This window comes from Streptomyces gelaticus (genome assembly GCF_014649535.1).
Lineage (GTDB): Bacteria > Actinomycetota > Actinomycetes > Streptomycetales > Streptomycetaceae > Streptomyces > Streptomyces gelaticus.
Map to the genome: position 1 here is coordinate 55,848 of NZ_BMTF01000016.1, position 110,435 is coordinate 166,282.

Below are 110,435 nucleotides of genomic sequence, written 5' to 3' on the forward strand. Positions count from 1 at the left end.
CCGGGAAGGGCATCGGCAACGACACCACGGTCGTCCTGTACGGCGGCAACAACAACTGGTTCGCGTCCTACGCGTTCTGGTACTTCAAGCTCTACGGTCACCAGGACGTCCGCCTGCTCGACGGCGGCCGCAAGAAGTGGGAGCTCGACTCCCGCGACCTGGTGGACGGCGACCAGATCCCGTCCCGCCCGGCCACCGAGTACAAGGCCCAGCCGCAGGACGAGTCCATCCGCGCCTACCGCGACGAGGTCGTGAAGGCCATCGGCAACCAGAACCTCGTCGACGTGCGCTCGCCCGACGAGTTCAGCGGCAAGCTGCTCGCCCCGGCGCACCTTCCGCAGGAGCAGTCCCAGCGTCCCGGCCATGTGCCGAGCGCCCGTAACATCCCGTGGTCGAAGAACGCCAACGACGACGGCACCTTCAAGTCGGACGAGGAGCTCAAGGCCCTCTACGAGGCCGAGCAGGTCGACCTGGCGAAGGACACCATCGCGTACTGCCGTATCGGCGAGCGCTCCGCGCTCACCTGGTTCGTGCTGCACGAGCTGCTCGGCCAGGAGAACGTCAAGAACTACGACGGTTCGTGGACCGAGTACGGCTCCCTCGTGGGTGTGCCGATCGAGCTCGGCGCCAACAAGTAACTCCGCACGACCCGGACCAGCACGACCCCCGAACCAGAAGGACGAAACACCATGTGTGGAGCAAAGGCCGGCGGCCCCGACGCTTCGACCATCAAGCCCGGTGAGACCACCATCCAGGGCAGCGTGACCCGCGACGGCGAGCCCGTCACCGGTTACGTGCGCCTGCTGGACTCGACCGGCGAGTTCACCGCCGAGGTCCCGACCTCGGCGACGGGACAGTTCCGCTTCTACGCGGCCGAGGGCACGTGGACGCTGCGCGCCCTCGTCCCGGGCGGCAGCGCCGACCGTACGGTCGTGGCGCAGACCGGTGGCCTCTCCGAGGTCGCGATCGCCGTCTAGGCGCAGCGCTGCGCGCAGTACCCGCAGTACCCGCCGCGGTCCGCGTACCGCGACACGGATCGGCCGAAGGGCCGTACCCCAGGGGGTTGGACGCCTTCCTGATCGGGGTGCGGCCCTTCGCGCCGTCCGGGCGGGTACGAGCCGTTCGCGCGGGAGGCGGCGCGGCCTACCCTGGAGGCATGTACGCGCGACGCCGGCGCAACTATTTCCTGATGATGGGGGCGTGCATCGTCCTCTTCGTGTCGGCCTGGTCGTTCGTCAGGCTGTTGTCGATGCCGGCTGCGATAGCGATGTGCCTCGTCGCGATGGTCATCCCGCCCGTCGCGGCCATGATCGCCAACCGGCGCGGGCCGGAGGACCGGTGGTGGGACGATCCGTCCGGCGACCCGAAGTCCGACGAATGGTGGGACGAACTCGACGGCAAGAAGCGGCGGTGACGCTCCTGCGTCAGCGGACAGGTGTCAGCGGACAGGTGTCAGTAGACGAGCGCCTGGACGTCGTCGGCCATGATCTCGCTGACGAAGACCTGGGCACCGGCGATCCGCACGCCCTCCAGGACGTCCTGCTCGGTGATGTCACGTCGGGCCGCGCACTGTGTGCACAGGGTGATCCGGCCGCCCGCCCGGATCGACTCGATCAGATCCGGCAGGGGCGCGGCATGTGGCAGTTCGAACTCGGCGGCGCGTCCCGGCAGCGCGAACCAGGAGGACTCCCCGGTCAGCCAGAGCGAGACCTCCACCCCGCTGGCGACGGCGACCGCGGCCGCCGTGAACGCCTGCGAGCAGCGCTCGGCGGAGTCGGCACCTGCGGTCACCTTGATCACGAGCTTCTTCGGCATACGTCGAACTGTAATCGCCGGGTGCGGCGGCCCGGCCAAACCCCGAACCGGCGGGCCGGGCCCCAACCCATTAGGCTGGGCCCGGCCCCGTACTGCTGCCATAACGCTCGTTGCAAGGAGTTCCCGTGCTTGAGGCATTCTTCTCCGCCCTGCTGGTCCTGGTCTGCGTCGGCGTGCTCGCCTTCGCCGGTGTGACCGTGAAGAAGCTGTACCAGGGCCAGCGCTGACCGTTCTCCCTCCTGCTCCCCGCCTCCGTCCGCAGCCACCCCACCTCACAGATCGTCTGAGCCGCTCATGATCGAGATCCCGTCCGACCTCCACCCGGACCTCGTCCCGCTGGCCTTCCTTCTCGGCAACTGGGCGGGCGCGGGTGTCTCCGACTTCCCCGGCGCCGAGCAGTGCAACTTCGGCCAGGAAGTCTCCTTCAGTCACGACGGCCGGGACTTCCTGGAGTACGTCTCGCACACCTGGGTGCTCGACTCCGAGGGCAAGAAGGTCAGGCCGCTGGAGTCCGAGTCCGGCTACTGGCGCATCGACAAGGACCGCAAGGTCGAGGTCGTCATGTCCCGTGACCAGGGCGTCATCGAGATCTGGTACGGCGAGCTGGCCGACCAGAAGCCGCAGATCGACCTGGTCACCGACGCGGTGGCCCGGACCGCGGCCTCCGGCCCGTACAGCGGTGGCAAGCGGCTGTACGGCTATGTGAAGAGCGACCTGATGTGGGTCGGCGAGAAGGCCACCCCCGAGGTGGAGCTGCGTCCGTACATGTCGGCGCACCTGAAGAAGGTCGTCACCCCGGAAGAGGTCGAGGCGATGGCGAAGAGCCTCGGCGACCTGCCGGACGACGGCATCGCCTTCTTCAAGTAGTCGCCGGGCGGGTGCTCGTCCGGTCCTACACTGGGCCTGTGGTGAGCACCGACTGGAAGACCGATCTCCGACAGCGCGGCTATCGTCTGACGCCGCAGCGGCAGCTTGTCCTGGAAGCCGTCGACACGCTGGAACACGCGACACCCGACGACATCCTCTCCGAGGTCCGCAGGACCGCGTCCGGCGTGAACATCTCCACCGTCTACCGGACCCTCGAACTCCTGGAGGAGCTGGGTCTGGTCAGCCACGCCCATCTGGGACACGGGGCACCCACGTACCACCTGGCCGACCGTCACCACCACATCCATCTGGTCTGCCGCGACTGCACGGACGTCATCGAGGCCGATGTCGACGTCGTCGCCGAGTTCACGGCGAAGCTGAAGAACGGCTTCGGGTTCGAGACGGACATGAAGCACTTCGCGATCTTCGGCCGCTGCGCCGGGTGCACGGCGAAGGCGGCAGCCGAGGACGCCGACCGGCCGTCCGCCGAGGCGGCCGGTCCTCAGACCTAGGCCAATGGGCCCAGGGGCTGTCCGGCGGCCCCGTTCGTACCGCGTCGTACGCTGGTCGCATGAAGAGCCCCCTGCTGTCCCTGCCCGGCGCCGTCCCCGCCGAAGGCCGCGACGAAGGCGTCGCCGCGCACTACGGCGACCTGTTCCGCGAGCAGCGCGCCCTCGCCGACGGCTCCGGCCTCGTCGACCTCTCGCACCGCGCGGTCGTCACCGTCACCGGCGACGACCGGCTGGCCTGGCTGCACCTCCTGCTCACCCAGCACGTCAGCGAACTCGCCCCGGGCCAGGCCACCGAGGCCCTGATCCTCACCGCCAACGGGCACATCGAGCACGCCCTCTACCTCGTCGACGACGGCGAGACGGTGTGGATGCACGCCGAACCGGGCACCCAGGGCGACCTCATCGCCTACCTGGAGTCCATGAAGTTCTTCTACCGGGTCGAAGTCGCCGACCGCACCGAGGACTTCGCCGTGGTGTACCTGCCGGCGGGCTCCATCGCGGAGACCCCGGACGGTGTGACGGTACGGGAGACGGCGTACGGCCGGGACCTCTTCCTGCCCCGCGCCGACCTGGAGGAGTACGCGGCGGCGCACGGCCCGGTGGCCGGCATCCTGGCGTACGAGGCACTGCGCGTGGAGGCGCACCGCCCGCGCCTCGGCTTCGAGACCGACCACCGCACCATCCCCCACGAGCTGGGCTTGATCGGCACCGCCGTACACCTCCAGAAGGGCTGCTACCGCGGCCAGGAGACGGTGGCCCGGGTGCAGAACCTGGGCAAGCCGCCGCGTCGGCTGGTCTTCCTGCACCTCGACGGCAGCGAGGTCGTGCTGCCCGGACACGGCACACCGGTGCGGCTCGCCGCGGACGGTGCCGAGGGGCGCCAGCTGGGCTTCATCACCACGTCCGCCCGCCACCACGAGCTCGGGCCGATCGCGCTGGCCCTGGTCAAGCGGAACGTCGCGGTGGACGCGGAGCTGCTCGCGGGGGACACGGCCGCCTCCCAGGAGACGGTCGTCGAGCCGTAGGGCCTCGACGTACCGCAGTGCCTTCCGTGCGGACCGGGAGGCTCAGACCTCGACGAGGACGGTGAACGGGCCGTGATTCGTGAGCGAGACCCGCATGTCCGCTCCGAACCGGCCCGTCTCCACCTGCGCGCCCAGCGCCCGCAGCTGCTTCACCACCTCGTCGACCAGCGGTTCGGCGACCTCGCCGGGCGCCGCGGCGTTCCAGGTGGGCCTGCGGCCCTTCCGGGCATCCCCGTAGAGAGTGAACTGCGAAATCACCAGAAGTGGTGCATTCACGTCGGAGCAGGATTTCTCGCCCTCCAGGACGCGGAGCGACCAGAGCTTGCGGGCGAGCTGCGCCGCCTTCTCCGGGGTGTCGCCGTGGGTGACTCCCACCAGCACACACAGCCCTTCGCCGACGATTTCGCCGACCACCTCGGGCCCGCCGGACCCGTCCGGGCCGTCGGCCACCGTGACGCTCGCGCCGTCCACCCGCTGTATCACTGCACGCATACAGACCAACCTATCTTGGGCTGAACGGGTACAGAGCATCCACATAGGCCCACTGGAGTGGCACCATGCTCGGAAGGCGGTGTGCCGACGCACCGGTCGAGGGGATGGACACAAGCATGAGTACCTATGGAACCGGGCAGTCCCCCGGCGCCGTACCGGTCACGCGTACCGGCGCCAGCACCAGCACCATGCGCCCACCCGTGCAGCGGACCGGTCACGGACTGGAGGACGGTCTGTCCGCCGGGCCGCAGCCCGAGCTGGGTGCCCTGCGGCTGCCGGAGCTGCGCACGCTGCGCCGCGACTCGCAGCGCGACGAGGCCGACCTCAGCTATGTGCGTCGGCTGGTGCAGGGCCGGATCGACATCCTGCGGGCCGAACTGGCCCGGCGGCTGGACCCGGAGGCGCCGGTGGTGGACCGGCTCTCGGAGATCCTCGCCGATCCCCCGTCCGAGCACCGCTCCTCCGCCCGGCACGTCACGCTCAGCACGCCGCGCAGCGACGAGTACCGCCGACTGGCCGCCGAGACGCTCGCCGAGGTCGAACTCTCCGACCTCGACGCCCGTACGGACGAGGAGCTGCACACCGCGATGGGGCGCCTGATCCGCTACGAACAGCAGGTCTCGCGCCGCCGTTACCAGCTGCAACGCACCGCTGACGATTGCAGCGCGGAGATCGCCCGCAGGTACCGTGACGGTGAAGCACAAGTAGACGACCTGCTCGCCTGAAGCGATCCTTCCGGGGGCGGGTTCCGCCCGTCCCCGGAAGGCCACCATGACCTCCAGCGCCGTCCTCGCCGCCCCGTCCGCCATATCCCCCGATCTCCCCGTCCTGGCCGAGGTCGTACGGTCCGGTTTCGTGGAGGGCCGTCACCGGGGCTCGCTGGTCGTGCTGGCCGCCGACGGCAGCGTGGAACGGTCGCTGGGCGATCCGACGGCACCGGTCTTCCCGCGCTCCTCCAACAAGCCGATGCAGGCCGCGGCCGTGCTGCGGGCCGGGCTGGACCTGTCCGGGGAGCGGCTGGCACTGGCCGCCGCGAGCCACTCCGGCGAGGACTTCCACCTTGAACTCGTCCGCACGATGCTCGCCGAGCACGGACTGACCCCGGGTGACCTCCGGACCCCGCCCGATCTGCCGCTGGACCCGGCGGAGGCGGAGGCGTATCTTGCCGCGGGCCGGGTGCGGGAGCCGATCACCATGAACTGCTCCGGCAAGCACGCGGCGATGCTCGCGGTGTGCGCGGTGAACGGCTGGGACCGGGAGAGCTACCTCGACCCGTCGCACCCGCTCCAGCAGCTGGTCCACCGGGTCGTCGAGGAGGCGGCCGGCGAGCCGGTCACGGCGGTCGGTACGGACGGGTGCGGGGCGCCGCTGATGGCGATCAGCCTGGTGGGCCTGGCGCGGGCCTTCCGCTCCTTCGTGCTGGCCGAGCCGGGGACGGCGGAGCGCCGGGTGGGCGATGCGATGCGGGCCCACCCCGAGTACGTGGCCGGGACCCGTCGCCCCGACACCTGGCTGATGCGGGAGGTGCCGGGCACGCTCTCCAAGATGGGGGCCGAGGCGGTGCAGGCGGTGGCGCTGGCGGACGGCCGGGCGCTGGCCTTCAAGGTCGAAGACGGCGCGACGCGGGCGCTCGGGCCGGTACTGGCCCGAGCGCTGCGGCTGCTCGGCATCGACGCCCCGGTGGTCTCCCGGATCGGACACGCTCCGCTGCTGGGCGGGGGCGGGGAGGTCGGCGAGATCCGCGCGGCCTTCTGACCCGTTCCGACCCGGCCGGCCCGGCCGTTTCCGGGGTGGCGGAAAACCGGGCGACATACCGCGTGCCTTGTGCTTAGCGTGGCTCGCATGGTTCCTGACGTCCGTACGATCACCGCCGCCGAGTTCCCCGACTGGCTGCGCGCCAAGCACACCGGTTTTCTGCAAGCGCCGACAGGGACGGAACAAGAGGCGGAAAGGCGCCTTCCGCACACGGATCTCGCCCGCACGCAGGGCGCGTTCGACGGCGGCCGGTGTGTGGCCACGTTCCGCTCCTTCGCGCAGGAACTCACGGTCGTCGGCGGCGCGACGGTGCCGGCCGACGCCATCTCCAACGTCACGGTGTCGCCCACCCACCGCCGCCGCGGGCTGCTCAACCGCATGATGGCCACGGACCTCGCGGCGGCGAAGGAGCGCGGTGACGTGGTCGCCACGCTGATCGCCGCCGAGTACCCGATCTACGGGCGGTACGGCTTCGGCCCGGCGGCCTGGACCACCGAGTGGGAGATCGACGTACCGAGGACGGGTCTCGATCCGCGCTGGTCGGGCCCGTCCGAGCGGGACGGCGGCCGGATCGACCTGGTGAGCGGCGCGGACGTACGCAAGCTGGGCCCGTTGCTCCACGACCGGCTGCGCGCCCGGCAGCACGGTGCGATCAACCGCGACGCGCGCTGGTGGGCGTTGAACACCGGCGAGATCCAGCCCGGCCCCGAGCCCTGGACGGAGCCCTTCTTCGCGATCTGCACCAACGCGGCCGGCGAGGTGGACGGCCTGATCGTCTACCGCGCCGACGACAAGTGGGGCGACGCCAAGCAGCCGCTGAACAGGGCCACGGTGCTCGGACAGATCGCCGTCACCCCGGCCGCCGAGCGCGCGCTGTGGCACTTCGTCTGCTCGATCGACTGGATCACCACGGTCCGCTCCGGCTACCGCGCCCCCGACGACCTGCTGCCCCTCCTCCTCCCGGACCCGCGCGCGGCCCGCATCGTGACCCAGGCGGACTGGCTGTGGGTGCGCGTCCTGGACGTCGTACGCGCACTGGAGGCCCGCACCTACGCGGTACCCGGCACGCTCACCCTCGACATCCACGACACCACGGGCCTGACCACCGGCCGCTACCGCCTGGAGGCCACCGCCTCCGGCGCCACCTGCACCCCCACCACGTCCGACGCCGACCTCGCCCTGGACGTACGGGAACTGGGCACCCTCTACCTGGGCGACGAGTCCCCCGCCCGGCTGGCCGCCCTGGGGTGCGTCGAGGAACTCACGCCGGGCGCGGTGGCGACGGCGGAGGCGATGCTGCGGGCGGGGCGGCGGGCGTGGTGCCCGGACATGTTCTGAGGCGTACCGGCCGACCCCCGGGGTCCCCGGCTCGGCGCACCGCCGTGTGAGCCGTACGAACGACGAGGATGGGCGCCAAGGGTGGAACGCCGTACGAGCGGGGTGACGAGCCGGCCCGCGGCGTGGCTCGGACCGGCGGAGTGGGGTTCAGGTGACTGAGGAGAAGGGTCTGTCGGGCGGTACGGGCCTGCCGGCCAGTATCGAGGCCGCCTGGGGGTTGCGGGCGCGTCCGGTCAAGGGGCCGAAGCCGGGGCTGAGTCTGGCGCGCATCGTGGACGCCGCGGTGGCGGTGGCGGCGTCCGAGGGGCTCGGTGGGGTGTCGATGGGGCGGGTCGCCAAGGAGCTGGGGGCCTCGACGATGTCGCTCTACCGGTACGTGTCCGCCAAGGGTGAGCTGTACGTGCTGATGCAGGAGGCGGCGATGGGCCCGCCGCCCCCGCTGCCCGCACCGGAGAGCGGTGCCGGCTGGCGGGAGGCGCTCACGCAGTGGGCGTGGGCGCAGCGCCGGGTGTTCCACCGCAATCTGTGGATGCTCCGCATCCCCGTCCCGGATCTGCCCGCCAGCCCGAACTCCCTCGCCTGGTGGGAGCAGGGCCTCCGGGCCCTCGAAGGCGCCGGACTGGACGCGGGCGAGGAGGTTTCCGTCATCCTTCTCGTCAACGGGTTCGTACGGAACGAGGCGCTGCTGACGGGCGATCTCGCGGCCGCCGTGGAAGCCCGCGGCATTCCGGCGCAGGAGGTCAGGGACGGGTACACCCGCACTCTGAACCGGCTCGTCGACCCCGTACGCCATCCGGCGCTCTCCCGGCTGGTGGAGTCGCGGGCACTGGCGACGCCGCGCGAGCCCGAGGACGAATTCGGGTTCGGGATGGAACGGGTGCTGGACGGAATCGAGGCCCTGGTGGAGGCGAGGGCCCGGTCCCGGGCCTGAGGGCCGCCGGCCACCCGCCTGAGCCGGTGTCAACGTGGCTCACCCCGGTCACCACCGCACACATGCGGATTATGCCCCTCCAGTTGTGGTTTCCCGGCTGGTCGGGGGCGTGTACGACCGCTCCCGGAGACCAAGTCCGCTCGAGGCCCGGGGCGTACGCTTCATGGTCATGGACGGAGAGAAGCCCGGGAACGAGCAGATGAGTCTGCGGGAACGGAAGAAGCGGCTGACCTACCAGGCGGTCTCCGAAGCCGCGATCGCGATGTTCCTGGAGCGGGGCTTCGACAAGGTCTCGGTGGCGGAGGTGGCGGCCGCGGCCGACATCTCGAAGCCGACACTCTTCCGGTACTTCCCGGCCAAGGAGGACCTGGTCCTGCACCGGTTCGCCGACCACGAGGACGAGGCGGCCCGGGTGGTAGCCGCCCGTGCGGACACCGAATCCCCGCTGGACGCCCTGCGCCGCAATTTCCTGGACGGGCTGGAGCGGGGCGACCCGGTCACCGGGCTCTGCGATGTGCCGCAGGTGCTCGCGTACCAGCGCCTCCTGTACGGGACGCCGTCCCTGGTGGCCCGCCTGTACGCCTATCAGAGCCGCTCGGAGGCGGCACTCGCCCGTGAGCTGGGCGGCCGGGTGGAGGACAGGCTGGCCGCGGGCCAGATCATCGCCGTCCAGCGCATCCTGGCCCTGGAGAACTGGCGCCGGATCGACGCGGGGGAGAGCGCGGAACAGGTGTACGCGGACGCGGTCGCGTCGGCCGAGCTCGCCTTCGTGCAGTTGCGGACGGGGCTCGGGGCACAGCGGTAGCAGCGGGTCCCGGCGGGGGTTCAGTCCCGGGCGTCGTCGGCGTGCAGCACCGCTTCGGCGATCTCCCGCACCCGGTCGCGCGTAATGCCGGTGCGCTGCTCCACGGCGAGGGGGTGGTCGGTGGGCTCCAGCTCGATGCGGGGGCGCCGGCCGATCGGGCGGGTGTGGGCGTTGGTCTTGAGGTTGGTCGTACGGGGCGAGTACAGCCCCAGCTCGGTGCTCAGCCAGCCGAAGTACGGCTTCTCGGACTCGCGGCCCGGGGTCTCCCACACATCGAGGGCGCGGGCGAAGTTCTCCCGGCTGAGCGAGACCCAGACGCCCCAGGAGAACGGCTCCTCGCTGCCGAACACGGGTATCTCGATCAGGCCCTTGATGAAGTAGTGCTCGTGCCTGACGATGCACTGGTCGGAGGAGAGCATGCTGTCCGGGTCGCTCTCCAGGCTCGCGTCCCAGACGTCGGGCGCCATGGTCGAGTACCCCATCGGGAGTTCCGCGTGGTGTTCGCCGCAGCAGGAGCAGGTGTAGCCGTGGTCGATAGCCATGGGCGGATCCTAAGGGCTGTCCCCTGCTCCCAGGCGGCCGTACGGAGCGGGGGCCTACGCGGGGCCGCGCGCCTGCGCGGGGCCGTCGAGCACGTCCTTGCGTACGGCGGCCCACTCCAGGGAGTGGCGGATGCCCTCCGCCAGCGAGTGGAGTGGCCGCCATCCCAGCAGCCGCTCCGCCCGGTCGCTCCGGGTGTACGCCCCCGCCGCATCGCCCGGCCGGGCCTCGGCATCGACGGACGACACGGGGGTGTCGACCACCTGGTTGAAGGCATCGAGGAGTTCACGCACGGTGGTGCCCGTGCCGGTGCCCAGGTTGACGGCGAGTGAGCCGGCCGCCGGCAGGACGGTGTCGAAGGCGCCGAGCGCGGCCACATGCGCGGCGGCCAGATCCCAGACATGGACGTAGTCCCGGATGCCGGAACCGTCTCTCGTCGGGTAGCCGGTCCCGGTGACCTGGAACGGAACGCCCTCCTCCCACGCCTGGATCATCTTGCCCAGGGCATGGCTCGGACGCCGCAGCTGGAGTCCGGTCCGCAGCTTCGGGTCCGCGCCGACCGGGTTGAAGTAGCGCAGGGACAGCACCCGGAGCGGCTGGGTGGCGGCGATGTCGGCGAACATCGCCTCGCACACCGCCTTGGTGCGCGCGTACGGGCTCTGCGGGTCGACGGGGGAGTCCTCGTCGACGGTCAGATCCGCACCGGCGCTGTAGATGGAGGCGGACGAGCTGAAGATCATGCGGGTGCAGCCGTTGCGCAGCAGATGCCCGGCGAACTCCAGGCTCTTGGCCACATTGGCCCGGTAGTAGCCGACCGGGTCGGCGACCGAATCCGGGACCACGATCAGCGCCGCGCAGTGGACGACGGCGTCGATGTCCGGGTGCTCGGCGAAGATCCGGTCGATCAGGGGGCCGTCCGCGATGTCGCCCTCGTGGAAGGCCCGGCCCCGGGTGAACTCCCGTCTGCCGGTGGCCAGGTTGTCGAGGACGACGGGGGTGATCCCGGCATCCGAGCAGGCGGACGCGATCGTGCTGCCGATGTACCCCGCGCCTCCGGCGATCAGGACCTTCATGCCGTGCCTGCCTCTCTGGGATCGAGGGGCGATCGTATCCGGACGCCTTGGATCTCGTCGGCGATGCCGGGTCGGCCGGGGGCAGCATTGCGCCAGGAGGGCCGGAACGTCACATCCGTACTGCTCGGCCGTCCCGCAACGGCCGTCGTGGGTCAGCCGAGCGGCGAGGCGTGGCCCGGCCGGCAGCCGGAGGGGACGCTGTTGCCGCTGATGTCGAAGTCCCCGCAGGTGAGGAAGACATGGTTGAACTCGCCGAGCAGGAAGGCCAGTACGCCGACGAGCGCGACGACACCGACGACCGTCCTGCGCTGCTTCACGGAGAGCTCCGACTCCCCGAACAGCAGGAGCTGGAGGAGCACCCAGGTCAGCAACGGGGTGCCGATGACGCTGATGATGCCGCCCATCAGGAAGAGCGTTTCGCCCTGCCACCCGCCGCTGCGCGGCACGACCGCGGCGAAGACGAGCCATGCGCTGGGCAGTGCCAGGCACGCCCAGTACATCCAACCGTGGCGAGGCCCGCGCTCGCGCATCAGGTAGCCGGACAGCAGCACGGCCGTCGACACCGCCCAGAGGGTGAGCATCTGGTAGTAGAAGATGACGTTGTAGGCGCCGAGCGTGAACGCGGGCTCCCAGACCGCCAGCGCTCCGCCGCCCGCGATCACGGCGGTCCTCGGCACCACCGAGGCACCGCCGCGCGGGAGCCCGCGCCCGAGCCCGCGCTTTCGCGCCGCGGGGTCGGCGGCCGCATTCTCGTCGTCCCTGTCGTCAGCCATGAGGATCCGTCTCCGGCATGGGGATATTTCCGGATACGTTACCCAGAACTGGGCTCCTGTTCGGGGCGCTCGTCGCCGTACTCGACCCGGAGGTCGTACTGCGCTCCGATCGCGGCGCCACGCGTGCCCGCCACACGACCGTGATCTCGGACGCCCGCACCGCGGCCGACCGGGCGCTGACGCTCGGACGCCTCTCCCGTCGATGTCCCACTCAACCGCAGGCAGTGCGATGTCCGGTGCACGCTGTGCGCTTCTACTGCTGGAGCTCCACGACATCGGCGACCACGCAACTGACGTTGTCCGGGCCGCCGGAGCGGTTGGCGAGGGCGACGAGTTCGCGGACCGCCTGCTCGGGCTCTCCGACCTCGCGGAGTACCCGGCAGATCTCCTCGGTCTGCACGACGGTCGACAGACCGTCGGAGCAGAGCAGATATCGGTCTCCCCGCTGGGCGTCGTGAAGGCGCATGTCGGGGGTGCCGTCGGCGCCATGCCCCAAGGCCCGTACCAACAGCGACCGCTGGGGGTGGGAGACGGCTTCTTCCGGACTGATGCGCCCCTCGTCGACCATCGACTGCACCACGGTGTGGTCGTGCGTGATCTGGAACAGCTCTCCGTCGCGCAGGAGGTGGGCGCGGGAGTCGCCGATATGGACGAGGGCCAGTTGCGATCCGGTCCAGAACATCGCGGTGAGCGTGGTGCCGGCCTCTTCGGGTGACGAGCCGGGTCCGGCTACGCCGTTGACGGCCTGCTCGGCCTGCTCCACGGCGTCTTCGAGGACGTTGAGAAGCTCGCCCCACGGGATACCGCCGGTTTCGAGGCGTTTGAGCACGTCGATGGCGGCCGCACCGGCCGAGGCCCCCGCGCTGCCGAAGCCGTCGGCCACGGCGAGCAGGCGCGACCCGGCGTAGGCGGTGTCCTGGTTGCTCTCACGGACGAGGCCCCTGTCGGAAAGGGCGGCGTAATGGATTCCCAGGGGCTTGGTGGTCGGAGTCATGGCGGGGTCCTTCCGGGAAAGACGGTCGATGAGGAAGGAAGCGAGGTCCCGCCGCGCGGCGGTGTCGGCCTCGACCTGAGCCCAGAACGCGCGGATCTCCTGTGCCGCCGCGGCCGACTCCAGCGTGCAGACCTGCTGGATGCGAGCCAGGGGCATGCCCAGGCGCCGGAGCCAGGCGACCAGTCGGGCCTGTTCCAGCAGTTCCGGTGCGTAGAGGCGGTAGCCGGTCAACGGGTCGACGCGGGTGGGGGGCAGCAGGCCGAGCTCGTCGTAGAGACGCAGCGCCTTCGGCGACAGCCGGGACGCCTTCGCGAACGCCCCGATGGTCAGCAACCCCATGCTCACTCCTCCTCATGCCGAGCACATCGCCCGGCCCCACCGATGCTGTGGCTTCCCCCGAGGTGAAGGTCAACCGAGCGCTCTGCCCGGTTGCGCCCGAGGCGCTGCATGCAGTCACTCTGCGTCAAGCTCAGCCGGGGCTTCTCCCTCGGTCTCGCCCCGGACATGCCCCTTCCTGGGCCGGGGGCAACTCAACGCGCAGCGGCGTCAGCGAGGATCGCCTGAAGCCTCGCCCGGCATTCGGCCACGAAGGCGGGGAAGGTCTCCCAGTAGTAGGAGATCCCGCTGACGCCCACCGCGATCGCCCAGGCGCGGGCGCGGGTCCAGGTCACGTCGTCGAGGTTCAAGGCGTCCCAGTAGGCCTGTCGTGCTTGTGGCGGCAGGTCCCAGAGTGTGGAGTGCTCGGCGTCGGGAAAGCCGACCGAGAGTCCGCCGAAGTCGATGACTGCGTGGAGCTTGCCTTTCCGGACCAAGAGGTTGGTCGGCTTGAGATCGCCGTGGAGCCACACATGCGTTCCGGAGGGCTCGGGGAGTGCGAGCGCGGCTCGCCACAACTGCTCCAGGGCATCGACGTCGAGCTCGGGAGCCACGGTGGTTCGGCAGTCGTCGAGACATCTGCTGATCCACTGGTCACACGGCTCCAGGCCGCCTCCGCGGTACCAGCTGAGGTCATCTGCGCGAGTCGCTCCCATGAGGTCGATCTCGTGGAGCTCCCGCACAACCGCCGCCAGGTCGGCTCCGAAGGCGGTCCAGTCCCGGACGGTGTCCGGCCCGGCTTCGACGCCGTCGATCCAGCGGTGGACCGACCAGACCAGTGGGAAGGCGTCGGTGGGCGTCCCGGCGTGGACGGGTTCGGGTATCGGACATGAAAGGAGGGGCGCCAGGCGGGGAAGCCATTTCTGTTCCTTCCGCACGGACTGTCCGGTGTCGGCGGTTCGTGGAAGGCGCACGAGCAGGTCGTCGCCCAGCCGGTACATGGTGTTGTCCGTGCCTGCACCTGCGGGCGACAACGGCAGGCCGGCCCACTCCGGGCGCTGTGCCTTCAGCAGTGACCGGACCAGCGTTTCGTCGACAGGGATCTCGTTCTCGTGAAGCGTCACGTCGGAAGTCTCGGCGCTGGACGGAGCGGGAGCCAGCGACTTTTGGCAGCCCTGGTCGTGGCCTCGGAGGTCTCGGAGTGACGACGCCCTGGCGTTCCCGGTGGGGCGGGCCTGCGGGATCCGACTGGACCCGGAGGTGCCGGTGCGCCGGGCCGGGCCTGCTCATGCGATCCGGCCCCGCGCACCTGCAGCACCGCCGGGCGCCCGGTGGAGTGTCAGCGCGCTGCGAGGTCTGCGAACAACTCGGCGGCGGGCTTCGGGTGGACGAGCCAGCGCAGGTGACTCCCCTCGAGTGTCCGGACGTCGAAGCGGTTGCCGGGTGTGAGAGCGTCGGCTTCGCGAATCATGCGGTCCTGCACGGCGAGCGGAACGCTGGCATCGGCGGCCAGGCGCACATAGGTCTTGGGAATCCGGCCCCAGGTCGTGGCCTGTGCCCGGTCGGCGGACGTACCGGCGTCGAGGTTCTCATCGGGCTGGAAGGTGTTCAGGAAGGTCCGGAATTCGTCATCGGTCAGGTCCGCGGCGAGCGCTTGCTTGAACGCGGCGAGCGCTGCCGGGTCGGCGGTGCGGAAGTTGGTCCGGAGCAGGCCGAGTTCGGCCGGGTTCCCGACGAGCGCGGCAGCGAGGGCTCCCGCGTCGACGTCCGCCATCTCCGGCTGGGTGTAGTAGCCGCTCACGTCCAGATCGACGGGGCACCAGGCGGCGACGTAAACGATTCGGTCGATCAGCTCGGGCCGGGCGTTGGCGACGGCGGTGGTCGTGATGCCGCCCCTGCTGTGGGCGACGAGGACGGTGGGCCCGTTCCTCTTGGCCCGTTCGAGGACTTCGATCACGCGGGCGGTGTTGTCGGCGAGCGTGACTCCCTTGATGCTCCCCGGTTCTGCGGCGAGTGCGTCGAGAATCTGGGGAGCCTGGTAGGCCGCGGGGAAGGTCGCTTCGAATCCGTGCCCCGGGAGGTCGACCGCGACCGAGCGGTGCCCGAGCAAGGCGAGCTCGGCCTGAAGCGGTGCGAACGAGAACGAATTCGCGAAGGCCCCGTGAACAAAGACGAATGTCGGCAGATTCTGCATGCCTCAGCCTCCAACAGAACGATCTCCGGAGCAAGATCGAGGATTCAGAGGACTCACGAGGGCTTCGGTCTTTCCGGCTGTGGCTTCGACAGCGGTGCCGAGCCATGTGCGGCCGGCGCCTCGCGGGGGCGCCTGCACAGGGATGCGGCGGTGGGACTCGGCGAGAGCCCGTGGGGCGGCGGGGGAGACAAGATCCGCTTGCCCGCAGCGCCGGGCTAGTAGATGACGCACTCCTGCAGGGTGGCACCCGCGTAGGAGCTGCCGCCATCCTTCGCCTTCACGAGGACATAGCGGAGCTCGCCCTGCTCCAGCGCCTTCTCCAGGTCATGCGCCAGCTTGCCGTCCCGTGGGGACTTCGCCGCACGCTCCTTCATCGCCTCGATGATCGTCTCCACGTACTCCCTGGTTCCCTGCTGGACCATCTTGTTCTTCTGGCGGCCCTTCCCCTGACGCCAGCCGAGACCGCTTGATGGCGCCTTGGCCTCGACGATGAGCAGCTTGCCGTCCTTGAGCCGGTACAGCTGGTCGAACGCATCGGCACCATTGGGGGTTTTGGGCAGGGGGATCCACTGGGCTCCCCGGAACTTTTCCGGGACGACGTGGTAGCGGGCCGCGCTCTCGCCGAGCCGCTCGGATATGCGGCTGTTGTTGGGCGTGACGCCTAGTTCTTTCTGGTAGTGCTGCAGTGCCTTGTCGCGTGTCCGCCCATTGGCCGCGGTCCCGTTCTTCTTGAACTTCAGTTCCGCGTTGGTGAGATCCACGGACGTCTTGCGATGGTCAGCGATCTTGTTGAGCAGGCTGCTCCGTTTTCTGTCACCGACCGAGCCCGGGTCGACGGACGTCGCGGGGGACAGCTTCGCGCCGGGTGCCGAGGGCAGCTTGTTCTTGGAGATCCAGTGGTTCTCGTTGTCCTTGGCGAGTTTCGGCAGCGTGACGCCGTTCTCCGTGGTGGTCTCGCTCCGTCGGCGGCCGTCGATTTTGTAGTTGGCGGAGTACCAGACCGGGTCGTTGTTGGCCTTCCAGACCATCTCGTCCTGGATGTACTTGCGGTGGTCGACGGCACTGCTCAGCAGTTCGTTGCAGGTGAACACGCTGTTCGTACGCTGCGGGGTGCCGTCGGAGCCGGGCGGATAGGTGGTGAACACGGCCGCGTCGAAGGCGGGCCCGCCCGCGCCGTTGCAGTACTTGTCGAGCTTGAGCTTCCTGAGCTCCTTCACCAGTGCCTGCCGGTCACTGCCGGCCAGGACGGTGGAGGCGTTCGGGTCGATGTCGATCCAGGCGACCTTGTCGAAGCCGGGCGGGACCACCCCGGTACCGGAGAGTTCGTTGATCGCCGCCGCGAAGTCGTTCACGACCGCGTCCGTGCCCCCGGACACGGCCTTGCGCTGGATGGTCTGTTTGCCGGTCAGGTTCTGGAGGTCGGCCTTGTACCCGTCCGTGGAACCCTCGGGTTTGTAGGTGCTGCCCCAGACGACCTTGCTCCCCGCGCGCGCCAGATCGCTCGCATACTGCAGCGTCCGCCGGTCGGAGACGGAGAGCCGGGCTGTCTTGGCTGCCAGTTCGGTAATGCCGCTCTCGCCGGCAACACTCAGGTTGTCGGTGTTCACGGCTAGGTCGTAGAACGGCTCGAACGCTCCCTGCTGCTTCAGATTGGCCACCGTCTTGCCGACATTGTTGAGCCGGCTCTCGCGGACCTCGGGGCTGGTACGCGGGCCGATGTCGGCCGTCATGGCGTCGAGGAGCTGCAGGACGGGCTTGCCCTTGCTGTCGTTGGCCCGCTGGTCGCCCAGTGGCTCATTGAGCTTGAAACCGCGGCCCATCAGCCGTTTGACGAGCGCCGGGTCGTCGCCCATGACGCTCGCTTCGTAGAAGACTGCGGACCAGTTCACCTGGATCGTCTGGCCGGGCGGTGCAGTATTCGTCGCCGTAGCCGTCAGCGTGCGGTTCCCGCCGGGAGGCACGGAAACAGGACTGTTCAGGGGCGTCTGTCCGGCTACGGTCACTATCACCGTGCCGCTGGCCGGAGCGGTCCCCTGGTTGGTCACGTTCACGGTGGCCGGGCAGCTCGGAGTGCTGCAGAACGATGTCGAGAGCTGTACGGCCACATCCGTCTGGGCCGCCACACGTTGGCTCAGTGGTTCGGCCTGCTCGTGCGAGGTGTCGACCCGGCGTACGTTCTCCGTTGTGCTCTGCACCTGGGCCTTGTCGGGCTCGCTGACCGCAGACGACAGGGCCGGGGCGGGCGCGGGCTCACCGGCCGCCGCCGTCACGTGACCTGCGGACTGCACCTGGCCCACGGACCGTGCGGCACCGTCCTGCGGGCCGGAGCGGAAGACGGCAGTGCGCGCATCCGAGGCGTCCGGCGCAGGTTCGGGTGTGGCGGCTCCTTGAGATCCAGCGGAACCCGGCAGGCCGACCGAGAGCGGCTGGTACGGAGGGGACGCGCTCACCACGATGCGCAGGGTGCCGTCGGTCAGTACCTTCGCCGGACGGCCGTTCACCGACGTGGCCACGGTCCGGCGCCACGTGGACGGCCGCCCGGACGGACCGTCGGAGTCCTTGCCCGAGAGGGCGTCGGCGAGCGCCGTCGGAGTCATCCGGGACAGCTCGGCCAGGCCGATCACCCCCTGCGGCGGGTCGGCCACCCAGGTGTTGGCCAGCGCTTCGGCGCTGCCCGGCTCGTGCTCCAACCACCACTGGCTGTTGCCGCGCAGAAGGGTTCGCTCGGGGCTCACAGCGAGCTCCGCGTATGCACCCGAGTCACGGCTCAGGGTTCCGTACGCAGTGCCGTCGCGGGTGACCGTCAGACGGAAGCTGATGATCGCGCCGTTGCCGTTCACCGTGGTACCCGCATAGGTGACCCCGCGCCAGGCACGCAGGCTCTCCGTGGCCGCCGAGGCCAGCTGCGTGGGCGTCTTCTCGCGTGGCCGGAGCACAAAGGTCATCAGACCGGCGACGAGCACCATGACCAGCGCCAGGACGCCCCAACGCCAGTACCAGCGACTGGACTTGATCAACCGGACAAGCGTTCCAGCCGCCCGGGACGCCCGACTGCCCGCTGGCGGTGGCGAGAGGTGCGGCGCTTGCGGGGGAAGTGGTGGGAACGAAGGGTAGGGGGGAAGCGGTGGTTGCTCGGACGGTACTGATGCGCTGTCCCATGCGTCCACGTCTGCCCCCAGTCCTGGGGACCGGCGACCCTACCGGGTCTTGGCGTGACGGCACCGATTCCCTATTCCCTGATTCCCATCCCAATTCCCCGTTCAATCAAGCTTGTTCGCGCCACATTGGCAGGTTCCCGCCGCTCCCTGACTCCTACTGTCACTGATCACCTCACGCTCCGGGCCGGAGATCGGCCCGAGGAGCGCCGACCCGGGCTGTATTGACCGGGTGTCCGGAACCCGCGTGCACTTCTCGTCAAACGGCATCAGCTGACGTTCTTCTTGATCGAGTCGTTCCGTGATCCGCTGTGCGACATCGGTCGGTGTGTGTGCGCGAACCATGGGATCGCGGCCGTCCTCAGCCTCATCGAGCACCCCACTCGACGCTGACCAGGTGGAACGACCGTAAACAGCGGGGTGCGGCGATGGGTCGGTCAGACCGGGACTGGCTCGCCTTCAGCGAGACACGTCAGCTCAGGCGCACGGGGTGTGACTTCCAGCGTTAGTTGTCACCAGCGATGACCTCTGACCTGGGATGCTCTCGCGGGATTCCAGCTCTTTCTGTCACCAGAATCACGCGGTAGTTGTCACTTCCGGGCGTTTCCAGGTCGAGTTGTCACCAGGTTCGGAGACTGGTCCGCTTGCCGCCCTCGACCATGGTCGTCTGCTGGTGTGGACGGAGCACATTCCCCTGTACAGCCACCGTCCCCTGCCGCGGCTTGGGGCGGGGGCCTGTGGTCGCACAGCTGCGGGTGGGAGGACCTGCTCGTTCCGGTGTCCGTGGCACCGGGCAGGGACGGTCTTGATCTCGGGGCGGAGTGGACCCGCCGCTGGACGGCGACCTGGCGGACAGCGGGCGGCGAGGTGTCGTGCACCGTGCGGGACCTGGCTCTCACGCGTATCGCGGACGGTACGCCGATGCGTCGGTTTTCCTGGCGCAGGGCCCAGCGGCATCGCCCCAACTTGCAATTCCTCGTCAGCACCGGCCGTCATCACGGGGCCGAAAGTCTGGAGGAGGCACGCCTGCTCCTGGTCCTCGACTTCGCGGCCGGCCTTGTCGACGTGCTGTCGCAGCCCATGCGGCTGCGGTTCGATACCGCGACCGGACGCAGGGGACACATCCCGGACTTCCTGGCGGTGACACGGACTGGTATCTGGCTGATCGACGTACGGCCATACACGCTCATCGCTCCGGAGGACCTGGAGGCATTCGCCGCGTCCGCCGAGATCGCGATGGCCTGCGGCTGGCATTACACCGTCGCCGCGGGCTGGAAAGAGCACGTCACCGCTGCGGTCGACGCCTTCTCCTCCCAGCGTCGACCCCTGTCCGACCCGCTGGGGCTGCGGCCGACGCTTGTGGCTGCGGCCCGCGACGGCGGAACATTCGGCGAGGTCGTGGACACCGCGCCGTTTCCGCCGCTGGCCCGCGCTCAGCTCCTGCATCTGCTCTGGCACCGGCGCCTCGGCTGCGACCTGAGTAGGCGGTTCGGCGACCGATCCGTGGTGACCGACCCAGCTGAGGAGGCGTGATGAGAGCGGCCCGTGTCCTGGACCTGTCTCCCGGTGCTGCTCTGGTACTGGACGGCACGCAATGGACGGTCGAACGCCGGGAGCCGGAACTGGGCCGGGTCCACCTGGTCCGCGACGACGGCACCCGGCAGCCGATGAGCTTCCGCTTCCTTGTCAATCACCCCAACTGCCGTCCCTCCTCCACGACTGCGGCTCGTGGCGCCGACCGGGGCCGTCAGCCCAAGACGCAGGCGGACCTGGAACCGGGACGGCGGGAGATCGCCGCATGCCGGCTGGCTCATCTGCTGGAGGTGGAGACCGGTTTCCGTAGCGGCGACCCGCTGCGGCCGGGGCCGGGGGAGCCGAAACCGGAGTACGACCCGGCCACCACGACGCTGACCGCCCGCCGCCTCGCGAAGGTCGCCGAACTCGCCGCCATGGACCGGCAGCAGGCCAAAATCCTGGGCCTGGACCGGGTCGGCTACCGAACCCTGATCCGCTGGGACCACCGACGCCGCGAGGCCGGGCTAATCGGCTGCGCAGACGAGCGCTGGCTGCGTGAGAGCGGAGGCCACCCCAGCATCACCGAGGAGATCCGCGAGGCGATCTTCGCGGTCCGCGCGGAGACCTTGCACCGCTCGAAGGTGACCATGCGGACCCGGACACGCATGATCCACCAGTACGTACGCGAGACCTTCCCCGACCGGGATGTCACCGTCCCCAGCTATCAGACTCTGTGGGGCGTCTGGCGCGAGTGGTTCGGACCGGGAGGGGCCCGCCAGCGCTATGCGCGCTCGGCCGAACTGCCCGCGAAGAACGGGCACGTGCTCGTCCACCGACCCGGCCAGGTGATCGCCCTGGACACAACGGTGCTGCCCGTGATGGTCCGCGAGGGTGTGTTCGGCGACCCGGTGAAGTGCCACCTCACCCTCGCCATGGATGTGCACACGCATTCCCTTTGCGCCTTCCGGCTCACCCTGGTCTCTGACCAGTCGGTGGACGTCGCGATGCTGCTGCGGGACGTCATGCTGCCGCTGCCCATGCGATCCGACTGGGGCGAGGAACTTGAGTGGCCCTACCCGGGCCTGCCCGCCGCGGTGGTCGCAGAGTTCGCCGGGCACAAGGTCGCCGGTCTGCCGTTCTTCGCTCCGGAGACCGTGACCACCGACCACGGGTCTGTTTACCGAAACCACCACCTGGTCGATGTCCAGCGGGTGCTCGGCTGCAACATCCTTCCCAGCCGTGTCTTGCGTCCCACGGACAAGTCCGCCTGCGAGCGGGCGTTCGGCGCGGTCAGGTCGCTGCTGTTCGAGCAGTTGCCCGGCTACACCGGCATCGACCCCGCTGATCGCGGCGCCGACCCTGAAGGCGATGCGGTGCTGACTGTCGACGAGATGGAGCACGTGATCGCCACATGGATCGTTGCCGTCTGGCAACGGCGCCGGCTGGGCGAGTACGCGCCCAGTTGGGACCCCGGAGGCGGTCACAGCCCCAACTCGCTGTTCGCCGCCTCGTTCGCACAGGCCGGCTTCGCGATGGAGGTTCCTTCTCCGGAGCTGTTCTACGAACTGCTGCCTGTTCACTATGTCCAGAAGATCGACGCCCGGCGCGGGGTGAAGATCCGCGGGCTTTGGTATGACAGCCCTGCTCTGGCTTCCTACCGGGGCCAGCGCTCGACCCGTGGCGGCCGGCACAAGGGCCAGTGGGTCATCCGCCGGGACCCCAGAGACCGCCGCAGCGTGTTCTTCCAGGACCCGCTCACCCACGAGTGGCACGCCCTGGCCTGGACCGGCCTGCCGCCCGACGGCCAAGCCCCCGCCTTCGGTGACGCACGCGTACGTGAACTGCTCAAGAAGGCAGAAGCCTGCGGCCTGCGACCCCGTACGGACGATGAACTGCTGCCGGTCCTTGTGGAGTTGCTAGGCTCTCGCGTCCCGGTGAGACAGTGGAAGACCCGGATGCCGAAGGCCGCGCGGATCGAGCACGCCCGCGAAGTCGGCCAGGCACACGCCGCCCAGAGCGACCGCCCGGTGAGCACGACACCGGAAACCCCGGTCCGCCACCAGGCGGTGGCCGGGGCGGTAGTGACCCCACTGCACTGGCCGGAGAGGGCCCGACAGGCCGACGCCAGCATCGACAGCGCACGACGTCACCGCCGCGAACGGGCCGTCCCGACCCGGCCCAAGCCGCCGCCTCCGCTCGGTGCGTCCTCGCGCGCACATGATCTGTTCCTGCTGCCCGAGGACGATGAGGAGGGCCTGCCCGATGGCGGACCGAGCACCAGATGACAGCGGAATCGTCCCGTTTCTGCGGGCCGGACCGCCGCCGGACCGCACCCGTCGCGAAGGCTGGCGCCAGTGGCGCGAGCAACGCGACCTATTCACTCCCGCCCCGAAGCTCTCGCTGGAGCAGTACACGGCCATGAGCCCGCGGCGCCGAGCTCTGCACGACCTGCACCGCACCGCCACCCATATGAACATCGGGCTGCTGGAGACCCCGATGAGCGCGAGGATCACCAAACTCATGCGTGGCCGGCTGCGGAACAACGCGTTGAACTTCGAACCGGGCACCCGCGACGGCCTGATGATCAGCGGCGGCGGCTACCTCGGCAAGACCGAGACGGCCTGCGCCGCCGCGGCCGCCTTCGAGGACGTCTGGCGCGATCTGCACCGCCAGCTCCTGCCCCCACCGACCGAAGGAACCCGGGACCTCTTCGTTCCCGTCGCCTACTGCCGCACCCCGGTGCGTGCCACACCGAAGGGGCTTTGCGCTGTCATCCTCGACTTCTTCGGCGCCCCGCTCCCCAAGACGCTCAACAGCATGATCCGTGCCGTCAGGGACTCCCTGCGCGACCATCGCACCACCACCTTGCTGCTGGACGACATCACCAGGCTCCGCCTCCACCGTGAAGACGACCAGGACACCCTCGACCTCATCCGCGAGCTGATGGACCTGAACGTCACCCTCGTCCTCATCGGCGTTGACATTCCCAACTCTGGCCTGGTCAGGGGTGGTTATCCCGACCCCCGCACGGGTCAGTGGATCGTCCCGCCCGTCAGCACCGGCAAGAGCTTCAACCCGGCCGCCGCCACGCAGACTGAACGCCGCTTCGATCTGGTCGACCTCGACCCCTTCGACTACGACACCACCGACGGCATCGCTGCCTTCCTTGACCACCTCGCCGGGATCGAGGATCGCCTCCGCCTCTTCCATACCTGGCCAGGCATGCTCACCGAGGGCGAGATGCCCGAGTACCTCTACCGCCGCACCCACGGCATCGTCGGCCTGCTCAAAAGGCTCATCGAGGACGGCAGCACGGACGCGATCGAGTCCGGCACCGAGAAAATCACCCCCGAACAACTGGCCGCCATCCCCATCCGGCTGGGCAATATCACCGACCGGGACCCATCCGAGATCCCACCGATCCCTGAGACCACCGAACCAGGCCCCCGCACTCCCCGCCGCCGGGGCCGCAACACCGTCTTCGACGACACCGGCCGAGCCGCGGAAGCAACGTGACCAAGTCCGACCTGCGTGAACTGCCCCGCAGCCTGGCCCCGCTCAGCGACGAAAGCCTGCCCGGCTACCTACTGAGGCTCTCCTGCCGACTCCACGTCCCCGTCGCCCACACAGCGGCCCGCACCGGCCTTGCCCGGCGATCCGGCACCAACTCGAACGTCTTTCTGCCCGTCCGCCTCCTGCACCGGGCCGACGACAGCCCCCTCGCGAACTTCATCCGCACCACTCGCCTCAGCGCTGTCGAGGCCACCAACCTGTTCACGTTCCCGCTCGGAGACCGCTACGGCCCCCTCAACCCCGAACTCATGTCCCACTCCAACTCCAGGCCCCTCGTCCGCAACGCTCGGTGGTTCTTCGGACGATGGACCCGATACTGCCCCGACTGCCTCACCGGCGACGGCAGCCCGATCCAGAACCAACTCGGCGGACCCTGGAAACGGCACTGGCGCCTCCCCACCGTCTTCGCCTGCCCCCACCATCGAGCCCTGCTGCACAACGCATGTCCTCAGTGCGGGAATGCGGCACTCACGGACGCCACGAACTTCCTGCCCCGGGCAGCGGCAGAGCCCCTTCACCCCACCCTTTGCCGCGCTCCGACGCACAACCGCTACCTTCGGGCCCCACAGCCCCCGACCTGCAAAAATGACCTCACAACGACTGCCGGCAGGCCAGTCGACGACGCCACCATGAGCGTCGTGCTCGCGTTGCAGAATCGGCTCCTGGACCTGCACAATCCTCACGGTCCGGCCGTCATCGGCAGTGTCGGCTGGCAGCAGAGCGCCGCCCAGTACTTCCTGGACCTCCGAGCGGTGACCTGGCTGATCCTCCTGTCCTGGCCCGATACCCAGGGCTACGCGCACACCCCGACCCTGGCTGACGCAGTCGCCCGCACCGCGGAGAACGCTCGCATCGCCGCACAGGGGCAAAGGGACAGACCGGGCAAGCGGCACCCTTCCACCGCCTACACCGATCCACCCATCGACCCCTTGGCCGCCGCAGCCGTCTTCGGGATCGCCGAACAACTCCTCGCCACCGACTACGACGCCACGTTCGCCATCTTCAGCCCGCTCATCAGCCGAGCTCGAAGCATCGAACCCACCATGGCCCACCTGCAACGAGCACTCCACGCATCACAGCCGCTGCGGGTCACGCTCAGCCACCACAAACACGACGTCTGGAAGAGGGGCAGAGAACGTCTCGTTCGCGAGCACCCCGAACTCACTCCCATGTGACTGAGCCGCTCCATCTGGCGGGACTCGTTAACTGAAGCGCTGAGCGTGGGAATGTTGCGCCCATGACAGCCGACCAGCATGACGTGCCCGCCGACCTGACTGCCATCGAAGCCGCCCTCGGCCGCATGGTCTACCGTGCCGGAACCCTGGAAACCGCGCGCGGGATCTCGGGCGCTGGTGCCGTTCCGGCCGCGACTTCGGTGACGTATGCGCAGGTCGCTGTGTCCAGGGCGTCGGCGTTCAGGTCGGCGAGCACGCGGCGGAAGGTACGTTCGCTGGGTACGAGGTACTGGCCGGTCAGCGGGTCGTACCGGGCACCGATACGGGCCAGTTCGGCCTGCGGGGCGCGGGCGGCCCACTGCCAGATCGCGGTCATGGGGTCGCCGCCGACCACGAGCGTCGCGCACGCGGCCAGCACCAGGGGATGCCGCCGCCCTCGCTCCGCGCGCCGGTCAGGGACTTGCCGCAGCCTGTCGACCAGCGCAGACTCCGCTGCCACAGGGTCGGAGGCGAGCTCAGCCTCCCACCATGCGAGGTCGGCGAGCTGGTCAAGGGCAGGGCTGATCAGGGAGGATGCGGGCACGAGCGCGGCTCCTGAGACGATCTTCTGGCGTAGGAACCTGAAAGATCATCAGAGGCCGCGCTCGCCTGGCAACCTGCCACCTCACTCCACGGACGAGCAGCCCAAAAAGATCAAAGGTCAACTATGCCGGGGCCGTGAGGCCAAATGGACTTACAAGGATCCCGTGAAGCAGGTTCCCTCGCCCGTAATACGGCATTCCCTCATTGCAACTCGAAGCGCATAGCCAACCAGTTGGACGACCATCACCAGAAAAAATATGACATGAAAGACAACACACCGGTGCGCAGCGATCCAGGCTCGGACAAGCGCTCTTCCGGCACGCTGACTGCCGCGTAGCAGGGCACTGTCGACCAGGCGATCGAGGCCATCAAGGGCATCACATCCAACGCCAGCTCAGCCGCTTAATGTTCAATTTCCAAGAACGATAGGTTTGCTATGTCTAACGAATACTCCTTCCTTTCCGGCTTCATGCAGAGCCGCAATGTTGGTCGGGTCATCGCCCAAGTCGATGTATTGAAGGAAAGTGGTTCGACCGCCTCCAAACTGCTCAAGTGGGACAGGTCCCAGAACCGCTGGTTCTCCTTCAACCTCGAGTGGCACGCCACGCGAATCTGCGCAATTGAAGTACCGGAAATCATGGTGTTCGCTACAGGCCCGGACGGTATCGTGTCAGTCAGCACAATGTCTGGCTCAACCGAAGAAGAGATCGACGACTCTCTCGATGGCCCTGCTCGTCGCGGTCCTATTCGGGATCTCCAACTCATCGATGGTGTGCCCTACGCCACTGGCATGGGCCGCCAGGTTTATCGTCGCGAGGGCCCAGTCAAATGGACGCGTCAGGACCAGGGAGTAGTTTTACCCAGAGGCGAGATTGAACTATGCGGTTTCAACTCCATCGACGGCCTCAGAGAAGAAAATCTCTATGCCGTCGGATTCAATGGCGAAATCTGGCAACGCCTGGAAGGCAAATGGTTCAAGCGGGAAAGCCCAACCAATCTCGTATTGCATCGGGTCAAGGTAGTTCGCGAAGATTTAGTGTTTATATGCGGGCAGATGGGCACTTTGCTGCGTGGCAATGGTTCGCAGTGGGAAGCCATTGAACAGGACGCAACCAGCGACGACCTCTGGGGTATGGAGTGGTTCAACGGCGAGCTCTATTTGACCCGTGACTCCGGTCTATTCCGCCTCGACGGCAATGGCAATCTGGTTGCAGTCGACATGAAGTTGCCCGGTAAGCCCAGTTGCCGTCATCTCCATGCAAATGATGGTGTTCTCTGGTCCTGCGGACCGAAGAACGTAGTTTGGACCGAGGATGGCCAGAGTTGGACCGAGGTGACCCCGTGATATCGGCCCAGGCAGGCTCAGTTTGATATCCGTACCCATCATCATCGACCAACACGCCGAAGAAGCCCGGCTTCCTCGCTGTCCTGCGCGATTACGCCGTGTGTGCACCGCATTACGACCTCGACGACCTCAGTAAAATCGACAACCGCCTCGTACAACTCGTCGGACAAGGAGGATATGTCTGGCCCCTTCCCCTCACGGCCCCGGCATAGTTGACCTTTGATCTTTTTTGGGCTGCTTCACGGCAGCTGTAGTTCGTGACTCGTGAGGTTCCTGTTATGCGATGGCCACTGCTGTGACGTTGTTCCAGCGGCGGTGGCAGTCGGCTGCGCGATGCTGGTGTCGGCGGCGCCAGTGTGACCAGCGGAGCGCGTGCGTGGGATCGGTTTCCTGGCAGGGGCGGGGCAGGACGAAGGTCCGGAGCAGGGCGCGGAGTTCGCGTGGACTGACGGGCACCATGACCAGGTGGTCCTCGGGCTCGGCGGGGTTGGCGCGTTGCCGCTCGTGGAGGGCGCCGACGGCCAGGAGCGCGTAGGCGATCACCGACATGAGGCTCCAGCGGTGCCAGGAGTTCCAGCAGGTGACCTGGCCGGTGTCGAGGTGGGCCAGGCCCTTGGCTCCTTGAGAGTCCTCCTCGACGCGCCAGCGGCGGCAGACCGCGCTGACCAGCACTGATATCGGTTGCGGGTCGGGGTGCCAGGTGCGGCAGAAGGAGAGGGTGCCGGTGCGGCGGTGGCGCTGGAGGGGTGGTGACGCGGTGGCTGGTGGGCACGGCGATCGCGCAGCCGTAGCCCAGCGTACGGATCCGGCAGCGCAACTCCCGGCCGCCGTAGACCTCGTCGGCCGCCACCCACGCCGTACGGACGCCCGAGGCGTGCGCGTCGGCGAGCATGTCGCCGGCCAGTCGCGGCTTGGTGGCGAATGTCGTCTCGTCGGGCACCCCGGCCAGTTCACGGCGTTCGTCGTCGCCGGCCCACGCCTCACCGAGATAGAGGCGGCGGTCGATCAGCGCGTGGCCCTGCGCGCTCACGTAGGAGAGATGTACCGCGACCTGGCACAGTCCGATCCCGCCCAAGGCTCCGGAGTACTGGCGGCCGGCGCCGACCGCGTCGAGGGACGACTTCTCATCGCCCGTCTCGTCCACCACCAACATCACCTCCCGGTCGCCGAGTTGCTCCACCGTCCAGGCCGCGGCCGACCGGCGTATCGCCTCGGTATCGAAGCGGGCCCGGGACAGGAAGTGCTGCAGGACGTGCGGGCCGGAGTGGCCGATCGCCTCGGCCAGTGACCAGCAGTTCGCCGATTCCTTGACCATCAGCAGCCCCTGAACCATGTTCCGGCAGGTCAGCCGGGTCTCCCGGCGCGGGAAGCAGCTCGCCACCCGGTCCATCAACCCCTCGAAGGACTCGTCCCACAGGGCGTGTACTACCGTGGCCTGCGCGGCCACCGCTTCGTTTTCCGTCTTCACAAACGATCACGATGCAGGTGGTCGCACCTCTGCCCGCAGGCACCCCATCCACCACGCTGACCAGCAGCGTTGCCCTACGCCTCACGAACTACAGCTGCCGTGTCTGACCCGTCATCTAACGTTGCCGGCATGACAATTAACGTCCCGCCCGGCTACCGGATCATTCCTGACGATGAGGCTCAGGAACGCTTCTCCTTGCACGAAGAGCACATGTACGAGTGTGGGGATGTCTGCGACGAGTACGAAATAGAGACCCTTCTCTACGAAGATGGGCTTTCCACCACCAGTGATCTCCGCACCAGCGACGCGTCGGACCTGTGGCGTTACAACGTCATCATCGACGGAGACCTGAACGTAGACGGTGAGCTCCAGTGGGCGGATGGGGACCATCCCAATCTTCTGCTGATCACCGGCTCTCTGCGGACACGAAGCGTGACGGTCAGCTTTGGCACGAACCTGATCGTGAGAGGGGACCTGATCGCCACCCATGCCGTCGAACACCCGGACGGAATCAGCGAAGAGGGTCTCATCATTGTCCGCGGAACCACGTACACACCGGTCGACATCGGCCCCTACACGCTTGTCGTCGACAGTGGCCAGCCTCAGGAGGCCACCTTTGACTACGACGATGACCTGTCCGAGGTCCTTGCGCCTGAAGTGCTGATACCGCACGAGCGGCCGTACAGGAAGGGGAAGGCAGACCGGGACAAGATCTACGAAGCAGCACTCAACGGTCGCCCCATCCTTTGCCCGCCCCCGAACTGCGAGGCGGTCTGACCCACCCAGAGTCTGCGGAAGTCGGCGTCCTGCCACAGGCTGGGGCGGACAGGAGCGGACGGCACAGGCACAGGGCCCCCTTGAACGGCTGAGCAACAAAGGTCCGCCCACCCGGCGTACGAAGGGCGAGGTGCGCCGGTGCGTCAGGCGGAGAGGGGGTCGCTGCGCCACAGATCAAGGGAGAGAGCCCTCGGCACGGATCTGCGTGGAGCACACCATCGGCGAGGAGAAGAAGTGGCGGCCGCTCCAGCGGTACATCGGACGGCGCGAGTACTACGCCGAAACGCACGCTGCCATCGCCGGCCTGATCTCCGACCGCGCGGCGCGCAGGCCCACCCGACGAAGTACCAGCACTGAACTGGTGCTCGTCCGCCCGGCCGCCTGCTGATCACCCACCAGCCAACCCGCCAGGCGAGCACGCCCCGACCTCAATCGCATACCGAGTCGTAATCAACCATCACGAAACCGGACAGAGCAGAACAACGCCGGGGCCGTGCCGCGAGTGGGTGGCTGGTGGCTCCCTCCGACATGGCGAAGCGGGCGCGCTTGTGGCCCTGGGTAAAAGGCGAGAACGCACACTTCTACAACAGGCCGGGTCGTTCCCAGACATGAGGAGACCTGGGCTCTGAGCAGCGGTCCACGGTGCACAAGGGGGCTCCCGCCGGATGGTGGGCTCCACCCACTTCGTCATGCGGAGTGTCAGGTGCGGTCGGAAGGCTGCGAATCCGAGCGGTGCGCAACATGCATTCTGGGCTGCGGCCGCTCGCCGGAAGAACGGAACGCTCGCTGCGGTTACTGGCTGGTCCGCACGGCCGTGAGCGAAGCGCTCAGTCACACTCCGTGTGACCCGTGCACCCACCGGTGACAATAATCGCTGGAAGGTGACATCCATCGCTGGAAGTCACACGGGGCCGGGCGAGTGGTGTGGCGCACTTTTGCAAGCGTCTGCTTGCAAAAGTTAGCAAGGGTGGCGCACCATCGGGGTATGGCATCACTCAACGTCGGCAATCTCGGTGAGTACCTGCGCGAACAACGGCGCAACGCGCAGCTGTCGCTGCGGCAGCTCGCCGATGCCGCCGGGGTGTCCAACCCCTACCTCAGCCAGATCGAGCGCGGGCTGCGCAAGCCGAGCGCCGAGGTGCTGCAACAGGTCGCCAAGGCGCTGCGGATCTCCGCCGAGACCCTTTACGTACGGGCCGGGATTCTGGACGAGCGGGAGCGGGAGGAGCTGGAGACGCGGGCGGTGATTCTGGCCGATCCGTCCATAAACGAGCGGCAGAAGAGCGTTCTGCTGCAGATCTACGACTCCTTCCGCAGGGAGAACGGGTTCGTGCCCGGACCGGAATCCGGCGTCGCGGCCGGATCGGAGACCGGCGACGAACCGGAGCCGGCCGCCGGTGCCGACACGGCTTCAGAGCCTTCAGAGCCTTCAGAGCCTTCAGAGCCTTCAACGCAAGAGAAACCCTCACACTGAGTCTGATGATCCGGGAGGACCACAGTCATGGCCATCACCGATGACCTGCGCAAGACCCTCACCGACCCGACCCCCCTCTACTTCGCCGCCGGTACGGCCGACCTCGCCGTCGAGCAGGCGCGCAAGGTCCCGGCGCTGATCGAGCAGCTGCGCGCCGAGGCGCCGGAGCGTATCGAGGCCGTGCGCAACGCCGACCCCAAGGCCGTGCAGGAGAAGGTGGCCGCGCAGGCCAAGGAGGCGCAGGCCACCGTGCAGGCCAAGGTCACCGAGGTGATCGGATCCTTCGACAGCGACCTGCGGAAGCTGGGCGAGAGCGCGCAGGATCTGGCGCTGCGGAGTCTCGGCGTGGCCGCGGAGTACGCGGTGCGGGCCCGGGAGACGTACGAGAAGGTCGCCGAGCGCGGCGAGCAGACCGTGAAGCACTGGCGCGGCGAGACGGCCGAGGAGATCGTCGAGATCGCCGTCGTCGTCGAGCCGCGCAAGGAGTCCAAGCCGGCGGGCACCACCAGGACCGCGCCGGCCGCCAAGCCCGGTCAGGCGAAGGCCGCCCCCGCTCCGAAGCCCGCGCCGAAGCCCGCACCGAAGGCCGTCAAGCCGGAGGGCAGGACCCCGGCCGCGCCCGCCCGCAAGGCGCCCGCGCGCAAGCCCGCCGCGAAGAAGACCACTCCGCCGAGCGCGAAGTAGCACCCGGCGCCGCGGCACCCCGGGCGGTGCCGTGGCGCCGCCGTGTGTAGCGGGGCGCGGGCCGGGCACCTTCCAGGGGGGCCGGTCCGTTCTCCCGGTACCTTGGCAGCGAGGCGCTCATCCATTCAATAGGCGGTGCACACCATGTTGCTCACAGGATTCAGCACATTCGTCTGGCTGCTCTACATGGTCATGCTCGTGCTTGCCGTGGTCGCACTGATCATGGCCGCGATGGCCCGTGAGGACGCCTACCGGGCCGCGGACAAGCAGAAGAAGTCCTTCTGGCTGATCATCCTCGGCATCACCGTCGCCGTGAACCTCTTCGTGCCGATGCTGTTCCTGCAGCTCGCGGGCGCGGTCGCCTCCATCGTCTTCCTGGTGGACGTGCGGCCCGCGCTCCAGGCGGTCTCGGGCGGCGGCCGCGGCGGCCGGCGCGGCGGCTCCAGCAGCGACGGGCCGTACGGGCCCTACAACGGCGGGCGCTGAGCGTTCGCGGGTTTCGCGGCGCTCACGGCGCCATGGGCAGTGCCGATCCGGGGCGGGGGCGCGGGACGCCCCGGCCCCGGCCGCCGTTCGGGAACCGCCGGTGTACGTGCTCCTCGTCGCGGTCGAGCAGGAGGACCGCGACGTCGTCGGTGAGTTCGCCGCCGTTCAGCTCCCGCACCTGGGTGACCGCGGCCTCCAGGAGGTCCTCGCCGGTGAGCCCCTGGGCCAGCTGCCGGTTGATCATCGCGACCATGCCGTCCTGGCCCAGCCGCTGAGTGCCGGACTCGCTCACGCGCCCCTCGATCAGCCCGTCCGTGTACATCATCAGGCTCCAGGAGCCGCCGAGATCCACCTGGCGGCGCGGCCAGCGGGCGCGCGGCAGCAGGCCCAGGGCCGGTCCGCCGTCCTCGTACGGGAGCAGGTGCGCGGCCCGTCCGGGCCGGGCTATCAGCGGGGCGGGGTGGCCCGCCAGGCAGAGCCCCGCGCGCCGGCCGTCGGGGGCGATGTCGACGGTGCAGAGCGTCGCGAAGATCTCCTCGCTCTCCCGCTCGTGCTCCAGGACCTGCTGGAGGGTGGAGAGCAGTTCGTCGCCGCAGAGCCCGGCCAGGGTCAACGCCCGCCACGCTATGCGCAGTTCCACACCGAGCGCCGCCTCGTCGGGGCCGTGCCCGCAGACGTCGCCGATCATCACGTGGACGGTGCCGTCGGGTGTGCGGACCGTGTCGTAGAAGTCCCCGCCGAGCAGGGCGCGGCTGCGGCCGGGGCGGTAGCGGGCCGCGAAGCGCAGATCGGAGCCTTCGAGCAGCGGGGTGGGGAGCAGGCCGCGTTCGAGGCGGGCGTTCTCCTGGGCACGCAGGGTCGACTCGGTGAGCCGGCGCTGGGCGACGTCGGCGCGCTTGCGTTCGACGGCGTACCGGATGGCGCGGCTGAGCAGCCGTCCGTCGAGTTCGTCGCGGAAGAGGTAGTCCTGGGCGCCGACCTGCACAGCCGCGGCGGCCAGCTCGGTGTCGTCCTGTGCCGTGAGGGCGAGGACGGCGTGGCGCGGGGCGATCCGCAGTACGTGCTGGAGGGCGGCGAGGCCGTCGGCTTCCTCCGCGTTCCCGGCGCCGGAGGCACGGGTCTCGCTGCCGGTGGGCAGGGCGAGGTCCAGCAGGACGCAGTCGACGTCGTCCGTGAGGAGCCGGCCCGCCTCGGTCAGGTTGCGGGCGGTGCGGATGCGCACCCTCGTGCCGGCCGCGGCCGGGAGCTCGGGGACGGTGAAGGTGCCCGCCGGGTCGTCCTCGATCACCAGCAGGGTGAGGTCGGCGCCGTGGGAGGCCTCCGCAGCGGCTTCGGCACCGTGCTGCGGTTCGGGTACGGGCATCGGTCGGATTTCCTTCCCTCCCCCCGAGGGCGCGGCGGGACGACGATCGACGACCCGCCAGACCGGGACGATAGCGGTCCGCGGCGGGGGAACGGAATGGCGTTCCGCGATCGGCCTCCGGCATATGCACAGCCATAAGCCGCGTCAGGTCACGGATCCGGCGAGATGGGCCGGGGTGGGGGAGGTGTCCGGGCATGACAAAGCTCACGCGGGGTGGCGGGCGACGGGTGGCGCGGGTCACGCCCGTGGGGACGGGGGTGACCCGCGGGGGGTGCGAGGTCCCGGCGCGGGGCGTCGCGAGGTGCCCGGGACGCCCCGGGATGCCCCGGGAGCGCTGTGTTCTCGACCGCCGGACGGGCTTGGTCCCGTCCGGTCCGGGGCTACTTGTCCGGGCGTACGACGCCGAGTATCTGCATCGAGCCCGCGCCCGCCAGTGTGACGTTGCGGCCGGGGCGGGGGGCGTGCACGATCGCGCCGTCGCCGACGTACATGCCCACGTGACTGGCGTCACCGTGGTAGATGATCAGGTCGCCGGGGCGCATGTCCTTGATGGCGATGTGCGGCAGCAGCCGCCACTGCTCCTGCGAGGTGCGGGGGATCGGCCGGCCCGCCGCCGCCCAGGCCTGTGACGTGAGCCCCGAGCAGTCGTACGACTTGGGGCCCTCGGCGCCCCAGACGTACGGCTTGCCGATCTGCGCGGTCGCGAAGGCCACCGCCTTCTTGCCGCTCGCGCTCGCCTCGCGGTTGATGTCCTTCAGGGCGCCGGAGCTGAGCCAGGCCGTCTGCTGCTTGTACTCGGCCTCCTGCTCCAGCTTGAGCAGGCGGGCCAGCTCTTCCTTCTTGAGCTGCGACTCCAGCTTCTTCGCCGCGGCGATCTGCGCGTTGATCTTCTTCTTGGCCTTGGCCTGCTTGACCCGGTTGGCTTCGAGCTTCTTCCAGTTGGCGCTCGCGTCCTTGGTGTACGTCTCCAGGTCCTGCTGAGTCCTGGTCAGTTCGCCGAGCACGCCCTGGGCGGCCTGCTGGCCCTCCCTGACCCGGCTCACCCCGTCCAGGAACAGCTGCGGGTCGTCGCTGAGCATGAACTGGGCGCCGGGCGGCAGCCCCCCGCTGCGGTACTGCTCGCGGGCCTGGGCGCCCGCCTGGCTCTTGAGCTCGGCGATCTTCGACTGGCCCACGACTATGGCGCGGGCCAGCTTCACGATCTCGCCGGACTGCTTCTCGGCCTTCTCCTCGGCGAGGTTGTACGCGTCGGTCGCCGCTCCGGCCTTGCGGTAGAGGGCGTCGATCTCCTTGCGCACCTCTTCGAGGCTCTTCTTCGGCGCCTTGGACCCGGGGCCGGGCCGTGCGTCGGAGGCGGACGGGGGCGCGGGCTCGGCGAAGGCCTGGACCGGCGTGATGAGTACGGACAGCGCGCAGACCAGAGTGATCGCGGCTGAGGCACAGTGACGTCGGTTCACGAGATTCCCCTCCGAATGAATCTGATTTACCGTCAGTAACTATTCGCCGATGTCGAGATCGTGCCATGCCGTACCGAAAAGCAACAGAGGCACACGCCCGGCGTCCTGACGGTTGCTTCCCTGCGGCTGTCCCCCGACTTCCCCCTGCTCCCCTCTGTCTGGACGAACGGTGCGGCGTTCCCGTTCCCGTCCGCCGCCCCCCCCCGACACCGCCCCGCAGTTCTGCGCGGTGCGGTCGGGCCACGGGGCGGCGCGGTCGGCTACGGGTTGGGCCGGAGGGCGGCCCATTCCACCGTGACTTCGCCCTGGCGCCACCGCCGTACCCCGTCGGCCAGCGGCCAGTCGCCCGACAGCGACCGCACCGCAGCGATCCAGCGCTGCCGGGCGCCGAGTGAGGCGTACGGGGCCGCCGCGGCCCACGCCCGGTCGAAGTCCCGCAGGAACGCGTGGACCGGCTCGCCCGGGACATTGCGGTGGATCAGCGCCTTGGGCAGGCGCTCCGCGAGGTCGGAGGGGCGGTCGAGGGAGGCGAGCCGGGTCGCGAACGTGACCGTGCGCGGCCCCTCCGGGCCGAGCGCCACCCATACGTGGCGGCGCCCGATCTCGTCGCAGGTGCCCTCCACCAGCAGCCCGCCCGGTGCGAGCCGGGCGCACAGCCGCCGCCAGACCGCGTCGACCTCGCCCTCGTCGTACTGGCGCAGCACATTCGCCGCCCGGATGAGATCGGGGCGCTCGGGGAGCGGGATCTCGAAGCCGCCGTGCAGGAAGGTCAGGCCCTCGCACTCGTACGGCTTTGCCGCCGCGACCCGCTCCGGGTCGATCTCGACGCCGACCACACAGGTGCGCGGCTCGGCGGTGCGCAGCCGGTGCAGCAGCTCGACGGCGGTCCAGGGCGCGGCGCCGTAACCGAGGTCGACGGCGACGGGGTGGCCGGCGCGGCGCAGCGCCGGGCCGTGGGTGGCGGCGATCCAGCGGTCCATGCGGCGGAGCCGGTTCGGGTTGGTGGTCCCGCGGGTCGCGGTGCCGATGGGGCGCATGACAGCGAGCGTAACGATCCCCCGGCAGGCGGGTGACGCGCGCCCTGGGGCCGCCGGGCGCGGCGTGAGCATCGCAATGATTTGGCAAAACGGAAATGAAAGGAGAGATTCCGCTGTTGCAGCCGTTCGCAGGGGCTCGGGTCCCTTCGGTGTCATGCCCTGAATGAGGAGGACCGGACGACGTGAATCAGTACGTCTCCCGGCGCGGCAGCAGCCGTGTCGCGCCGCGCCTCAGGTTCCCCACCGCGTTCCCCGGCGGCCACCGCAAGCCCCGCCGCATCGCGATGCTCTCCGTGCACACCTCTCCGCTGCACCAGCCGGGCACGGGCGACGCGGGCGGCATGAACGTCTACATCGTGGAACTGGCCAGGCGCCTCGCCGCGATCAACATCGAGGTCGAGATCTTCACCCGCTCCACCGCCGGCGGGCTCCCTCCGGTGGTCGAGCTGGCGCCCGGCGTCCTGGTCCGGCACATCGACGCGGGGCCGTACGAGGGCCTGGCCAAGGAGGAGCTGCCCGCCCAGCTCTGCGCCTTCACGCACGGCGTGATGCAGGCGTGGGCCGGGCAGCGCCCCGGCTACTACGACCTCGTCCACTCCCATTACTGGCTCTCCGGCCATGTCGGCTGGCTCGCCGCCCAGCGCTGGGGCGCTCCCCTCGTCCACGCCATGCACACCATGGCGAAGGTCAAGAACGCGGCGCTCGCGGCGGGCGACACCCCCGAACCGGCGGCCCGCGTCATCGGCGAGACCCAGATCGTCGACGCGGCGAACCGGCTGATCGCCAACACCGCCGAGGAGGCGGACGAGCTCGTCCGCTTCTACGACGCCGATCCCGGCTCCGTCGCCGTCGTCCACCCCGGGGTCAACCTGGACCGCTTCAGCCCCGCCGACGGGCGGGCCGCGGCCCGGGCGCGCCTCGGACTGCCGAAGGACGCCCTGATTCCGCTCTTCGCGGGCCGCATCCAGCCTCTGAAGGCCCCCGACGTGCTGCTGCGGGCGGTCGCCGTCCTGCTGGACCGCGACCCCACGCTGCGCTCCCGGATGGTCGTACCGGTCGTCGGCGGCCCGAGCGGCAGTGGGCTGGCCAAGCCGGAGGAGCTGCAGAAGCTGGCGGCGCGGCTGGGCATCGCCGATGTCGTACGGTTCCAGCCGCCGGTCGGGCAGGAGCAGCTCGCCGACTGGTTCCGGGCCGCCTCGGTGCTGGTCATGCCCTCGCACAGCGAGTCCTTCGGTCTGGTCGCCATAGAGGCGCAGGCGGTGGGCACCCCCGTCGTCGCGGCGGCCGTGGGCGGTCTGCCGGTGGCGGTACGGGACGGGGTCAGCGGCTTCCTGATACCCGGGCACGACCCGCAGGCGTACGCGCGGGCGCTGGCCAGGTTCGCCGAGTCGCCGGAACTGGTCGCCCGGATGGGTGCGGCGGCCGCCGCGCACGCCCAGGGCTTCGGCTGGGACACCGCCGCCTCCGCGACCGCTGACGTGTACACGGCCGCGATGCACGAACACCGCCGCCGCGTACGCCCGCTCCACGTCTGACGTACGCTCGCACCATGGCTGACGTACCCGACGGAGCGGCACCGACCGAAGCGGCGACGACGCAGGTCGTACAGGTCATCGAGGCGACCCTGACGGACGCCGGGCTCGAATGGGAGAGCCCCGGGCCGGGTGACTACGTGGTCAAGCTGCCGGGCACGCGCAAGCTGTCCACCACCTGCTCGCTGCGCGTCGGCAAGCACTCGCTCTCCCTCAACGCCTTCGTCGTACGCCGCCCGGACGAGAACGACGCCGCGGTCCACCGCTGGCTGCTGGAGCGCAACCTCCGTCTCTTCGGGGTGAGTTACGCGATCGACGGGCTCGGCGACATCTATCTGGCAGGCAAGCTGCCGCTCTCCGTGGTCACCCCGCAGGAGCTGGACCGGCTGCTCGGCACGGTCCTCGAAGCGGCCGACGGCTCCTTCAACACCCTGCTGGAGCTGGGCTTCGCGAGCTCGATCCGCAAGGAGTACGAGTGGCGGGTGGCGCGCGGCGAATCCACCCGGAACCTGGACGCGTTCACCCACCTGACCCAGCGCCCCGCCGACCGGAGCAACTGACCCCCGCCCGGGCATTCCCCGGTGCGCGCCCCTTTCGTCGCGCCGGGCACCGTGGCATGCTCGCGACCGGCTCGCCCCGTACAGCGCGACGGTCGGCATCAGCGAGGTGACGGGGTTCGACCAGATCGGCGTCCCCGACTTCGGCGGCGATCTGCACACCCGGCTGGAGGCGTACGGGACACCGGAAGCGGTGTGGCCGCCCAATCTGTACGAGGCCCGGCGGGCACTGGTCGGCTGAGGCCGGCACCGCGGGATCAGTCCCTGGCCCGCAGCGCCGACCCCACGTCCGCCAGGGCCGATTCGAGCTGCGGGGCGACATGCGTCCAGGCCCAGTCCCGGTCCTCCTGGGGAGCGCGGCGCGGGACGGTCTCCACCAGCATGATCAGGTAGAGGTAGCAGCGGTAGAGCGCGAGCCGCAGCCGTACGGAGGCGTCGAACACCACCGGCCGCCCGCTGCCGTCCGCGTACCCGGCGAGGAAGTCCTCGTCCTTCTCCATGTCCCCGAACAGCGCGAGCGATACGAAGTCGGCGACCGGGTCGCCCCAGAACATCCGCTCGCCGTCGACGATCCCGCCGATGCTCCGTGCCCCCGGCCCGCCGTCGACGAGAAGGTTGCCCTGCCACAGGTCGAAGTGGACCAGGGCGGGACGTGTGACGTCGTCGAGCACCGGCGACGCGGCGGCGAGCAGGGCGCGGACACCGGCCGCCGGGCGCGGCAGCCGGGCCCGGTAGGTGTCCGCGTCGGCGAGGACGGCATCGGTCATCGCCGTGAACGCCTGCCGCCAGGCCGGGACCAACGGGCCCCCCGCCAGGGAGGGATAGCCGAAGCCGGCCGGGTGGGTGACGGCGTGCAGCCGGGCGACGATCCGCCCCAGGTCCTCCCTGAGCCGGCGCTCCTCCTCGGCAGGCAGGGAGCCGGGAGCGAACTCGCTCCAGGGCCGCCCCGGGCAGGCCGACATGATCACGTACGGGCCGGTCGGCGCGGTTGCGTCGAGCTCGCTGTGCAGGACGCGGGGGACCGGGGCCGAGCCCTTTGCGTAGTTGTAGAACGTGGTCTCGTTGACCAGCAGATCGCGTTCGTAGCCCAGCAGTGTTCCGGGGGCCGCGGGCGGCGGTGTCTTCACCACCTGCTCGCTGCCGTCGGTGAGCGTCACCCGGGAGACCGTGTTGAACGTGCCTCCGGTGAGCGGTGCGCATGCGGCGATCCGGTCCTCCGTCAGGCCGACCGAGCGGAGGACGGCGTGGGTTGTTCCATCAGCCTGCATGGGGTGATCGCACCTCTGTGTCGGATTCCGGTCCCGGTGTGAACTCGCCTCGTCGGACAGCGCGTTCACAGGATGATCACAGCGCCATCACGATCAGATCCCGTGCCCGACTTGATTGATCATCAAACCATTTTTCACTCATAGAGTGAGCAAAATCGAACACCCTGCTCATAGAGACGGACCGGACCATGCGTTCCACCGCCATACGCCGTACCGCTGTTGCCGCCACTGCGGTGTCCCTGGCCCTGTTTGCCACCGCATGCGGCGGCTCGGATTCCGGTTCCGGTGACAAGGGGGCGGACGCCAAGGCCAAGGAGTCCGCGGCCGCCGCGCCCGCGGCCAAGGCGCTGAGCGCCGCCGAGCTGGAGAAGGCCGCGCTGGCCCAGGGCGACGTCAAGGCGCACAAGATCTCCAAGGCCGCGGCCAAGGACACGATCTCCGTCGACGACATCAAGACCGACAAGGAGGTCTGTGCCCCGTTCGTCAACGCGCTGATGGGTGCGCAGGTCGGCGAGCCGGCCGCGTTCACCAAGCGCACAGTCGTCAGTGAGCCGAAGAAGGGCGACCTGGCGAAGCAGGACAGTGAGGACGTCGAGGAGGCGTTCAAGGCGGCGTTCGACGTCACGACGACGCAGCTGGCCCTCGGTTCGTACGACGGCAAGGGCGCGCAGGAGTCGGTGGCCGCGCTGCGCACCGCGGCCACCGAGTGCGCCGGCGGCTTCGGGTTCACGGCGGCCGGTGAGAAGCAGAAGGTCACCAAGATCACCGAGGAGCAGGTCAAGGGCGGCGAGGAGGCGGCAGCCTGGACCGTGCAGCTGGAACAGGAAGGGGAGAAGGTCGAGCTCAAGCTCGTGGCCATGCGCCAGGGCGCCTCGTTCGCCTCGTTCTCCTCGTTGAACATGGCCGTACTCGCCGGTGAAGTCGAGGACTTCGAGCTGCCGACCGCGGTGATCGAGGCGCAGGCCGCGAAGCTGGCGTAGCGGCGCGGGATGGACGAGTACGTGCTGCTCCACGCGTGAGTACTCGTACTCATGATCGATTTTTCGCGCTCCGTGCAGGCTGGGAGTATCAGTCGGCACGGAGGAGCGCTCATGTACGGGATCAGCAGAATCGGCCGGGCGGCGACTGCGAGGGGCGGGCGCCGCGCGAGCCGTTCCGCAGCGGGACTCGCCCTCGCCGCCGCGACCGTGGCGGTACTGACCACGGGCTGCTCGATGCAGGACGCCATCTGCAGCGGCGGCGAGTACCCGGTCATGACGATCGGGGGCACCGGATCGGCCTGCGTGTCCGACGACGAGGACCCGCCGAAGGGGTACGTCCGCTACCCGAAGGGCAAGGTCCCCGAGCACGTGGACGACAAGTGGGACATGTACTGGCGGACCCACAGCGTGGACAAGAACGGCAGGATCATCGAGGTCCCCGCCGGCTCCTAGTGGTGAGGCTGCTGCCAACTCCCGGGCAGTGTGAGGCCGCTGACGGCTCAGGGCAGCGGAACGAGCCTCACCACGGTGACGATCAGCACGGTCCCGGAGACGTAATAGAGCACGATCGCCCCGGCGACCGTCGCCTCGCGGCGGTCGCGTTCGCTCTTGACGGCCGACGACCCGTGTCCGTACGGGTCGAGGCCCAGGGTGCGTGCCATCTCGGCGCGGAAGGTCTCGCCGTCGCGCATCTTGGCCAGGGAGTCGTCGGCGGGCGGTGCGTAGGAGATGCGGTAGCTCAAGCGACGCTCCGCCTCTCGGCCTCGTCCTGTGCCAGCCGGTCCAGGATCTGCTCGGCCTCCGGATCGGGTACGGCCTCCAGCATCCAGTGCCGCATCACCGCCTGGATCTCGTGCACCCCCGCCTCGTTGATGGCGCGGTCGAACTCCTCGCGCCGCTCCTCGGGCAGGGTGGCCCGGATGGCCGGAATGCTGTTGGGCACGTCGACCTCGGCACCGCCGACAAAGGTTTTCAGGGGCTCGCCCATGGTTGCTCTCCCCGCTCTCCTTGCTCTCTTCGCACGGCCCGTCCGGTCGGCTCCGCCCGTGCGAGGGCCGGTACTCGGGTCACCGTAGCGCCGGCGCCGACGGTGGGCACGGAACCCACGCGATACGTTCGCCCCGTGACAGTGACATCATGGGACATATTGTTGATCGGTGGCGCCTCGGGCGTCGGGAAGAGCCGGGCGGCGGCCCAACTGGCCGGTGAATCGGACGAGTCGAAGGGGTTCGTGGTCGAGTTCGACGACGTCGTCAGCGCCGTCGAGGCCATGACGACGGCCGAACACCACCCCGCACTCCACCACTTCGACGGCATTCCCGACACGGCGCGGCTCACCGTCGACCAGGTGCTGGACCTTCAGATCGCCACCGCCAGGGCCCTCGAACCCGCGGTGCTGGGCGTGGTCCGCAACCGGCTGACCGTCGACGTCCCCGCCGTGATCGAGGGCGACTACCTCACCCCGGCCGCCGCGGCGGAAGCCATCCGCGAGGGACGGGCGGCCGGCCGCCGGGTGCGGGCGGTGTTCCTCCACGAACAGGACCCGGAACAGATCCTCGCCAACTACGCCGCCCGGGAGCCCGGCAGCGGCGAACAGCGGCACCGGGCACAGGTCAGCGCCGCGTACTCGCACTGGCTCGCCGACCAGGCGGCCCGGCACGGACTGCCGGTGGTCGAGTGCCGCCCCTGGACCGGCCTCGCGGGGCGTGTGGAGGGAGCGTTGGGGCAGGACGGGCCGGTGTTGTCACACCCCCGCCCTACGCTCGGGCCATGAGCGTTTCCCTCTACTACAGCGCCCGCCGGGCACAGCCGCTGACCGACACCGAATCGGCCGCCGTCGAGCGCGTGGTCGCCGAGCGCGCGAAGTCGTTCCCGTACGACGACGAGGAGGGCCTGTTCCTGTACGGCCCGGGTGACGAAGGCGACGAGGACGACGAGATCCTCGCCGGGTCCACCAAACTGCCGGGCGACCCCGGCCGGTGGCTGCCGGTGACAGCCCATGTGCTCGACTCCGTCACCGAGTTGCGCCGCGCCGTCGGGGGAGCGGACTGGCACGTCCACATGGACGACAGCGACGTCCCCTGGGACGAGAACGAGGGCTACGCCCTGCCGGGCATGCGGGACGCGGCACTCGCGGACGAGGTCGGCGGCCTGTGCGGCGACCCGGACGAACGGCTCGGGTGAGGGAAGCGAAGAAACCAGGAGCCCCCTGCCCGCGGGACAACCGCGTGCAGGGGGCTCGTCCGGAGCATCCGGCGCTGCTTACTTCTTCTTGCCCTGGTTCTTCACGGCCTCGATGGCGGCCTTCGCCGCTTCCGGGTCGAGGTACGTGCCGCCCGGCTTCACGGGGCGGAAGTCGGCGTCCAGCTCGTAGACGAGCGGGATGCCGGTCGGGATGTTCAGGCCCGCGATGTCGGCGTCGGAGATGCCGTCGAGGTGCTTGACCAGGGCCCGGAGGCTGTTGCCGTGGGCGGCGACCAGGACGGTCCGGCCGTCGAGGAGGTCCGGGACGATGCCGTCGTACCAGTACGGCAGCATGCGGGCGACGACGTCCTTGAGGCACTCGGTGCGCGGGCGCAGCTCCGGCGGGATCGTCGCGTAGCGCGGGTCGTCGCTCTGCGAGAACTCGGTGCCGTCCTCCAGGGCGGGCGGCGGGGTGTCGTAGGAGCGGCGCCAGAGCATGAACTGCTCCTCGCCGAACTCGGCGAGCGTCTGCGCCTTGTTCTTGCCCTGGAGGGCGCCGTAGTGGCGCTCGTTCAGCCGCCAGGTGCGGTGGACCGGGATCCAGTGGCGGTCCGCGGACTCCAGCGCGAGCTGCGCGGTGCGGATGGCGCGCTTCTGGAGGGAGGTGTGCAGGACATCGGGGAGCAGACCGGCGTCCTTGAGCAGCTCACCGCCGCGGACTGCCTCCTTCTCGCCCTTCTCCGTGAGGTTGACGTCCACCCAGCCGGTGAACAGGTTCTTCGCGTTCCATTCGCTCTCGCCGTGGCGGAGGAGGATCAGCTTGTACGGTGCGTCGGCCATGCGTCCGAGCGTAATCGAACCCGTCCGGGCGCCGCGCAGCTGGTCACAGGGCGGACGGGACGGCCACGGCGGGCGGCCGGGAGCGGGACGATTGACGGCAGGCGTCAATTGACTGGCGGACCGGAATCCAGGATTCGTAACGTTCGGACAGCAGCCGGGCCTCTTACCGGCGCTGCTCGTTCCGTACTTCCCCGGGGGGATTCCGTATGTCTGTCGCAGGTCTCAGACGGGCCGCGCGTGAATCGGTGTCCGGGCTCCCGAGGCAGTTCTGGTGGCTGTGGACCAGCACGCTGGTCAACCGCCTCGGCGGCTTCGTCGCCACGTTCATGGCGCTCTACCTGACCCTGGACCGGGGCTACTCGGCCTCGTACGCCGGACTGGTCGCCGCGCTGCACGGCCTCGGCGGGGTCGTCTCCTCGCTCGGGGCGGGCGTGATGACCGACCGGCTCGGCCGTCGGCCCACCATGCTCATCGCGCAGACGTCGACGGCCGCGTCCGTGGCGCTGCTCGGGTTCATGGTCCACCCGGTGGCGATCGCGGCGGTCGCCTTCCTCGTCGGCATGGCCAGCAACGCGTCGCGGCCCGCCGTGCAGGCGATGATGGCCGACATCGTCCGGCCCGAGGACCGGGTGCGGGCCTTCTCGCTCAACTACTGGGCCATCAACCTCGGCTTCGCCGTCTCGTCGGCAGGTGCCGGCTTCGTCGCCGAGTACAGCTATCTCGCCGGGTTCCTCGGCGAGGCCGCGATGACGCTGGCCTGCGCCGTCGTCGTCTTCATGAAGGTGCCCGAGACACGGCCGGAGAAGCCGGTGGTGGCCGGGCGCGCGGTCGACGACGGTGCTCAGGAGGTCCGGCTCTCCACCGTGCTGCGCGACGGGCGGTTCATGAGCGTCGTCGGGTTGTCCTTCGTCATCGCCCTGATCTTCCAGCAGGGGTACGTGGGGCTGCCGGTGGCGATGGGGGCGGACGGCTTCTCCAGCTCCGACTTCGGCACGGCGGTCGCCGTCAACGGGGTGCTGATCGTGGCGCTCCAAATCCCCGTCACCCGCTTCATCCAGCACCGCGACCCGCGTCGGCTGCTCGTCGTGTCGTCGCTGCTGGCGGGGTACGGGTTCGGGCTGACCGCGTTCGCCGGGTCGGTCGCGGTCTACGCGCTGACCATCTGCGTCTGGACGGTCGCCGAGATCGTCAACTCGCCGATCCAGAGCAGCCTGGTCGTCCGGCTGTCGCCGGCCCGCGGCCGTGGCCGCTACCAGGGCATGTACACGCTGTCGTGGTCCGCGGCCGCGCTGGTCGCGCCGCTGATGTCGGGCCAGGTGATCGACCGCTTCGGGGCGCAGTGGCTATGGGGCGCGTGCGCCGTCCTGGGGACCGGGGCCGCGCTGGGGTACTGGCTGCTGATGCGGAACCTTCCGGGCCGGGACGGGGCGGCGGAGACCGGCCGGGTCGCGGAGAGCGGCGCGGCGGAGTCTGTTTCCGCGGCCGAGGCCGCCGCCGAGCGGACGGCCTGAGAGCCGCGGCCCCGCACACGCCGCCCGTACCCGGCGGCGCCCCGCACGCGCCACCCGCACACAGTGGCGCCCCGCGCGAAGCTTTTCGTCTCCGCGCGGGGCGCACCCGGCACTTCGTGGCGGCCGGTCAGCCGCAGCAGCCACCGCACTGGCACGGGGCCCCGGACTGGCAGCCGCAGCCGCAGCCGGAGCCGCAGCCGCAGGCGCCGAGCAGGGTCAGGTGCACCACTTCGGCGGGTGCCTCCTGCTGGGGTTCGGTCGTGGGGGAATCGGCCATGGTTCCTCCTCAAGGTGTACGACAGGGCCGTACGTCACAGCGACGCGCGTACGACCGGGGCGTACGGACAAGGCGCGCCGCCCCACCCCATTGCATGCCCACCCCGGCGGGCGCATCAACGGCGCATGCGTGCAGAAACACGTGTGCGACCGGTGTGCCCATGTGCGCCTACGCGCCCTCCACCGATGTCTGCTGCTGGATCTCGTCGGCGTACTCGCCCGTCACCAGGTAGACGACCCGCTTGGCCACCGACACCGCGTGGTCCGCGAAGCGCTCGTAGTAGCGGCCGAGCAGGGTCACGTCGACGGCGGTCTCGATGCCGTGCTTCCAGCGGTCGTCCATCAGGTGCTGGAAGAGCGTGCGGTGCAGCAGGTCCATCTCGTCGTCGTCCTGCTCCAGCTGGAGCGCCAGATCGACGTCCTTGGTGATGATCACCTCGGCGGCCTTGGCCATCAGGCGCTGCGCCAGCTGCCCCATCTCCAGAATGGTGGCGTGCAGGTCGTGCGGCACCGCCGACTGCGGGAACCGGAGCCGGGCCAGCTTGGCGACGTGCTGGGCGAGGTCGCCCGAGCGCTCCAGGTCGGCGCTCATCCGCAGGGAGGTGACCACGATGCGCAGATCCGTCGCCACGGGCTGCTGACGCGCGAGCAGGGCGATGGCCCGCGCCTCCAGGTCGTGCTGAAGGTCGTCCACCTTCTGGTCGGCGGCGATCACGCTCTCCGCGAGCTTGAGATCGGCATCGAGCATGGACGTCGTCGCCCGGCCGATCGCCGACCCGACGAGACGGGCCATCTCGACCAGCCCTTCGCCGATCGAGTCGAGTTCCTCGTGGTACGCGTCACGCATGGAAGTCCCTCTCCAGTCCTCTGTGTAAGGCCGGGGCACGGTTCGAACCCCACGCTGCCACCCTGAGCGGCGTACGCGACGGCTTCCGGCCGCCCAAGTGAACCAGCTCTTGCCCCTCGGTGAACTCTGGGCGACGAGTGTTCGGATACGCACTCGGATGGCTGGGAGAGTCCTCTCGCACCCGCATAACCTTGACGTTATGGACGTGAACGCGGCAGTCGCCGCAGCTGCGGCGATCGGCGGTGCGTGTACCGGCGTGATCGCCATGCTCGCGTTCCGCTGGAGCGAGCGCGACCAGAAGAAGCCGACGCGGACCTCCATGCGGCCCGACAGCAACGCGCCCCTGCCGCCCGGGGTGGACACGGTCCTGTCCGTGCTCAGCTCCTCGGCGGTCGTGCTCGACGAGAGCGACAGCGTGGTCAAGGCCAGCTCGGCCGCCTATGCGCTGGGACTGGTCAGGGGTGGACGGCTCGCCGTCGAAGCGATGCTGAACATGGCCAGGGACACCCGGCGCGACGGTGAGATACGGCAGGGGGAGCTGGACCTCCCCCGGCGCGGTACGGGCCGCGGCGAGGCCCTCGCGGTCTCCGCCCGGGTCGCCCCGCTCGGCTCCCGGCTGGTGCTCCTGCTGGTCGAGGACCTCACCGAGGCCCGCAGGATAGAAGCGGTACGGCGCGACTTCGTCGCCAATGTCAGCCATGAGCTCAAGACCCCGGTCGGCGCGCTCTCGCTGCTCTCCGAGGCCGTGATGGACGCCTCCGACGACCCGGAGGCGGTGGAACGCTTCGCGGGCCGGATGCAGATCGAGGCGACCAGGCTGACCAACCTCGTACAGGAGATCATCGACCTCTCGCGGGTGCAGAACGACGACCCGCTGGAGGACTCCGAACCGGTCCGGGTGGACGAGCTGGTGGCCGAGGCCATCGACCGCTGCCGCCAGCAGGCCGGCTCGAAGCAGATCACCATGGCGGCGGGCGGCACCGCGGAGCTCCGGATCTGGGGCAACCGCGGCCAGCTCGCCGCGGCGCTCGGCAATCTCGTCGAGAACGCCGTCAACTACAGCCCCGCCCGCACCCGAGTGGGGATCGCCGCCAGGCGGTTGTCCCTGCCGGGCGGGGACCAGATCGAGATTGCCGTGACCGACCAGGGCATCGGCATCTCGGAGAAGGACCGCGAGCGGGTCTTCGAACGCTTCTACCGCGTCGACCCGGCCCGCTCACGGGCCACCGGTGGCACCGGCCTCGGCCTCGCCATCGTGAAACACGTGGCCGCCTCGCACGGCGGGGAGGTCACGGTCTGGAGCTCGGAGGGCCAGGGCTCCACCTTCACCCTGCGGCTGCCCGAAGCGGGCTCCGTACGGGAACGGGACCGCAGCTCGGGACCGCCCGTCGTCAACGGCGACGAGGGCCCCCATGGACCCGCTCACCCCGACACCCTTGAACCATTCCCTGCCCCGGAGGTCCTTCCGTGACCCGAGTGCTCGTCGTCGAGGATGAGGAATCCTTCAGCGACGCCCTGTCCTACATGCTCCGCAAGGAGGGCTTCGAGGTCGCCGTCGCGGCCACGGGCCCGGACGGGCTTGACGAGTTCGAGCGCAACGGCGCCGACCTCGTGCTGCTCGACCTGATGCTGCCGGGCCTGCCCGGCACGGAGGTCTGCCGTCAGCTGCGCAGCAGGTCCAATGTCCCCGTGATCATGGTCACGGCGAAGGACAGCGAGATCGACAAGGTCGTCGGCCTGGAAATAGGAGCCGACGACTACGTGACCAAGCCGTTCTCCTCGCGGGAGCTGGTCGCCCGTATCCGCGCGGTACTGCGCCGCCGCGGCGAGCCGGAGGAGGTCACGCCGGCCGCCCTGGAGGCGGGCCCGGTGCGGATGGACGTGGACCGTCACGTCGTCACGGTCGCCGGTGGCAAGGTCGACCTCCCGCTCAAGGAGTTCGACCTGCTGGAGATGCTGCTGCGCAACGCGGGCCGGGTCCTGACCCGCATGCAGCTGATCGACCGCGTGTGGGGCGCGGACTACGTGGGGGACACCAAGACCCTCGACGTCCACGTCAAGCGGCTGCGCGCCAAGATCGAGCCCGACCCGGGCGCTCCCCGCTTCCTGGTGACGGTGCGGGGCCTGGGGTACAAGTTCGAGCCGTAAACCCCCGGTACGCGAACGGCGGAGGGCGCCCCCCGAAACGGGAGGCGCCCTCCGCCGTGCGTTCGCGCATCAGCGTCTCACGCGCCCGCGTGTCGCTGTCCGCGTGCGGTCAGCGGGACTGCGCCGAGGCGGACGACTCGTCGCCCGGGGTGGCCTCGTTGTTCCCCGGCTCGCCCGCGGCGCCGGCCGGCTTACCGGAGGCGGAGTTGGTCGGCGTGGCCTCGGACGACTGCTGCGGAGCCACCGGCAGCGTGCTCGGGCCGAAGCCCGTGAAGTAGCTCTTCGCCGGGACGACGAACGCGGCGAGCGGGACCTCACCGGTCGAGCTGAACTTGAAGACGACGGACTGCACATTGCCCGCCTTGGCGGCCTCGCGGCTGTTCTCGATCACTGCGGCGGCGTTGCCCTTGCCGCCGAGGACCACCGAGCCGCCGGCCGGGACCACGACCGGCCCGGCACCCTTGGCCGCGTGCAGCTGCACCGAGGCGCTCGAACCCGGCAGCGTGACGGCTTCCAGGGTCTGCGGCTTCGTGCCGCTGTTGAACAGCGTCGCGGAGACGACGGCCGGGCCCTCGGCGGTGAGCTCGGGCTGGGTGATGACGTTCGCGTTCTGGATGCTGATGTCACCGATGCTGGTGGCAGCAGAGTCCGGCCTGACCTTGAGCGTCGCTGCGTCATTGCCAGCGCCGCACGCGGCGAGCGAGGCGATCGAGAACACGATGGCTGTGGCGGCGAGGGCGCCGTGTCGAAGGCTGCGGCTCACGGCGGCGGCAACTCCTTGAACGTTCGGACTGCGGACGGGAGGCGAGCGACGTAAAGCCGCCCTAAGGGTGTGTCAGCGGCCTTAGGCTACCGAGCCGCCCCGCCCGCCCCGCACCCGACCCGCCTCTAGGGCATCCCGATTGGATCAGGCCGGGCCCGCGGGCCCGGCAAAGGGCTGCGGGCCGCGCATGCCGAAACGGGTGACACATGCCGTTCACATATCACCGGTGATCAATTCATGGAGCGTGGCGCATTCCGTGCGCATAACCGATCACGCCGTGCCGTTGATCAATTCCATTGATCAACGGCAGTTACCTCCGTACGGGTGATCGATCTCCGAACGGAGCACGGAAAGTTCATCATCTGGAATCCGGCAAAACGGGACGTTCAGCCCCTTCGGGGCGCGGTCCGGATGTGTGGGACGTGTGTGTTTCGCCCTGCCTGCACAACCGCTCCGACCTGCGAATACCGTCCCCCGTGAGCCTTCCGCAGCACGTGCGTGTTGCTGTTGTCAAGCCCCGAGATATGCCCTGACCTGCGAAAACGCCATTCAGGAGAAGCAGTTCTCGTGTTACCCTTGATAGCCACGGAAGGGGTACCTGTCACATGACGTTCAAGGTTGGCGACACCGTGGTCTATCCCCATCACGGGGCCGCGCTGATCGAGGCTATCGAAACTCGCCAGATCAAAGGCGTGGACAAGACCTACTTGGTGCTCAAGGTCGCCCAGGGCGACTTGACGGTTCGTGTGCCGGCGGACAATGCGGAGTTCGTGGGTGTGCGCGATGTGGTCGGGCAGGAGGGGCTGGACCGGGTCTTCGAGGTGCTTCGCGCACCGTACGCCGAAGAGCCGACGAACTGGTCCCGGCGCTACAAGGCTAATCTCGAGAAGCTCGCCTCCGGCGATGTCATCAAGGTCGCCGAAGTGGTTCGCGACCTGTGGCGTCGTGAGCGCGAGCGTGGACTCTCCGCAGGTGAGAAGCGCATGCTCGCCAAGGCTCGCCAGATCCTGGTGAGCGAGCTCGCTCTCGCGGAGAACACGAACGAAGACAAGGCCGAGGCTCTGCTCGACGAGGTTCTCGCGTCCTGAACCGGCTCGTGCCGGTCGTAATCAATGTGCCGCGGTGCCCGCTGACAGCCGTATTCACGGTTTGTCGTCGGGCGCCGCGGCATGTCTGAATCAGGCCGCGGCGTGTCTCAATTCTGACGCGGCCTGTCCGGAATACGTCTCGACTCACCGATGCGTTGGCCTCATCGGTGATACCCCCGATACGTTGCTCGCGATCTTGTGTAGCCGATCCCGAGCGGCCGGTGCGGCTTGTCCGAATCGACCGGATGTCACGGAAAGGGCCCGGTCGAGTCACGGCTTGGCGCCCAGCTCGCTTGTGGCCATACCCATGTCGGCTGTGGAAACAAACATGCCGAACCTTCGGAGTGCAACCGATGTCTGATCAATCGCGTCCCCACCGCACCGCCGCCGTGATTCCCGCGGCCGGCCGCGGCGTACGGCTCGGTCCGGGTGCCCCCAAGGCGCTCCGCGCGCTGAGCGGGACGCCCATGCTCATCCACGCGGTCCGGGCCATGGCGGCGTCCCGTTCCGTCTCCCTGGTCGTCGTCGTAGCGCCGCCGGACGGCGCCGCCGAGGTCAAGAACCTGCTCGACGAACACGCCCTGCCCGAGCGCACCGACTACCTCGTCGTGCCCGGTGGCGACACCCGCCAGGAGTCCGTGCGGCTCGGCCTCGACGCGCTGCCGGAGGGCATCTCCGCGGTTCTCGTCCATGACGCGGCGCGCCCGCTGGTGCCGGTCGACACGGTGGACGCGGTGATCGAGGCGGTGCGCGACGGAGCGCCCGCCGTCGTCCCCGCGCTGCCGCTGGCCGACACCGTCAAGGAGGTCGAGCCCGGTGCGCCGGGGGAGCCGGAGCCGGTGCTCGGGACGCCCGTACGGGCCAGGCTGCGTGCCGTGCAGACCCCGCAGGGCTTCGACCGCGACACGCTCGTCCGGGCGCACGCCGCCGTCGCCGTCAGTGGCGAGGGCGCGACGGACGACGCGGGCATGGTGGAGCAGCTCGGGGCGCCCGTCGTGGTCGTCCCCGGACACGAAGAGGCGTTCAAGGTGACCCGGCCGCTGGATCTGGTGCTGGCCGAGGCGGTACTCGCACGCAGGAGGGCGAACGATGGCTTCTGAGGCTTCCGGGGTTTTTGGACGACCCGCTCCCGGGGAACGGACCGGGCCGGTGATCCCGCAGGTCGGGATCGGCACCGACATCCACGCCTTCGAAGAGGGCCGCGAGCTGTGGTGCGCGGGGCTGCTCTGGGAGGGCGAGGGACCCGGCCTGGCCGGGCACTCGGACGCCGATGTCGTCGCGCACGCCGCGTGCAACGCGCTCTTCTCGGCCGCCGGGCTCGGCGACCTCGGGCAGCACTTCGGCACCGGGCGGCCCGAGTGGTCCGGCGCCGCCGGTGTGACCCTGCTGACCGAGGCGGCGCGCATCGTGCGGGCCGAAGGCTTCGAGATCGGCAATGTCGCCGTCCAGGTCGTCGGCGTACGGCCGAAGATCGGCAAGCGGCGCGACGAGGCCCAGAAGGTGCTGTCGGCCGCCGTGGGGGCGCCCGTCTCGCTCTCCGCCGCCACCTCCGACGGGCTCGGCTTCACCGGACGGGGCGAGGGCCTTGCCGGGATCGCGACCGCGCTGGTCTACCGCACCGGCTGACCCGGCACGGCCCCGACCTGCCGCCCGCGGCCCGCGCCCGGCTGCCCCTCACGCGGTACGCCGCCCGCCTTGACCCTTCCGGTGGGCCGGACCGGGAAGCGGTAGCACGGGAACGGGGTTGGGGTACGGGTAGAGGCACCACCGATCCCCCCGGGAGGACGTACGCCATGACCGCCGCACTCTCCGAAGAGCTCCAGGCGCTCCTCGACAGCCCCGTCTTCGTCACCCTCGCCACCATCCAGCCGGACGGCAGCCCCCAGCTCTCCCCGGTCTGGGCCAAGCGCGACGGCGACGACGTGCTCATCTCGACGACGGTCGGCCGCCGCAAGGAGAAGAACCTGCGCCGCGACCCGCGGGTCACCGTCGTCGTGCAGCCCTTCGCCGCCCCGTACACCTACGCCGAGATCCGCGGCACCGCCGTCCTGACCACCGAGGGCGGCGAGGAGCTCATCGACGAGCTGTCCGTGAAGTACACCGGCAAGAAGTACGCGGAGTTCAACCCCGCCTCCGCCGACGACTCCCAGCGCGTGGTCGTCCGGATCACCCCGCGCAAGGTCGTCGGAAGCATCTGAGACGCCCCGCTGACGAAGACTCGTCCCCCGCGATCCCCCAAGGGGTCGCGGGGCACTGGTGCGCGCCCACTACCCTTGAGGCGTGACTATTCGCCTGTACGACACCAGCGCCCGGCAGATCCGTGACTTCGTACCGCTCACAGCGGGCTGTGTCTCGATCTACCTCTGTGGCGCGACCGTCCAGGCCGCCCCGCACATCGGGCACATCCGGTCCGGGCTGAACTTCGACATCATGCGCCGGTGGTTCGCGTACCGCGGCTACGACGTCACGTTCGTCCGGAACGTCACCGACATCGACGACAAGATCATCGCGAAGTCGGCCGAGCAGGGCCGCCCGTGGTGGGGGATCGGGTACGAGAACGAGCGGGCGTTCAACGCCGGCTACGACGCGCTCGGCTGCCTCCCGCCCACCTGCGAACCCCGTGCCACCGGCCATGTCCCCGAGATGATCGAGATGATGCGGGGCCTGATCGAGCGCGGCCACGCCTACGCGGCCGACGGCAACGTCTACTTCGACGTGCGCTCGTTCCCCGGCTACCTGGAGCTCTCCAACCAGGACCTGGACGATCTGCGCCAGCCGTCCGGCGAGGGCGAGACCGGCAAGCGCGACCAGCGCGACTTCGCGATGTGGAAGGCGACCAGGCCCGGCGAGCCCAGCTGGGAGACCCCGTGGGGCCGCGGCCGTCCCGGCTGGCACCTGGAGTGCTCCGCCATGGCGCACAAGTACCTCGGCGCCGCCTTCGACATCCACGGCGGCGGCATCGACCTGATCTTCCCGCACCACGAGAACGAGATCGCCCAGGCCAAGGCGTACGGCGACGAGTTCGCGAAGTACTGGGTGCACAACGGTTGGGTCACCATGTCCGGCGAGAAGATGTCGAAGTCGCTGGGCAACTCCGTGCTGGTCAGCGAGATGGTCAAGGTCTGGCGCCCGATCGTGCTGCGCTACTACCTCGGCACCCCGCACTACCGGTCGATGATCGAGTACAGCGAGGAGGCCCTGCGCGAGGCCGAGTCCGCCTTCGCGCGGATCGAGGGCTTCGTACAGCGCGTCACCGAGAAGGCGGGCGAGACGGTCGAGCCCGCCGCCGAGGTGCCGCCGGCCTTCGCCGAGGCGATGGACGACGACCTGGGCGTCCCGCAGGCGCTCGCGATCGTCCACACCACGGTCCGCCAGGGCAACTCCGCCTTGGCCGCCGACGACAAGGAAGCCGCCGTCGCCCGGCTCGCGGAGGTCCGCGCGATGCTCGGCGTCCTCGGCCTCGACCCGCTCGACGAGCACTGGGCGGGCGGGAGCGACCGCGGCGACGATCTGCACGGCGTCGTCGACACGCTCGTAAGCCTCGTGCTCGACCAGCGCCAGTCGGCCCGCGAGCGCAAGGACTGGCCCGCCGCCGACGCCATCCGCGACCAGCTCAACCAGTCCGGACTCGTCATCGAGGACAGCCCCACCGGACCGCGGTGGACACTCGGCCCGCGCCAGTAGTCCCCACCATGTGCCGCCCGGCGTTCCGGGCGGCACACTTCACTTACGTACGCATGTCTGAGAAGAAACGAAACAGGTAGGTCATGGCCGGGAACAGCCAGCGCAGGAACCGCCGCACGTCCAACAAGAAGGGCGCGCAGGTCGGCAGCGGTGGGCAGCGACGCCGTGGCCTCGAAGGCAAGGGCCCGACGCCGCCCGCCTCCGCCCGCAAGGGACACAAGAAGAACCGCATCGCCAACGCCCAGGCCAAGCAGGCCGCGGCCCGCCGCCCCGCCCCGCGGCGCGGCGGAGTCAAGGGCACGTCCGAGATGGTCGTCGGCCGCAACCCCGTCTACGAGGCCCTGCGCGACGGTGTCCCCGCGACGACCCTGTACGTCCAGCAGTACATCGACAACGACGAGCGGGTCCGCGACGCGCTCCAGCTCGCCGGTGCGCGCGGCAACATCAACCTGATGGAGGCCCCGCGCCCCGAACTGGACCGGATGACGAACGGCCTGAACCACCAGGGCCTCGTCCTCCAGGTCCCGCCGTACGAGTACGCGCACCCGGAGGACCTCACCGCCGCCGCCCACGACAACGGCGAGGACCCGCTGATCGTCGCCCTCGACGGTGTCACCGACCCGCGCAACCTGGGCGCGATCGTCCGCTCCGTCTCCGCCTTCGGCGGCCACGGCGTGGTCGTGCCCGAGCGGCGCGCGGCCGGGATGACGGCGGGCGCCTGGAAGTCCTCGGCCGGTACGGCGGCCCGTACGCCGGTCTCCCGGGTGACGAACCTGACCCGCGCCCTGGAGGGCTACCAGAAGGCCGGCCTCACGGTCGTCGGCCTCGCCGCCGACGGCGAGCACACCGTCGAGGACCTGGAGGAGCTCGCCGGGCCCGTCGTCATCGTCATCGGCAGCGAGGGCAAGGGCCTCGGCCGCCTCGTCGGCGAGACCTGCGACTACCGGGTCCGCATCTCGATGCCGGGCGGCGCGGAGTCGCTGAACGCGGGCGTCGCGGCCGGGATCGTCCTGTACGAGGTCGCGCGGCGCCGGGCCTGAAGTCCACCCGGCCGGGGGCGGCCGACCGGAGGCGCCCCCCGGCCGGACCCATTGACGGGTCTCGGACACATCGGGCCCGTCAAGGCAGTGTCCTAAACACACATCACTCGGTTAGATGAGTGTGGACACCAGAACGCCTCGGTTCGACGAACAACCTGCCCTGAGCATGACCAAGGTGGACTGCGACCCTGCGCAGGTCATCGTCAACCACGCCAGCTTCCGGGTGCAGCTGGCCCCCGGTCAGCGCCCGCGGCTGCGCGCCCCGGCCCCCGCCGGCGCCCCCAGGATCCCCGCCATGAGCGGCGCAGGAGCGGCCCGCGGCAGGCGCTCGCCCGTCGTGTGGAGCGGCAGGTCCGCCCCCGGCGACCCCGGCGCCACCGGGCTCCTCCAGGCCGTGCGGAACTCCACCGCAGGCCGCCCGGACGCCGGGTACGGCCCCTACGCGGCCCCGGAGTTCGACGCCGGACCCGGCACGGCCGGCACCCAGCTCATCGACCTCCTCGAAGAGACCCGGCCCAACCCCGTCGTCACCGCCCCCCACCAGCCGGGCCGCTACGACGGCGGACCGCTGCTGCCGCCCATGCGCCAGGCGGTCGGTGCCTACGACTCGGCCGACAGCGCCCCGTACGCACACGACGGGTACGACGAGGACGGCTTCGACGAGGAGACCGGGGCCCGCGGCGAGCGCCAGGGCAACGACTCCGTACGGCACGCGTACTACCCCGGACGCCGGATGAACCTCGGCGTCGTGCTGCTGCCCCTGCGGGTCTTCCTCGGCTTCATCTCCATCTACGCCGGCATGGGCAAGCTCTGCGACCCCGTCTACTTCGACGGCGGCGACCGCGGCTCCATGGTCAAGTGGCTGACCTCGCTGCACCCCTGGGCGCTGGCCGAGCCGCTGCGCGACTTCGCGCTCTCGCACCCCGTCGGCGCCGGACTCACCGTCGCCTTCCTCCAGGTCGTCGTCGGTGTCCTCACCGTCCTCGGCCTCTGGCAGCGGGTCGCCGCCTCGGTCGGCGCGCTGCTGTCCGCCGCCCTGCTGGTCACCGTGAGCTGGCGCACCGTCGCCGCCTACGACGCGCCCGACATCATCTACCTCGCCGCCTGGAGCCCGCTGATCATCGCGGGCGCGCCCGTCTGCTCCGTCGACGGACGGCTCGCCGGTGAGGCCTGGCGCAGGCTCGGCCCGCGCTCGGCGATCTGGGACCTGCGCCGCCGGGTGCTGCGCCGGGGCGCCGTCGTCGCCTCCGTCGTCGTCGGTCTCACCCTGCTCGTGGGCTCCGTGCTCGGCGGCGCGGTCCGCTCCTCCGAGGTCGTCACCGTGCCCGGCCCGAACGGCGACCCGACCAACCAGCTCCCCGGCTCCCCGCTCCCGCAGGAGTCCCGCAGCGGCGGGGCCTCGCACACGCCGGAGGGGCGGCGCCCCGCGCCGTCCCGCAGCACCGCCTCCACGACGCCCTCCACCGCACCGTCCACGCCTGCCGCGGGCACCGTGCGCGAGTCCGGCCAGGCGGCCGGCGCCGGCCAGCCCAGCCAGACCCAGGGCACCGGCCGGCAGATCCCGCAGCAGACGGCCCCGCAGCCGCCCCCGTCCGGCAGCTCCGGCCCGTCGTCCTCCGGCACCACCGGCACGGGCGGCGGCCCCTCCGGCGGGTCGGACGGCGGCGGCTCCACCGGCGGCACGTCCGGCGGCGGGCAGAACCCCATCGGCGGCCTGCTCGGCTGAGCCGTCGGCCCGGCCCATGGCGAAGGGGCGGTCACCGGTACGAACCGGGTGACCGCCCCTTTCTCGTCCTGCCGGGGTCTCTCCTACTGGCCGTCCAGTTCCTTGGCTGCCTCGGTGAGGTCCTTCGCCGTGTCGATGGCCCGCCAGTACGCGCCGTGCGGGAGCGGGTAGCCGGCCAGCCTGCGTTCGCGGGCCAGCCGGGGGAACGTCGTCCGCTCGTGGTCGCCCCGGTCGGGCAGCAGCGTCGTGAACTCCGGGGAGAAGACGTACACACCGGCGTTGATCAGGTACGGCGAGGGCGGCGACTCGATGAAGTCGGTGATGTGCCCGAACGCGTCCGTCTCCACGGCACCCCACGGGATACGGGGACGGGCCAGGGCCAGCGTGGCGGTCGCATCGCGCTCGGTGTGGAACGCGGCCATCTCGCGCAGGGAGAAGCGCGTCCAGATGTCGCCGTTGGTGGCGTACCAGGGCTGCCCGGGATCGGGCAGCCGGGCGGCGGCGTACTTCAGCCCGCCGCCGCGGCCCAGCGGCTCCGACTCCACGACGGTCGTCACGCGCAGCGGCAGCACCGCCGAGTCCAGCCACTCCTGCAGCACCTCGGCCAGATGACCGCATGACACCACGGCGTCGGTCACGCCTTCGGCGGCCAGCCAGGAAAGCTGGTGGCCGATGATCGGAGTCCCGGTGCCCGGGATCTCGACCATCGGCTTGGGGCGGTCGTCGGTGTACGGGCGCAGACGCGATCCCTGGCCACCCGCCAGAACCACGGCCTGCGTCGGAAACGTATGCATGCCAGGCACGATATGCGGTGCCCGGAGCGGCCGGTCAGCTGAACCGGGCGACGCCCGAGGCGAAGGACGTGTCGCAGACGGGGCGCGAGAACCGGTGGGCGTGCGTGGGGCCGTACTTCTCGACGGCCGCGCGGCCCAGGGCCCTGGCGATCGACATGCAGTGCCGGGCGAGCGAGGGGTGCCCCTCGACGGAGCGCTGGAGGTCCGTCAGCGCGACGCCCGGGTCCTTCTCGCGGAGCTCCAGCAGCAGCCGGTCGCGGAGGGCGTCCTGCGGGGTGCGCGTCTTGGCGCGCTCGGAGATGTCGTGAGCCGACGCGGTCAGGACCTGCGGCTCGGAGTTGTGCGCTGCCCACGGCACGCTGGTGACGGCGAGGGTCCCGGAGAGGACCATCACGACGGGCAGAACGAAGGCGAGGGATCGGCCGATGCGGCGCGCGGTGTGGGTCACGCAGCGAGCGTAGCGGGCAGTAATGACAGGGCGACATTTCGTCACCCTTGAGGGGGATGGTTCGAGGGTGCCTTTCGAATCCGGTGTTGACGAACGGCGGTGAAACGACCGGTGTGCCGGGGCTCCGGCGCCGTACGGATCCAAACCCGCTCGGGCCCCATGACGCGCGAACGGCCCCGCACGCGGAAGCGTGGGGGCCGCTGTGGCGCGGTGGGCGGGGCGTCAGTCGGTGAGACGGGCACCCGTCGAGGTCGAGAAGACGTGCAGCTCGTCCGGGCGCGGCACGACGTGCAGCTTGGTGCCCTTCTCCGGGACGGCGCGGCCGTTGACGCGGACGACCAGGTCCTTGTCCTCGCCGCCGACCCGCGCGGAGCCGTAGACGAAGCCGTCGGCGCCGAGCTCCTCGACGACGTTGACGGAGACGGCCAGGCCGGCCGGGGCGTCGGCGCTGTCCTTGGACAGGGACTTCGCGGCGGCGCCGCCGTGCTCGACGATGTCGAAGTGCTCCGGGCGGATGCCGACCGTGACGGTCGTGTCGCCCTTGTCCGCGGCGGCGGAGAGCGCCTCGCGGGAGACCGGGACGACGCTGTTGCCGAACTTCACGCCGCCGTCGGTGATCGGGACCTCGACCAGGTTCATGGCCGGGGAGCCGATGAAGCCGGCCACGAAGAGGTTCGCCGGCTTGTCGTACATGTTGCGCGGCGAGTCGACCTGCTGGAGCAGACCGTCCTTGAGGACCGCGACGCGGTCACCCATGGTCAGGGCCTCGACCTGGTCGTGCGTGACGTACACGGTCGTGATGCCCAGGCGGCGCTGGAGCGAGGCGATCTGCGTACGGGTGGAGACCCGGAGCTTGGCGTCGAGGTTCGACAGCGGCTCGTCCATGAGGAAGACCTGCGGCTCACGCACGATGGCGCGGCCCATCGCGACACGCTGACGCTGACCACCGGAGAGCGCCTTCGGCTTGCGGTCCAGGTACTCGGTGAGGTCCAGCATCTTGGCGGCCTCTTCGACCTTCGCCCGGATCTCGGTCTTGTTGACCCCGGCGATCTTGAGCGCGAAGCCCATGTTGTCCGCGACGGTCATGTGCGGGTACAGCGCGTAGTTCTGGAACACCATGGCGATGTCCCGGTCCTTCGGCGGCAGGTGCGTGACGTCGCGGTCGCCGATGCGGATCGCGCCGCCGTTGACGTCCTCAAGACCCGCGAGCATGCGCAGGGAGGTCGACTTGCCACAACCGGAAGGACCGACGAGGACGAGGAACTCACCGTCCGCGATGTCGATCTCGAGCTGGTCGACAGCCGGCTTCGTGGAGCCGGGGTAGATGCGGGACGCCTTGTCGAACGTGACACTGGCCATGCTGGATCTTCTCCTCCACCGGCAGGAACGTGCCGGACGATCCGAGTGACGGGAGTGGTCTGGTCCACTTGAGTGAACCTTCAGCGACGCTACCTGGCCATTTGGAATCTGTCAGTAGTTCAAAGGGAGCGAAATTTTGGGACCGCGCAGGGTGCAGTGTTGGTTACACTGCTCCGACATGCCTCCTTAGCTCAGCTGGCCAGAGCAACGCACTTGTAATGCGTAGGTCGTCGGTTCGAATCCGACAGGGGGCTCAGGGGAACCCCGGCTCGGACAGCGTCCGAGCCGGGGTTTTGTCGTTCGGGCTCCGGTGCTTCGGGCTCCGTTGCTTCGGGCTAACCGGCGCTGCGACGGGCCAGCTCGCTGCCGAGGGGGGTCAGGGCGTGGAGCATCATGCAGCCTCGGCGGGTGCTGGTGATGAGGCCTGCCTTGCGCAGGACCGAGGCGTGCTTGCTCGCGGTGCCGATGGAGACGCCTGTGCGGTGGGCCAGCTCCCCTGTGGAGCAGGGCGGGGTCAGGGCCTGGAGGATCAGGGCGCGGGTCCGCCCCAGTAGGTCGGTCAGGCCCTCGGGAGGTGTGGCCGGAAGGGGGCGGCGGCGTGCGACGGGGTAGACCAGGACCGGGGGGAGGCCCGGGTTGATCAGGGTCACCGGGGACTTCGTGCAGAAGAAGGAGGGGACCAGGGTGATGCCCCGGCCGTCCAGGTGCAGGTCACGGTCGCGCGGGTAGTCGGCGCTCAGGGTCGGGGACGTCCAGCGGATCGACGGCGGCAGGGTGTGCAGGAGCTGTTCGACGCCGCCCTCCAGGACGTCGCGGCTGTGCTGGGCACGTTCCAGGTGGAACGTCTCGCCGATCAGTGGGAGTTGGGGTGCGAGCAGCTCGTGGAAGTACGTGGTGAGGGCCAGGCGGAGTTCTCCCCGGGCGCACGGGTCGCCGTCGGCGAGCCGGCGGGCCCATGGTGGTGGGGTGCGGCGGCGGAAATGCGTGGCGAGTTCGTCGCGGAGCCGGGCGGCCGGGGTGGCGTGGATGAGTTCGAGCGAGGTGCTGAAGCTGTCCGTGCCCGAGGGGGTGAGGAAGTCGGGGAAGTCCCCTCTGTGGGGGACGAGGGTGGTGACGTACCGGATCAGGGCCCTGAGGTCACGTACGGCGAGCCGGGTGCGGACGTGGTGGAGCCAGGGGCCGTACTCGGCCGGCGGGCGTGGGATCTGGAGGATGTGGAGGCTGTTGACCAGCTCCCACATGTCGTCCGGGCGGGCGGCCACCGTGGTCCGGGCCAAATCGTCCGTGGTGAAGTGGATGCGCAGTCTCATCGGTTCCCCCGAGTGATGAACTGGACGTTTTCCTTGTGCTGCAAACTGTTGGCCCCTCGGCGGCTTTCGCTTCCATGATGTGAGGAGCTCGTAAACGAGCGGTAAACGAAGGCGAGCCGCGGTTCCGACCAGTCCGCGGTCTCGGAAACGAAAAAAGGGGGAACCTCGTATGCAAAGGGTTCGGAACAAGATCGTCACGACAGTCGCGGCAGCCGCCGTGGTCGCCGCCGGGTCGGTGCTGTCGCTCGGGGGGAACGCCGCCGCGGCGGAGGCGGCGGCCACGATCCACGGCTGTCCGTCCGGTGCCGTCTGCCTCTACCCCAACGGCAGCTGGGCCAACGACAAGCCGACGTACATCTTCTACAGCTACGGTGTCCACAAGATCTACAACCAGTTCGGCATCAAGCGGATCTACAACCACCAGACCGGCGGTGCCACCGCCCGTAACTGCTACGACGCCGCCGGCAACAACTGCGGCGGGTACCAGCAGCCCAACACGTACGCCGACTACGACTACACCCCGTACAACTCCATTCGGCTCGTCAAGTGATGGATTCGCGCTGAGTCGCTGAGCCGCTGAGCCGGTGAATCGCTGAATCGGTGAGTCGAAAGGGCTTGCGGGGAATCGGGGTTCGGAAACCCTTGATTCCCCGCAAGCTTTCTGTGAATTCCTGTGCGGTGGGTTGCAGGTGAATTCCGGCTGTCAGCGGAACGATCCGAAGCGTTCCGCGACGACCGGCAGCCGGTCCGCGGCCAGGGCGTGTGCGGCGGCTCGGGGGGTGATGTGCTCGGCCTCGGCGCGGGCCAGGATCCGGTCGACCAGGGCACGCATCGCACGACGGGTGTACGCGAACGCCTCGTCGGCGTCGGCGCCGATGTCGCCGAACAGGGTCCACCACCACCAGGCGTTCGTACCGGAGTTGACGGCGATGTCCGGCAGTACGGCGATGCCGCGGGCGGCCAGCAGGGCCTCCGCCTCGGGCACCACCGGCATGTTGGCGGCCTCGACGATCCAACGGGCGGTGATGCCCGCCTGGTTGGCGGTGTCCACGGCGTACGAGACGGCGGCCGGGACCAGTACCTCGGCGTCGGCGGTCAGCCAGGCGTCGGCCGGCAGTTCACGGTCCTCGGCGCGGAGCGCGGCGCGGTCCACGGTGCCGTGGCCGTCGCGGGCGGCGAGCAGCGCCTCGACGTCCAGGCCGGCGGGGTTGGCGACGGTGCCCTTGATGTCGGCGACCGCGACGACGCGGAGACCGGCGCGGGCCAGGAAGCGGGCGGTGGCGCCGCCCATGGTGCCGAGGCCCTGCACCGCGACGCGGGTGCCCCGGTGGGCGACGCCGGCCCGGTCCAGGACCGTGAGCACCGATTCGGCGACTCCGCAGCCGCCCACCAGCTCGTCCAGGCCGATGCCGTCCACGTCGATGGCGAACGCGTCGGCGAGGCGGCGCCGGGCGGCCTCCTCGTCGTCGAGGAGGGGGTAGACCGCCTGGACGGAGGAGACCAGGCCCGCCTCGGCGGCTGCCCGGTCGACCAGGTCCTGGGTGAGGCCGAGGTCCTCTCCGGTGGTCCAGAACTGTTCGACGTAGGGGCGTACGGCACGCAGGTAGCGGACGAGGACACCGTAGGCGGCGGGGTCGCGCGGGTCGCAGTCGATGCCGCCCTTGGCGCCGCCCAGCGGGATGTAGCGGCCCCGGGGGTTGTAGTGCAGCACCTCCTTCATCGTCATGCCGCGGGCCAGGCCGGTGACTTCCTCCAGCGTGCAGTCGGCGCGCATCCGCAGGCCGCCGCTGGAGACACCGCGCACCAGACGGTCGATGACCAGGTGCCCCTGGTGCCCGGTCTCCTGGTCGGTCCAGGTGAGGGAGATCAGGGGGCCGGTGGGGGACGTGGTCATCGGGGGAGCTCCTGGGGGACGGTGATGAGGGTGGGGCCCGGGGTGTCCAGGGCCCGGCGCAGGGCCCCGGCGAGCGCCTCGGGCGAGTCGGCGCGTACGCCGTGGCCGCCGTAGGCGCGGGCCAGGGCGGGCAGGTCGACCGGCGGCAGGTCGACCGCGGTGGGGCGGTCGCCGCGGGATGCCATCTCGTCGCGGATCTCGCCGTAGCCGCCGTTGTCGAAGACCACGACGGGCAGGGGGAGCCGCAGCTGTACGGCGGTGGCCAGTTCCTGTACGGAGAACTGGAGGCCCCCGTCGCCGCTCAGCGCGACGACCGGCCGGGCGGGGTCCGCGGTCTTGGCGCCGATGGCGGCGGGCAGCGCGTAGCCGAGCGTGCCGAAGCCCGTCGGGTGCAGATAGCGGCCCTCCGGGGCGACGGGCAGGTGCGGGATCGCGCCGTAGTAGCAGCACTGGGCGCTGTCGGAGGTGAGTACCGCGTTCGCGGGGAGCACCGCTGCGATCGCCGCCAGGTACGGCAGCAGGTGTGCGTCCTGGCTCCGGGTCCCGGCGTTCCGCTCTTCGAGCAGGGCGGCGACGGCCCGGTGGGCCTCGGGGTGCGCCCCGCCGGCTTCGGGGAGGACGGCGAGGAGGGAGCGCAGGGTGTGGCGGGCGTCGCCCACCAGTGGGATGTCCGCGGGCGGGCCCGCGTACATCTGCGCCGGATCGATGTCGGCCCGGACGAGGGTGCCGCCGAGCGCGGGCAGGGGCTCCCACAGGTCGGATTCGGCGAGTTCGGTGCCGACGGCGAGCACCACGTCGCGCTCCGCCAGCCAGCGTCGGACGGGACGGCTGTGCAGGGAGACGCCGAGCGAAAGCGGGTGGGTCTCCGCGACGATCCCCTTGCCGTTCGCCGAGGTCACCACGGGGGCGCCCAGCGCCACGGCCAGGCGCAGGCACTCGGCGGCGGCTCCGCGTGCCCCGCCGCCGAGCACGATCCCGGGCCGGGCGGCCGAGCGCAGCGCCGCGGCCGCGGCCGAGAGCGCCTCCGGGTCCGCCGTCGCGGGCGAGAGCGGCGGGGCGGTCCGTACCGGACCGGCCGGTGCCACGGCGGTGAGCAGGTCCAGCGGTATCTCGATGTGTACGGGGCGGGGGCGCCGTGTGCGGAAGAGGGTGAAGGCGCGGGCGACCGCGACGCCGATCTCCTCGGCCGAGGCCGCCCGGTGGCTGACGGCCGCGACGCCCCGCAGTGCCTCGGTCTGGCTGCGCATCTCGTGCAGCAGTCCGGTCGACTGCCGGGGGTGGTGCAGCGGCATGCCGGGTGAGACGACGAGCAGCGGGACGCTGTCGGAGTACGCCTGGCCGACGGCGGCCGCGATGTTCAGCAGTGCCGGGCCGGTGGTGGTGATTGCCACGCCGGGCCGGCCGCTGACCCGGGCGTAGGCGTCGGCGGCGTAGCCCGCGCCCTGCTCGTGGCGGGGGTTGAGATGGTCGATGCGGTGGGCGGCCAGGTGCCGGTAGATCTCCAGGTTGTGGGTGCCGGGGATGCCGAACGCCTGGGTCACTCCGTGCGCGGCGAGCGCCCGCACCAGCGTCTCCCCGCCGGTGAGGCCGTTTCGCGGTGGCCGGGCGTGCGGGGTCGCGGGCGGTTCCGGCAGGGGGTGTCCAGGCACTGCACAGGCTCCTTACTGAATGAGTAGTCAGTATTTGGAGTCTGGATCGCCCGTGTCAATGCGTGCAGATACTGAACGTTTGTTCAGCTGTGGGTGCTGACTCCCTTGCCCGGTTTCCGGGTGCCCGTCCGTTCTTCCGGTCAGTGCCGCCCCGCCAGCCGGTCCGCGGCCTTCGCCACCGGGTCGGTGCCGGCCCGCGACGAGGTGAGTTCGCGGCGGTCGGCGGCGCGGTAGGCGGCGTACATGCCGTGGACGCCGATCCAGCGGAAGGGCTCCGGTTCCCAGCGGCGGACCTTGTGGCCGACCCAGGGGAGGGTGGTCAGATCGGTGGGGCCCGACTGGCCGGAGTCCTGCTGGATCAGATCGCGCAGGGTGCGGGCGGCGAGGTTGGTGGTGGCGACGCCGGAGCCGACGTAGCCGCCCGCCCAGCCGAGCCCGGTGGAACGGTCCAGGGTGACCGTGGCGCACCAGTCGCGCGGGACGCCGAGGACGCCGGACCAGGCGTGGTCGATCCTGGCCCCCGCGGTACCGGGGAAGAAGCGGACCAGGATGTCGCGGAGGGCCTCGATGGTGGCGGGCTGGGTTCGGCCGTCGTTGTCGGTGCCCGAGCCGAAACGGTACGGGACGCCGCGTCCGCCGAGCGCGATGCGGTCGTCGGCGGTGCGCTGGGCGTACATGTAGGCGTGGGCCATGTCGCCGAGGGTCTCGCGGCCCTCCCAGCCGATGGTGTCCCAGACCGGCCGGGGCAGCGGCTCGGTGACGATCATCGAGGAGTTCATGGGGAGCCAGGTGCGCCGCTGGCCCTTGAGGTTCGCGGTGAAGCCCTCGGTGCAGCGCAGGATGTACGGGGCGCGGACGGTGCCGTACGGGGTGTGCGCGTGCTTGGGCCTGATCTCCGTGACGGGTGTCGACTCGTGGATGGTGACGCCGAGCGCCTCGACGGTCGCGGCGAGCCCCTGGACGAGTTTGACGGGGTGCAGCCGGGCGCCGTGCGGGGTCCAGGTGGAGCCGACGGCTCCGGTGACATTGACGCGTTCGCAGGTCTCCCGGGCGCCGCGCAGCACGCGGTCCGTCTCGCCGAAGGCGATCTCGACGGAGTGGAAGTCCTTGAGCCTGGCCAGCTGCGCGGGTGTGTAGGCGACTTCGAGGACGCCGCCCTGATGGATGTCGGCGTCGATGTTCTCCTCGGCGGCCACGCGTACGACCTCGTCGACCGTCTCGTTCATCGCCTGCTGGAGCCGGACGGCGGCTTCGTGGCCGTGGAGTTTCGCGTAGCGGTCGCGGCCCGCGATGCCGTTGTAGAGCCAGCCGCCGTTGCGCCCGGAGGCGCCGTAGCCGCAGAACTTGGCTTCGAGGACGGTGATGTTGAGGAAGGGGACGGCCTTCTTGAGGTAGTAGGCCGTCCACAGCCCGGTGTATCCGCCGCCGACGATGCAGATGTCTGCGGTGGCGTCGCCGGGCAGGGGTTCCCGGGCGTGCGGGGTGCCTTGGTCCGCGTACCAGAACGATATGCCGCCGTTGACGGTGCTGACGGTGCTCATGTTGCCCCTGCTTTGTCCGGTGTGAAGCCCTGGTGGCTCTCGGGCGGGACGTTACTGCGGAACAGGCGTTCTCGTCCCCTGCCGGGACCGGACCAGTGGATAGCAGGCGAGGCCGATGAGTACGGCGGTGAAGTGGCCGAGGTCGGTGAAGCTGCGGCCGGTGATGAGCGGGAGGCCGTAGATGACGAGGACGGCGAAGAGGTAGACGAACCGCCAGGGCGGCGGGACGTGGTACGTGAGCACGGCGACGACCCCCGCCAGCGCGTAACTGACACCGACGTCCAGGGTGTCGGCGGCCGACGGCGCCACGTGTCCGTGCCGGATCGCCCAGGCCAGGACGCCCTCGCTGGCGAGGGTGGCCAGGACATGCGCCAGGAGGACGACGGCTAGCCAGCGCAGGGTGCCGAGCCAGCGCTCGGCCGGTGCGTGGAAGACGGTGTACAGGAAGGCGTACGGGAGCCAGTGCCCGCCGTCGATCCAGAAGGCGCTGGCGAACAGGACGCGCACGGGGTCCTCGGTGAGTTCATGGATGTTGGTCGAGCGCTGGCGCAGGAAGTCCTCTTCGAAGTCCGGTGACATCTGGTGGATGATGACCGTGGTGACGAAGAGCGCGGCCAGCCAGATGTAGGTGCCGGGTGCGCTGCGGATCCAGGAGCCGGCGCTGTGGAGCCACGAGCCGACGGTGGTGCGGTGCCGGGCGGGCGGTGCGGGGCTGCTCGGGGTCATATCCGATTGATGCACGGTCCTGGGAGCGGCGGCGTGATCGACATTCCGGACGGGCTGATCGCCACTCAGTCCAAGTACAACGGCGCCGCCGGGCGGGCCTTCCTGGCGGCGCTGCCGGGGCGGGCCGCCGAGTTCCTGGAGCGGTGGGGGCTGCGGCGGGACGGCGAAGCGTTCCACGGGGTGTGTGCGCTGGTGCTTCCGGTGGTGCGGGTGACGGACGACCGCCGGGCGGCGCTGAAGCTCCAGCCGGTGGACGAGGAGACGGCGGGCGAGCCGGTCGCGCTGCGGGTGTGGGGAGAGGCGGGCGCGGGTGCCGTGCGGTTGCTGGACCACGATGCCGCGACGGGGACGATGCTGCTGGAGCGGCTGGACGGGCACCGCTCGCTGGGCGGGATGGCGGACGAGCGCGGGGCGGCGCGGATTCTCGCGGAGCTGCTGGCCGGGCTGACGTCCGTACCCGCCCCGGCGGGCCGCGGGCTGCGGGGACTGGGGGAGCTGACGGAGCGGATGCTGGCGGCGGTGCCCGGAGCGGTGGCGCAGCTGGCGGACGCGGCGGAGGGGCGGCTGCTCGCGGACTGCGCGGCGGCGATGCGGGAGGTCGCGGGGGAGCCGGGGGACCGGTTGCTGCACTGGGACCTGCACTACGGCAATGTGCTGGCCGACGGGGCGGGCCGGTGGGTGGCCATCGACCCGAAGCCGCTGGTGGGCGATCCGGGCTTCGAGCTGTGGCCGGCGCTGGTCAACCGGTTCGACCCGGTGGCGGTGCGGTGGCGGTTCGATCTGCTGACGGATGCGCTGGGCCTGGACCGGGAACGGGCACGCGCCTGGACGCTGGGGCGGCTGCTGCAGACCGAATTGTGGGACGTGGCGGACGGTGCGCGGCGGCTGGACCCGGACCGGGCAGAGATCGCGCTGCGGTTGCTGGGGCGAAGCTGAGCGAGGGGGGCGGGGCGGGTGAGGGTGGTGGCTCTGCTTACGCTGCCCCCATGATTCGTACCGCTGTTCCCGCAGATGTCCCCGTCATCCACGCCATGGTCCGTGAGCTGGCCGAATACGAGAAGGCCCTGCACGAGGTGAAGGCCACCGAGGAGCAGCTGCACGAGGCGCTGTTCGGTGAGCGGCCCGCCGCGTACGCGCACATCGCCGAGGCGGACGACGGCGAGCCGGTCGGCTTCGCGCTGTGGTTCCTGAACTTCTCCACCTGGCGCGGGGTGCACGGCATCTACCTGGAGGACCTGTACGTACGCCCGGAGCGGCGCGGCGGCGGGCACGGGAAGGCGCTGCTGACGGAGCTGGCGCGGATCTGTACGGAGCGCGGCTACCAGCGCCTGGAGTGGTCGGTGCTGGACTGGAACGCCCCGTCCATCGCCTTCTACGAGTCGCTGGGCGCGCGCCCGCAGGACGAGTGGACGGTGTACCGGCTCACGGACGCGGCGTTGGCGGAGCTCGGCGGGCAGCGGTAGGCGGACGGCGGGCCCTCCGTCCCGGCCCGCGCGTGTCCGTGGCGGCGGCCTCGGGGGCGTTGTCAGTGGCATGGGCCACGATGGAGGGCATGGCGCGCAGCAACAGCAGGAAGACCGGGAGCATCCCGGCGGCCCGGCGGCCGGAGGTACGGCTCCCGCCGCTCGTTCCGTACGACGGCGGGGGCCTGGAGCCGGACGGGGACTACGACGGGCTGCGGTTCGAGGGGACGGATCTCGCGGACGAGTCCGGTCCCGGAGCCCGGTTCATGGACTGCGCGCTGGACGGCTGCGCGCTGGACCGCGCGGAGCTGGTCAGGGCCCGCTTCATCGACTCGGTGCTGACGGGCGTACGGGGCGTGGGCATCGATCTCGCGGGGGCCTCGCTGCGTGACGTGGAGGTGGTGGACGCCCGGCTGGGCGGGGTGCAGCTGCACGGCGCGGTGCTGGAGCGGGTGCTGGTGCGCGGCGGGAAGATCGACTACCTGAATCTGCGCAAGGCCCGGCTCAAGGACGTGGTGTTCGAGGGCTGTGTGCTCTCCGAGCCGGATTTCGGGGACGCGCAGCTGGTGCGGGTGGAGTTCCGTGACTGTGTGCTGAAGCGGGCCGACTTCAGCTCCGTGCGGATGGAGTCGGTGGACCTGCGCACGGTCGCGGAGCTGGACATCGCGCGCGGGGTGGAGCGGCTGTCGGGTGCGGTGATCAGCCCGGCGCAGCTGATGGAGCTGGCGCCGGCGTTCGCGGCGCAGATCGGGGTGCGTGTGGAGGTGTAGCGGAGAGAAGGCGTCAGACCCGGGGGAAGCGGGCCTGGAGGTCCCAGATCACGGGGTTGTCGGCGAGACCTTCGTGCATGTCGGCGAGGTCGGCGATCAGGTCGTGCAGGAAGTCGCGGGCCTCGCGGCGCAGCAGTGAGTGGCTGAAGGTGAGCGGGGGCTCCTCGCCGGGCATCCAGTCCGCTTCGACGTCGACCCAGCCGAAGCGGCGCTCGAAGAGCATCCGGTCGGACGATTCGGTGAAGTCCAGCTCGGCGAACTGCCGGTGGTGCGAGCGGTTGCCGCGCGGGTCCTGGTCGATCTGCTCGACGATGTCGCACAGTGCCCACGCGAAGTCGAGTACCGGCACCCATCCCCAGGCCGTGGATACCTCGCGGTCCTCCTTGGTGTCCGCGAGGTAGACGTCCCCGGAGAACAGATCGTGCCGCAGGGCGTGGACGTCCGCGCGGCGGTAGTCGGTCTGCGGGGGATCGGGGAAGCGCCGGGAGAGGGAGTAGCCGATGTCGAGCACGCTTCGATGGTGCCATGCCGGGCGGGGCCTCAATGCCGTGGTGGTCGGTTTCTCGATCGGGTGATGACTGCCGGATTCGGTGATTCGGCATATGCGGGATGCATATTCTCTGCTCATGGTCAGCTCACCACATGAAGCGCAGCATCGGATTTTCCAGGAGAATCCGACATTGTTCGCCAGTGCCTTCCGGGCCCTGGGTGTCCCTTTTCCCGAATCGGTTGCTGTCTCCCTATTGGATACGGACCTGACCGAGATGCGCCCCGTCGAGCGCCACGTCGACACGCTGTTACGGATCGATGTGGTGGGCGGCAGGAGGCCGGCCTGGGCGATACCCCGGCCCGCGAGATCTGGAGGAATCTGATGAGTGCGAGCCTCAGCCACTTCCGCGGCATCGTCGCCGAAAGCTTCCGGGATGAGGGGCGGGAAGAGGGACGGGAAGAAGGTACGGCGGAGGGGCAGGCCCGCATCGTGCTGCGGATTCTGGATCGTCGCGGGGTGCCGGTGGATGACACGGTCCGGGAGCGGATCGGTTCGTGCCGGGATTCCGAGTTGCTCGACACCTGGTCCGACAGGGCGCTCACGGCAACGACAGCCGACGAGCTGTTCGGCCAGGACTGACGCTCCGTTCGGGCAGGTTTGATCTACGGCAGCAGCCGCTGCTCCTTGGCGACGGCGACGGCGCCCGCGCGGGTGTCGACGCCGAGTTTGTCGTAGATCCGGCCGAGGTGGGTCTTGACCGTGGCCTCGCTGATGAACAGGGCGCGGGCGATGTCGCGGTTGCCCAGGCCCTGGGAGAGCTGGGCCAGGATGTCGAGCTCTCGGTCGGTGAGGGTGGGCAGCGGCTTGCGCATCCGGGCCATGACGCGACTGGCCACCGGCGGGGAGAGCGTGGTGCGGCCCTGGGCGGCCGAGCGGATCGCGGCGAAGAGTTCCTCGGGGCGCTCGGCCTTCAGCAGATAGCCGGTGGCGCCCGCCTCGATGGCCCGGGTGATGTCGGCGTCCGTGTCGTACGTGGTGAGGACCAGCACATGCACGCCGGTGGCGGCGATGCGGCGGGTGGCCTCGACGCCGTCGATGCCCTCGCCGAGCTGGAGGTCCATCAGGATGACGTCCGGGGTGAGCTTGGTGGCCAGGGCGACGGCCTCCTCGCCGCTGCCGGCCTCGCCGACGACCTCGATGTCCGGTTCGCTGCCGAGGAGGGCGAGCAGACCGGCGCGCACGACGACGTGGTCGTCGCAGAGCAGGATGCGTACGGGCGGCGTCGCGGTCATGCGAGGTCCTCCGGGACGGTCGGCGGGGCGGCGGGGGTGAGGGGGACGGCGGCGGACAGCACCGTACCCTCGCCCGGCACCGACTCGATCGTCAGCGTGCCGCCGAGCTGCTGCAGCCGGGCCCGGATCGCGGGCAGCCCGTGACCGCGCACGCTGCCGGTCGTCCGGGCGGCCTCGGTGGGGGTGAAGCCCTGCCCGTTGTCGGCGATGTCCAGGACGACCCGGTCGTCGAGGTGGGTCAGCGTGAGCGCCGCCTCCGTCGCGTGGGCGTGCTCCTTCACATTGGCCAGCGCGCCCTGGGCGATGCGCCACAGCGCGGACTGCGTCCGGTCGGGCAGCGCGGTGTGCCCCTCGCCCTCCACATGGCAGCGGACCGTGAGCCGCCCCTGCCCCTGCGCCGTCTCGCGGGTGGCCAGGGCGCGCAGGGCCGCCTCCAGGCCGCCGCCCTCCGCGAGATCGGCCGGCGCCAGGTCGTGGACGAAGCGGCGGGCCTCGGCGAGATTGCGTTCCGCGATGCCGGTGGCGGTACGGACGTGGCGGCGGGCGGTCGACGGGTCGGCGTCCCAGGTGCGGTCGGCGGCCTGGAGCAGCATCTGCTGACTGGACAGGCCCTGCGCCAGGGTGTCGTGGATCTCCATGGAGAGCCGCTGGCGTTCGGCGAGGGTTCCCTCGCGGCGTTCGGTGGCGGCCAGTTCGCGGCGGGTGCGCAGCAGGTCGTCGATGAGTTCGCGCTGGCGCTCGGACAGTTCGCGCTGGCGCTCGGCCTGACGCTGCATATGGACGAAGACCGCCGTCGCGACCGCCGCCACGGCGGGCGGGGCGAGCACCAGATTCGGGTCGAAGCCCTCGGCGAGCCGCAGTTGGGCGGCGACGACGAACAGCGTGAGCAGGGCGACGAGCGCCAGCGCGGCGCGCGGCGGCAGGATGCGCAGCCCGGTGAAGAAGAGCGGCACCGCGCACCACGCGAAGCTCGGTGCGAGGACGACCACCACCATCCACACGGCGACCAGCGCCCCCAGCCACACCAGGGAGCGCGGCGTCGGACGCGAGCCGAGCACCGGCCCGAGCACGTACAGCACGGCGAGGGCGACGGAGAGCGCGATGATCCACGGGGTGCGGGCCTCGCCGGGGTGGCGCAGCAGGAACCGGGTGAGCGAGGCGCCGAGCAGCAGGAAGAACGCGGCGTGCATCAGGAGCGTGAGCCACCGCGCGTCCGGGTCGCCGGTCCGGTCCGGTGCGGCGGATGGGGTTCGGCGCTTCACCTCGTACCTCTCGCTCCTGGGGGCTGTCCCGTAAGCGGCACCGCTGACCTGTATGGATACATTCATGGTCGCCCCGGGTGACCACCCGCGCATCAGCCGATCGGCTGATGGGGCCGTCGGCCGTCCCGCGTGCGGTGTCGAGCCGGTCCGCCGACCGTACGGGGCCGGGGCCGGCCGGAGCATGGACGACAGAGCCGAACGTGCTCATCCACCGCCGCTGAGGAGTCCACCATGAAGAAGCTGTCGCTGCGTACCCGTGTCCTGACCGGTGCCGCCGTCGTCGCCGTCCTCGGCGCGGGGACCTTCGGCGCGATGTCCGCCAGCGCCTCCACCCCGGCCGCCGCGCCCGCCGCCGCCGTCCAGGCCGACGCCGCGAACCGCAACCTCCAGCAGACCACCCACCTGACGGTCGAGGCCGCCACCAAGGCCGCCCGGGCGACCCTCGACGCCGCGAAGAAGGAGAACCAGCGCGTCTCCGTCGCCGTCGTCGACCGCAACGGCAACACCCTCGTCACCCTGCGCGGCGACGGCGCCGGGCCGCAGTCCTACGAGTCGGCCGTGAAGAAGGCGTACACCGCCGTCTCCTGGAACGCCCCCACCTCCGAGCTGACCAAGCGCCTGGCGAACGTCCCCACCCTGAAGGACATCCCCGGCACCCTCTTCCTCGCGGGCGGTGCCCCCGTCACCGCCAAGGACGCCCCGATCGCGGGCATCGGCGTGGCCGGCGCCCCGAGCGGCGACCTCGACGAGAAGTTCGCCCGGGCCGGCGTGGCCTCCCTCGGCAACTGAGCGCCGAGCAGGCAGAACAGGCCGGACAGCCCGACCGACAGGAGTAGGACATGAACGCCCTCGATCAACAACTGCTCGACGCCGTCGTACGCCCCGCCGACGGCAGGCTGTTGCTGCCGTTCGAGGGCGAACGGCTCGTCGTCCTCGATCCGCGCACCGGCCGGAGCACCGTCGAGCCGATGACCGCCGACACCCACCAGCACGGCGCGACGCTCGCCCCCGACGGCACCCTGCTGGTCGTCGGCACCGGCCCGATCCGCTCCGACGACGAGGGCCCCTCCCTGACCGTCCGCACCCCCGGGGGCACCGAGCGCGTGGTGCCGCTGGACGGGCCGCACGAGGACGTGGCGGTGTCCGGCGACAGCCGCACGGCGTACGTCACCGAGGGCTTCACCCGCGACGGGTACGGCAACGGCATCACCGTCGTCGATCTCACGGGCGAGCGGCGGCCGTTCGAAGTGGTCGCGGGCTCCCGTCCGCTGGGGATCGCGGTGCTCTGAGCTGATATCCCGCCAATCGGGCATTCCGTGCCTAGGATCGCCGGTGTGGATCAGCGAACGTCTGTACGCCGAACGGCTTGCTTCGCCGCCCTCGCCCTGCTGGTGCTGACGACGTCCACCGGTTGCACCGGCGGGGTCGAGGGCACGCCCGGCGCCTTTGGCCTGCGCGACCCGTACTTCCCGAAGCTCGGCAACGGCGGCTACGACGTCACGCACTACGACCTCGCGCTCGACGTCGACCCGGCAGCCCGCCGGCTGCGCGGCACCGCCACGATCACCGCGCGCGCCACCCAGGACCTCAGCGCCTTCAACCTCGATCTCGTCGGACTCACCGTGGACTCGGCGGCGGTCGAGGGCCGCCCCGCCGCCGTCAACCGGGCGGGGCAGGAGCTGACACTGCGCCCCGACGCCGAAGTCATGAGCCGTCTGCGCAAGGGCCGCACCTTCCGCACGGTCGTCCGCTACTCGGGCTCGCCGCGGACCCTCACCGATTCCGACGGTTCGAAGGAGGGCTGGCTGAGGACCGCGGACGGCTCGGTCGCGCTCGGTGAACCGACCGGTTCGATGACCTGGTTCCCCGGCAACAACCACCCGAGCGACAAGGCCTCGTACGACATCGCCGTCACCGTCCCCGAGGGGCTGACTGCGGTGTCCAACGGCCAGCCGGTCTCCCGGCGCAGCTCGGGCACCACCACCACGTTCCGCTGGCACAGTCCCGGACCGATGGCGAGCTATCTCGCGACCGTCGCCATCGGCCGCTTCGACACGAAGACGTCGACGACCCCGGACGGCATCGAGGTGTTCACCGCCGCGGACACGACGGTGGCGGCGGACAGCGCGCGCATTCTCGCCCGCGTTCCCGAGGTCGTGAAGTGGGAGGCGCAGCGCTTCGGCCCGTACCCCTTCTCCGCCACGGGCGCGATCGTCGAGCGCCACGGGGACGCCGGCTACGCCCTGGAGACCCAGACCCGGCCCTTCTTCCCCGGGCCGCCGGACGCCGGACTGCTCGTCCACGAGATGGCCCACCAGTGGTTCGGGGACTCCGTCACGCCCGAGAGCTGGCGGGACATGTGGCTCAACGAGGGTTTCGCGACGTACGCGGAGTGGCTGTGGGAGGCCGACAAGGAGGGCGTCCCCGTCCAGGACCGGTTCGACGCCGCCTTCGAGGACGATGACAACTGGGCCTTCCCGCCGGCCGATCCGCCGACGGCCGCGGACATCTCGCAGGCGCCGGTGTACGGGCGCGGGGCGATGGTCGTCCACAAGGTCCGGCAGGCTGTGGGCGACGACCGGCGTTTCTTCGCGCTCCTCAGGGGCTGGACGAAGGCCCACCGGCACGGCAACGCCTCGACCGCCGACTTCACCGCCTATGTGGAGAAGACGACCGGTCAGGATCTGACGGAGCTGTGGGACACCTGGCTGTACGGCAGGAGCCGGCCCGCCTCGAAGGGCTGACCGGCTCCCGTCGGAGTACCGCTGGTCGCGCTACTTCACGTTGACACCGCTCCAGGCGGCGCCGACGGCCGCGAGCTCGGCGCTGTCCGCGCCGTACAGGTCGGTCGCCGCCTTCTCGGTCGCCTCACGGGCGCCCGCGTAGTCGGTGGACGACGTCATGTACTCGGCGAGGGCCTTGTACCAGATCTGGACGGCCTTGTCCCGGCCGATGCCGGTGACGGTCGAGCCGTCGGCGGTCGGGGAGTCGTAGTCGACCCCGTTGATGGTCTTCGCGCCGCTGCCCTCGGACAGCAGGTAGAAGAAGTGGTTGGCGACGCCGGAGGAGTAGTGCACGTCGAGGTCGCCGACGTTGCTGTCCCAGTAGTCGGCCGAGCCGCCGTCCTTGCTCGGCTTGTCCATGTAGCGCAGCGGGGTGCCGTCGCCGTTGATGTCGATCTTCTCGCCGATGAGGTAGTCGCCGATGTCCGTGCTGTTGTCGGCGGCGAACTCGACCGAGGTGCCGAGGATGTCGCTGGTCGCCTCGTTCAGACCGCCGGACTCACCGAAGTAGTCGAGGTTGGCGGTGGACGCGGTCAGGCCGTGGCTCATCTCGTGGCCCGCGACGTCGAGGGCGGTCAGCGCGCTCTTGTTGTCGGCGCCGTCGCCGTACGTCATGCAGAAGCAGCTGTCGTCCCAGAACGCGTTGACGTACGCGTCGCCGTAGTGGACCCGCGAGTACGCGGCCTTGCCGTCACCGGCGATGCCGTCGCGGCCGAACGCCGACTTGTAGAAGTCCCAGGTCTGCGCGGCGCCGTAGGCGGCGTCGACCGCGGCGGTCTGGCGGTCGTTGCCGGTGCCGTCGCCCCAGGTGTCGTCGTCGTCCGTGACCAGGTCGCCGGTGCCGCTCTCGCCCTGGTTGAGGTCGTACGTCTTGTGGCCGCCGCGGCCGCCGTCGGTCAGCTCGAAGCCGGAGCCGGACGCGGTGGTCGTCAGCTCGACCTCACCGCTGTACTGGCTGTTGCCGACACCGGTCTCGACCGCCTCGTAGCTCTGGAGCTTCTTGCCGGTGATCGCGTCGGTGATGGTGTGCAGCCGGCTCGGGGTGCCGTCCTTCTGCACCCCGGTCCTCACCGTCTCCAGGGCGAGGACGGGCTTGCCGGAGGCCGCCCAGATCACCTTGCGGGCGGCGGCCGCGGTCTTGATCTTCGGCGTCGTGGAGGGCACCGATATCCGGGCCTCGGTCGCCTTGGTGACGCCCTTGAGCTTTCCGCCGGGGGCGGTGTGGGTGACGAGGTCGCCGCCGAGCACGGGCAGCCCGTCGTAGGTGCGCTCGTAGCGGGTGTGGACCGTGCCGTCGGCGTCCTTGATCACGTCGCGGACGATCAGCTTCTCCTTGCCGCCCAGGCCGAGGGAGTCGGCGGCCGAAGAGGCTTCGCTCTGCGCGGACTTGATGGCGGCCATGCGCTGCGAGGCCTTGTTCGCGCCGAAGGGGACGACGCTGCGAGTGGCGGAGGGGCTGTCATTGCCGTTGTCGGGTACGGCGTTCGCCGCACCGGTCTGCATGCCTACGACGACCATCGCGGCCACTGCGGCCAGGGCTGCGGCGCGACGGGTGTTCATGTGGGGGGTCATGCGCTCTCCGTTGCTCGTTCCGTGGGGGGTTACGAGCCGAGAGCGTGCCACCGAATGAGCGACATTGACGGTGCACTAACAAATACCTCACATTTATTTGACCACTTCTTGTCCGAATGGAATACACATGTGTTCGCTAATCGGCGGGAGTTGAGCGTAGATGTCCGATGACTGTGTATACGGGAGGGTGTGCGCATGCTCCGGCCGCGCACACGCAAAAGCTCCCGGCCGGGGTGGCCGGGAGCTTTCGCGAAGGTGCCCGTGCGTCAGAGGTTGACGCCGAAGTCCTGGGCGATGCCGCGCAGGCCGGAGGCGTAACCCTGGCCGACGGCACGGAACTTCCACTCGGCGCCGTTGCGGTACAGCTCGCCGAAGACCATGGCGGTCTCGGTGGCGGCGTCCTCGCTCAGGTCGTAGCGGGCGATCTCGGTGCCGCCGGCCTGGTTGATGATGCGGATGAACGCGTTGCGCACCTGGCCGAAGTTCTGGCTGCGGGTCTCGGCGTCGTAGATGGAGACCGGGAAGACGATCTTGTCGACATCGGCCGGCAGGCCCGCCAGGTTGACGTTGATCTGCTCGTCGTCGCCCTCGCCCTGGCCCGTGACGTTGTCACCGGTGTGGACGATGGTCTGGTCGGGCGTCGACTTGTTGTTGAAGAAGACGAAGTGGCCGTCGGAGACGACCTTCCCGCCTGCGTTGACCGCGATCGCCGAGGCGTCGAGGTCGAAGTCGGTGCCGGTGGTGGTGCGGACGTCCCAGCCGAGGCCGACCGTGACGGCGGTCAGGCCCGGGGCCTCCTTGGTGAGGGAGACGTTGCCGCCCTTGGACAGGCTTACAGCCATGGGAAGTCCCTTTCGTCGTCGATTGCGGGCCTCGTGCCATCACGAAAGCTACCGTCACAGGCCATAACGCGGGCAAGGGGGCAGGAGGTTCCTGATCCCTTTACTTTCTTTACCGAAATCCCCCGGCCGGACGGCCGGCCGGTACGGCAAAAGAAGGTGACGAACCCCTGCGGTCCGGGGAACATGGGTGCCATGTCCGGGCCCTATGTCATCCGCGGTTCGGTCTCCCTGCCGGAGGCCGAGCTCATGTGGCGTTTCTCGCGGTCCTCGGGACCCGGCGGGCAGCACGTCAACACCAGCGATTCCCAGGTGGAGCTCCGCTTCGACCTCGCGGCGACCGAGTCGCTCCCCGAGGTGTGGAAGGAGCGGGCGCTCCAGCGTCTGGAGAGCAGGCTCGTGGGCGGGGTGATCGCGGTGCGGGCCTCGGAGCACCGCTCCCAGTGGCGCAACCGCGAGACCGCTCTCGTACGTCTGGCCTCCCTGCTCGCCGAGGCGACGGCGCCGCCCCCGAGGCCGCGCCGCAAGACGCGGATCCCACGGGGCATCAACGAGCGCCGGCTGCGCGAGAAGAAGCAGCGCGGCGAGACCAAGCGCGGCCGCTCCGGCCGCGACTGGTGAGGACCGGGTCCTCTGCCCCGGTCCCCGTGGCCTGCCTCACCCCAACTGCCGGTACCTCCCACGGAAGTACGTCAGCGGCGCCCCTTCCGCGCTGGGCAGGTCCGCGCTCAGCACCCGGCCGATCACCAGCGTGTGGTCGCCCGCCAGGACCCGCTGCTCGGTACGGCACTCCAGTGTGGCCAGCGCGCCGCCGATCAACGGCGCGGCGGTGACCTCGCCCCGGGTGTACGGGATGTCCTCGAACAGCAGCCGGTCGCTGATCCGGCCCTTCATCGCGAACCGTCCGGCGACATGCCGCTGGCTCTCGGCGAGCACGGACACCGCCCACAGCGGCTGTTCCGACAGCAGGTCGTCCATCCGGGAACCGTTGCGCAGACTCACCATCACCAGCGGCGGGTCCAGGGAGACCGACATGAAGGCGGTCGCCGTCATGCCGACGTCCTCGCCCCGTCCGTGCTCGTCCAGCGGCGGCTCCTGGGCGGTGATCAGCACGACGCCGGCGGCCAGCCGGGCGAGGGCGCCTCGGAACTCATCGTTGCTCACCCCCTCAGCATGGGGGATGGGCCGGGGGCGTGGGGCGGGGGTCGTCGTCTGCAGCACATCGGGCACGCTAGCCGCGGAGCGCGTGCCTCCGCATCGGGCCAAGGGACCAACCGGGTCCTAGGACCAGCGGGCGGTGACCGGCACTGCAACGCCCGGATTTGCGTTCAAGAAAAGTAGGGAGCGAATCCGTGCGGCCCTCGCGAGCCTTTACCATCTGTTGTGACTTGAGTCACAGAGTGCAATATTTGTTGACCCTGTGTACCGACAGCACAGCTCACTGTGATTCAGTTGCCGTGACACTGAAGTAAGTACGTCGATATGAAACCTGGAGTGCTGTCGAGGGTCTCGGGGAGTGCGAGCAATGGAGGCCGAGTCGGAGCCGTACGTCCGTCTTGCGACGCTGCGGCAGCTGCACCAGGCCGTGGCCGATCTCAACACGGCGCGGAGCCTGGCCGACACACTGCAGACCGTGGCCGACGGAATCGTCACCAGTCTCGGCTACGAGCTGGCCTGCGTGAACCTGGTCCGCCCCGACGGTGATCTCGTGGTCGCCGCCTTCGCGGGCAACAGCGCGGCGGAAGCCCTGATCACCGGCCGGGTCGGCTCGCGCGCCTCCTGGGAACGCCGGCTGACCATGGGGCAGGCCTGGGACGAGCTCCGTTTCATACCCCACACCGACGGCTGGGTCCTCCTCGACGACGACGTACCGCAGTGGCACACCGACGGGCCCGACCCCCGTTTCGAGGACGAGTGGCACCCCGAGGACCGCCTCTACGCCCCGATGTACGCATCCGGCGGCGGTGCCGATCTGCTGGGTGTCATCTCCGTGGACCGCCCGCGCAACGGCCGCCGCCCCGGCGCCTGGGGCCGCGAAGCCCTCCAGATGTACGCCTCACAGGCCGCCATTGCGATCAGCAACGCCCGGCTCAGAGCAAACATGCAGCGGGCGTTGGTCCGTCTGGAGCGGGAACAGCAGGCGCTGCGGGCCAGCGAGGAGTCCTTCCGCCAGGCCTTCGAGTACGCGCCCAGCGGCATGGCCATCGCCGAGATGGGCGGCGACCAGCACGGCCGGCTGCTGCGCACCAACGACGCCCTGTGCCGGCTGCTCGGCCGCCCCGCGTCCGTGCTGCGCCGCTACTCCTTCGCCGACCTCGTCCACCCCGAGGACATCGGCACCCTGCTGCGCACCTCCGCCGAGGGCGGTCGCGCCGAGCTGCGGCTCGGCCGGCGGGACGGCACCTACCTCTGGGTCTCGCTGCGCAACTCCGTCGTCGCCGACACCACCGACGGCCCCCGCTTCCTGCTCACCCACGTCGAGGACATAGAGGAGCGCAAGCGCCACGAGCTGCACCTCGCCCACCGGGCCTCGCACGACGCGCTCACCGGCCTGCCCAACAGTGCCGAGCTGCGCTCCCGGCTGGGTGCCCGGCTCTGCGAGCGCCCGAACGAGGCGGCCGCCACCCCGGTGGAGGCGCTGGACGCGGCCTACGGCAGCCTCGACGAGGCGGACGCGCGGACGCACGGTTACGAGGTGGACCCGGCACCCGGCGGCCCGTACGACCACCATGTGCACGCGGTCGCCCCCGACACCGAGCACGACGACGGGGCGAAGGGGCTCGCGGTCCTCTTCTGCGACCTCGACGGCTTCAAGTCGATCAACGACCGCTTCGGCCACCACACCGGTGACGCGGTGCTGATCGAGGTCGCCCGCCGGCTCACCACCTGTGTCCGCGACGGCGACACCGTGGCCCGGCTCGGGGGTGACGAATTCGTCGTCCTCGCCGACGGGCTCGGCGACGCGGACGCCGCTGACCTGGCCGTACGTCTGCGCAACGCCATCATTCCGCCGATCCGGGTCGACGGCCGGGCGGTGCGGGTGGGGGCGAGCTTCGGTATCGGCTGGGCCGCCTGCGGCATGACCGCCGAAGAGGTGCTGCGCTCCGCCGACCAGCGGATGTACGTGGAGAAGCGGTCCCGCTCCAAGGTTCACCGCAGGGCCGGCTGACGTTCACGGCGGCGCTGTTCCCACGCTCCGCCGCCGTTCCGTCACCCGCGACGGCAATTCTTGGTGTGGGTCGTTCGGGGTAGGCTCGGCCGGTCGGCCACGGCTGGCAATTTCGGCGACGGCTGGCGACATGGTGAGGAGTGACCCAGGGATGACGGCCGGGAACGACGGCGCAAACAAGCCCGAGGACGACGATCCGTTCGGCTACCTGTACGAGGACGGACAGGCGGCAGGCGCCCAGCCACCCCGGCAGGGCGGCTACGGCTACCCGCCGGCGGCCCCGCAGCCCGGCGTGCCCCGGACCTCGTACAACCAGGTACGCACCGTCGGCGAGCGTCAGTACGGCCAGCAGGTGCCGCAGCAGCAGCAGGCGTACGGCCAGCCGAACGCCCAGTACGCCGCCCCGGAGACGTACCCCGGCGGCGCCACCGCGCAGGTGCCGCAGCAGGGCGGTCGCGGCCGCCCCGGCGGCCCCGGCAGGGGCGGGCCGAACACCAAGGGCCTGCTGATCGCCGCGGTCGCGGTGGTCCTGGTCGTGCTCATCGGGATCGGCGCCGCGCTGCTCACCGGTGACAAGGACAAGGACCAGAAGAAGAACGAGGCCACCTCCTCCGCCGGTCCCGGCGACCAGGTCGAGGAGTCCCCGAAGCCCCAGCAGTCCGCCAGCTCCGAGGCCCCGGCCGAGCTGCCCAAGCAGGACGCGGCGACGCTGAAGCTCGGCGGTACTGCGGCAGTCAGCCAGTCGGTCAAGGGTGCGGAAGGCCCGAACGGCTCATACGTCACGGACTTCAACACGGTCGGGTCATCCGTGACGTGGAAGGCAGCGATGGGGGAGGAAGGCAAGTACCGCTTGACGGTGCGCTATGCGATTCCCGCCAAGGACGCCAACGCAACGCTGACGGTGAACGGGAAGCCGAATTCGCAGCCCATCGGTCTCAAGAACTTCATCCACTCGTCCGACTCGGACTGGGAAAAGAACTGGCAGACCACCTGGGCACCGGTCGACCTGATCAAGGGTGAGAACGAGATCAGCATCTCGTGCCAGGAAGGGAATCAGTGCGACGTGATCCTGGATTGGCTGGAAGTCACCCCTGCGAAGGGTTAGCCCATTGAGGGCTGACGCTTTGCGGCCTCTCCTGGTGTCCGAACCCCGGAGAGGCCGCGTGAGCACCCTCACCCAGGCCGCCGCGGTCAGCCCATCAGGGCCAGGAACCCCGCCACCGTCGCCGCCACCGCCTCGCGGCCCGGGGCGATGTACTTGCGGGGGTCCACGCCCGTGGTGTTCTCGGCCAGGTACGCCCGCACCGCTCCGGTGAACGCGGTGTTCAGGGCCGTGCCCACATTGATCTTGACCATGCCGGAGGAGGCGACGGCCCGGCGGATCTCCTCGTCCGGGACGCCGCTGGAGCCGTGCAGCACCAGCGGCACCGGGACGGCGTCGCGGAGCCGGCCGATCAGCTCGTGGTCCAGGGCGGCGGTGCGCTCGGTCATCGCGTGCGAGGAGCCGACAGCGACGGCCAGCGCGTCCACCCCGGTGTCGCGGACGTACGCGGCGGCCTCGGCCGGGTCCGTACGGACCCCGGGGGCATGGGCGTCGAGCGGGGCCTCGCCCTCCTTGCCGCCGACCTTGCCGAGCTCGGCCTCGATCCAGATGCCGCGCTCATGACCCCAGGTCACCGCCTCGGCCGTGGCCCGCACGTTCTCCTCGTACGACAGCTTGGACGCGTCGAACATGACGGAGCCGAAGCCTTCCGTGTGCGCCTGGTGGAGCAGCTCCACGGACTCGACGTGGTCGAGGTGGAGGGCGAGCGGGGCGCTGGAGGCGCGGGCGACGGCGGCGGCCGCGGCGGCGATCGCGGAGAGCCGTCCGCCGTGGAACTTCACGGCGTTCTCGGAGATCTGGAGGACGGCGGCGGCTCCGGCGCGCTCCGCGCCGGCCGCGATGGCCTCCGCGTGCTCCAGCGTGATGACATTGAAGGCGGCGATCCCGCGTCCCTGGGCCTGGGCGGCGGAGACGAGTTCACCGGTGCTGACGAGCGGCATGCTGACCTCTTGCTACTTCTTTCGGACCGGCGGGCGGGCCGGTCCGGGACGGGCGCGGCCTATCGGGCCGCCGGTGTGTGTTCCTCGACGCCGACGCGCGGCAGCAGTTCCTCGTACGCCGCGCGGTCGAAGTCACCGGCCGTCGGGGCGAGCACGGTCGCCGTCGACAGTGCCACCGCCCGCCGCAGCCGGTCCGGCCAGCTCAGCCCCTCGACGAGGCCGGACAGCAGCCCGGCCACCGCGGAGTCGCCCGCGCCGGTCGGATTGCCCAGGACCTTGGCGGGCGGCGCTGCCTGCCAGCTGCCGTCGGGGGTGACCGCCAGCATGCCGTCCGGCCCCAGCGAGGCGACGACTCCGTGGGCGCCGCGGCGGCGGGCGTCGCGGGTGGCACGCATCGGTTCGCGGGAGCCGGTGAGCTGGGCGAGCTCGTCGGCGTTCGGCTTGATCAGGTCGGGGCGGGCGGCGATGCCGCGGCGGAGCGGTTCGCCGCTGGTGTCGAGCAGCACGGGGACACCGGCGGCGCGGGCCGCGCGGACCAGTTCGGCGTAGGCGCCGACGTGGATGCCGGGCGGCAGGCTGCCGCAGAGCGCGACGGCGTCGGCCCCGGCGAGGAGCTCCTCGTACCGGCCGAGGAGGGCGGTCCACTCGTCGGCGCTGACGAGCGGGCCGGGTTCGTTGAGCTGGGTGGTGTCGCCGGTGGCCCGGTCGACGACGGCTATGGTGCGGCGGGTGTTCCCGGCGACGGTGACGAGAGCGTCGGTGATCGGCGCGGGGGCGGGCACGGATGCGGCCCTCGGATCGGCCTCCAGCGGTGACGGACCGGCCAGCAGCTCGCGCAGCACCGCCCCGGTGGAGCCTCCGGCGAAGCCGGTGACCACCGTCTCGTGGCCGAGGGCGGAGAGCACCCGGGCCACATTGAGTCCCTTGCCGCCGGGTCGCTCGGACATGTCGCTGACGCGGTGGCTGGCGTGCGGGACGAGTTCCGGGACGCCGTACGTCAGGTCGAGTGCCGTATTCAGTGTGACCGTGAGGATCACCGCGGCCGCTCCCTCGATCCCTGCTCCGAAGCGCGAAACCGTGGACGGAATGCGCTTTCTCTGGCTGTTTCCCAGGCGATCATGCCAAAGAGGCGGCGGTCGGCCCAGACCTGTGGGCCAACCGCCGTCTCTTCGTTACGTAATTCGACTCACCGTCAATAATGGGGTGGTTCAGCCGATTCGGGGCTCTTTGATCCATTCGCCCTTGCGCATGACGCCCTTGAGCGCGAAGTCCTCGTCCAGGACCACCAGGTCCGCGTCCTTGCCCGGTTCCAGCGAGCCCACCCGGTCGTACACGCCGAGCAGCCGGGCCGGGTTGGCGGAGATGGACTGCACGACGTCGCCGACCGGGATCCGGTCGATGGTCACGGCCCGGTGGAAGGCGGTGTCCAGGGTGAGGGTGGAGCCCGCGATGGAGTTCCCCTCGACCAGCCGCGCCACGCCGTCCTTGACCTCGACCGCGAGCGGGCCGAGCTGGTACAGGCCGTCGCCGAAACCGGCCGCGTCCATGGCGTCGGTGATCAGCGCGACGCGGTGGGCGCCCGCGTGGTGGTAGGCCAGCTCCAGCGCCGCGGGGTGCAGATGCGTGCCGTCGTCGATCAGCTCGACGGTGATCCGCTCGTCCTCCAGCAGCGCGGCGATCGGACCGGGCTCGCGGTGGGCGAGCGGCGGCATCGCGTTGAAGAGGTGCGTGGCGACGGTGGCGCCCGCGTCGATCGCCTCGACGGTCTGCTCGTACGTGGCGTCGGTGTGCCCGATCGCGGCGATGACGCCGTGCTCGGCGAGCAGCCGCACCGAGTCGATGCCGCCCGGCAGTTCGGTGGCGAGCGTGAACATCTTCGCGGTGCCGCGCGCCGCGTCCATCAGCTTGCGGACCTCGGCCGGGTCCGGGTGGCGCAGCAGGTCCTCACTGTGCGCGCCCTTGCGGCACGGCGAGATGAACGGGCCCTCGAAGTGGATGCCGGCCAGGTCGCCCTGCTCCACCAGCTCGGACAGGACACCGGCCCGGTGGGCGAGGAAGTCCATCTCGCCGGTGACCGTGGAGGCGACCAGCGTGGTGGTGCCGTGCTCGCGGTGGGTGCGGATGCCGGTGAGGACCTCGTCCACGGTGCCGGAGGTGAAGGACGCGCCGCCACCGCCGTGGTTGTGCATGTCGACGAAGCCGGGCACCACCCAGTGGCCGCTCAGGTCGAGGACCGGGGCGTCCTCGGCCGCGCTGCCCGCGATCCGGGTGCCTTCGACGATCACCCGGCCGTTCTCGACGGTCCCGGTGGGAAGCACCACCCGGGCATCTGCGAGAACTGTGCTGTCTGCGCGTCCGGCCATCAGGCGGATACCTCCGTGGAGAGAAGATCCCAGGCGAGCAGCCCTGCGCCCAGGCATCCGGCGGTGTCCCCGAGGGCCGCCGGGACGATGTGGGGCAGCTTCTGGAACGTGACGCGTTCCTCGACGGCCGCACGGAGTGGTGTGAACAAGGTTTCCCCGGCCTCGGCGAGACCGCCACCGATGATCAGGGTGCGCGGGTCGAGCAGTGTCAGCGCGGTGACCAGCCCGGCGGCGAGCGCGTCCACCGCGTTCCGCCAGACCTCCACGGCTGCCGGGTCGCCGGACTCGACGGCCTTCGCGCAGTCCGCCGCGTCCGCCTCGGGGTCGCCGGACGCCGCGGCCCAGGCGCGGCTGACGGCGGATGCGGAGGCCAGGGTCTCCAGGCAGCCGCGCTGTCCGCAGCCGCAGTCCGGCCCGTCCGGCCGGACCACGATGTGCCCGATCTCGCCCGCGTACCCGTGCGCGCCCGCCTCGATCGTGCCCGCGATGCCGATGGCCCCGGCGATACCGGTGCCCAGCGGTACGAAGAGGAAGCGGTCGGCGCCCCTGCCCGCGCCGATCCGGCCCTCGGCGAGCCCGCCGGTGCGTACGTCGTGGCCGAGCGCGACGGGGACGCCGCCGAGCCGCCCGCCGAGCAGTTGCCGCATGGGTACGTCGCGCCAGCCCAGGTTCGAGGCGTAGACCGCGATCCCGTTCTCGGCGTCGACGATGCCGGGCACGGCGACACCGGCCGCGACGGCGCTCTCGCCGAAGTGCTCCTCGCCGTACGCCCGCAGATCGGCGGCGAAGCCGAGGATCGACTCCACGACCGCTTCGGCGCCGCGTTCCCTGCCGGTCGCCCGCCGCGCCTCGTGCAGCAGGGTGCCGTCGGCTCCGACCAGTGCGGCCTTCATTCCGGTGCCGCCCACATCGAGGGCGATGACGTGTTTCACGGGGAACAGTTTCGCCCGAGCGGGCAAAAAGGTCTAGTCCACTATCCCGGTTTGTTGCGGATCCATACAAAATCCCGGCCAAGAGGAGCCGGGTCGTCCCGGGACGCCTCAGGGTGAAAGGATCACGCTGCGCGAGAGGTTGCGCGGGTGGTCCGGGTCATACCCCTTCGACTCCGCCGACTCGACCGCACCGGAACCTACTTGGCGGTAGGCGCAGCTCGGGGGCAATGATCTCGGCCTCGGTGCCGGGCGGCGGCCCGGTTGCGTTGCAAAAGCGATACCGCTTTGGTGTAGACCATCGGCGACGGCCTGGGGCAGGATCGCCCCTCGTCCGACGGCCCCACGGCTGCGTGGCGGCGCGGACGACGCGACGGAAGAGGACGGTCTGACAGTGCAGTTGCGCTACCGGGTACTGACCGCGGCCGTGACCGCACTGAGCATGACGGCGACGCTGTCGGGCTGCGGCGGTGACGGCGGTTCGGGGGACGTCACGCTCAGGCTCGTCGCCGCCGACTACGGCACCGGCCCGGCCAACAGCTCCCGGAAGTACTGGGACGGACTCGTCAAGGGCTTCGAGGCGACCCACCCGGGCATCAAGGTCGACGTCAGCCTCCACTCGTGGAAGGACGTCGGCCGCGAGGTCGCCGCGATGGTGAAGAAGGGTCAGGCCCCCGACATCGCCCAGATCGACTCGTACGCCGACTACGCCAAGGCCGGCAAGCTCTACCGGGCCGACCAGGTGCTGTCCATCCGAACCCAGGCCAACTTCCTGCCGTCCCTCGCCGACGCGGGCAGCGTGGACCGCACCCAGTACGGACTGCCGTTCGTCGCCAGCACCCGGCTGCTCTTCTACAACAAGAAGTACTTCGCGCAGGCGGGCCTCGACGCCCCGCGGACCTGGGACGACATACGCGACGACGCGACGGTGCTCGGACAGCGCGGTGTGACCTACCCCTTCGCGCTGCCGCTCGGCCCCGAGGAGGCGCAGGCCGAGACGATGATGTGGCTGCTCGGCGGGGGCGGCGGCTACGTCGACGACAGCGGCTCGTACGAGATCGACTCGGACGAGAACGTCAGGACCTTCGACTGGCTGAAGACCAACCTGGTCGACAAGGGCCTCGTCGGCCCCACCGCCCCCGGAGAGCTCGACCGCCAAAAGGCGTTCGACGCGTTCACCGACGGCCGGGTCGGGATGCTGAACGGCCATCCGACGCTGATGCAGGAGGCCGAACGCAAGGGTGTCTCCGTCGGCATGGTGCCGATGCCCGGAATCGACGGCCCCGGAAAGAACTCGCTGGGCGTGGCCGACTGGATCATGGGCTTCGAACAGCACGGCCACCGCGTGCAACTGCGTAAATTCTTCGACTATCTGTTCGCCGACAAGAACGTCATCGACTTCGCCGACGAGTACGACATGCTCCCGGCCACCGACAGCGCCTCCGCGGCCATGGAGTCCGACGCCAGGTACAAGCCGCTGCGGAAGTTCCTGGCCGCGCTCCCGGACTCGCAGTTCTACCCGTACGGCAAGACGTCCTGGGCCCGGTCCAGCGAGTCGATCAAGGAGAACATCGGCAGGGCGGTCGAGCCGAACGGCAGCCCCGAGAGCGTCCTGGGGAAGATCGCGCGCGATTCGGCCGCGGCGGCCGCCGCGGACTGAGCGCCCGTCCGGCGGGTGGCGGCCCTCCGGACGGGCGATATGTTGGCTGATATGACCGCCCCCACGAACGGCCCCGACGACCCGGACGGCCTCTCCGACAGGGACCGCGCCGTGCTCGCCGTCGAACGGCAGTCGTGGTCCGGCCCCGGGGCGAAGGAGCGGGCGATCCGCGAACAGCTGGGCATCTCGCCCACGCGCTACTACCAGCTCCTGAACGCCCTGCTGGACGACCGCCGCGCCCTGGAGGAGGACCCGGTGACGGTCAACCGCCTGCGCCGGGTGAGGGACGCGAAACGCGGACGCCGCTGAGCGCCGGACCGGGCCCGAGTCCTCCGGCACACTCGCCCCGACGCCCCGCCCCGGCTATAGGCTCCCCTCATGGGCAGCAACCCCGAAGCAGCCGCGCTCCCGACTCCCGCCACCCGACCCGGCCGTGAGGCCCTCGCCGCGATCCTCGCGCGCCCCGACCGCGCCGTCGTCGCGCTCGACTTCGACGGCACCCTCGCCGACATCGTCCCGGACCCGGAACAGGCCCGCGCCCACCCCGGCGCCGTCGAGGCACTCGCCGCGCTCGCCCCGAAGGTGGCCTCCATCGCCGTGATCACCGGCCGTCCGGCCGGCGTCGCGGTCCGGCACGGCGGCTTCGCCGGAGTGTCCGGCCTCGACCACCTCGTGGTCCTCGGCCACTACGGCGCCGAACGCTGGGACGCCGTGTCCGGCACCGTCCACGCCCCCGCCCCGCACCCCGGCATCGCCGCGGTCCGCGCCGAACTCCCGGGCGTGCTGGACCGGTCCGGCTCGTGGCACGGCACCTGGATCGAGGAGAAGGGCCGGGCGATCGCCGTCCACACCCGCCGGGCCGCCGACCCGCAGGCCGCGTTCGAGGCGCTGGGCGGCCCCCTCGGCGACCTCGCCGCCCGGCACGGACTGATCGTGGAGCCGGGCCGGCTGGTCCTGGAGCTGCGCCCGCCCGGCACGGACAAGGGCGTGGCGCTCGCCCGGTACCTCCGCGAGACGGACGCCGGGTCCGTGCTGTACGCGGGCGACGACCTCGGCGACCTCGCCGCGTACGCCGCGGTGGAGAAGCTCCGCGCCGACGGCCCCGACGGCATCCCCGGCCTGCTGGTCTGCAGCGGCAGCGCGGAGGTGCCCGAACTGGCCGGGCGCGCCGACCTGCTGCTCGGCGGACCGGGCGACGTCGTCGCCTTCCTGGCGGCCCTGGCGCAGCACCTGTAGGTCCTGTCCAGGACAGGGCTGTCCAGGACAGGACCCAGGGCCCCTGGTGCCCGTTCGGACGGACCGGGGGACGCCGCCCTCGTCAACGACGAGCGGCGTCTGCGAGATCCGGCCGCCCGTTCAGCATGGCGGAACCCAGGGAGGTGAGGGTGTGCCGGACGGCACTGCCGTGCCGGGTGGTGGAGATCAGCCCGGACTGCCGTAACACCGTGGCGTGCTCGCTGGCGGTGGCCGGGGAGACCGAGAGGAGTCCGGCGAGTTCTCCAGTGGTGCAGGAGGCCTGGCCGATGGCGTCGAGGGCCTGTGCGCGGGTACGTCCGAGGAGGGCGGCCAGGGCGCGGTGGGTTCCGCTCCCGGGCTCGGTGAGCATGGCGGCGGAGTCGGAAACGCTGCGGATGACGGGGACGAAAAGGACGACCGGTGCCTGGTCGTCCGCCGCGCTGGTGTAGGCGATCGGCCGGGTGCGACAGAAGGCGGAAGGCACCAGTGTGAGACCTCGGCCGGCCAGCGAGACCTCCCCGGTCAGCGCGCCGCGTCCGATCTCCAGTACGGGAGAGCGCCAGCGGAAGCCCGGCGGCAGTTCCGCGAGCATCGCCTCGGCCCCGGAACATGCGAGGGTGCGGGCGTGGCTGGTCTGTTCCGACTGGAGTCGTGACTGTATGCGTGACCAGTGGGGGGCCACGGCGACGCGGTGATAGCTGCGGAGAAAGCGCACCAGTTCCTGACGGGTGGCACGGTCGTGGGCGAGGTCCGCCCACGGTGTTCCGGACCAGGGGGCGGTGTTCCCGGAGTAGCGGGAGAAGGCGGCGGCAGCCCCCGCGAATTCGTCCCGCACGTGCTTCGGTCGCGCGGCCCGGAGGGCTTCCAGCCCTTCGTCCATGGACTGGGCCGGTCCGGTGACGGTGAACAGGTCCAGGGCGGCCCCGCAGAAGAGCACCGAGGCGGGATGAGCGGGTGCTTCGGATTCCCGGGACACGAATTGGCGCCACCCCCCGAACAGCGCTCCGGTGTTGTTCTCCCGCAAGGTCGTCAGGCTGAGGAGCGTCTCCCCGAGGGGACCCCAGGTGGTCAGGACTCTCGTCCTGGCGAGGTCTTCCGATGTGAAGTGAATGCGCAGCATGCAGAACCTTCCGCTCGCCCCCGTCCTCCGGCCCCCCAGTCTTCCGTTTCTCCCGGCGCCGGCAAGAAACCTTCAAGTCGGTTGCCGGTATGGCGGGTTCGGGACACCGTCCGTGCCGGCGCAGGCAGCGGGGGTCCCGGACAGGCGCTTCGGCCAGGACCGAAAGGACTGGTCGGCACTTTCGCGCGTCAGCAGGATTGCGGTCGAAGCAGCCGCGGTGGACGAAGGCTTCTTCGATCAGCCACCCATACGGAGGTCCCAGTGGAACTGAAAACCCGCGTCGTACCGTTCGCTCTCGCCACTGTCCTGGCCGCAGGACTGAGCGCGACGCTCACACCGTCGGCGCAGGCGCGGGAGGAGACAACCGCGTCGGCCGCTGTCACCGACGCCCACTACCTGCGTTTCAACAAGGGAACCGTCACCAACTCCCGTCTGGAGCTGGTGAAGCGGGTGCCGGGACGCGACAAGGTGATCAAGCAGTGGAAGGCCGGTTCCGGGCAGGTCACGAACGAGTGCACGGTCGGCAGGGGATGGCTGCCCAATGCCGACGCCCGGCACCCGTACGCCATTCAGTGGCACCGCAAGAACTTCGACGGCATCATCAACGGCTTCGTGATCAAGCTCTCGGACAAGGTCTGCAAGAACGGCCGCACCAAGCGGACCGAGTTGTTCATCCACAGCGAGATGAAGCCGAACGGACGGCAGGGAACGGCCGAATCCGAGAAGTGGACCAACAGCAACCCCAACGACTACTTCTCCAACGGCTGCATCAAGCTGAACCCGCGGGACATCAAGGACCTGTTCTCGCGGCTGGACCGGATGGGCTGGCCCAAGAAGCTCTACGTCGTTGACTGACCGTCATCGGAAGTGAAGTGCCCCGGCCGTCACGGGGGTGGGCCGGGGCACTTCATCGAGGCATGCCGCAAGGGCGGCGCAGGCCGTCCGGCCACATGGCGAGGGTGGCGCCCGACGGTGGTCCCGCCGTGCTCCCGACGGCCTGTCCGGTTCGGCCTCAAGCCTCCCGCCGCAGCGCGTCCAACTGGTCCAGGAACCACTGCTGCGGCGGCAGCGCGACCGCCGCCGCGGCCAGGCGCTCGGTGCGCTCGGCCCGTTCGTCGTCCGCCATCGTCAGCGCCTCGTGCAGCGCCGCCGCCGTCGCCGAGACGTCGTACGGGTTCACCACGACCGCGTCGCTGCCCAGCTCCTCGTACGCCCCCGCCTCCCGCGACAGCACCAGCGCGCAGCCGTGGTCGGAGACGACCGGGATCTCCTTGGCGACCAGGTTCATGCCGTCCCGGATCGGGTTGACGAGCGCCACGTCGGCCAGCCGGTACGCGGCGAGCGAGCGGGCGAAGTCGTCCTTGACGTGCAGCACGACCGGCGTCCAGCCCTCCGTGCCGTGCACGGCATTGATCTCGTCGGCGACCCGCCGCACCTCGGCCGTGTAGTCCCGGTACACCGCGAGGTCCTGCCGGGAGGGGTAGGCGAAGGCGACATGGACGACGCGCTCGCGCCATTCGGGCCGCTCGTCCAGGAGCTCCCGGTACGCGAACAGCCCGCGCACGATGTTCTTGGACAGTTCCGTCCGGTCCACCCGTACGATCGTTCTCCGGCCGGGACCGGTCTGCTCGCGCAGCGCCGCCATCCGCTCGTCCACGTCCGCCTCGTGCGCCCGGCGGCGCAGGAAGCCGGCGTCCGCGCCGAGTCCGTGCACCCCGATCCTGGTCCGCCCGGTGCCGCCCAGGATCCGGGTGCAGCAGCCGATGAACGCGTCCGCCCAGCGACGGGTCAGGAACGCCGCCCGGTCCGCGCCCAGGATGCCGTGCAGCAACTGCTCGGCGATGTCGTCGGGGAGCAGCCGGAAGTAGTCGACGGGCGCCCACGGGGTGTGCGAGAAATGGCCGATCCGCAGGTCGGGGCGGAGCTCGCGGAGCATGCCCGGCACCAGCGCCAGGTGGTAGTCCTGCACCAGCACCGCGGCGCCCTGCCCGGCCTCCTCGGCGAGCGCCTCGGCGAAGGCCCGGTTGTAGCTCTCGAACGACGCCCACTGCCGCCGGAACTCCGCGTCGAAGACCGGCTCCAGCGGTGTCTGGTAGAGCATGTGGTGGACGAACCAGAGCACCGAGTTCGCGATGCCGTTGTACGCGTCGGCGTGGACACCGGCGTCGATGTCGAGCATCCGTACGCCCGGCTCACCGACCCCGCGCCGGACCGCCTCCCGGTCCCCGTCGCCGAGCGCGGCGCACACCCACAGCTTGTCCTCGACGGCGCTCAGCCCGGAGACGAGACCGCCGCCGCCCCGCTTCGCGTCGAGCGATCCGTCCGTCTCCAGGGTGTACGACACCGGGCCGCGGTTGGAGGCGACGAGGACCTGGGCGGAGGACCGGACAGCGGGCCGGACTTCGTGCTCGGAGACCATGTTGCGGAATCTAGCCCGATCACGAACCGCCCAAACGTGCGAAGGCAGGCCACGTCAGGCCGCGCGGCGCGAAACGTACTCCTCGATCTCGCACATCGGGGGCCGCTCCTCGGTGTCCACGTCATGGGTGCGCGGTACGAAGCCGTTCGCGCCGCGCTCGAACTGGGTGAGCGCCGGGCGCACCAGGTGGCCGCGGGACAGCCGCAGCTGCGCGGTCCGGTAGATCGCCGCCGCCATCCGGCCGAGCGCCTGCTCGTCCTGGTGCCGGTGCTTGCGTACCCCCACGTCGACCTGGGCCAGCGCGTCCAGTCCCACCGTGTGCAGCGCGTCGACCAGGAGGCCCAGTTCCACCCCGTAACCGACGGGGAAGGGCAGCCGTTCGAGCAGGGAGCGGCGCACGGCGTACTCGCCGCCCAGCGGCTGCACGAAGCCGGCCAGCTGCGGCCAGTGCAGATTGAGCAGCGGACGAGCCACCAGCTCGGTCACGCGACCGCCCTGACCTGTGGTCCTGCCGGAGGCGAGGTCATCGGGACCAGTGCCGAAGGGGCGGTCGTACATCGCCTTCACGAACTGCACGTCCGGGTCGGTCAGCAGCGGGCCGACGATGCCGGAGACGAAGTCCGCCGAGAAGTCCTTCAGGTCGGCGTCGACGAAGCACACGATGTCGCCGCCGGTCACCAGGAGCGACCGCCACAGCACCTCGCCCTTGCCGGGTACGGCCGGTATCCGGGGGAGTATCGCGTCGCGGTGCACCACCCGGGCGCCGGCCTCCCGGGCCACCTTCGAGGTGGCGTCCGTGGAACCGGAATCGATCACAACGAGTTCGTCGACCAGCCGGACCTTCTCCATCAGCTCGCGCCGGATCGTCGTGACGATCTCGCCGACCGTCGCCTCCTCGTTCAGCGCGGGCAGTACGACACTGACGCTCCCGCGGCCCGTCTCCCCGGCCGCGGCCCTGGCGGCCAGGAGGCGGTCCAGCGGCCGGTCGGCGGCCGACCAGGAACGCCTGGCCAGCCAGCATTCGACCTCTTCCAGCACGGTCGATACTCCCCTGTATGTGATCCATCTCGCGGTTCGGACGACTATCTCAACAGTCCGATGCTTCGGTTACAGTCTTGAACAACGCGGACGACCATCGCATGCCGGGGTCCGTCCGCCGACAAATGCCCGGATCGAAGATCCGGTGCCACAGCGCTCATCCAGAGGGACTGAGGGAACGGCCCGTTGAAGTCCCGGCAACCCCCCCACCGACCGTGAGGTCCGGTGAGGAAGGTGCCAATTCCGTCTCGTGGCGAAACGCGCCGCGAGGAAGATGAGGAGAAAGGGCCTCGCCACCATGGCTGCGCAGACCGTTGCAGTAAGCACCGATCCTTCCGCCGACGCCGAAGCCGTCGACCTCGGTCCCGCATCGGGCCTTTCCTGCCGCGAGTGCGGCGAACGTTTCGAACTCGGTCCCATTTTCGCCTGCGCGTCCTGTTTCGGGCCGCTCGAAGTCGCGTACGACCTGCCGAGCGGTTCCCCCGAGGAGCTGAAGAAGCGCATCGAGGCCGGACCGGCCAGCATCTGGCGCTACGCCCCGCTGCTGCCGGTCCCCGCCGACGTCGCCGAGAAGCCGAACCTGAACCCCGGCTGGACCAAGCTCGTCCAGGCCGACAACCTCGCCCGTGAGCTCGGCGTCGAGCAGGGCAAGCTGTTCGTCAAGGACGACTCCGGCAACCCCACGCACTCCTTCAAGGACCGCGTCGTCGCCCAGGCCACCGAGGCCGCCCGCGCCTTCGGCTTCACCACCCTCTCCTGCTCCTCCACCGGCAACCTCGCCGGTGCCGTCGGCGCCGCCGCCGCCCGCGCCGGCTTCCGCTCCTGCGTGTTCATCCCGCACGACCTGGAGCAGGGCAAGGTCGTCATGGCCGCGGTGTACGGCGGTGAGCTGGTCGGCATCGAGGGCAACTACGACGACGTCAACCGCTTCTGTTCCGAGCTCATCGGCGACCCGCTCGGTGAGGGCTGGGGCTTCGTCAACGTCAACCTGCGTCCGTACTACGGCGAGGGCTCCAAGACCCTGGCGTACGAGATCTGCGAACAGCTCGGCTGGCGGCTCCCGGACCAGCTGGTCGTCCCGATCGCCTCCGGCTCGCAGTTCACCAAGATCGACAAGGGCCTCCAGGAGCTGATCAAGCTGGGCCTGGTCGAGGACAAGCCGTACAAGCTCTTCGGCGCCCAGGCCGAGGGCTGCTCGCCGGTCTCGGTCGCGTACAAGGGCGGCCACGACGTCGTCCGGCCGCAGAAGCCGAACACGATCGCCAAGTCCCTCGCCATCGGCAACCCCGCCGACGGCCCGTACGTCCTGGACATCGCCCGCCGCACCGGCGGCGCCGTGGAGGACGTGAACGACGAGCAGGTCGTCGACGCGATCAAGCTGCTGGCGCGCACCGAGGGCATCTTCGCGGAGACGGCGGGCGGTGTGACGGTCGGCGTGACGAAGAAGCTCATCGAGGCCGGTCTGATCGACCCCTCGCTGACCACCGTCGTACTCAACACGGGCGACGGCCTCAAGACCCTCGACGCGGTGGCCGACACCTCTCAGGCGACCGCGACGATCCGTCCCAGCCTGGACGCGTTCCGCGCCGCCGGCCTCGCCACCAGCTGACCACCCGAGACTTCAGGAAGGGCACCCATCATGAGCGTCAAGGTCCGCATCCCCACCATCCTCCGCACCTACACGGGCGGCCAGGCCGAGGTCCCGGCCGAGGGCTCGACCCTCTCCCAGGTCATCGAGTCCCTGGAGCAGAACCACCCGGGCATCGCCGCCCGCGTCCTGGACGACCAGGGCAAGCTGCGCCGCTTCGTGAACGTGTACGTCAACGACGACGACGTGCGCTTCGAGGGCGGTCTGGAGACGGCCACGCCGGACGGCGCAGGCATCTCGATCATCCCGGCCGTGGCCGGAGGCTGCTGACGCCCCGTCCGACCGCAACGCGTTATCGAATTGCCCCTTCCGCTTCAATCGCGGAGGGGGCAATTCTGCATGGTTGAGCGCGGTAGAGTGTGGGAAGTCCCCCCAGCTGCCCGGTGCCGTCCGCATACGAGAATGCGCCCGGCCACGACAAGATGCAGCCAATGTGCGCGATCTGCTTGAGGCATAAGTCGCCTTTGCCCGGCCCGACTTGCCCAGGAATCATATGAATTCCGCATATCCGGGCGATCGGTGCTGCCGAGAATTCTCGTCCGATTGACCTGTTGCAGAGGGCAGTTGGGCAGATACATTCAGCCGCGGTCGACGCGTTCCGGCGCACACACCCTCTCCTGTCGGAGGGTGAGTTCTGACCCGGGTCCGCGAAGTGCGGTCCTGCGCAAGGGCCAGTAATAGGGGAGTTAGGCATGGCTCAGGGCACCGTCAAGTGGTTCAACGCGGAGAAGGGGTACGGCTTCATCGCGGTCGACGGTGGTGCGGATGTTTTCGTCCACTACAGCGCGATCCAGATGGACGGGTACCGCACCCTCGAAGAGGGTCAGCGAGTTGAATTCGAGATCTCGCAGGGCCAGAAGGGGCCGCAGGCAGACATGGTCAAGCTCGCCGTCGGCTGAGTTCGAGCGGTCGGCCAACGACACCACTCACGCACTGCACTCACACGCTGAGGGCCCGTACCCCGGGGGTACGGGCCCTCGGTGCGTGCCGTGCGTGCCCCCCGTGCGCCCCCGGCGCGGTGTCCACATCGCGAGGGGGACGCTTGCACTCTCGGGGGTCGAGTGCTAATCATTGGCGTTAGCACTCTCCAGGTGAGAGTGACAGAACTTGGACCGGGCCGGTGAGGCCCGCAGGTCGGTGGGGCAAGGAACCACCGGTCACGCAGGCCGTCCGTCGCGGGCGCCACTCGGTCCGGAGAAATCCACCCCTGTCCGGGAGGACCACTTCACATGGCCAAGATCATCGCGTTCGACGAGGAGGCCCGGCGCGGTCTCGAGCGCGGCATGAACCAGCTCGCCGACGCCGTCAAGGTCACCCTTGGCCCCAAGGGTCGCAACGTCGTCCTTGAGAAGAAGTGGGGCGCCCCCACGATCACCAACGATGGTGTTTCCATCGCCAAGGAGATCGAGCTGGAGGACCCGTACGAGAAGATCGGTGCGGAGCTGGTCAAGGAGGTCGCCAAGAAGACGGACGACGTCGCCGGCGACGGTACGACCACCGCCACCGTTCTCGCCCAGGCTCTCGTCCGCGAGGGCCTGCGCAACGTCGCCGCGGGTGCCAACCCGATGGCGCTCAAGCGGGGCATCGAGAAGGCCGTCGAGGCCGTCTCCGCCGCCCTCCTGGAGCAGGCCAAGGACGTGGAGACCAAGGAGCAGATCGCTTCGACGGCCTCCATCTCCGCCGCCGACACCCAGATCGGCGAGCTCATCGCCGAGGCCATGGACAAGGTCGGCAAGGAAGGCGTCATCACCGTCGAGGAGTCCCAGACCTTCGGTCTGGAGCTGGAGCTCACCGAGGGTATGCGCTTCGACAAGGGCTACATCTCGGCGTACTTCGCCACCGACATGGAGCGCATGGAGTCGTCCCTCGACGACCCGTACATCCTGATCGTGAACTCCAAGGTCAGCAACGTGAAGGACCTCCTTCCGCTGCTGGAGAAGGTCATGCAGTCCGGCAAGCCGCTGCTGATCATCGCCGAGGACGTCGAGGGCGAGGCCCTGTCGACCCTGGTCGTCAACAAGATCCGTGGCACCTTCAAGTCCGTCGCCGTCAAGGCCCCGGGCTTCGGTGACCGCCGCAAGGCCATGCTCGGCGACATCGCCATCCTCACCGGTGGCACCGTCATCTCCGAGGAGGTCGGCCTCAAGCTGGAGAACGCCGGTCTCGACCTGCTCGGCCGGGCCCGCAAGGTCGTCATCACCAAGGACGAGACGACGATCGTCGACGGTGCCGGTGACAGCGACCAGGTCCAGGGCCGCGTCAACCAGATCCGCGCCGAGATCGAGAACTCCGACTCGGACTACGACCGCGAGAAGCTCCAGGAGCGCCTCGCGAAGCTGGCCGGCGGCGTGGCCGTCATCAAGGCCGGTGCCGCGACCGAGGTCGAGCTCAAGGAGCGCAAGCACCGCATCGAGGACGCGGTGCGCAACGCCAAGGCCGCCGTCGAGGAGGGCATCGTCGCCGGTGGTGGCGTGGCTCTGCTCCAGGCCTCGGCCGTCTTCGAGAAGCTGGAGCTCTCGGGTGACGAGGCGACCGGCGCCAACGCCGTCAAGCTGGCGCTGGAGGCCCCGCTCAAGCAGATCGCCGTCAACGGTGGCCTTGAGGGCGGCGTCGTCGTCGAGAAGGTGCGCAACCTGGCCGTCGGCCACGGTCTGAACGCCGCGACCGGCGAGTACGTCGACATGATCGCCGAGGGCATCCTCGACCCGGCGAAGGTCACGCGCTCCGCCCTGCAGAACGCCGCGTCCATCGCCGCGCTCTTCCTCACCACCGAGGCCGTCATCGCCGACAAGCCGGAGAAGGCCGCCGCGGCCGCTCCGGGCGGCATGCCGGGCGGTGACATGGACTTCTGATCCTGACGGATCGGTAGTTCCTGCACAGCCTCACAGCTCTGCCGCATCGGCCCCCTGGACCAGCTGGTCCAGGGGGCCGATGCCGTTCCACGGCGAGGAGCGCCACGGGAAGGCCTCAGCGTGTGAAGGGCCGTCTCCGGGAAGCGGATCGTGACGACGCCGTACCCCCGGCTCGTCGGGGCGGTCCGGCTCCCCGGCGGGACGGGGAGCCGGCCGACGTGTCCTACGGCAGGCGGTCGAGCAGCCAGGTGCAGAGTTCCTCCGTCACGAGACCGTGTCCCTCGTTCCGGGAGGCGAGCCGGAAATCGTCCAGCGCGCTCGCATCGGCCGGGAGCGAGGAGATGTCCGTGTACAACTCCTCGTCCGTGTCCAGGTCGGCGACATCGACCGCGCTGACGGACGGGACGAAGCAGTGCGACCGGATCCGCACGTCGGCCTTGAAACCGAGGAACGGGTTCAGGGCGTTGAAGGTGTCGGCGAGGATGCCGAAGCCTTCCAGCGAGCCCCCGGGTGCGCCGTCGATCGACGGGAGCCCGTTCGTACGGACCTCGTTGGTCTTCAGCGTCACCACCCGCAGATGCGCGGCGAGTTCGTCGCGGCCGGGCGCCTGGGCGTAGAGCTTGGTCCCCACGATCGACAGGCCCCTGCCCTCCAGGGCCAGTTCGCCCGCCCGCACACCGGTCCCGATGCCGTTGTCCACCCCGTTGGCGACTCCGATCAGCCGGGGCCGGCGCGGCCATTCGCCGACGGCCGCCATCTCGGCCAGGAACGCGGCGCGCTCGTCGCTCTGGTCCGGTGTGTCGTCCCACTTCGCGATGTGCCGCCACAGCAGCTGGCGGGCGGCCGGGCTGTTGATCTGGTCGGAGAACCGGCTGTCGAGATCCTTGATGTAGTGCGCGAACGCCTGGAGGCCGACGGGGATCCAGGCGCCCCGGTGCGGGCTGTCGTACGAGAAGTACAGCGCCGTCCGGTGGTCGATACCCTCGGTCTCCATCCTGGCCAGCGCGTGCCGGGTCACGAGCCCGCCCATGCTGATCCCGCCGACGGTCAGCGGTGCGTCACCCCGTTGCTCCGCGATGGCCCGCACGATCGCGGCCTGCGCGGTGCGGGAGTTGTCCAGAATCGATGCACTGCGCTCGTGGAAGCCGAGAAGAACGACGTCGTAGCCGCGGCGACGCAACTGACTGATGAGCGCGTAGTCGCCGAACTCCATGATCTCCCAGGAGAACTCCAGCTCGCTCGGCCCCGTGTTGAAACCGTCGGCGAACACGACCGGCCGTACGAGACCGGTGTTCCCCTCGCCGTAGTAGACCCAGGCGGTGCCGCCCGGCAGATCCCACACCGTGCTGGGCGGCAGCGGGAGCGACCCGGGCCGCTCGGCGTCCAGACGGGGGCCGGGCGCCAGGGCGATGGCGGGCTTGTCACGGAGCCCGGAAACGATCTGCTCGTGGGACGGTTCGGACATGGTTCGTTCCCCTTTGGGCGGGTTGATTGCGATGCGCGCCAAGAGGAGCACGCAACGCAGCGCCCAGAGGTGGGAAGCGGATCAAACCACCCCCAGGTGGGAGCCGGTTTCGGACACCGGACGGTCCTACCTCACGGAGCGTCGCGCAAGACCGGCTCGTACGTCGTTCATCCGGCTGCGTACGCCGTCCGCCGGAACGGCTCCGCCGGGCCCGGCGGGCGCGCTGACCGGTTCGCCCCGGCACGGCCTGCACCGGCCGCCGATCAGGGCCTCCGCGCTGCCGGGCGAGCGGCATTCGCTGCATTCGAGGCTGCGCAGCACCGTTCGCTGTGGCGCCGGAGTGACTCGTTCGGGTGGCATTTTGTCGGTGAGGCGCCTGCGGACGAGGGCGGCCGGGTGGTGGACGGGGGTGGGGAGCCCGTCGGTGAGGGCGTGCAGCAGCTCCGCCTCGGTGGCCCCGCGCTCGAACCACTCGCCGACCTGCGGTTCCAGCGCCGCGCAGTCCGCCGCCGACAGCGTGAGCGTGGGTGCGGTACGGCCCAGCGCGGCGAGCAGTGCGAACGCCCGGGAACGGGTGGGGCGTTGCGGCTGCTCGAACGGTACGTCGCCCCGGGTGAACGACGCCCACCACTCGTCGTCCCGCGCGGTCCGGGAGAAGAACGTCCGGGTCACCCAGAGCAGGACCTCGCCGTTGGCGACGCACTCGCTGCCGCGCCGCAGATGCCCGGCGTCCTGGAGCCGGTTGAGGGCGGTGCGCAGCGCGCACTGCCCGTACGGGAGGTGCTTGGCCAGCGTCTTCACGGAGATGTCGGCGCCTTCGGGAAGACGGTCGATGTACGCGGCGATGGGCGCCTCGCGGGGTGGAAGGTGCGCGAAATCCCGGTCGGAGCGGCGGAGTTGCGAGGGTGCGGACCGCTTGCCGTAACCCGGATTGGCCATCGGGTGCGGGGTCGGCGGTGCTGGCGGGGATACGTGCGGCGCGCACGGGGCGGCATAAACTGGCTGTCAGCCATCAGATCGATACTCCTGAACGATCGAAGTGGTCAGGCCCCTGTTTTCGGTGTTCCTGCACCGGCAGGGGCCGTTCTGCGTCGCAGAGCGTCGCTTCGCACTCGGCACGCTAGAGCGTGACCACCGTCCGTGGCGAGTCGATCACTAGGTGTCAACTCGCCGTTCGGGGTGGGTGGGTGGGAAGTGGCCCACCTCCCCTTCCTCGGAAAGAGCTCGGGCTTCGCGGCTTGAGCCCCGGGCGGAGCATCCCTGGCGAGAGGGGGCGTGCGCGCCGATCTGAATGCGCCGAGCGCGCTCCGAATGCGCCTCTGCTGACAGGGTGGAGCGGCGGGGGCGCGACGCGGGAAAGGGGGGAGGGGCGACGGGCTCCGGTGATCTTGGGTGCCGGGCCGATCGGGCCCGAACTTTCCCCTCAACCCGTACGAGGAGTCCCGTGCGTATCCGATCAATCCTGTCGCTGGCCGCCTCCGCCGTCGCGATCCTGGCGCTCGCCACCCCTTCCCGGGCCGCAGAAGACGGCGCCTACCTCATCCGTGACCTGCGCAGCGGCCAGTGCCTCGCGGGCGGCAAAGGCCTGCTCGGGGGTCACGTCGAGCCGTGCAACCCCGGCACGGTGTGGAACATCCGTAATGAGGGCGACGGTCTGGCCCGTATCGTCGAGGCGCGCGACGAGGACCGCTGCCTGGCTCTCTCGCCGCTCAAGATCTTCCCGCCGAGGGTGTGGGTGGAACGGTGCGGCCACCTTCCCGACCGGTGGTCGATCCAGGGCCCGGACGACGGTGCGCCGGTCGCCATCGCCCTCGGCCGGGGCGAGTACGGCTACCTGACCACGCAGGGCGACCGCGCGATCCTCCTCCCCGAGGGCGGGCCCCAGTGGTCCCTGGAGCGGCTCGACTAGAACGTGTCCGGGGGCCTGGCCGCGCCGATGGCGGCCGGGCAGATCTCCATGCGGGGGTAACTCCTGTCACCAGGCCGGGAGTTACCACCGTGGTCGCACCTTGTGGCGGCTCGGTGCGCTTGGTAGCGGTTCGGTGCGCGAGGGGAGCGTAGGGGCGCGGACTGTGCGGCGGAACCACTCGATGCGGTGAACATTACGGAGGGTGATGGCCGGAGTGGGCTCCGAGTGACTACTGTGTGTAATCGCATGCTGTCGCTGGGTGGTCCAGCAGGGTGCGAACGGGAGGCACGGATGAGGAAGTTGAAGTCAGTGGCGAACGCGGTGCTCGCGGCTGGGTTGATTCTCGGCGGGGCGGGGACCGCGGTGGCTGTCGCGTGGCATGGCCTTCCCTCGCTGGAGAGTGACGGCGTCAAGTTCCGCCAAGGGCAGTACTTCTTCAACCCTGCGGGGAGGAACCACGGCGGCTTCGAGTGGAGGGGTGACCTCGACGACGTGGATCACAAGGACGGCCACAACGTCTACATGCAGGTACGTGTCGAGGGTTACGGCTGGAAGCGATTCGACGGAAAGCAGAAGACGAAGATCCACCTGCACAAGACCGTCTATGACGGCGCGGCCAGGTACACGGCCGAGGCATTCGTTCGTGCATGCCGCGACCGTGGCTCGTTGCGCCCGGACAATTGCTCGCCGACGCAGCACTACAGGAACAGGAAGTAGCCGTTGCCCGGGCCCGGGCAACGCCGCCCGGGCTCAACTTCTTCGAGGGGGTTCGGATGAAACAGGCAAGTGGCTCAGCAGTTGTGTCGGCCCGGGAGGTGGATCTCTCCTACGGCAGCACGCTCGCTGTCAGCGGTGCGCGAATGAGCGTTGATCGAGGGGAGGTTGTGGCGATCACCGGGCAGAGCGGATCGGGAAAGTCGTCCTTGCTGTACTGCCTCGCGGGGGTATTGCCGGTCACTCGTGGAGATGTGCGTTTCGAGGGGCGTTCCCTGGGTGAGCTGGGGGACGAGGAGCTGAGCGCCTTGCGGCGTGACCGATTCGGATTCGTCTTCCAGTACGGCGAGTTGCTGCCCGAGCTCACCGTCGAGGAGAACACGGCCCTGCCGCTGCGGCTCGCCGGTCAGCGCAAGGGGCAGGCGCACATGGCGGCCGGTGACGTGCTCGGACGCCTGGGGCTGAGCGAGTTGAGGCAGAAGAGACCCTCGCAGATTTCTGGCGGCCAGAGCCAACGAGTGGCTGTTGCAAGAGCGTTGGTACACCGCCCCGCCGTTGTCTTTGCTGATGAACCGACTGGCTCCTTGGACAGTGCGAACGCCACAGCAGTGCTGGAGGAGTTTCTGGTGCTCGCCCGGTCGCAGGGAACGGCAGTGGTGCTCGTCACCCATGACCCGGTGGTGGCGGGTCGGGCCGACACTCGGTACGCGATGGCGGACGGAACGCTCACCGCAGTGCAGGTGGGCGTATGAAAGAACTCCTGCTGGGCTTGAGGCTCCTGCCGGGATCCGGGCGTGGCAACCGTGCGCGCTTCTTGCTGATGGTGCTGGGCGCATCGATCGGGGTGTGCTGCCTTGCGGCGGTCCTCACCATCCCGGCCATCCTTGACGCCCGGGATGGTCGGACCATGGCCCGGGAGCCCCAGGACGGCAAGGGTTCGGCGGGTGCGACGCTGGCTCTCACCCAGAACGACGCGTACGGCTCACAGCCTCTCGACCGGGTCTTTCTTGCGCGCGGCGAACATGTCCCCGCCCCACCGCCCGGCATTCCTGAAGTTCCTGAACCCGGTGCTGTGTTCGTGTCACCTCGACTGCAGGAAGCCTTGGTCCGGGAGCCGGGGCTGCATGGTCTACTGCCGGGGAGGGTCCAGGGGCTGATCGGGCCTGAGGGCCTCGGGCACCCGAACGAACTCTTCGCCTACATCGGGATGCGCCCCGATCAGCTTCCCGAAGGTAGCAGCGTCTCCGGATTCGGCGGGCGCTACGTCAACAGGCCGGCCGTCGAGCCGTCGACTCTCGACATTCTCCGCTTCGCCCTGGTCGGTGTGGTCCTGCTGCCTCTGGCCGTTTTTCTCTCCGTGTGCGCCCGGCTCTCCGCAGCCACCCGGCTTCGTCGCCTTGCGACGCTGCGGTTGCTCGGCGTCAGCATCAAGGGCGTTCAGCGGGTGAATGCCGCCGAGACAGTGGTTGCCGCCCTGCTCGGTGCGGTGCTCGGGCTCGCCGAGTACTGGGCCGTGAACCAGTTCGTCGCCCGCGTCGGGCTGCCCGGCCTGAAGTGGTACGTGGACGACGGCACCCTCACGGCCGCCACGATGGCCGTGTGTCTCATCGGCTGCCCGGCACTGGCCTGGTTCGCGGGGAGGGCCGGGGGAGTCAAGGCAGCAGAGAATCCATTGGCTGCGCGGCGCAGCGCGGTGGCGAAACCGCCGCGGGCCTGGGGTGCGCTGCTGTTGATCGCAGGCATGGGCATCGTTGCCGGATATTGCGTGCTCGGTGTGCTGGATCGACCGCCGCGCGACACGGCAGCCTCCTCACTGCTGGTGCCTGTTGCGGTCGTCCTGGTCGGCAGCGGCCTCGTCCTGACGCTTCCGGTGCTCAGCCATCGGCTGTCGCGGCGCGTGGCGGGGGCCACCGGTTCTCTGCCGCTCGGACTGGCGATGCGGCGGAACGAGGTGGAGCCGGGGAGCGCGCTCAGGGTCGCGTCCGGTCTCGTGCTTCTGGTGTTCGCCACCTCCCTGGCCCAGGGAGTGCTGGTCGAGTTGAACCAGGTGTCGCGTCCGAACACCGTGCAGCAGGACTATCGCGTTCCGCTCGATGAGGTGGATACACGTCGGAGTCAAGCCCTCGCGGAGCTCCATGGCACCAAGGGAACCGCCGTGGAGTTGCTCTCCTGGGTGGATCCGAACTCGGACAAGTGGATCGAATCCGCCTACGCGCTGGTCGCTACATGTGCGCAACTCTCCGATCTGGTCCAGCACATGGAAGGCTGTGTGGATGGACAGGTTCTGCGGCTCGCGCAGAACGACCTCCCGCTCGATCTGGACAAACCCGGCAAGACCTTTCCGTTCGAGCTGCGGGAGGGGGCGCGAAGCCGGATGCTCGGCATCAAGGTTCCCGACCGAACGGTTCACGTCGACACCCACAGCCCCTCCGCCGTGGGCGCGGGACTTCTCCTTCCGCCTTCCACGATTCCTGCCGGCGCCAGACCAGCAGAGGCAACACTGATCCTGGCAAGCAGTCCGGACCCCGCGGTCGTGCGTCAGGTGCTCGACGGTATTGGGGGTATCGCGCCCACCGCATCCGTCGATCTGGTGGGTACGAACGTCGAGGGCATGCAGCAGATCGCAGTCGTCAAGGCGTTGCTCGGGGCGGGGATGGTGCTGGGGCTGGTGATCGGCGTCGCGGCCTATCTGGTGTCCGTGACCGACCGGGCGGTTGAACGCAGGGCGCAGGTCACGGCACTGTCCCTGCTCGGCGCGCGCCCTCGGACGCTGCGTGCGGTGCAGTGCGCCCAGGTGGTGTTGCCGCTGGCGGTGGGGCTGTTGCTCGCGCTGGTGACCGGAAAGCTCACCGAGTCCAGCTATCTGATCACCGGGGGCGGTGCGGTGTTCTGGGACGGGGAAGGGATTCCGTTGTTGCTGTTCTCGGCGTTGGGCGTGGTGGTGGTCGCGGCGGTCGGAGCGTTGCCGCTGGTGGGGCGGCGGGTGAACCCCGAGCTGATCCGGCGGGACTGATCCGGCGCTGGCGGGACTGAGCCGGCGGGGCCGAGTCGGCGGGACTGATCCGGCGGGACCGGGGTTCGTGGGCCGGGGTTCGGGGCCCGGCGCTCGTGTTCTGGGCCCGGTGTGTCGGACAAGCCGAGGGCTCGTGCCCTTGTTCCGGCACACCGGGCAGGGCGGGGTCAGTCGCGGCGGGGGCCGATGACGGTGTTTCCGTCGTGCACGGTGATCGCCAGGGCCGGGCAGATGTCGGCGGCGTCGAGGACCCGTTCGTCCGGCTCGGTCCCGTCGGCCCGTGCGCGGGCGCGCTCACCGTCCAGGGCGAACACCTCGGGGACGGTCCCGGCGCACATGCCCGAGCCCTGGCAGAGCTGGGGGTCGACGCGTACGTTCCACGTCATGGCAGTCACCACTCCACCGGCATGACACGCGGTCCGCGCACCAGCATCTCGGACTTCCAGGTCACGTCGCCGGCCAGGCGCAGCTCCGGGAGGCGGGTGATGAGGGCGGACAGCGCCTCCTGGAGTTCCAGCCGGGCCAGCGGGGCACCCAGGCAGTGGTGGACCCCGTGGCCGAACCCGAGGTGCTGGTTGCCCTCGCGGGCGATGTCGAGCACGCCGGGGGCGGCGAACCGCAGGGCATCGCGGTTGGCGGCGCCCACGGCGACCAGGACCGGGCTGCCCGCGCGGACGAGGGTCCCGCCGACCTCGATGTCCTCGGTGGCGTACCGGGGCTGACCGGCTCCGCTGCCCAGAGGCACGAAACGGAGCAGCTCCTCCACCGCCTTCGGGACGAGTTCGGGTTCGGCCCTGAGCCTGGCCAGCTGGTCCGGGTGGTCGAGGAGGGTGAGGACGAAGTTGGGGATCTGGGACGCGGTGGTCTCGTGCCCCGCCACCAGGATGCCCACGCACAGATCGATGAGTTCGAGCTCCGAGAGCCGGTCGCCGCCGTCGCGGGCCTCGATGAGTGCCGTCATCAGGTCGTCCTGAGGCGACTGGCGGTGCTGGTCGATCAATCCGGCCATGTAGCAGCGCAGTTCCTCGCGGCTCGCCTCGAACTCCTCGGCGGTGAGGGAACTGGTCGACAGCGCGTCGTCGCTCCACACACGGAAGCGCGGCCGGTCCTCGGTGGGCACGCCCAGCATGCGGCAGATCACGGCGACCGGCAGCGGCAGTGCGAACTTGTCGACCAGGTCGGCGGGAGGTCCGGCGGATTCCAGCTCGTCGAGGAGGCCGGCGGTCAGTTCCCGGACCTGGGGGCGCAGCTTCTCGACCTGGCGGACGGTGAACGCCTTGGCGACCAGCGAGCGCAGCCGGGTGTGGTCCGGCGGGTCCATGCCGAGGATGCCGCTGTCGCGCTGCCCCTCGGACTGCCGGGGCTCGTCGTGCGAGGCGGCGGCGGCCCGGCTGAAGCGCTGGTCGCCGAGGACGAGGCGGGCATCGGCGTAGCGGGTGACGAGCCAGGCCGGTTCGCCGTACGGCATCTGGACCCGTAACAGGCCCGACCGTTCGCGTACCCGCTCGTAGGCGTCGGCGAGCCGGAGTCCGTCGGGGGTGTTGAAGGGGTAGGCGAGGGGTGCGATGTCTGTGGTCGTCACTGCGGCCTCCCGGATGTAAGCAGCTGCTTACAACGGTAGGAGCGCTCTTCTCGGGGAGTCAACGACGCTTTACGGCCGTTATCCTGACGGGCCGTCCGAGAGGAATGCCGCCATGGAGCCCGCATCCGTCCCGCCGTCCGCAGAGCGCCGCAGGGACGCCTCGGCCACTCGCCGCCGGTTGCTGGAGGCGGCCCGCGACCTGTTCGCGGAGCGGGGCTACGAAGGGACGACGGTCCGGAGCATCGCGGCACGGGCCGGGGTCAACCAGGCCCTGCTGTTCCGGTATTTCGGCTCGAAACGGGGTTTGCTGACGGAAGTTGTCGCGCTGGGCGGGCTGGAGCAATTGCGGGAGACGCCGCCCGAGGAACTCTTCGAGACCGCCCTGCGTTCGATGCTGACCCGTAGCGCGGAGGGGGCGGAGGACCGCTCCCTGGAGGTCTATCTGCGCTCCATCGGACGGGGTGACGAGGCGGCCGGGACCCTGCGGAACCTGGGGGAGGAGTACCGGAGCGCGCTGGCCGGGCTCTCCGGCGCCCCGGACGCGGTGCTGCGCGCGGATCTCGCCATGGCCTGGCTGCTGGGGATCGGCCTGATGCGGACGGTCGTCGCGCGCGAACCCTTGGCCGGTGCCGACCCGGACGACGTCTGCCGTCTCGTCCTCGACACGCTCGGTCGTCTGTGGGCGGCGCCGGACGATCGCGGCGAGTAGCGCCCGCACGAAGAGCGCGGCCGGACCCGGGGCTCAAGCCCCGTGTCCCGAGCTCAAGCTCCGGGTCCGGCCCGGGTGTTCGGGTCGGCCGTCGTTGCGCTCGAAGACGGCATGACAACTCCCTGTGACACATGTGCGGTTGTTGGTTCTGCGCCTCTTCCGGGTCGGCGGCGCGTTGAACACGCTGGGTATGCATTGTCATTACTCAGAGTGGAAAGGGATGCATCATGACGATCAAGGAACGGCGCGTGGCGATGGAGGGCAGAGTGCGGGCGGCGGAGGATGCGGTGGCGCGGTTGAAGGAAGGGTTCTCGGGCGTCGGGATCACGCTGCCCTCGCTGCGGATCGACCCGGTGACCTGTGCGGGGAGCGACCCGGTGTCGCCGCTGGTCGACCTCGGCCGGTGCAACCTCGACACGGCGCTGCGGCTGAGTGTGGTGCTGGAGGAGCAAGGGCTGGCCGGTCATGGAAGGTGAGGTCCTCGACCCGTGCGCGCCCGAGCCGGGGTCGTTCGCGGTGGACACCCGGGACGGCCGGGTGGGGCGCGTGATGGGGAGCGTCGGGCCGTACGTACAGCTGCGGGCGCCCGGTGGTGGGCCGGAGTGGGAGTGCCCGCCGGAGTCGGTGCGCCCGGCGCCGCTGGGGGAGGTGTTACGGGCTCGGGTGAGGGAGGTCAACAGGGAGGGGAGGCTGCCCTGAAGGCGTCGGGACGTCGCGTGTGAACGGGCGGCGGATGTACGGGTACGGAAGGGCGACGCCCCGGGTGGGTGCCGCCCTCCGATCGGGCCGATGGGGCCCGATGCGCGTGATGCAAAGCAGCGTGGGTGAAGTCTGCCCGAGCGGATACCGGCGGAGGCGACCCGGTCGAGCTGTCGCCCGCCGAACCCGGTACGGACATCGCGGCCCACGGGCCCGACGGCCGCCGGGCCCTCGGAGTGGGGCCGGACACGGGCGATGCCCCGGTGCGGGACGCGGCCTCGGCGAACCGCGAGAATTCCGCGACCGGGCGGACGGCGGAGGGTCGCTGCGCGCCTCACACGATCGTGGGACGCTGAGGGAAGCGGCGAACCGCCGCAGAACCGTCGATCTACGCTCCTTTGACAGGCCACAGGAGAAGGGACCCGCGATGACCGCCGCGATGGTCGAGAACGACCAGGCCTCTGAGGGCCGCCCGTGGGACTACCTGCTGCAGACATGGCGTGAACTGGACGTGCCCGAGGGATGGCGCGCCGAGATCGACGAAGGGCAGATCGTCTCGGTACCTCCGCCTCATGCGCATCACAACGGCATTGCCGCCAAAGTGCAGCGCAGGCTTTACAAGGATCTGCCCGACGAGCTGGAGATCTACCGGACTCTCGGTGTCCACGTGGCCCCGCTCGGCAAGCTCTACGTGCCGGATCTGGTGGTCATGCCCTCGGAGCTCATCGACGCCGCCGACCCGGAGGCCGCCGACCCGATGGACGCGGCGGATGCCCTGCTCGTCGTCGAGATCACTTCGAAGGGCAACGCCCGGGACGACCGGACGAAGAAGTACCGCGCCTATGCGCGCGCGGGTGTGCCGATGTATCTGCTGATCGACCGGTTCGACACACGCGGGGCGATGGCCACCCTGTTCACGGAGCCCAACGAGGACGGGACGTACAAGCATTCCGACCCGGTGCCGTTCGGGAAGCCGCTCACCCTGCCGGAGCCGTTCGGCACGACGCTCCTCACGGACGAGTTCCCGGTCTGAGCGGGCGCGGGCGAGGGCGGCACCCGGCGACCGGGTGCCGCCCTCGTTCGTGGCCGTGTGACGGGTATCGGGTACCGGGTACCGGGTCAGACCCCGGCCGGTTCCTTTGCCGGGCTGTCGGGGCCGGTCGTCGGGCCGCCCGTTGCCGCGACCGTGGATTCGGCCGGTTCCTGCGAGACATTGAACTCCGCCAGCAGGTCCTTGCTGAAGCCGAAGAAGTACGTCGCGAGGAAGCCGGCGAGGTAGCCGACCAGCAGGCCGCCCGCGTAGATCGCGGCGGTGCTGCCCAGGCCGTGGTTGCCGTCGAGCAGGGGGAACAGGGCCCAGCCGGACGGGCCGATGGCCGTGGAGCCGACCTTGTCGCCCAGCTGGTTGAACAGGCCGATGAAGCCGCCGCCGAACGCGCCGCCCACGCACGCCGTGATGAACGGGCGGCCGAGCGGGAGGCTGACGCCGTAGATCAGGGGCTCGCCGACGCCCAGCAGACCGGCCGGGAGGGCGGACTTGATGGTGCGGCGGATCGACCCGTTGCGCGGGAGGCGGAAGTAGACCGCCGCGGCCGCGCCGACCTGGCCGGCGCCCGCCATCGCGAGGATCGGGAGCAGCACGGTGTAGCCCTGCTGCTCGATGAGGGTGGTGTGGATCGGGATGAGCGCCTGGTGCAGGCCCAGCATCACCAGGGGCAGGAAGAGTCCGCCGAGTACGAAGCCCGCGCCCGCGCCGCCGTTGGAGAGCAGCCAGTCGGCGAACGTACCGATGGCGGTGGAGACCTCACCGGCCACGTACATCAGGCCGAAGATCGTCACCAGGCCGGAGATCAGGACCGTGAGCGTCGGGGTGACCAGGACGTCGAGTGCTTCGGGCACCCAGCGCCGGCACCACTTCTCCACGTACACCGCGAGCACCGCAGCACCGAGCGCGCCCAGCACACCGCCCTGCCCGGGGGAGAGCTTCTGGCCGAACGCCTCGATGTTCGCGACGCCCGGGAAGACGATGATCGCGGCGACCGCACCGCCCAGGATCGGCGTACCGCCGAACTCCTTCGCCGTGTTGTGGCCGACGAACACGGCGATCAGCGCCATGAAGCCGGACGCCATCGCGGCCAGGGCGGGGGTGACCGAGGTCAGCCAGCCCAGGTTCACCAGCAGGCCGTTGAGGCCGGCGATGATGCCGCAGCCGATGAGCGCCGGGATCAGCGGGACGAAGATGTTCGCGACCCTGCGCAGGAACAGCTTGAACGGGGTGGCGTTCTTCGCCTTCCGCGCCGCCTTCATCGCGGCACCCTGGGCGGCCAGTTCGTCCGCCGAGGCCGAGGCCGAGGCGGAGGCGGAGTCGGAGTCGGGCGTGGCGGCGGGGTCCGGTGCGGGGGCCGCCGTCCGGCCCTCCTCGACCAGTTGCTCGAACTCCGGTGTGACCCGGGCGACGGTGCCCGGGCCGAGGACGATCTGGTACGTGTCGTCCTCGACCACACCCATGACGGCGGGGACCGCCTTCAGGGCCTCGTCGTCGACGAGCGAGCGGTCGTGCAGACCCAGCCGGAGCCGGGTCATGCAGTGGGCGATGGAGCTGACGTTCGCGGCGCCACCGACGAGCGGAAGGATCGCGGCGGCGGTGGCGCGGTTCTTGTCTTCTGTTGCCATGGTGCTTGGGCCTTGCTGTGCGGAGGTGCGGGGTGGAGCCGGTGGGTCAGGTGGTTCGGGGGGCGGCGGCGAGGGCGGCGCGGAGGTGGCCGTCGGACGCGGTCAGCAGGGTGGCGGCGGTGGGGCCGTCGACCTGGCCGAGGATGGTGAGGATGGCGTTCTTCACCTCGCCGTCGGTCGCGGCGAGCGCGGCCTCGATCTCCGCGTCGGACGCCCCGGTGGCGAGCGAGACGATCCTGCGGGAGCGGGCGCGCAGCTTCTCGTTGGAGGCGCGGACGTCGACCATCAGATTCCCGTAGGTCTTGCCGAGCCGGATCATTGTGATCGTCGAGATCATGTTGAGGACGAGCTTCTGGGCGGTGCCCGCCTTGAGCCGGGTGGAGCCGGTGAGCAGCTCCGGGCCGACGACGACCTCGATGCCGTGCTCCGCCGCGGCGCCCAGTGCGGAGTCCGCGTTGCAGGCCAGCCCGATGGTCAGCGCGCCCTTTCGGCGGGCGTGCTCGACGGCGCCGATCGCGTACGGCGTACGGCCGGAGGCGGAGATGCCGACCACGGTGTCGTCGGCGGTGAGCTCCAGCGCGTCGAGGTCGGCGGCGGCCAGCTCCTTGCTGTCCTCGGCGCCCTCGACGGCCTTGACCATGGCGGACGGGCCGCCCGCGATCAGGCCGATGACCTCGGAGGGGTCGGTGTTGAAGGTGGGCGGGCACTCGCTGGCGTCGAGCACGCCGAGCCGGCCGGCGGTGCCCGCGCCCGCGTAGATCAGCCGGCCGCCGCGGGCCATGCGTTCCGCGGTGCCGTCGATGGCGGCGGCTATCTCGGGCAGCCGGGCGCCGACGGCGGCCGGGACGGACTGGTCCTCGCCGTTCATGATGCGGGCGATCTCAAGAGTGCCGAGCCGGTCGATCTCGGCGAGCTCGGGCCGGAACGCCTCCGTGGTGAGCGTCGCGAGCTGGGCGCGCAGCTCGCCGTAGCCTTCGGAGGCGGTGGGGTCGGCGTCGGTGGAGGAGGTCATGGAGGGCGGCTCTGCTTTCTCGGTCT

Annotated in this window: 113 protein-coding genes, 1 tRNA gene, 2 pseudogenes and 1 riboswitch (1 of these 117 only partly in view); of the genes and pseudogenes, 67 read left to right on the forward strand and 49 right to left on the reverse strand. The window is 70.1% G+C overall.

All coding sequences use genetic code 11. The annotated features are described in order from the left end of the window. The 3 genes from IE107_RS22305 to IE107_RS22315 all read left to right on the forward strand — a co-directional run. On the forward strand, window positions 1–638 hold the 3' portion of the coding sequence (locus tag IE107_RS22305; protein WP_189545618.1) for a sulfurtransferase. Its footprint begins 208 nt before the window's first position; only the last 638 of its 846 coding nucleotides appear in the window; its start codon lies off the left edge, out of view; the stop codon is at window positions 636–638. Between the two features lie 51 nt (window positions 639–689). Further along, window positions 690–977 carry a DUF1416 domain-containing protein gene (locus tag IE107_RS22310; RefSeq protein WP_018490348.1) on the forward strand — a complete coding sequence of 96 codons (288 nt, stop codon included), beginning with the start codon at window positions 690–692 and terminating at the stop codon, window positions 975–977. 179 nt (window positions 978–1,156) lie between these two features. Next, on the forward strand, window positions 1,157–1,414 hold the full coding sequence (locus IE107_RS22315) for a DUF3099 domain-containing protein (protein WP_189545619.1): 258 nt from the start codon (window positions 1,157–1,159) through the stop codon (window positions 1,412–1,414). A 38-nt stretch (window positions 1,415–1,452) separates the two neighbouring features. On the opposite strand, the gene IE107_RS22320 is transcribed toward IE107_RS22315, so the two are convergent. After that, window positions 1,453–1,815: a DsrE family protein gene (locus tag IE107_RS22320; RefSeq protein ID WP_189545620.1), complete on the reverse strand. Its 363-nt coding sequence runs from the start codon at window positions 1,813–1,815 to the stop codon at window positions 1,453–1,455. A 294-nt stretch (window positions 1,816–2,109) separates the two neighbouring features. Between IE107_RS22320 and IE107_RS22325 the strand changes: the two genes are divergently transcribed. The 3 genes from IE107_RS22325 to ygfZ are packed head-to-tail and all read left to right on the forward strand — an operon-like array spanning window position 2,110 to window position 4,219. Continuing rightward, a complete protein-coding gene (locus tag IE107_RS22325) occupies window positions 2,110–2,682 on the forward strand; it encodes a heme-binding beta-barrel domain-containing protein (protein ID WP_189545621.1) in 573 nt (190 codons plus the stop codon). Between the two features lie 38 nt (window positions 2,683–2,720). Continuing rightward, window positions 2,721–3,194 (forward strand): Fur family transcriptional regulator, encoded by a 474-nt coding sequence (locus IE107_RS22330; protein WP_189545622.1) that lies wholly within the window; start codon window positions 2,721–2,723, stop codon window positions 3,192–3,194. 59 nt (window positions 3,195–3,253) lie between these two features. Further along, a complete protein-coding gene (ygfZ, locus tag IE107_RS22335) occupies window positions 3,254–4,219 on the forward strand; it encodes a CAF17-like 4Fe-4S cluster assembly/insertion protein YgfZ (protein WP_189545623.1) in 966 nt (321 codons plus the stop codon). Window positions 4,220–4,261: 42 nt separating this feature from the next. On the opposite strand, the gene dtd is transcribed toward ygfZ, so the two are convergent. Continuing rightward, entirely contained in the window at window positions 4,262–4,711 is a 450-nt protein-coding gene (gene dtd / locus IE107_RS22340) for a D-aminoacyl-tRNA deacylase (protein WP_189545624.1), read from the reverse strand. A gap of 116 nt (window positions 4,712–4,827) precedes the next feature. On the opposite strand from dtd, the gene IE107_RS22345 reads away from it, so the two are divergent. From IE107_RS22345 to IE107_RS22365, 5 genes are all read left to right on the forward strand, one after another. Further along, entirely contained in the window at window positions 4,828–5,436 is a 609-nt protein-coding gene (locus IE107_RS22345; protein WP_189545625.1) for an RsiG family protein, read from the forward strand. Between the two features lie 46 nt (window positions 5,437–5,482). Continuing rightward, a complete protein-coding gene (locus IE107_RS22350) occupies window positions 5,483–6,466 on the forward strand; it encodes an asparaginase (RefSeq protein ID WP_189545626.1) in 984 nt (327 codons plus the stop codon). An 87-nt stretch (window positions 6,467–6,553) separates the two neighbouring features. After that, window positions 6,554–7,804 carry a GNAT family N-acetyltransferase gene (locus tag IE107_RS22355; protein ID WP_189545627.1) on the forward strand — a complete coding sequence of 417 codons (1,251 nt, stop codon included), beginning with the start codon at window positions 6,554–6,556 and terminating at the stop codon, window positions 7,802–7,804. A gap of 151 nt (window positions 7,805–7,955) precedes the next feature. Beyond that, on the forward strand, window positions 7,956–8,735 hold the full coding sequence (locus tag IE107_RS22360) for a TetR/AcrR family transcriptional regulator (RefSeq protein WP_189545628.1): 780 nt from the start codon (window positions 7,956–7,958) through the stop codon (window positions 8,733–8,735). A gap of 163 nt (window positions 8,736–8,898) precedes the next feature. Continuing rightward, entirely contained in the window at window positions 8,899–9,540 is a 642-nt protein-coding gene (locus IE107_RS22365; protein WP_373302472.1) for a TetR family transcriptional regulator, read from the forward strand. Between the two features lie 20 nt (window positions 9,541–9,560). Here IE107_RS22365 and IE107_RS22370 read toward each other — a convergent pair whose 3' ends face one another. From IE107_RS22370 to IE107_RS22400, 7 genes are all read right to left on the reverse strand, one after another. Then, the gene (locus tag IE107_RS22370; protein WP_229867181.1) at window positions 9,561–10,022 is read right to left on the reverse strand and encodes a DUF2199 domain-containing protein; all 462 of its coding nucleotides are present in this window, start codon (window positions 10,020–10,022) and stop codon (window positions 9,561–9,563) included. 114 nt (window positions 10,023–10,136) lie between these two features. Continuing rightward, on the reverse strand, window positions 10,137–11,153 hold the full coding sequence (gene galE / locus IE107_RS22375) for a UDP-glucose 4-epimerase GalE (RefSeq protein WP_189545631.1): 1,017 nt from the start codon (window positions 11,151–11,153) through the stop codon (window positions 10,137–10,139). 152 nt (window positions 11,154–11,305) lie between these two features. Continuing rightward, window positions 11,306–11,926, reverse strand: coding sequence for a hypothetical protein (locus IE107_RS22380; protein ID WP_189545632.1), 621 nt, complete (start codon window positions 11,924–11,926; stop codon window positions 11,306–11,308). A 253-nt stretch (window positions 11,927–12,179) separates the two neighbouring features. Continuing rightward, entirely contained in the window at window positions 12,180–13,259 is a 1,080-nt protein-coding gene (locus IE107_RS22385) for a MerR family transcriptional regulator (RefSeq protein ID WP_189545633.1), read from the reverse strand. A gap of 191 nt (window positions 13,260–13,450) precedes the next feature. After that, window positions 13,451–14,359 carry an aminoglycoside phosphotransferase family protein gene (locus tag IE107_RS22390; RefSeq protein ID WP_189545634.1) on the reverse strand — a complete coding sequence of 303 codons (909 nt, stop codon included), beginning with the start codon at window positions 14,357–14,359 and terminating at the stop codon, window positions 13,451–13,453. Window positions 14,360–14,574: 215 nt separating this feature from the next. Beyond that, window positions 14,575–15,429, reverse strand: a complete 855-nt coding sequence (locus IE107_RS22395; protein WP_189545635.1) for an alpha/beta fold hydrolase — start codon at window positions 15,427–15,429, stop codon at window positions 14,575–14,577. A 215-nt stretch (window positions 15,430–15,644) separates the two neighbouring features. Next, window positions 15,645–18,446 carry a hypothetical protein gene (locus IE107_RS22400; RefSeq protein ID WP_189545636.1) on the reverse strand — a complete coding sequence of 934 codons (2,802 nt, stop codon included), beginning with the start codon at window positions 18,444–18,446 and terminating at the stop codon, window positions 15,645–15,647. A 915-nt stretch (window positions 18,447–19,361) separates the two neighbouring features. Here IE107_RS22400 and IE107_RS22405 point away from each other — a divergent pair. Genes IE107_RS22405 through IE107_RS22420 form a run of 4 tightly spaced genes read left to right on the forward strand, consistent with a single transcriptional unit; the run spans window position 19,362 to window position 24,847 of the window. Continuing rightward, on the forward strand, window positions 19,362–20,117 hold the full coding sequence (locus IE107_RS22405) for a TnsA-like heteromeric transposase endonuclease subunit (RefSeq protein ID WP_229867164.1): 756 nt from the start codon (window positions 19,362–19,364) through the stop codon (window positions 20,115–20,117). Next, window positions 20,117–22,384 carry a transposase gene (locus tag IE107_RS22410; RefSeq protein WP_189545637.1) on the forward strand — a complete coding sequence of 756 codons (2,268 nt, stop codon included), beginning with the start codon at window positions 20,117–20,119 and terminating at the stop codon, window positions 22,382–22,384. The genes IE107_RS22405 and IE107_RS22410 overlap by 1 nt, the downstream gene beginning before the upstream one ends. Continuing rightward, a complete protein-coding gene (locus IE107_RS22415) occupies window positions 22,362–23,615 on the forward strand; it encodes an AAA family ATPase (RefSeq protein ID WP_189545638.1) in 1,254 nt (417 codons plus the stop codon). The genes IE107_RS22410 and IE107_RS22415 overlap by 23 nt, the downstream gene beginning before the upstream one ends. Beyond that, the gene (locus tag IE107_RS22420; RefSeq protein WP_189545639.1) at window positions 23,612–24,847 is read left to right on the forward strand and encodes a TniQ family protein; all 1,236 of its coding nucleotides are present in this window, start codon (window positions 23,612–23,614) and stop codon (window positions 24,845–24,847) included. The genes IE107_RS22415 and IE107_RS22420 overlap by 4 nt, the downstream gene beginning before the upstream one ends. Window positions 24,848–24,977: 130 nt before the next feature. Here the strand turns inward: IE107_RS22420 and IE107_RS22425 are convergent, their stop codons facing one another. Further along, window positions 24,978–25,430, reverse strand: a complete 453-nt coding sequence (locus IE107_RS22425) for a transposase family protein (RefSeq protein ID WP_189545640.1) — start codon at window positions 25,428–25,430, stop codon at window positions 24,978–24,980. Window positions 25,431–25,865: 435 nt separating this feature from the next. Between IE107_RS22425 and IE107_RS22430 the strand changes: the two genes are divergently transcribed. After that, complete coding sequence (locus IE107_RS22430) at window positions 25,866–26,774, forward strand: beta propeller repeat protein (protein ID WP_189545641.1); 909 nt, start codon at window positions 25,866–25,868, stop codon at window positions 26,772–26,774. 276 nt (window positions 26,775–27,050) lie between these two features. On the opposite strand, the gene IE107_RS35190 is transcribed toward IE107_RS22430, so the two are convergent. Further along, a complete protein-coding gene (locus IE107_RS35190; protein WP_229867165.1) occupies window positions 27,051–27,446 on the reverse strand; it encodes a hypothetical protein in 396 nt (131 codons plus the stop codon). 43 nt (window positions 27,447–27,489) lie between these two features. Beyond that, window positions 27,490–28,164 (reverse strand): annotated as a pseudogene (locus IE107_RS36180) (IS701 family transposase); the annotation flags it as partial. A gap of 207 nt (window positions 28,165–28,371) precedes the next feature. Here IE107_RS36180 and IE107_RS22440 point away from each other — a divergent pair. From IE107_RS22440 to IE107_RS22460, 5 genes are all read left to right on the forward strand, one after another. Next, window positions 28,372–29,019: a hypothetical protein gene (locus tag IE107_RS22440; RefSeq protein WP_189545645.1), complete on the forward strand. Its 648-nt coding sequence runs from the start codon at window positions 28,372–28,374 to the stop codon at window positions 29,017–29,019. Window positions 29,020–29,224: 205 nt separating this feature from the next. Beyond that, the gene (locus IE107_RS22445) at window positions 29,225–29,407 is read left to right on the forward strand and encodes a hypothetical protein (protein ID WP_229867168.1); all 183 of its coding nucleotides are present in this window, start codon (window positions 29,225–29,227) and stop codon (window positions 29,405–29,407) included. Window positions 29,408–30,004: 597 nt separating this feature from the next. After that, the gene (locus IE107_RS22450; protein WP_229867169.1) at window positions 30,005–30,493 is read left to right on the forward strand and encodes a helix-turn-helix domain-containing protein; all 489 of its coding nucleotides are present in this window, start codon (window positions 30,005–30,007) and stop codon (window positions 30,491–30,493) included. Between the two features lie 27 nt (window positions 30,494–30,520). Beyond that, complete coding sequence (locus tag IE107_RS22455; RefSeq protein WP_189545647.1) at window positions 30,521–31,177, forward strand: hypothetical protein; 657 nt, start codon at window positions 30,521–30,523, stop codon at window positions 31,175–31,177. Window positions 31,178–31,321: 144 nt separating this feature from the next. Next, window positions 31,322–31,663: a DUF2516 family protein gene (locus IE107_RS22460; RefSeq protein WP_189545649.1), complete on the forward strand. Its 342-nt coding sequence runs from the start codon at window positions 31,322–31,324 to the stop codon at window positions 31,661–31,663. Window positions 31,664–31,685: 22 nt separating this feature from the next. Here IE107_RS22460 and IE107_RS22465 read toward each other — a convergent pair whose 3' ends face one another. The 3 genes from IE107_RS22465 to IE107_RS22475 form a co-directional block, all read right to left on the reverse strand. Continuing rightward, window positions 31,686–33,026: a PP2C family protein-serine/threonine phosphatase gene (locus IE107_RS22465; RefSeq protein ID WP_189545651.1), complete on the reverse strand. Its 1,341-nt coding sequence runs from the start codon at window positions 33,024–33,026 to the stop codon at window positions 31,686–31,688. Window positions 33,027–33,406: 380 nt separating this feature from the next. Continuing rightward, a complete protein-coding gene (locus IE107_RS22470) occupies window positions 33,407–34,483 on the reverse strand; it encodes a C40 family peptidase (RefSeq protein WP_189545652.1) in 1,077 nt (358 codons plus the stop codon). Window positions 34,484–34,743: 260 nt separating this feature from the next. Beyond that, window positions 34,744–35,520, reverse strand: a complete 777-nt coding sequence (locus IE107_RS22475) for a class I SAM-dependent methyltransferase (RefSeq protein ID WP_189545654.1) — start codon at window positions 35,518–35,520, stop codon at window positions 34,744–34,746. Between the two features lie 182 nt (window positions 35,521–35,702). Here IE107_RS22475 and mshA point away from each other — a divergent pair, with 182 nt between their 5' ends. The 3 genes from mshA (at window position 35,703) to IE107_RS35800 (ending at window position 37,850) form a co-directional block, all read left to right on the forward strand. Beyond that, window positions 35,703–37,055 (forward strand): D-inositol-3-phosphate glycosyltransferase, encoded by a 1,353-nt coding sequence (gene mshA / locus IE107_RS22480; protein WP_189545656.1) that lies wholly within the window; start codon window positions 35,703–35,705, stop codon window positions 37,053–37,055. Between the two features lie 14 nt (window positions 37,056–37,069). Beyond that, a complete protein-coding gene (locus IE107_RS22485; protein WP_189545658.1) occupies window positions 37,070–37,612 on the forward strand; it encodes a type III secretion system chaperone family protein in 543 nt (180 codons plus the stop codon). A gap of 106 nt (window positions 37,613–37,718) precedes the next feature. Next, entirely contained in the window at window positions 37,719–37,850 is a 132-nt protein-coding gene (locus IE107_RS35800; protein ID WP_268246611.1) for a hypothetical protein, read from the forward strand. Window positions 37,851–37,866: 16 nt separating this feature from the next. On the opposite strand, the gene IE107_RS22490 is transcribed toward IE107_RS35800, so the two are convergent. Next, on the reverse strand, window positions 37,867–38,877 hold the full coding sequence (locus IE107_RS22490; protein ID WP_189545660.1) for a phosphotransferase family protein: 1,011 nt from the start codon (window positions 38,875–38,877) through the stop codon (window positions 37,867–37,869). A 188-nt stretch (window positions 38,878–39,065) separates the two neighbouring features. Between IE107_RS22490 and IE107_RS22495 the strand changes: the two genes are divergently transcribed. Together IE107_RS22495 and IE107_RS22500 are read left to right on the forward strand one after the other, a co-directional pair. Continuing rightward, on the forward strand, window positions 39,066–39,857 hold the full coding sequence (locus IE107_RS22495) for a hypothetical protein (RefSeq protein ID WP_189545662.1): 792 nt from the start codon (window positions 39,066–39,068) through the stop codon (window positions 39,855–39,857). Window positions 39,858–39,968: 111 nt separating this feature from the next. Next, entirely contained in the window at window positions 39,969–40,310 is a 342-nt protein-coding gene (locus tag IE107_RS22500; protein WP_189545664.1) for an SCO0607 family lipoprotein, read from the forward strand. A gap of 47 nt (window positions 40,311–40,357) precedes the next feature. Here IE107_RS22500 and IE107_RS22505 read toward each other — a convergent pair whose 3' ends face one another. Together IE107_RS22505 and IE107_RS22510 are read right to left on the reverse strand one after the other, a co-directional pair. Continuing rightward, window positions 40,358–40,600 carry a hypothetical protein gene (locus IE107_RS22505; protein ID WP_189545666.1) on the reverse strand — a complete coding sequence of 81 codons (243 nt, stop codon included), beginning with the start codon at window positions 40,598–40,600 and terminating at the stop codon, window positions 40,358–40,360. Further along, complete coding sequence (locus IE107_RS22510) at window positions 40,597–40,845, reverse strand: hypothetical protein (protein ID WP_189545668.1); 249 nt, start codon at window positions 40,843–40,845, stop codon at window positions 40,597–40,599. Before IE107_RS22510 ends, IE107_RS22505 begins: the two co-directional genes overlap by 4 nt. Window positions 40,846–40,980: 135 nt before the next feature. Here IE107_RS22510 and IE107_RS22515 point away from each other — a divergent pair, with 135 nt between their 5' ends. Continuing rightward, entirely contained in the window at window positions 40,981–41,631 is a 651-nt protein-coding gene (locus IE107_RS22515) for an AAA family ATPase (protein ID WP_189545670.1), read from the forward strand. Then, window positions 41,628–42,041, forward strand: a complete 414-nt coding sequence (locus tag IE107_RS22520; RefSeq protein ID WP_189545672.1) for a hypothetical protein — start codon at window positions 41,628–41,630, stop codon at window positions 42,039–42,041. Before IE107_RS22515 ends, IE107_RS22520 begins: the two co-directional genes overlap by 4 nt. Before the next feature lie 78 nt (window positions 42,042–42,119). Here IE107_RS22520 and IE107_RS22525 read toward each other — a convergent pair whose 3' ends face one another. After that, window positions 42,120–42,881, reverse strand: coding sequence for a phosphoglyceromutase (locus tag IE107_RS22525; RefSeq protein WP_189545674.1), 762 nt, complete (start codon window positions 42,879–42,881; stop codon window positions 42,120–42,122). Between the two features lie 206 nt (window positions 42,882–43,087). On the opposite strand from IE107_RS22525, the gene IE107_RS22530 reads away from it, so the two are divergent. Beyond that, entirely contained in the window at window positions 43,088–44,392 is a 1,305-nt protein-coding gene (locus tag IE107_RS22530) for an MDR family MFS transporter (protein ID WP_189545676.1), read from the forward strand. 127 nt (window positions 44,393–44,519) lie between these two features. On the opposite strand, the gene IE107_RS22535 is transcribed toward IE107_RS22530, so the two are convergent. Both IE107_RS22535 and phoU read right to left on the reverse strand, forming a co-directional pair. Continuing rightward, window positions 44,520–44,669: a hypothetical protein gene (locus IE107_RS22535; protein ID WP_189545678.1), complete on the reverse strand. Its 150-nt coding sequence runs from the start codon at window positions 44,667–44,669 to the stop codon at window positions 44,520–44,522. Between the two features lie 168 nt (window positions 44,670–44,837). Continuing rightward, a complete protein-coding gene (gene phoU / locus IE107_RS22540) occupies window positions 44,838–45,515 on the reverse strand; it encodes a phosphate signaling complex protein PhoU (protein WP_189545680.1) in 678 nt (225 codons plus the stop codon). Between the two features lie 199 nt (window positions 45,516–45,714). On the opposite strand from phoU, the gene phoR reads away from it, so the two are divergent. Then, window positions 45,715–46,986: a two-component system sensor histidine kinase PhoR gene (phoR, locus tag IE107_RS22545; protein WP_189545682.1), complete on the forward strand. Its 1,272-nt coding sequence runs from the start codon at window positions 45,715–45,717 to the stop codon at window positions 46,984–46,986. A gap of 5 nt (window positions 46,987–46,991) precedes the next feature. After that, complete coding sequence (gene phoP / locus IE107_RS22550) at window positions 46,992–47,663, forward strand: two-component system response regulator PhoP (protein WP_502974410.1); 672 nt, start codon at window positions 46,992–46,994, stop codon at window positions 47,661–47,663. Between the two features lie 109 nt (window positions 47,664–47,772). Here the strand turns inward: phoP and IE107_RS22555 are convergent, their stop codons facing one another. Next, the gene (locus IE107_RS22555) at window positions 47,773–48,426 is read right to left on the reverse strand and encodes a copper chaperone PCu(A)C domain-containing protein (RefSeq protein WP_189545684.1); all 654 of its coding nucleotides are present in this window, start codon (window positions 48,424–48,426) and stop codon (window positions 47,773–47,775) included. A gap of 605 nt (window positions 48,427–49,031) precedes the next feature. On the opposite strand from IE107_RS22555, the gene IE107_RS22560 reads away from it, so the two are divergent. The 7 genes from IE107_RS22560 to IE107_RS22590 all read left to right on the forward strand — a co-directional run bounded on the left by IE107_RS22560 (window position 49,032) and on the right by IE107_RS22590 (window position 55,964). After that, window positions 49,032–49,514 (forward strand): CarD family transcriptional regulator, encoded by a 483-nt coding sequence (locus IE107_RS22560; RefSeq protein WP_006380568.1) that lies wholly within the window; start codon window positions 49,032–49,034, stop codon window positions 49,512–49,514. A 353-nt stretch (window positions 49,515–49,867) separates the two neighbouring features. Continuing rightward, complete coding sequence (gene ispD / locus IE107_RS22565) at window positions 49,868–50,614, forward strand: 2-C-methyl-D-erythritol 4-phosphate cytidylyltransferase (RefSeq protein ID WP_189545686.1); 747 nt, start codon at window positions 49,868–49,870, stop codon at window positions 50,612–50,614. Then, on the forward strand, window positions 50,604–51,140 hold the full coding sequence (gene ispF / locus IE107_RS22570) for a 2-C-methyl-D-erythritol 2,4-cyclodiphosphate synthase (RefSeq protein ID WP_189545688.1): 537 nt from the start codon (window positions 50,604–50,606) through the stop codon (window positions 51,138–51,140). The genes ispD and ispF overlap by 11 nt, the downstream gene beginning before the upstream one ends. Window positions 51,141–51,307: 167 nt before the next feature. After that, window positions 51,308–51,712, forward strand: coding sequence for a PPOX class F420-dependent oxidoreductase (locus IE107_RS22575; RefSeq protein ID WP_189545690.1), 405 nt, complete (start codon window positions 51,308–51,310; stop codon window positions 51,710–51,712). A gap of 82 nt (window positions 51,713–51,794) precedes the next feature. Then, window positions 51,795–53,198, forward strand: coding sequence for a cysteine--tRNA ligase (gene cysS, locus IE107_RS22580; protein WP_189545692.1), 1,404 nt, complete (start codon window positions 51,795–51,797; stop codon window positions 53,196–53,198). 83 nt (window positions 53,199–53,281) lie between these two features. Next, entirely contained in the window at window positions 53,282–54,238 is a 957-nt protein-coding gene (gene rlmB, locus IE107_RS22585) for a 23S rRNA (guanosine(2251)-2'-O)-methyltransferase RlmB (RefSeq protein ID WP_189545694.1), read from the forward strand. Window positions 54,239–54,404: 166 nt separating this feature from the next. Continuing rightward, window positions 54,405–55,964 carry a DoxX family membrane protein gene (locus IE107_RS22590; RefSeq protein WP_189545695.1) on the forward strand — a complete coding sequence of 520 codons (1,560 nt, stop codon included), beginning with the start codon at window positions 54,405–54,407 and terminating at the stop codon, window positions 55,962–55,964. Window positions 55,965–56,047: 83 nt separating this feature from the next. On the opposite strand, the gene IE107_RS22595 is transcribed toward IE107_RS22590, so the two are convergent. The 3 genes from IE107_RS22595 to IE107_RS22605 all read right to left on the reverse strand — a co-directional run bounded on the left by IE107_RS22595 (window position 56,048) and on the right by IE107_RS22605 (window position 58,565). Continuing rightward, complete coding sequence (locus tag IE107_RS22595) at window positions 56,048–56,758, reverse strand: nucleotidyltransferase family protein (protein ID WP_189545696.1); 711 nt, start codon at window positions 56,756–56,758, stop codon at window positions 56,048–56,050. Between the two features lie 34 nt (window positions 56,759–56,792). After that, window positions 56,793–57,206 carry a hypothetical protein gene (locus IE107_RS22600; protein ID WP_189545698.1) on the reverse strand — a complete coding sequence of 138 codons (414 nt, stop codon included), beginning with the start codon at window positions 57,204–57,206 and terminating at the stop codon, window positions 56,793–56,795. A gap of 222 nt (window positions 57,207–57,428) precedes the next feature. Further along, window positions 57,429–58,565 (reverse strand): ABC transporter ATP-binding protein, encoded by a 1,137-nt coding sequence (locus IE107_RS22605; protein ID WP_189545700.1) that lies wholly within the window; start codon window positions 58,563–58,565, stop codon window positions 57,429–57,431. A 180-nt stretch (window positions 58,566–58,745) separates the two neighbouring features. Here IE107_RS22605 and IE107_RS22610 point away from each other — a divergent pair. Next, a tRNA-Thr gene (locus IE107_RS22610) sits at window positions 58,746–58,819 on the forward strand. An 81-nt stretch (window positions 58,820–58,900) separates the two neighbouring features. Here the strand turns inward: IE107_RS22610 and IE107_RS22615 are convergent. After that, window positions 58,901–59,875, reverse strand: a complete 975-nt coding sequence (locus tag IE107_RS22615) for a winged helix-turn-helix domain-containing protein (RefSeq protein WP_189545702.1) — start codon at window positions 59,873–59,875, stop codon at window positions 58,901–58,903. 169 nt (window positions 59,876–60,044) lie between these two features. On the opposite strand from IE107_RS22615, the gene IE107_RS22620 reads away from it, so the two are divergent. Continuing rightward, window positions 60,045–60,425: a hypothetical protein gene (locus IE107_RS22620; protein ID WP_189545704.1), complete on the forward strand. Its 381-nt coding sequence runs from the start codon at window positions 60,045–60,047 to the stop codon at window positions 60,423–60,425. Between the two features lie 153 nt (window positions 60,426–60,578). On the opposite strand, the gene IE107_RS22625 is transcribed toward IE107_RS22620, so the two are convergent. The 4 genes from IE107_RS22625 to IE107_RS22640 all read right to left on the reverse strand — a co-directional run bounded on the left by IE107_RS22625 (window position 60,579) and on the right by IE107_RS22640 (window position 65,685). Continuing rightward, complete coding sequence (locus tag IE107_RS22625; RefSeq protein WP_189545706.1) at window positions 60,579–61,769, reverse strand: Glu/Leu/Phe/Val dehydrogenase dimerization domain-containing protein; 1,191 nt, start codon at window positions 61,767–61,769, stop codon at window positions 60,579–60,581. Next, on the reverse strand, window positions 61,766–63,418 hold the full coding sequence (locus IE107_RS22630) for a 5-guanidino-2-oxopentanoate decarboxylase (protein WP_229867172.1): 1,653 nt from the start codon (window positions 63,416–63,418) through the stop codon (window positions 61,766–61,768). The genes IE107_RS22625 and IE107_RS22630 overlap by 4 nt, the downstream gene beginning before the upstream one ends. Before the next feature lie 140 nt (window positions 63,419–63,558). Then, complete coding sequence (locus tag IE107_RS22635; RefSeq protein ID WP_189545707.1) at window positions 63,559–64,959, reverse strand: NAD(P)/FAD-dependent oxidoreductase; 1,401 nt, start codon at window positions 64,957–64,959, stop codon at window positions 63,559–63,561. Window positions 64,960–65,010: 51 nt separating this feature from the next. Further along, window positions 65,011–65,685: a rhomboid-like protein gene (locus IE107_RS22640; protein ID WP_189545709.1), complete on the reverse strand. Its 675-nt coding sequence runs from the start codon at window positions 65,683–65,685 to the stop codon at window positions 65,011–65,013. Between the two features lie 9 nt (window positions 65,686–65,694). Here IE107_RS22640 and IE107_RS22645 point away from each other — a divergent pair, with 9 nt between their 5' ends. The 3 genes from IE107_RS22645 (at window position 65,695) to IE107_RS22655 (ending at window position 67,918) form a co-directional block, all read left to right on the forward strand. After that, complete coding sequence (locus IE107_RS22645) at window positions 65,695–66,621, forward strand: aminoglycoside phosphotransferase family protein (RefSeq protein WP_373302475.1); 927 nt, start codon at window positions 65,695–65,697, stop codon at window positions 66,619–66,621. A 50-nt stretch (window positions 66,622–66,671) separates the two neighbouring features. Next, window positions 66,672–67,148 carry a GNAT family N-acetyltransferase gene (locus IE107_RS22650; RefSeq protein WP_189545713.1) on the forward strand — a complete coding sequence of 159 codons (477 nt, stop codon included), beginning with the start codon at window positions 66,672–66,674 and terminating at the stop codon, window positions 67,146–67,148. A gap of 89 nt (window positions 67,149–67,237) precedes the next feature. After that, a complete protein-coding gene (locus IE107_RS22655; protein ID WP_189545715.1) occupies window positions 67,238–67,918 on the forward strand; it encodes a pentapeptide repeat-containing protein in 681 nt (226 codons plus the stop codon). 13 nt (window positions 67,919–67,931) lie between these two features. Here IE107_RS22655 and IE107_RS22660 read toward each other — a convergent pair whose 3' ends face one another. After that, window positions 67,932–68,429, reverse strand: a complete 498-nt coding sequence (locus IE107_RS22660) for a hypothetical protein (protein WP_189545717.1) — start codon at window positions 68,427–68,429, stop codon at window positions 67,932–67,934. A gap of 115 nt (window positions 68,430–68,544) precedes the next feature. On the opposite strand from IE107_RS22660, the gene IE107_RS35940 reads away from it, so the two are divergent. Both IE107_RS35940 and IE107_RS35945 read left to right on the forward strand, forming a co-directional pair. Beyond that, a complete protein-coding gene (locus IE107_RS35940) occupies window positions 68,545–68,790 on the forward strand; it encodes a hypothetical protein (RefSeq protein WP_308434252.1) in 246 nt (81 codons plus the stop codon). Then, entirely contained in the window at window positions 68,790–69,047 is a 258-nt protein-coding gene (locus tag IE107_RS35945) for a hypothetical protein (protein ID WP_308434253.1), read from the forward strand. The genes IE107_RS35940 and IE107_RS35945 overlap by 1 nt, the downstream gene beginning before the upstream one ends. Before the next feature lie 23 nt (window positions 69,048–69,070). Here the strand turns inward: IE107_RS35945 and IE107_RS22670 are convergent, their stop codons facing one another. Beyond that, a complete protein-coding gene (locus IE107_RS22670) occupies window positions 69,071–69,700 on the reverse strand; it encodes a response regulator (protein WP_189545719.1) in 630 nt (209 codons plus the stop codon). Continuing rightward, the gene (locus IE107_RS22675; RefSeq protein ID WP_189545721.1) at window positions 69,697–71,028 is read right to left on the reverse strand and encodes a sensor histidine kinase; all 1,332 of its coding nucleotides are present in this window, start codon (window positions 71,026–71,028) and stop codon (window positions 69,697–69,699) included. The genes IE107_RS22670 and IE107_RS22675 overlap by 4 nt, the downstream gene beginning before the upstream one ends. 165 nt (window positions 71,029–71,193) lie before the next feature. Between IE107_RS22675 and IE107_RS22680 the strand changes: the two genes are divergently transcribed. From IE107_RS22680 to IE107_RS22690, 3 genes and pseudogenes are all read left to right on the forward strand, one after another. Then, complete coding sequence (locus IE107_RS22680) at window positions 71,194–71,751, forward strand: GlcG/HbpS family heme-binding protein (protein WP_189545723.1); 558 nt, start codon at window positions 71,194–71,196, stop codon at window positions 71,749–71,751. 80 nt (window positions 71,752–71,831) lie between these two features. After that, a pseudogene (locus tag IE107_RS22685) lies at window positions 71,832–72,251 on the forward strand (YncE family protein); the annotation flags it as partial. A gap of 45 nt (window positions 72,252–72,296) precedes the next feature. Then, window positions 72,297–73,706 (forward strand): M1 family metallopeptidase, encoded by a 1,410-nt coding sequence (locus IE107_RS22690; protein ID WP_189545725.1) that lies wholly within the window; start codon window positions 72,297–72,299, stop codon window positions 73,704–73,706. 30 nt (window positions 73,707–73,736) lie between these two features. Here IE107_RS22690 and IE107_RS22695 read toward each other — a convergent pair whose 3' ends face one another. Both IE107_RS22695 and IE107_RS22700 read right to left on the reverse strand, forming a co-directional pair. Further along, the gene (locus tag IE107_RS22695; RefSeq protein WP_189545727.1) at window positions 73,737–75,317 is read right to left on the reverse strand and encodes a M4 family metallopeptidase; all 1,581 of its coding nucleotides are present in this window, start codon (window positions 75,315–75,317) and stop codon (window positions 73,737–73,739) included. Window positions 75,318–75,583: 266 nt separating this feature from the next. Continuing rightward, a complete protein-coding gene (locus IE107_RS22700; RefSeq protein ID WP_189545729.1) occupies window positions 75,584–76,159 on the reverse strand; it encodes a TerD family protein in 576 nt (191 codons plus the stop codon). A gap of 183 nt (window positions 76,160–76,342) precedes the next feature. On the opposite strand from IE107_RS22700, the gene arfB reads away from it, so the two are divergent. Beyond that, window positions 76,343–76,777, forward strand: a complete 435-nt coding sequence (gene arfB, locus IE107_RS22705) for an alternative ribosome rescue aminoacyl-tRNA hydrolase ArfB (RefSeq protein ID WP_072487942.1) — start codon at window positions 76,343–76,345, stop codon at window positions 76,775–76,777. A gap of 36 nt (window positions 76,778–76,813) precedes the next feature. On the opposite strand, the gene IE107_RS22710 is transcribed toward arfB, so the two are convergent. Next, window positions 76,814–77,320: a flavin reductase family protein gene (locus IE107_RS22710; RefSeq protein ID WP_189545731.1), complete on the reverse strand. Its 507-nt coding sequence runs from the start codon at window positions 77,318–77,320 to the stop codon at window positions 76,814–76,816. 361 nt (window positions 77,321–77,681) lie between these two features. Between IE107_RS22710 and cdgB the strand changes: the two genes are divergently transcribed. Further along, window positions 77,682–79,325 carry a diguanylate cyclase CdgB gene (gene cdgB / locus IE107_RS22715; protein WP_189545738.1) on the forward strand — a complete coding sequence of 548 codons (1,644 nt, stop codon included), beginning with the start codon at window positions 77,682–77,684 and terminating at the stop codon, window positions 79,323–79,325. A 151-nt stretch (window positions 79,326–79,476) separates the two neighbouring features. Next, a complete protein-coding gene (locus IE107_RS22720) occupies window positions 79,477–80,430 on the forward strand; it encodes a CBM35 domain-containing protein (protein WP_189545740.1) in 954 nt (317 codons plus the stop codon). An 86-nt stretch (window positions 80,431–80,516) separates the two neighbouring features. On the opposite strand, the gene IE107_RS22725 is transcribed toward IE107_RS22720, so the two are convergent. The 4 genes from IE107_RS22725 to IE107_RS22740 form a co-directional block, all read right to left on the reverse strand. Continuing rightward, window positions 80,517–81,368, reverse strand: a complete 852-nt coding sequence (locus IE107_RS22725; RefSeq protein WP_189545742.1) for a class II fructose-bisphosphate aldolase — start codon at window positions 81,366–81,368, stop codon at window positions 80,517–80,519. 59 nt (window positions 81,369–81,427) lie between these two features. Beyond that, window positions 81,428–82,405 (reverse strand): 1-phosphofructokinase family hexose kinase, encoded by a 978-nt coding sequence (locus IE107_RS22730; RefSeq protein ID WP_189545744.1) that lies wholly within the window; start codon window positions 82,403–82,405, stop codon window positions 81,428–81,430. A 171-nt stretch (window positions 82,406–82,576) separates the two neighbouring features. Further along, window positions 82,577–83,731, reverse strand: a complete 1,155-nt coding sequence (nagA, locus tag IE107_RS22735) for an N-acetylglucosamine-6-phosphate deacetylase (RefSeq protein WP_189545746.1) — start codon at window positions 83,729–83,731, stop codon at window positions 82,577–82,579. Beyond that, a complete protein-coding gene (locus tag IE107_RS22740; protein WP_189545748.1) occupies window positions 83,731–84,663 on the reverse strand; it encodes an ROK family protein in 933 nt (310 codons plus the stop codon). The genes nagA and IE107_RS22740 overlap by 1 nt, the downstream gene beginning before the upstream one ends. Before the next feature lie 391 nt (window positions 84,664–85,054). Between IE107_RS22740 and IE107_RS22745 the strand changes: the two genes are divergently transcribed. The 3 genes from IE107_RS22745 (at window position 85,055) to otsB (ending at window position 87,556) form a co-directional block, all read left to right on the forward strand. Further along, entirely contained in the window at window positions 85,055–86,320 is a 1,266-nt protein-coding gene (locus tag IE107_RS22745) for an ABC transporter substrate-binding protein (protein ID WP_444545019.1), read from the forward strand. A gap of 51 nt (window positions 86,321–86,371) precedes the next feature. Next, window positions 86,372–86,629, forward strand: coding sequence for a DUF3263 domain-containing protein (locus IE107_RS22750; protein ID WP_189545750.1), 258 nt, complete (start codon window positions 86,372–86,374; stop codon window positions 86,627–86,629). 69 nt (window positions 86,630–86,698) lie between these two features. Further along, the gene (gene otsB / locus IE107_RS22755; RefSeq protein ID WP_189545751.1) at window positions 86,699–87,556 is read left to right on the forward strand and encodes a trehalose-phosphatase; all 858 of its coding nucleotides are present in this window, start codon (window positions 86,699–86,701) and stop codon (window positions 87,554–87,556) included. Window positions 87,557–87,638: 82 nt separating this feature from the next. Here otsB and IE107_RS22760 read toward each other — a convergent pair whose 3' ends face one another. Next, window positions 87,639–88,676 carry an ArsR/SmtB family transcription factor gene (locus IE107_RS22760; RefSeq protein ID WP_189545753.1) on the reverse strand — a complete coding sequence of 346 codons (1,038 nt, stop codon included), beginning with the start codon at window positions 88,674–88,676 and terminating at the stop codon, window positions 87,639–87,641. Between the two features lie 261 nt (window positions 88,677–88,937). Here IE107_RS22760 and IE107_RS22765 point away from each other — a divergent pair, with 261 nt between their 5' ends. Continuing rightward, window positions 88,938–89,531 (forward strand): L,D-transpeptidase family protein, encoded by a 594-nt coding sequence (locus tag IE107_RS22765; RefSeq protein ID WP_189545755.1) that lies wholly within the window; start codon window positions 88,938–88,940, stop codon window positions 89,529–89,531. A gap of 157 nt (window positions 89,532–89,688) precedes the next feature. Here the strand turns inward: IE107_RS22765 and IE107_RS22770 are convergent, their stop codons facing one another. Both IE107_RS22770 and IE107_RS22775 read right to left on the reverse strand, forming a co-directional pair. After that, window positions 89,689–91,095 (reverse strand): alpha,alpha-trehalose-phosphate synthase (UDP-forming), encoded by a 1,407-nt coding sequence (locus IE107_RS22770; RefSeq protein ID WP_189545757.1) that lies wholly within the window; start codon window positions 91,093–91,095, stop codon window positions 89,689–89,691. Window positions 91,096–91,149: 54 nt separating this feature from the next. Beyond that, window positions 91,150–92,133: a glucosyl-3-phosphoglycerate synthase gene (locus IE107_RS22775; protein ID WP_189545759.1), complete on the reverse strand. Its 984-nt coding sequence runs from the start codon at window positions 92,131–92,133 to the stop codon at window positions 91,150–91,152. 154 nt (window positions 92,134–92,287) lie between these two features. Beyond that, a riboswitch (SAM riboswitch) is annotated at window positions 92,288–92,414 on the forward strand. Between the two features lie 17 nt (window positions 92,415–92,431). On the opposite strand from IE107_RS22775, the gene thrC reads away from it, so the two are divergent. From thrC to groL, 4 genes are all read left to right on the forward strand, one after another. Beyond that, window positions 92,432–93,742: a threonine synthase gene (gene thrC, locus IE107_RS22780; protein WP_189545761.1), complete on the forward strand. Its 1,311-nt coding sequence runs from the start codon at window positions 92,432–92,434 to the stop codon at window positions 93,740–93,742. Window positions 93,743–93,772: 30 nt separating this feature from the next. Beyond that, window positions 93,773–94,051, forward strand: a complete 279-nt coding sequence (locus tag IE107_RS22785) for a MoaD/ThiS family protein (RefSeq protein WP_072487929.1) — start codon at window positions 93,773–93,775, stop codon at window positions 94,049–94,051. Between the two features lie 422 nt (window positions 94,052–94,473). Continuing rightward, window positions 94,474–94,680 (forward strand): cold-shock protein, encoded by a 207-nt coding sequence (locus IE107_RS22790; RefSeq protein ID WP_003967346.1) that lies wholly within the window; start codon window positions 94,474–94,476, stop codon window positions 94,678–94,680. Between the two features lie 330 nt (window positions 94,681–95,010). Further along, complete coding sequence (gene groL / locus IE107_RS22795) at window positions 95,011–96,633, forward strand: chaperonin GroEL (RefSeq protein ID WP_072487928.1); 1,623 nt, start codon at window positions 95,011–95,013, stop codon at window positions 96,631–96,633. 223 nt (window positions 96,634–96,856) lie between these two features. On the opposite strand, the gene IE107_RS22800 is transcribed toward groL, so the two are convergent. Then, window positions 96,857–98,098, reverse strand: a complete 1,242-nt coding sequence (locus tag IE107_RS22800; protein WP_189545763.1) for an esterase/lipase family protein — start codon at window positions 98,096–98,098, stop codon at window positions 96,857–96,859. Window positions 98,099–98,224: 126 nt separating this feature from the next. Next, on the reverse strand, window positions 98,225–99,037 hold the full coding sequence (locus IE107_RS22805; protein WP_189545765.1) for a hypothetical protein: 813 nt from the start codon (window positions 99,035–99,037) through the stop codon (window positions 98,225–98,227). A gap of 505 nt (window positions 99,038–99,542) precedes the next feature. Between IE107_RS22805 and IE107_RS22810 the strand changes: the two genes are divergently transcribed. The 4 genes from IE107_RS22810 to IE107_RS22825 all read left to right on the forward strand — a co-directional run bounded on the left by IE107_RS22810 (window position 99,543) and on the right by IE107_RS22825 (window position 103,734). Next, window positions 99,543–100,007 carry a hypothetical protein gene (locus IE107_RS22810; protein WP_189545767.1) on the forward strand — a complete coding sequence of 155 codons (465 nt, stop codon included), beginning with the start codon at window positions 99,543–99,545 and terminating at the stop codon, window positions 100,005–100,007. Window positions 100,008–100,298: 291 nt separating this feature from the next. Further along, the gene (locus IE107_RS22815; protein ID WP_189545769.1) at window positions 100,299–100,724 is read left to right on the forward strand and encodes a hypothetical protein; all 426 of its coding nucleotides are present in this window, start codon (window positions 100,299–100,301) and stop codon (window positions 100,722–100,724) included. 56 nt (window positions 100,725–100,780) lie between these two features. Beyond that, window positions 100,781–101,473, forward strand: coding sequence for an ABC transporter ATP-binding protein (locus tag IE107_RS22820; RefSeq protein ID WP_189545771.1), 693 nt, complete (start codon window positions 100,781–100,783; stop codon window positions 101,471–101,473). Then, entirely contained in the window at window positions 101,470–103,734 is a 2,265-nt protein-coding gene (locus tag IE107_RS22825; RefSeq protein ID WP_189545773.1) for an ABC transporter permease, read from the forward strand. Before IE107_RS22820 ends, IE107_RS22825 begins: the two co-directional genes overlap by 4 nt. A gap of 167 nt (window positions 103,735–103,901) precedes the next feature. Here IE107_RS22825 and IE107_RS22830 read toward each other — a convergent pair whose 3' ends face one another. Further along, entirely contained in the window at window positions 103,902–104,120 is a 219-nt protein-coding gene (locus IE107_RS22830) for a ferredoxin (RefSeq protein ID WP_189545775.1), read from the reverse strand. 5 nt (window positions 104,121–104,125) lie between these two features. Then, a complete protein-coding gene (locus IE107_RS22835) occupies window positions 104,126–105,316 on the reverse strand; it encodes a cytochrome P450 (RefSeq protein ID WP_189545777.1) in 1,191 nt (396 codons plus the stop codon). 112 nt (window positions 105,317–105,428) lie between these two features. On the opposite strand from IE107_RS22835, the gene IE107_RS22840 reads away from it, so the two are divergent. The 4 genes from IE107_RS22840 (at window position 105,429) to IE107_RS22850 (ending at window position 107,757) form a co-directional block, all read left to right on the forward strand. Then, window positions 105,429–106,025: a TetR/AcrR family transcriptional regulator gene (locus IE107_RS22840; RefSeq protein WP_189545779.1), complete on the forward strand. Its 597-nt coding sequence runs from the start codon at window positions 105,429–105,431 to the stop codon at window positions 106,023–106,025. Window positions 106,026–106,252: 227 nt separating this feature from the next. Further along, window positions 106,253–106,501: a hypothetical protein gene (locus tag IE107_RS22845; RefSeq protein WP_189545781.1), complete on the forward strand. Its 249-nt coding sequence runs from the start codon at window positions 106,253–106,255 to the stop codon at window positions 106,499–106,501. Then, window positions 106,491–106,724, forward strand: a complete 234-nt coding sequence (locus IE107_RS35200) for a hypothetical protein (protein ID WP_229867176.1) — start codon at window positions 106,491–106,493, stop codon at window positions 106,722–106,724. Before IE107_RS22845 ends, IE107_RS35200 begins: the two co-directional genes overlap by 11 nt. 427 nt (window positions 106,725–107,151) lie before the next feature. Further along, window positions 107,152–107,757, forward strand: coding sequence for a Uma2 family endonuclease (locus IE107_RS22850; RefSeq protein ID WP_189545783.1), 606 nt, complete (start codon window positions 107,152–107,154; stop codon window positions 107,755–107,757). 86 nt (window positions 107,758–107,843) lie between these two features. On the opposite strand, the gene IE107_RS22855 is transcribed toward IE107_RS22850, so the two are convergent. Both IE107_RS22855 and murQ read right to left on the reverse strand, forming a co-directional pair. Next, window positions 107,844–109,397 (reverse strand): PTS transporter subunit EIIC, encoded by a 1,554-nt coding sequence (locus IE107_RS22855; protein WP_189545785.1) that lies wholly within the window; start codon window positions 109,395–109,397, stop codon window positions 107,844–107,846. A 46-nt stretch (window positions 109,398–109,443) separates the two neighbouring features. Beyond that, window positions 109,444–110,409: an N-acetylmuramic acid 6-phosphate etherase gene (gene murQ / locus IE107_RS22860; protein ID WP_189545787.1), complete on the reverse strand. Its 966-nt coding sequence runs from the start codon at window positions 110,407–110,409 to the stop codon at window positions 109,444–109,446. Between the last annotated feature and the right edge of the window lie 26 nt (window positions 110,410–110,435).

Excerpts from the sequence above, each read along its gene's own strand:
- phoR (WP_189545682.1), top strand. The coding sequence starts at position 45,715 with ATGGACGTGAACGCGGCAGTCGCCGCAGCTGCGGCGATCGGCGGTGCG.
- IE107_RS35940 (WP_308434252.1), top strand. The coding sequence starts at position 68,545 with ATGGTCAGCTCACCACATGAAGCGCAGCATCGGATTTTCCAGGAGAAT.
- IE107_RS22800 (WP_189545763.1), bottom strand. The coding sequence starts at position 98,098 with ATGTCCGAACCGTCCCACGAGCAGATCGTTTCCGGGCTCCGTGACAAG.
- IE107_RS35945 (WP_308434253.1), top strand. The coding sequence starts at position 68,790 with ATGAGTGCGAGCCTCAGCCACTTCCGCGGCATCGTCGCCGAAAGCTTC.
- thrC (WP_189545761.1), top strand. The coding sequence starts at position 92,432 with ATGGCTGCGCAGACCGTTGCAGTAAGCACCGATCCTTCCGCCGACGCC.
- IE107_RS22855 (WP_189545785.1), bottom strand. The coding sequence starts at position 109,397 with ATGGCAACAGAAGACAAGAACCGCGCCACCGCCGCCGCGATCCTTCCG.
- IE107_RS22500 (WP_189545664.1), top strand. The coding sequence starts at position 39,969 with ATGTACGGGATCAGCAGAATCGGCCGGGCGGCGACTGCGAGGGGCGGG.
- IE107_RS22525 (WP_189545674.1), bottom strand. The coding sequence starts at position 42,881 with ATGGCCGACGCACCGTACAAGCTGATCCTCCTCCGCCACGGCGAGAGC.
- murQ (WP_189545787.1), bottom strand. The coding sequence starts at position 110,409 with ATGACCTCCTCCACCGACGCCGACCCCACCGCCTCCGAAGGCTACGGC.
- IE107_RS22310 (WP_018490348.1), top strand. The coding sequence starts at position 690 with ATGTGTGGAGCAAAGGCCGGCGGCCCCGACGCTTCGACCATCAAGCCC.
- galE (WP_189545631.1), bottom strand. The coding sequence starts at position 11,153 with ATGAAGGTCCTGATCGCCGGAGGCGCGGGGTACATCGGCAGCACGATC.
- IE107_RS22345 (WP_189545625.1), top strand. The coding sequence starts at position 4,828 with ATGAGTACCTATGGAACCGGGCAGTCCCCCGGCGCCGTACCGGTCACG.
- nagA (WP_189545746.1), bottom strand. The coding sequence starts at position 83,731 with ATGGCCGGACGCGCAGACAGCACAGTTCTCGCAGATGCCCGGGTGGTG.
- ispD (WP_189545686.1), top strand. The coding sequence starts at position 49,868 with ATGTCTGATCAATCGCGTCCCCACCGCACCGCCGCCGTGATTCCCGCG.
- IE107_RS22530 (WP_189545676.1), top strand. The coding sequence starts at position 43,088 with ATGTCTGTCGCAGGTCTCAGACGGGCCGCGCGTGAATCGGTGTCCGGG.
- IE107_RS22700 (WP_189545729.1), bottom strand. The coding sequence starts at position 76,159 with ATGGCTGTAAGCCTGTCCAAGGGCGGCAACGTCTCCCTCACCAAGGAG.
- rlmB (WP_189545694.1), top strand. The coding sequence starts at position 53,282 with ATGGCCGGGAACAGCCAGCGCAGGAACCGCCGCACGTCCAACAAGAAG.
- IE107_RS22840 (WP_189545779.1), top strand. The coding sequence starts at position 105,429 with ATGGAGCCCGCATCCGTCCCGCCGTCCGCAGAGCGCCGCAGGGACGCC.
- IE107_RS22830 (WP_189545775.1), bottom strand. The coding sequence starts at position 104,120 with ATGACGTGGAACGTACGCGTCGACCCCCAGCTCTGCCAGGGCTCGGGC.
- phoU (WP_189545680.1), bottom strand. The coding sequence starts at position 45,515 with ATGCGTGACGCGTACCACGAGGAACTCGACTCGATCGGCGAAGGGCTG.
- IE107_RS22635 (WP_189545707.1), bottom strand. The coding sequence starts at position 64,959 with ATGAGCACCGTCAGCACCGTCAACGGCGGCATATCGTTCTGGTACGCG.
- IE107_RS22640 (WP_189545709.1), bottom strand. The coding sequence starts at position 65,685 with ATGACCCCGAGCAGCCCCGCACCGCCCGCCCGGCACCGCACCACCGTC.
- IE107_RS22455 (WP_189545647.1), top strand. The coding sequence starts at position 30,521 with ATGGCCATCACCGATGACCTGCGCAAGACCCTCACCGACCCGACCCCC.
- IE107_RS22760 (WP_189545753.1), bottom strand. The coding sequence starts at position 88,676 with ATGCTGCGCATTCACTTCACATCGGAAGACCTCGCCAGGACGAGAGTC.
- IE107_RS22725 (WP_189545742.1), bottom strand. The coding sequence starts at position 81,368 with ATGCCGCTCGTCAGCACCGGTGAACTCGTCTCCGCCGCCCAGGCCCAG.
- IE107_RS22695 (WP_189545727.1), bottom strand. The coding sequence starts at position 75,317 with ATGACCCCCCACATGAACACCCGTCGCGCCGCAGCCCTGGCCGCAGTG.
- IE107_RS22465 (WP_189545651.1), bottom strand. The coding sequence starts at position 33,026 with ATGCCCGTACCCGAACCGCAGCACGGTGCCGAAGCCGCTGCGGAGGCC.
- IE107_RS22395 (WP_189545635.1), bottom strand. The coding sequence starts at position 15,429 with ATGCAGAATCTGCCGACATTCGTCTTTGTTCACGGGGCCTTCGCGAAT.
- IE107_RS22410 (WP_189545637.1), top strand. The coding sequence starts at position 20,117 with ATGAGAGCGGCCCGTGTCCTGGACCTGTCTCCCGGTGCTGCTCTGGTA.
- IE107_RS22350 (WP_189545626.1), top strand. The coding sequence starts at position 5,483 with ATGACCTCCAGCGCCGTCCTCGCCGCCCCGTCCGCCATATCCCCCGAT.
- IE107_RS22790 (WP_003967346.1), top strand. The coding sequence starts at position 94,474 with ATGGCTCAGGGCACCGTCAAGTGGTTCAACGCGGAGAAGGGGTACGGC.
- IE107_RS22595 (WP_189545696.1), bottom strand. The coding sequence starts at position 56,758 with ATGCATACGTTTCCGACGCAGGCCGTGGTTCTGGCGGGTGGCCAGGGA.
- groL (WP_072487928.1), top strand. The coding sequence starts at position 95,011 with ATGGCCAAGATCATCGCGTTCGACGAGGAGGCCCGGCGCGGTCTCGAG.
- IE107_RS22560 (WP_006380568.1), top strand. The coding sequence starts at position 49,032 with ATGACGTTCAAGGTTGGCGACACCGTGGTCTATCCCCATCACGGGGCC.
- IE107_RS22670 (WP_189545719.1), bottom strand. The coding sequence starts at position 69,700 with ATGACCGCGACGCCGCCCGTACGCATCCTGCTCTGCGACGACCACGTC.
- IE107_RS22415 (WP_189545638.1), top strand. The coding sequence starts at position 22,362 with ATGGCGGACCGAGCACCAGATGACAGCGGAATCGTCCCGTTTCTGCGG.
- IE107_RS22430 (WP_189545641.1), top strand. The coding sequence starts at position 25,866 with ATGTCTAACGAATACTCCTTCCTTTCCGGCTTCATGCAGAGCCGCAAT.
- IE107_RS22385 (WP_189545633.1), bottom strand. The coding sequence starts at position 13,259 with ATGGGGTTGCTGACCATCGGGGCGTTCGCGAAGGCGTCCCGGCTGTCG.
- IE107_RS22845 (WP_189545781.1), top strand. The coding sequence starts at position 106,253 with ATGACGATCAAGGAACGGCGCGTGGCGATGGAGGGCAGAGTGCGGGCG.
- arfB (WP_072487942.1), top strand. The coding sequence starts at position 76,343 with ATGGGTGCCATGTCCGGGCCCTATGTCATCCGCGGTTCGGTCTCCCTG.
- IE107_RS22605 (WP_189545700.1), bottom strand. The coding sequence starts at position 58,565 with ATGGCCAGTGTCACGTTCGACAAGGCGTCCCGCATCTACCCCGGCTCC.
- ygfZ (WP_189545623.1), top strand. The coding sequence starts at position 3,254 with ATGAAGAGCCCCCTGCTGTCCCTGCCCGGCGCCGTCCCCGCCGAAGGC.
- IE107_RS22320 (WP_189545620.1), bottom strand. The coding sequence starts at position 1,815 with ATGCCGAAGAAGCTCGTGATCAAGGTGACCGCAGGTGCCGACTCCGCC.
- IE107_RS35200 (WP_229867176.1), top strand. The coding sequence starts at position 106,491 with ATGGAAGGTGAGGTCCTCGACCCGTGCGCGCCCGAGCCGGGGTCGTTC.
- IE107_RS22370 (WP_229867181.1), bottom strand. The coding sequence starts at position 10,022 with ATGGGGTACTCGACCATGGCGCCCGACGTCTGGGACGCGAGCCTGGAG.
- cdgB (WP_189545738.1), top strand. The coding sequence starts at position 77,682 with ATGGAGGCCGAGTCGGAGCCGTACGTCCGTCTTGCGACGCTGCGGCAG.
- IE107_RS22815 (WP_189545769.1), top strand. The coding sequence starts at position 100,299 with ATGAGGAAGTTGAAGTCAGTGGCGAACGCGGTGCTCGCGGCTGGGTTG.
- IE107_RS22575 (WP_189545690.1), top strand. The coding sequence starts at position 51,308 with ATGACCGCCGCACTCTCCGAAGAGCTCCAGGCGCTCCTCGACAGCCCC.
- IE107_RS22440 (WP_189545645.1), top strand. The coding sequence starts at position 28,372 with ATGACAATTAACGTCCCGCCCGGCTACCGGATCATTCCTGACGATGAG.
- IE107_RS22520 (WP_189545672.1), top strand. The coding sequence starts at position 41,628 with ATGAGCGTTTCCCTCTACTACAGCGCCCGCCGGGCACAGCCGCTGACC.
- IE107_RS22750 (WP_189545750.1), top strand. The coding sequence starts at position 86,372 with ATGACCGCCCCCACGAACGGCCCCGACGACCCGGACGGCCTCTCCGAC.
- IE107_RS22490 (WP_189545660.1), bottom strand. The coding sequence starts at position 38,877 with ATGCAGGCTGATGGAACAACCCACGCCGTCCTCCGCTCGGTCGGCCTG.
- IE107_RS22785 (WP_072487929.1), top strand. The coding sequence starts at position 93,773 with ATGAGCGTCAAGGTCCGCATCCCCACCATCCTCCGCACCTACACGGGC.
- ispF (WP_189545688.1), top strand. The coding sequence starts at position 50,604 with ATGGCTTCTGAGGCTTCCGGGGTTTTTGGACGACCCGCTCCCGGGGAA.
- IE107_RS22325 (WP_189545621.1), top strand. The coding sequence starts at position 2,110 with ATGATCGAGATCCCGTCCGACCTCCACCCGGACCTCGTCCCGCTGGCC.
- IE107_RS22495 (WP_189545662.1), top strand. The coding sequence starts at position 39,066 with ATGCGTTCCACCGCCATACGCCGTACCGCTGTTGCCGCCACTGCGGTG.
- IE107_RS22620 (WP_189545704.1), top strand. The coding sequence starts at position 60,045 with ATGCAAAGGGTTCGGAACAAGATCGTCACGACAGTCGCGGCAGCCGCC.
- IE107_RS22355 (WP_189545627.1), top strand. The coding sequence starts at position 6,554 with ATGGTTCCTGACGTCCGTACGATCACCGCCGCCGAGTTCCCCGACTGG.
- IE107_RS22380 (WP_189545632.1), bottom strand. The coding sequence starts at position 11,926 with ATGGCTGACGACAGGGACGACGAGAATGCGGCCGCCGACCCCGCGGCG.
- IE107_RS22460 (WP_189545649.1), top strand. The coding sequence starts at position 31,322 with ATGTTGCTCACAGGATTCAGCACATTCGTCTGGCTGCTCTACATGGTC.
- IE107_RS22675 (WP_189545721.1), bottom strand. The coding sequence starts at position 71,028 with ATGAATGTATCCATACAGGTCAGCGGTGCCGCTTACGGGACAGCCCCC.
- IE107_RS22450 (WP_229867169.1), top strand. The coding sequence starts at position 30,005 with ATGGCATCACTCAACGTCGGCAATCTCGGTGAGTACCTGCGCGAACAA.
- IE107_RS22680 (WP_189545723.1), top strand. The coding sequence starts at position 71,194 with ATGAAGAAGCTGTCGCTGCGTACCCGTGTCCTGACCGGTGCCGCCGTC.
- IE107_RS22625 (WP_189545706.1), bottom strand. The coding sequence starts at position 61,769 with ATGACCACGTCCCCCACCGGCCCCCTGATCTCCCTCACCTGGACCGAC.
- IE107_RS22475 (WP_189545654.1), bottom strand. The coding sequence starts at position 35,520 with ATGCGCCCCATCGGCACCGCGACCCGCGGGACCACCAACCCGAACCGG.
- IE107_RS22655 (WP_189545715.1), top strand. The coding sequence starts at position 67,238 with ATGGCGCGCAGCAACAGCAGGAAGACCGGGAGCATCCCGGCGGCCCGG.
- IE107_RS22650 (WP_189545713.1), top strand. The coding sequence starts at position 66,672 with ATGATTCGTACCGCTGTTCCCGCAGATGTCCCCGTCATCCACGCCATG.
- IE107_RS22590 (WP_189545695.1), top strand. The coding sequence starts at position 54,405 with ATGACCAAGGTGGACTGCGACCCTGCGCAGGTCATCGTCAACCACGCC.
- IE107_RS22510 (WP_189545668.1), bottom strand. The coding sequence starts at position 40,845 with ATGGGCGAGCCCCTGAAAACCTTTGTCGGCGGTGCCGAGGTCGACGTG.
- IE107_RS22315 (WP_189545619.1), top strand. The coding sequence starts at position 1,157 with ATGTACGCGCGACGCCGGCGCAACTATTTCCTGATGATGGGGGCGTGC.
- IE107_RS22485 (WP_189545658.1), top strand. The coding sequence starts at position 37,070 with ATGGCTGACGTACCCGACGGAGCGGCACCGACCGAAGCGGCGACGACG.
- IE107_RS22770 (WP_189545757.1), bottom strand. The coding sequence starts at position 91,095 with ATGGTCTCCGAGCACGAAGTCCGGCCCGCTGTCCGGTCCTCCGCCCAG.
- otsB (WP_189545751.1), top strand. The coding sequence starts at position 86,699 with ATGGGCAGCAACCCCGAAGCAGCCGCGCTCCCGACTCCCGCCACCCGA.
- IE107_RS22645 (WP_373302475.1), top strand. The coding sequence starts at position 65,695 with ATGCACGGTCCTGGGAGCGGCGGCGTGATCGACATTCCGGACGGGCTG.
- IE107_RS22820 (WP_189545771.1), top strand. The coding sequence starts at position 100,781 with ATGAAACAGGCAAGTGGCTCAGCAGTTGTGTCGGCCCGGGAGGTGGAT.
- dtd (WP_189545624.1), bottom strand. The coding sequence starts at position 4,711 with ATGCGTGCAGTGATACAGCGGGTGGACGGCGCGAGCGTCACGGTGGCC.
- IE107_RS22365 (WP_373302472.1), top strand. The coding sequence starts at position 8,899 with ATGGTCATGGACGGAGAGAAGCCCGGGAACGAGCAGATGAGTCTGCGG.
- IE107_RS22850 (WP_189545783.1), top strand. The coding sequence starts at position 107,152 with ATGACCGCCGCGATGGTCGAGAACGACCAGGCCTCTGAGGGCCGCCCG.
- IE107_RS22720 (WP_189545740.1), top strand. The coding sequence starts at position 79,477 with ATGACGGCCGGGAACGACGGCGCAAACAAGCCCGAGGACGACGATCCG.
- IE107_RS22615 (WP_189545702.1), bottom strand. The coding sequence starts at position 59,875 with ATGAGACTGCGCATCCACTTCACCACGGACGATTTGGCCCGGACCACG.
- IE107_RS22805 (WP_189545765.1), bottom strand. The coding sequence starts at position 99,037 with ATGGCCAATCCGGGTTACGGCAAGCGGTCCGCACCCTCGCAACTCCGC.
- IE107_RS22825 (WP_189545773.1), top strand. The coding sequence starts at position 101,470 with ATGAAAGAACTCCTGCTGGGCTTGAGGCTCCTGCCGGGATCCGGGCGT.
- IE107_RS22535 (WP_189545678.1), bottom strand. The coding sequence starts at position 44,669 with ATGGCCGATTCCCCCACGACCGAACCCCAGCAGGAGGCACCCGCCGAA.